We start from the raw sequence: 95,558 nt of genomic DNA, 5'->3' as shown, positions 1-95,558 counted from the left end.
CCCCGGCGAACCCACAACCGCCGCGCCCCACGACCCAAGACCCCCAAAGAACTGCTCCCATCGCGCGAGCGCACGCAACGGCAGCTACTTGCGCAGCAGTCCAGGGTCCTCCGGCGCCATGAGGTCGAGGATGCGGTTGAGGTCCTCGACGGACGCGAACTCCACCGTGAGGCGCCCCTTCTTGGCGCCAAGGTCCACCTTCACCCGTGTCTCGAATCGGTCGGACAACCGGTGCGCCAGCTCGTCGATCGCTGCAGACCGCTGGCCGGCTCGCGGTGTGCGGGCAGGGCGACGCTCGTCGAGCCCTCCCATCGCGACGATCTCCTCGGTCGCGCGAACCGAGAGCCCCTCAGCGACGATGCGCTGCGCCAGTCGTTCGATCTCTGCGCCGTCCGTGAGCCCGAGGAGAGCGCGCGCGTGGCCGGCGGAGAGAACCCCCGCGGCAACGCGCCGCTGAACGAGCGGAGGGAGGCGCAGAAGGCGCAGTGTGTTGGAGATCTGGGGCCTGCTCCGCGAGATTCGCTCGGCCAGATCCTCGTGCGTGCAGCCGAAGTCGTCCAGGAGCTGCCTGTAGGCGGCCGCCTCTTCGAGGGGATTGAGCGCGCTGCGGTGCAAGTTCTCGAGCAGCGCATCACGCAGGAGGTCGCCGTCCTCGGTCTCGCGGATGATCGCGGGGATCACCGTCAGCCCGGCGGTCTGGGTCGCGCGCAACCGCCGCTCACCCATGATGAGCTCATACGCGCCGGGCTCTCCGGGGGCCGGGCGCACGACGACCGGCTGCAAGACTCCGATCTCACGGATCGATCCCACGAGCTCGTCCAGCTCGCCCTCGTCAAAGACGGTCCGGGGTTGCCGCGGGTTCGGTCGAATCGTCTCCGTCGGGATCTCCGCGAACCTGGCGCCGGGCACCGGGACAAGGTCCTCCCCGATTCCACCGGCCCACTCGACCTCCGACTCACCAGGCGTGGGCCTTGACCCGGTGCTCTCCCCGTCGGCGCTCTCGGGAGCGTCCTGCGTCAGCGTTTCACGTGAAACAACACCATCGTCGTCGGCCGCAGTGCCTGCCTGTGACGCCTCGTCGACGTCGGTCGACGTGTCGCTGCTCGCCTCGTCGGAATCGACCGAGCGTTCGCCTTCCCCCATGACATCGCGGTCGGACAACGCCTCCAGCTCGGCGAGGTCGGACTCCGAGAGCGACGTCAGCCCTGCCACGTCGGAAGCCTGGGGCGACGCCGCGACGAGAGTGACGACCGGCACCGGGCTGGAATCCTCGGAAGCCGTCGAAGTCGCACCCTCGGCGTCGGCATGCGTCGAAGCGTCTGCGGCGGGTTCATCGTGCGCGGGGCTTGGGAAGAATACGTCGACCGGACGCTTGCCCTCCGAGCTCGTGGGGATGAGCGCTCCCAGCCCTCGTCCCAATCCGCGCCGCTTCTCGCTCATCGCTGCTCCTCCTGCCGCAAGGCGGGTCCGCCGATGGACCCGGCAAACTCATGGTCGTTCCTCGGCAGCGGCTCCAGAGCGGGCTCTTCTGCCGTGTTCTGGCCGCTGTCGTCCAGTACGCGCTCGTTCTTCCCGCGCTGTGTCACCTCACGCGCGGCCTCGAGATACGCCAGTGCCCCCGTGGAACCGGGATCGTAGGTCATGACGGTCTGACCGTGGCTCGGCGCCTCAGAGATCCGGACGGAACGCGGAACGGTGGTGCGGAGGGTCTGGACGGGGAAGTGCTCGCGAACCTCCGCGGCGACCTGCTGCGCCAGGTTGGTCCGACCGTCGTACATGGTGAGCAGGATCGTGGAGACGTGCAGCTCGGGATTGAGATGCGCCTTGATGAGCTCGATCGTCTTGAGCAGCTGGCTCAGGCCTTCCAGGGCGTAGTACTCGCACTGGATCGGGATGAGCACTTCACGTCCGACGACGAACGCGTTGACCGTCAGCAAGCCCAGGCTGGGTGGGCAGTCGACGAGCACATAGTCGATCCGCTCCTCCCCTGCGCGAACCCTGTCCTCAAGATAGGTGTCGAGCGCCCGACGCAGTCGTGTTTCACGTGAAACAAGCGAGACGAGCTCGATCTCGGCACCTGACAGGTCGATCGTCGCCGGGACGCACCACAGCGTCGGGATGTCCGGGCACTGCTGGACCGCGCCCGCCAGAGGGTCGCCGTCGACGAGGACCTCGTAGATCGAGGGCGTGCCGGCCCGATGCTCGACTCCGAGGGCAGTGGAGGCGTTTCCCTGCGGATCGTTGTCGATCACGAGGACATTGAGTCCCGCCTGCGCGAGTCCAGCGGCAAGATTGACGGTCGTTGTCGTCTTCCCTACGCCACCCTTCTGATTCGCCACCGTGATGATGCGCGTCGCCTCAGGCCGCGGGAACTGACGACCCTGCAGATCGATCCGCCGTCGAGCGTCCACCGCGAGCTGTGCTGCAAGCGGTGTGGAATCGTCGGCGTCGGGCAGGCTGGCCATGAGAGCGGCGCGACGGTCATCCTCGGCGCCGGCGGCGGTGCCCATCGAGTTCGCGTCCTGGCGCCCGGCCACGCGCTCCCACTCGTGTACGCCCTCCAGTGCGTGGGTGCTCTCCGTCACGCGTGCCTCCCTCTCCCTCTCCGTTGTCGACACCAGCATGCGACGCAAGTCGTCGGAGCCGACGGACCTCGGTGCCGTCATGGGCCCGTGTCGCTGACGAGCGACCGCTCTGGCCGCCCGCTCGCGTGGTCCGACTCAGCGGATCCCAGTCTGCCGCACGATCCTCACGACGGTCGTGCTCTCCACGCCTGGAATCGACGTGGCCTCGAGAATCTCCGGCGGCGATCCCTTGAGCTTGCGCAGCGCCTTGCGTGCAGGATCGAGCTCCTGTGTCACGTTGCGACCCTTGAGCACGATCATCTCCCCGCCCGGTCGGACGAGCGGAAGAGAGAGACGCACCAGCTTGTCGAGCGCCGCGACCGCGCGGGACGTGACTGCATCACATTCGAACGCCCCGTGGAACTCCTCGGCGCGCCCTCTCTTCACTTCGACGTTCTCCAGCTGCAGATCCTCGGCGATCTCGCTCAACCACGCACAACGGCGCTCCATGGGTTCCACGAGGTAGACGGTCGCCTCCGGCCGCATCGCGGCGATCACGACACCCGGCAGTCCCGCTCCGGAACCGACGTCGGCAATCAGACCGGACGTCGGAAGGAACGGGACGACAGCAGCCGAGTTGAGGATGTGCCGGTCCCAGATCCGAGACACCTCGCGCGGTCCGATGAGTCCGCGAAGCTCGCCCTCGCGACGCAGGCGCTCCGCGAACCGCTCAACCGCGGGGAACGCGTCGCCGAAGAACTCGCTGAGCATTTCTCTCTCGATCGCGCGTTCTCCGTCGCTCTCCGTCACGGTTCCCATCCTTCAGCTCGCTCCTCGTCTCGTCGGGCGTCCCCATCGTTTCACGTGGAACAGCCGTCAGGCGCGTCCTGCTCTGTCGGGCTCGTTCCACGAGTCGCCGGGTAGCCGTACCTTCGTGCGACGGCCAGCACGCGAGCCGGCGTCGCGACCGTCATCGCAAGCCCACGCTCAGTTCCCCCAATGACGTGCGCCCCACGTTTCACGTGAAACGTGGGGCGCACCGAGTCGAGAAAGGACGGCGTCAGTCGGCGGGGTAGATCACCACGTAGCGGGACGGCTCAGCACCTTCCGAGTCGCTCCGCAGGCCGGACGCAGCGACGGCGTCGTGCACCACCTTGCGTTCGAACGCGTTGAGCGGCTCGAGCGACACCTTCTGCCCGTCAGTACGGACCCGCTCGATGGCCTCCTCGGCGAGGACCGTCAGCTCACGACGTCGGTTCGCCCGGAACCCGGCGACGTCCAGCATCAGCCGGCTCCGCTCACCCGTGCGCGCCTGCACCGCGAGCCGGGTCAGCTCCTGCAGCGCGTCGAGCACCTCTCCCTCACGACCGACCAGCGGCTGGAGGAGGGAGGCCTCGTCGGCCACGATCTCGACGGCCGCGCGGTCGTGCTCCACATCGATGTCGATGTCGCCGTCGAGGTCGGCGATGTCGAGCAGCTCCTCGAGGTAGTCGGCGGCAATCTCGCCCTCCTCTTCGAGGCGCGCGGTCTCCGGGACGGTCTCGTCGACGGTGGCTTCGCTGGGCACAGGGGTCTCGGTCGGCGGCATCTGGGTGCTCCTCGGGGCAAGGGTGCGCGTCATGGCGCGGGATCTACTTCTGCTTCTTCTTCTTCGACGACGCCGGCGTCGAGGATCCGGCAGGGCGCTTCGGCTGACCCCCTGCGGCGTTCTTGCCGGGAGTGCCCTCGACCGGCGCCTCGGTCGGCGCGTCCTCGGTCGTCGGGGCCTCGCTCGTCGGGGCCTCGCTCGTGCCGTCGGTCGGGCCGGACGAGCCGTCGACGCGCGGAGTCGTCCCCTTCCGGCGGTCCTTACGCTTCGGCTGCTGGCGCTGGCCGCGCGGCTGCTCGATGACCGGGGCAGCGTCCTCGACGACGCCCTTGGCAGCTGCCTTGCGTGCCTTGCGCTCGTTCATCAGGCGCTCGGCCTCCGAGCCCGGAGCCGGCATCCTCCGGATCGTGTAGAACTGCTGGCCCATCGACCACAGGTTCGTCGTGGTCCAGTAGATGAGCACACCGACCGGGAAGTTGACGCCCGAGACCGCGAAGATGAACGGGAAGACGTAGAGCATCATCTTCTGCGTCGACGCCATCGGGCCCTCGAGGGCGGCCTTCGGCATGTTCTTCATCGTCAGCTGGCGCTGCGTGAAGAACGTCGTCGCGCACATCGCGACGATGAGCACGGCGATGACGATCTTGGTCTGCAGCGACTCCGACCGCAGGAAGATGTCGGAGAGCTGGGCGCCGAAGACGGTCGAGCTCTCGATGTCGCTCGCGACCGACGCGTCGATCGGTCCGATGGGGTCGGCGTCGCCGTTCGAGATCGGCACGAGCCCGTTCAGGACGCGGAAGAGTGCGAAGAAGATCGGGGACTGCAGCAGGATCGGCATGCACGAGGCGAACGGGTTCGTCCCGTGCTTGCGGTACAGGTCCATCGTCTCGCGGCTCATGGCCTCGCGGGAGGCCGGGTCCGTCTTGCCCTTGTACTTCTTCTGGATCGCCTGCATCTCGGGCTGCAGCATCTGCATTCCACGAGAGGCCTTGATCTGCTTGAAGAAGAGCGGGATGAGCAGGATGCGGATGATGACGACGAGTCCGACGATCGACAGGACCCATGCCGGGCCCGGACCATCCGCGAATCCCAGGTATGTCAGTCCCTGGTGACACAGGTACATGATCCAGGCGACGACCCACTCGATCGGTGCGAGGAACGCGAAGAAGTCCATCCGTGACTGCTCCCTTAACCTTCAGACAAAGCTCGTGAATCGCCCACGACGGGGCGGAGGACTAGTGCGAGTGTCGTGCCTCGGGCACGTCGTCGACCCCGCCGAGGCTCCAGGGGTTGCAGCGCAACAGCCGCCAGAGGGCGAGGCCCGTGCCACGGAGCGCACCATGACGCCGCACGGCGGTCAGGGCGTACTGGGAGCAGGACGGGTAGTACTTGCAGGTGGGGCCCGTCATCGGAGAGATGACCGACTGGTAGGCCCGGATCATGCCGATCAGTGTGAGGGCTGGGACTCGCCGCAACACGTCGACCACGCGACGGGTGAACCCTCTGACACCGGGCTCCTCGGCTTCGGGCCGCGTCGCACTGCCCTCGGGCGCCTCGACAGGGTGCATGGTCGTCATCGACGCACGCTCTCGCGCTCGCCCAGTCGCACGACGGCGCGGTCGAGACCGCGCGAGAGGTCGGCGCTCAGCTCGTCGAACGTGGCGGACGATGCCGACGGCAGAGCGCGCACGACGACACGCCCGTGCGCGGGCAGCGCTCCGAGATGGGCCGCAACGGCTGCGCGCAGACGGCGCTTGACGAGATTGCGTCGCACCGCGTTGCCTACGGCCTTGGAGACGACGAAGCCGACCTGCGGCTGCGTCTCTCCGTCACGGTCCTCGGCGAGGTGCACGACCACGGTCGACCTCCCCGCACGCACACCGCGGCGCACCGCCCGTTCGAAGTCGACGGAACGGCGCAGTCGGTGCGCCGCGGGGAGCACGTGGGATCAGGCAGAGAGCTCGGTGCGGCCCTTGCGACGGCGGGCAGCCAGGATGGCGCGGCCGGCACGGGTCCGCATGCGCAGCCGGAAGCCGTGGGTCTTCGCCCGGCGCCGGGTGTTCGGCTGGAAGGTCCGCTTGCTCACGAGGTGCTCCAAGAACGTCGGGGAGGTACACCGTCTATGTCCTCGACGATGCAATGACCGGCTCCGGTGGAGCCCGTCGGTGGTTCGGGTGCTGCTACGGGGCGGTCTCCCACCCTGCTGACCGTCCAGGTGTGTACGACGTACGAGCCACACGTGGGCACGGAGTCCTCGAAGGAAGCACGACGCGTCGCGTCGGGCCCTGCGTGGGCGCGCCAAGAGCACCTGGAAGCGGCTGTCCGACGTTACGCTCTGCGACCCGGTCAGGTCAAACCACGGTCGGCGTGACGTCCGTCGCTCGTCGACGCCGACCAGACCGCGCTCGTCGCCTCCCCTTGACCTGAGAGCAACCTCACGATAACAACCCACAGCCTGTGGACAACTATGTGGACGAGGGGTTCCCGTGGCACGATCAACCCCAGCATCACTCCATCCGTGACCTTCTCGTCGGCGCTCGTGGTCCGGGATCCGCGAGCGCACGCTCGCCGGACCGGACCGCCGTCCGACGCACGCCCTCGACCCGTGAGGAACCGCCCGTGGCCAACCCGGACGAGAACATCGCCGACGTCTGGGCACAGACCCTGAGCATCCTCGAGGCGAGCCCTGACATCACGCCTCGCCAGATCGCGTTCATCAGGCTCGCCAAGCCGCTCGCCATCCTCGATGACACGGTGTTCATCGCCGTCCCGCACGAGCAGACGCGCACCTACCTCGAGACGCGCGTGCGCGACGAGCTGGTCACCGCCATGTCCTCGTGTCTCGGCCGCGACGTGCGTTTCGGCATCACCGTGGACCCCGAGCTCAGCTCGGAGCCCGTCTCCACCCCTGCCGCGCGCCCGGCCGTCGAGCGGCCGTACATGGAGCCCGACGACGGTCTCCCGGACCTCCCGGCCCCGCCGCCCCCGCGCCCGCAGGCGGAACCGAGCCGGCTCAACCCGAAGTACGTCTTCGAGACGTTCGTCATCGGCTCGTCGAACCGCTTCGCCCACGCGGCCGCGGTCGCGGTCGCCGAGGCTCCCGCCAAGGCCTACAACCCCCTGTTCATCTACGGCGACTCCGGCCTGGGCAAGACCCACCTGCTCCACGCGATCGGTCACTACGCGCACAACCTCTACCCGAACGTGCGCGTGCGCTACGTGAACTCGGAGGAGTTCACGAACGACTTCATCAACTCGATCGGTGAGGGCAAGGCCGGCGCGTTCCAGCGTCGGTACCGCGACGTGGACGTGCTGCTCATCGACGACATCCAGTTCCTCCAGGGCAAGGAACAGACGATGGAGGAGTTCTTCCACACGTTCAACGCGCTGCACAACGCGAACAAGCAGGTCGTCATCACGTCCGACCTGCCGCCCAAGCAGCTGAACGGGTTCGAGGACCGGCTCCGGTCACGGTTCGAGTGGGGACTCATCACGGACGTCCAGCCCCCCGACCTCGAGACCCGCATCGCGATCCTCCGCAAGAAGGCGTCGAGCGAGCGCCTCGCGGCTCCCGACGACGTGCTCTCCTACATCGGCTCGCGGATCTCGACCAACATCCGCGAGCTCGAGGGCGCACTCATCCGCGTGACCGCGTTCGCGAACCTCAACCGGCAGCAGGTCGACCTCCCCCTCGCGGAGATCGTCCTCAAGGACCTCATCACGGACGAGGACAGCGCCGAGATCACGCCTGCCGCGATCATCGCGCAGACCGCCGCGTACTTCGGCCTCACCATCGAGGACCTCTGCGGCAGCTCGCGCTCCCGTGTCCTCGTCACGGCCCGCCAGATCGCCATGTACCTGTGCCGCGAGCTCACCGACCTCTCCCTGCCCAAGATCGGCCAGCAGTTCGGCGGGCGGGACCACACGACCGTCATGCATGCCAACCGCAAGATCACGGAGCAGATGGCCGAGCGCCGGTCGACCTACAACCAGGTCACCGAGCTCACGAGCCGGATCAAGCAGCAGCACCGCGGCTGACCAGCCGCACTCGAACCCGGGCGACGACCCGGGCCGCCGACGACGACGGCCCGGGCCCACAGCGATCCCCGCCGGCGTGCACAGATCTGTGGATATCGGACGCCCGCCGTCCCGAAGACCCGCCCCACGCCGCGAACACCCACTCGTACACAGCGTGTGGGCCAAGTTGTCCACAGTCATCCACAGACGGCCTGTGGGTTGTGACATCCGCGTGATCCGGGCTCGCACGGAGAACCACAGATGTGTCCGGTCGTGGGAGATGCCCGTGATCTCCGGAGTTTTCCCCGACGGTGCTGTGGACGAGAGTCATCAACAGGCCCCTGTGGACGCCACTCCGTGCACAGATCCGTCCACATCGCTGTGGATAACTGTGGATGAGCTGCCAGATCGTGTGGACGACGCCCCCTCCGTCGGTGGACGACATGTGGGGACGAATCGGCCGCCCACAGGGCGTGCGACTTTCCCACAGCGTCCTCACCGGCTCGTCCACACGCAGAAATATCCCCTGACCTGCGAGAACGGCCGATATCCACTGGTTCCACAACCCCTACTACGACGACTAACGTCATCAAAGGGGAAATTCCACACGCCTTCATCAGGCTCCGACCGACGAGCGCGCAGGAGCTGACCGACCCCCCTCCGAGGCTGCCGGGGGCGTCCCCGGCCACATCCTCTCCAGAGGCACGGGAGTCCGCCCGTTCCAGTTCCTCCCGCACCTCACCTCGCGTAGGGTTCATCCACGACAGGTCGCGTCAGGGCGTACCCGTGCGGTACATGTGAAGATCGAGTCCGATCCTGGGCGTAGGGACGAGAGGGTGTGGGATGAAGTTCCGGGTTGAGCGTGATGTCCTGGCCGACGCGGTGACCTGGACGGCACGGACCCTGCCGACCCGCCCGCCCGCTCCCGTCCTCGCGGGCGTCCGCCTCGAGGCCGACGCCTCGGGCACGATCGGGCTGTCGAGCTTCGACTACGAGGTCTCGGCCCGCTCGGAGATCCCTGCAGAGGTGAGCGAGCCCGGCACGGTGCTCGTCTCCGGCCGTCTGCTGGCCGAGATCTCGCGAGCCCTGCCCGCCAAGCCCGTCGACGTCGCGCTCGAGGGCAGCAAGGTGATCGTGACCTGCGGCGCGAGCCGTTTCACGCTTCTCACCATGCCTGTGGACGAGTACCCCGCGCTGCCCGCGATGCCCGAGCTCTCGGGCACCGTGTCGGGCGACGAGCTGACGAACGCCGTCGCCCAGGTGACGGTGGCGGCGAGCCGCGACGACACCCTCCCGCTCCTCACCGGTGTGCGCGTCGAGATCGAGGGCGAGCGCATCACCCTGCTCGCGACCGACCGGTACCGTCTCGCGCTGCGCGAGCTCACGTGGACACCGGTCACCCCGAGCTACTCCGCCATCGCCCTCGTCCGGGCACGCACCCTGAACGACGTCGCCAAGTCGCTCGGGAGCTCCGGCCTGGTCAACGTCGGCCTCAACGTCGGGGCCGGGGTCGACCTCATCGGCTTCGAGGCCGGCGGCCGCCACACCACCTCCCAGCTCGTCGACGGCGACTACCCCGCCGTGCGCCGGCTCTTCCCGGACGAGACGCCGATCCATGCCGTCGTCCCGACGGCGCCGCTCATCGACGCCGCCAAGCGCGTCGCCCTGGTCGCTGAGCGCAACACCCCGATCCGGCTGTCGTTCACGGACGGCCAGGTCGTGCTCGACGCCGGTCAGGGTGACGACGCGCAGGCGTCCGAGGCCCTCGAGGCGGTCCTCGTCGGCGAGGACATCTCGGTCGCGTTCAACCCGCAGTTCCTCCTCGACGGGCTCGGGGCGCTCGGCACCGACTTCGTGCGCCTGAGCTTCACCCACCCGAACAAGCCGGTCGAGTTCACGGGCCAGGACTCCCTGGACGGCGAGGACTCGTCCCACTACCGCTACCTGCTCGTGCCGATCCGCTTCGCGGGCTGACGCGCGGCGGACCGCTCACGCACGGAACCACCACACCGGAGGACCCCGCATGGTCACGCGCATCGGACTCGTCGGACTCGGCAAGATGGGCAACAACATGCGCGCGCGCGTCCGCGCAGCGGGCATCGAGGTCACCGGCTACGACCCGCGCCCCGAGGTGTCCGACGTCGCGTCGCTCGCCGAGCTCGTCGCGGCCCTTCCCGACGACGAGCGGCGCATCGTGTGGGTCATGGTCCCCGCGGGCGATCCGACGCGTGGTGTCGTCACCGAGCTCGGTGAGCTCCTCGGCGAGGGCGACGTCGTCATCGAGGGCGGCAACTCCCACTACGCCGAGGACCAGGCGCGCGCCGGCGAGCTGCGCGAGAAGGGTGTCGGCTACCTCGACGTCGGCGTCTCGGGCGGTGTGTGGGGCCTGGAGAACGGGTACGGCCTCATGGTCGGCGGCGACGCCGACCTGGTGACCGCGGCCATGCCGATCTTCGACGCGCTGCGGCCCGACGGGCCGCGCGACGAGGGCTTCGTGCACGCGGGCGAGGTCGGTGCGGGGCACTTCGCCAAGATGGTCCACAACGGCATCGAGTACGGCCTCATGCAGGCGTACGCCGAGGGCTACGAGCTGCTCGCGGCCAAGAGCGACGTCGTCAAGGACGTCCACGGCACGATGAAGGCGTGGACGCGCGGCACCGTCGTGCGGTCGTGGCTCCTCGACCTCTTCGTCAAGGCGCTCGAGGAGGACCCTCAGCTCGCCGCGATCGACGACTGGGTCGACGACTCGGGCGAGGGTCGGTGGACCGTCGACGAGGCGATCGACAACGCCGTCCCGCTGCCCGTGATCTCCGCCGCGCTCTTCGCGCGCTTCGCGTCGCGCCAGGAGCAGTCCCCCGCGCTCAAGGCGGTCGCCGCGCTGCGCCAGCAGTTCGGCGGGCACGCGGTCAAGGCCGCCGGGCCGGCGTCTCCGGGCGCGGGCCCGCTCGAGCCGCCCGCCTGACCGACGCTCGTCGCTACCCGACCGCTCCCGCATGTACGTCTCGCACCTGTCCCTCGTCGACTTCCGCTCCTACGAGTCCGTCGACCTCGAGCTCGGCCCGGGCGTCAACGCCCTCGTCGGCCCGAACGGTCAGGGCAAGACGAACCTCGTCGAGGCGATCGGCTATGTCGCGACGCTCGCGAGCCACCGCGTGGCAGGCGACGCGGCCCTCGTCCGGGCGGGCGCCCCGCGCGCCGTCGTGCGTACGCGCGTCGTGCGGGGCGACCGCGCGAGCACGATCGAGCTCGAGATCACACCGGGCAAGGCGAACCGCGCGCGCATCAACCGGTCTCCCGCGTCGAAGCCGCGGGACGTCCTGGGGATCGTGCGGACGGTCCTGTTCGCCCCCGAGGACCTCGCGCTCGTCAAGGGCGACCCCGACGGGCGGCGGCGGTTCCTCGACCAGCTCGCCGTCCTCCTCGTCCCGCGCGTCTCCGCGCTGCTCGCCGACTACGACCGGGTCCTGCGCCAGCGTGGTGCACTGCTCAAGTCCGCGGCCGCGCTCCGTGGCCGAGGTCGTGGCTCCCGGCGACCGCGGCCCGCGCCGGAGCCACCCGTGCCCGACGACGGCGAACCACCCGTCGTCGACGACGTCACCGCGGCCCTCGCGACGCTCGACGTGTGGGACGCGCGGCTCGCGAGCCTGGGCGCCGAGATCACGGCGCTGCGCCTGCAGCTCGTCGCCGCCCTCGCGCCCTACGTGGCCGAGGCGTACGACCAGGTCAGCGCAGGCCAGGGCGCGGCGCTCACGACCTACCGGTCGTCCGTCGACGAGGCCCTCGACGAGCACGCCGCGCCCGACGACGCGGCGGGCGTCGGCGAGGACGGCGCCCGGTCGGACGCGCCGCCGTCGGGCATCCCGGGTGTGACCGCGCTCGAGGAGCGCATGCTGGGTGCCATGCAAGCCGTACGGGGCAAGGAGATCGAGCGCGGCGTGAACCTCGTCGGGCCGCACCGAGACGACCTCGTGCTCACCCTCGGCGGCCTGCCCGCGAAGGGGTACGCGAGCCACGGCGAGTCGTGGTCGTTCGCCTTGGCACTACGGCTCGCGTCCTACCGGCTGCTCAAGGACGGCGCCCCCGCGGGCCTCGAGTCGCTCCTGTGGGCGGACCAGTGGGGCCCGGACGGCGAGCCCGTCCTCGTCCTCGACGACGTCTTCGCCGAGCTCGACGTCCGCCGTCGTGAGCGGCTCGCCGAGCTGGTTGCCGGTGCCGGCCAGGTCATCATCACCGCTGCCGTGCCCGACGACGTCCCGTCCCTCCTCGACGGAGCGCGATACACCGTCCACGACGGGACGGTGACTCGTGACGAGCAGTGACGACAAGGCTGCGTCGCGTGAGGCGAGGGATGCCGGGTCGCCCCGGGAGCGGGGGAGGGAGGCGGCGCCGGGTCGACCATCCGCCCGCTCGTCCCTCGCGGGCTCCCGCCAAGCCCCCCACGACCCGGCGCCGCCTCCCTCCCCCGCCGTGCCGTCTCACCTTCCCGGGATGCTCCCGGGCGGAGACGACGACGGCTCGGCCCTCGGCACGTCGTCGCACCTCTTCGAGTTGGACGATGCGGGATCGACCGGGCAATCCACAACGGGTGTGGACGACGACGCGAGCGGAACTTCGCGCGCCCGGCTCGGCCCGTCGTCGTCGGCCACGACCGCGCCCGCCGCCACCGCGACGGGCGGGACCTGGCGGGCGGGCGCGACGTCCCCGGGTGAGGCGCCTCGCGCGACGGGGCCCGGGACCTGGGGAGCGCGAGCGACCTCCCAGGGTGAGGTGCCTACGAGCGGGGAGGACCGGGGGGTGGCGGCCCGTCGTGGTGGGCCTGGCGGGAGCGGGCGAGGAACGAGCCCGCGGATGGTAGACGGGCCGCCACCCCCCGGTCCTGCCCGCGGTGGTGACGACGAACGCGGTGGTGACGACGAGGCGACGCGGGCGACGGGGATGCCCGTGGGGCACGTCGTGGAGCTGACCCCGCCGGCGGAGGTCGCGCGGCAGGCGCTGAACCGGGCGAAGGCGGCGGCGCGGGCGAAGGGGTTGCGGCCGGGGCAGGAACCGCGGCGGCGGATCCTGGCGGACGCGCCCTCGTCGGGCGCGCGGCCGAGCGGTCGCGACCCGCAGCTCCTGGCGGACGTCCTCGCGCACCTGCTGCGCGAGCGTGACTGGGTGGCGGACGTGTCGGTGGGCGGCGTGGTCGGGCGGTGGCGGGAGGTCGTCGGTGACCAGGTCGCGGACCACTGCGAGCCGGAGACGTTCGAGGACAAGGTGCTCGTCGTGCGCGCGGACTCCACGGCGTGGGCGACCCAGGTGCGCCTGCTTGCGCCGCGTCTCCTGGAGCGTCTGGCGCAGGAGGTGGGCGAGGGCGTGGTGGAGACCGTGACGGTGCTCGGCCCGGCCGGTCCCAGCTTCCGGCGCGGGAAGAGGTCCGTGCGCGGCCCGGGTCCGCGCGACACCTGGGGCTGAGCCGACGCGCGAACGGCACGTGTGCCGGGACGACGCAGGGCCCGCCGCGACCGTGGTCGCGGCGGGCCCTGCCGGGTCGTCACCCGGTCGTCAGGGACGACCGGCGGGTGTCATGCCTGCACGCGGCGGCGGAGCCAGAAGACGAGGGCTCCCCCACCGACGAGCAGCGCCGCGAAGCCGACCGCACCGGCGACGGTGGCGCCGGTCGACGCGAGCTGCGGCCCGTTGCTCGTCGGGGCGGCCCCCGCGACGTCCTCGGCCGCGACGGGCGCGACGGGCGGGTTCGCGCAGGCGGTCGTGGCCGGCGGGTAGGTCACGACGGTCGAGTACGACGGGTTGACCTCGAAGAGGACCTCCACGCCGTCCCGGGTCCACGCGTAGTTGCCCTCGGTCTCGGTGTAGGAGCCGTCCTCGTTGCGGACGAACCCGGGCCACTGCTTCGGCTCCTCGGCCGAGGCGCCGGGCCACAGGATCGAGCCGCTCAGCGGCTGGTTCGTGACGACGTAGTCCTCGCCGCCGTTCGGGTGGCGGAACGTGATCGTGAGCGAGTTCTCCTCGTCGACGGTCGCGCCGTCCGGCAGCTCGACGGCGTAGCCCAGGTAGGGGACGTCGCCCTGGCACACGGCCTCGATGGCGCCGGGCACGAGGGCGCACTCCTCGTCGGCCGGGAGCAGCTCCTCGCTCGGGAAGACGGCCGTACGTGCGCCGTCCTCCAGGACATAGCCACCGAGCTTCGCCTCGTCGAACGTCACGCCTTCCTTGGCCGTCGCGCGGATGCCCGCCGTGATGGCCTGGTACGTGAAGCCCTCCGACTCGGCCGGGAGCACGACGTCGTCGATGTCCGCACCGCAGACCGTGAGCGCCGCGGGGGCCTCGGGGGCCAGGGCGACGGTAGACGGGACGGACGGTGCCGGCGGCGTGTCGCACGAACCCTTCGGTAGCGACGCGCCGACGTCCTGATGGTGGGAGTCGATGAGCCGGTTACCGGGGAACCCGCCGTTGTGCGGGTACTCGATCTCAGTGGGGAGCGGGAACTCCTGCGCCGATCCGCGGGCGAGGTCCTGCTGGATGCCCCACGCGGTGCACAGCTCCTCGAGCGGGACCTCCTCGCCCGCGATCTGCTCGGCAACCTCGCGCACGTCGTCGAGGTCGAGGGGCGAGACGAGCCACGCCCACCGCTTGAGGTAGTCGGCCGAGGGATCGAAGGTCTCGGTGCTGGTCACGAAACGCTGGGGACCCGAGTTCTCCCACTTCGCAGGCATCGAGGCGTCGAGCTTGGGGTACACGTACACGCCCACCTGCACCGCGTCGCCTTCGGGTGCGTCGCACGCGGTCGTCGTGCCGGAGTTCGAGTAGTTGTGCTGGTCGCCGTCAGAGGCGTCCACCTCGACGCTCCAGGTGTGCGACGTCGTGGGGTCGAGCTCGTACGTCTTCACGAACTCGCGGTCGAACGTGCGAGGCTCGAGCACGTCGCCGTCCACGGTGACGGTCAGCTCGTTGTCGTCGGCGTACCACTTGAGCTCGACGTTCAGCGCTCGGCAGTCCGCCCAGGACTCGGGCGTGTGTGCTGTGGCGGGTGCCGCGGTGGCGACGAGCCCGCCGAGGGCGAGCGCTGTCGCTGCGGCGCTCGCGAGAAGTCTCTTCACGGAGGAGGGGTCCCTTCGAGGGTGTTGCGTCCGGGCAGTGATCACTCCTGCGCGGACGACGCGCGAATCATGATTGTGTGTGGTATTAGACCACTTACGCCATGAAAGGTAGATAGCCGACTTGAGAGGTGAGACCCCTTCGTGACCTACGACGGGGCGAGAGGTGCGTCCGGGGCTCTGCTGACGCAGTGCGCCGGGCCGGTGGACAACCCTGTGGAAAACTTTGTGGAGGACTTCCGCGCGCGCAGCGGGGATCGCGTCGCGAATCGACCCGAAGATGTCCCCAGGAGGGCCAGGATCCGCGGTTTTCGGGTCGCGACGGGTAGACTGGGCAGGTCATTCCGGGTCTTGTCACCACCCGCTCGCGCAGCCCTCTCGAGGGGGCACGACCAGCCCTCGTCGGCGTGGTCGTTCCTCGTCGCGTGGAGCTGGCGCCGACGGCGGTGCGGGCCCGGAACCTATGAGCAACGGCGACCGATTCCGCAGGATCCGGCCGCCGCGTGCACGACGACGAGGAGCAGTCCTGCCCGTGGCAGAGCACACCGAGACCGCCATCACCGACCCTACGGCGCCCGCTCCCGCGGCCCCGCCCGCGGGTGGCGGCTACGACGCGAGCAACATCACCGTCCTCGAGGGGCTGGAGGCGGTCCGCAAGCGTCCGGGCATGTACATCGGCTCGACGGGCGAGCGGGGTCTTCACCACCTTGTGTACGAGGTTGTGGATAACTCTGTGGACGAGGCCCTCGCCGGCCACGCGGACACCATCGACGTCAGGCTGCTGGCCGACGGCGGCGTGCGCGTCGTCGACAACGGGCGCGGCATCCCGGTCGCGATCCACCCGACCGAGGGTCGGCCGACCGTCGAGGTCGTCATGACGATCCTCCACGCGGGCGGCAAGTTCGGCGGGGGCGGCTACGCGGTGTCGGGCGGACTGCACGGCGTCGGCATCTCCGTCGTCAACGCGCTCTCGTCCCGCGTGGTGACCGAGGTCCAGCGCGACGGGTACGCGTGGCGCCAGGAGTTCGCCGACGGCGGCAAGCCGGTCGGCGAGCTGCACCGGGGCGAGGCCACGGACGCGACCGGCACGACCCAGACGTTCTGGGCCGACCCGACGATCTTCGAGACCACCGAGTTCGACTTCGAGACCCTGCGGGCGCGGTTCCAGCAGTACGCGTTCCTCAACAAGGGCCTGCGCATCACGCTCACCGACGAGCGCCCCGCGCACCTCGACACCGGCGACGAGGTCACCGGCGGCGACGGGTCGACCGTCTCCGCATCCGGCGACACGGCCCTGGGCAGCGCCGAGGACGGCACGCCCGCGAGCGGCGACGCGACGTCGTCGGGCACGTCGCCGGCGGCGCGCACCGTGAGCTACCGGTACGACGGCGGCCTGATCGACTACGTCAAGCACCTCAACGGCGCGAAGAAGGTCGAGCTCGTCCACCCCGACGTCATCGACATCGAGTCGGAGGACACCGAGCGGCGGATCTCCGTCGAGATCGCCATGCAGTGGACCAGCGCGTACTCGGAGTCCGTCCACACGTTCGCGAACACGATCTCGACGACCGAGGGCGGCACGCACGAGGAGGGCTTCCGGGCGGCGATGACGTCGCTGGTCAACCGGTACGCACGGGACAAGGGCATCCTCAAGGAGAAGGACGAGAACCTCACGGGCGACGACATCCGCGAGGGCCTCACCGCCGTCATCTCCGTCAAGCTCGGCGAGCCGCAGTTCGAGGGCCAGACGAAGACGAAGCTCGGCAACACCGAGGCCAAGACGTTCGTCCAGCGGGTCGTCAACGAGCGGCTCAACGACTGGTTCGACTCGCACCCGGGCGAGGCTCGCGACGTCATCCGCAAGGCGATCCAGGCGTCGCAGGCGCGTCTCGCCGCCCGCAAGGCGCGCGAGGCGACCCGCCGCAAGGGCCTGCTCGAGTCGGGCGGCATGCCCGGCAAGCTGCGCGACTGCCAGTCGAACCGCGCCGAGGAGTGCGAGATCTTCATCGTCGAGGGTGACTCCGCGGGCGGCTCCGCCGTGCGCGGGCGCAACCCGCGCACGCAGGCGATCCTCCCGATCCGCGGGAAGATCCTCAACGTCGAGCGCGCGCGCCTCGACCGGGCCCTGTCCAACCAGGAGGTCCAGTCGATCATCACCGCGTTCGGCACCGGCATCGGCGAGGACTTCGACCTCGCCAAGCTCCGGTACCACAAGATCGTCCTCATGGCCGACGCCGACGTCGACGGCCAGCACATCGCGACGCTCCTGCTCACGCTCCTGTTCCGCTACATGCGACCGCTCATCGAGAACGGCCACGTCTACCTCGCGCAGCCGCCGCTGTACCGCCTGAAGTGGTCCAACGCCCCGCACGACTACGTGTACTCCGACAAGGAGCGCGACGCGTTCCTCGCCTCAGGGCAGGCCGCCGGCAAGCGGATCCCCAAGGAGAACGGGATCCAGCGCTACAAGGGTCTCGGCGAGATGGACTACTCCGAGCTCTGGGACACCACCATGGACCCCGAGCACCGCACCCTCAACCAGGTCACGCTCGACGACGCCGCCGCGGCCGACGAGATCTTCTCCGTCCTCATGGGCGAGGACGTCGAGTCCCGCCGCAGCTTCATCCAGCGCAACGCGAAGGACGTGCGGTTCCTTGACATCTGAGCCGCTCGTCGCGGGCCGCGCGTCCCGTGGTGGGGCGCCGGGACGGGGCACTCCGGGGCGGCCGTGCCGGGTCTACCATCCGCGCCGCTCGTTCCTCGCGACGCTCCCGCCAGACCCGCCACGACCCGGCACGGCCGCCCCTCCGGCCCCGTCCCGGCTCGCTCGCGCAGGTCGCATCGCCTCGTGCGCGGGCCACCCGCGATGGGCCGATGGCGCAGCGCCCGCGGACCTGGCCACAGCGCACGAGGCAACCACGTACGAGACGCACGAAGAGACGAACGAACGAGGTAGATCGTGACCGACGAGCAGAACCCCGAGATCGAGCCCACGGCTCCTGGTGACGGCGACGCGGTCGACGCGGTCGTGCACGCCGACGGGACGGCCCTCGCGGTGCATCACGGGCGTATCGAGCAGGTCGACCTGCAGCTCGAGATGCAGCGGTCGTACCTCGACTACGCGATGAGCGTCATCGTCGGGCGTGCGCTGCCCGACGTGCGGGACGGGCTCAAGCCGGTCCACCGTCGCGTGCTGTACGCGATGTACGACGGCGGCTACCGGCCGGACCGGTCGTACTCGAAGTGCTCGCGCGTCGTCGGCGACGTCATGGGCAAGTTCCACCCGCACGGCGACACGGCGATCTACGACGCGCTCGTGCGCCTCGTGCAGGACTGGTCGCTGCGGTACCCGCTGGTCGCGGGCCAGGGGAACTTCGGCTCCCCCGGCAACGACCCGGCGGCCGCGCCGCGATACACCGAGTGCCGGATGGCGCCCCTGGCCATGGAGATGGTCCGGGACATCGACAAGGACACGGTCGACTTCCAGGACAACTACGACGGCCGTACCCAGGAGCCGGCCGTGCTGCCGGCCCGGTTCCCGAACCTGCTGGTCAACGGCTCGGCGGGCATCGCGGTCGGCATGGCGACGAACATCCCGCCGCACAACCTGCGCGAGGTCGCGGAGGGTGTGCAGTGGCACCTCGACCACCCCGAGGCGAGCCGCGAGGAGCTGCTCGCGGCGCTGCTGCTGCGCATCAAGGGCCCGGACTTCCCGACGGGCGCGACGATCCTCGGGCACAAGGGCATCGAGGAGGCGTACCGCACGGGCCGTGGATCGATCACGATGCGCGCGGTGGTCAACGTCGAGGAGATCCAGGGCCGCGTGTGCCTGGTCGTCACGGAGCTGCCGTACCAGGTCAACCCGGACAACCTGGCGGCGAAGATCGCCGACCTGGTCAAGGACGGCCGCATGCAGGGCATCGCGGACATCCGTGACGAGACGTCGGGCCGCACGGGCCAGCGCCTCGTCGTCGTGCTTAAGCGCGACGCCGTCGCGAAGGTCGTCCTCAACAACCTGTACAAGCACACGCAGCTGCAGGACACGTTCGGCGCGAACATGCTCGCGCTGGTCGACGGCGTCCCGCGCACGCTGAGCCTCGACGCTTTCATCCGGCACTGGACGGCGCACCAGCTCGACGTCGTCGTCCGCCGCACGCAGTACCTGCTGCGCGAGGCCGAGAAGGCGATCCACATCTACCGCGGCTACCTCAAGGCGCTCGACGCGCTCGACGAGGTCATCGCGCTCATCCGCCGCTCCCCGGACGCCGACCAGGCGCGCGAAGGGCTGATGGGACTCCTCGAGATCGACGAGATCCAGGCGACGGCGATCCTCAACATGCAGCTGCGGCGGCTCGCCGCGCTGCAGCGCCAGGAGATCATCGAGAAGCACGACGAGCTCGAGCGGGAGATCATCGGGTACGAGACGATCCTCGCCTCGGAGGAGCGTCAGCGCCAGATCGTCGGCACCGAGATGCGCGAGATCGTCGACAAGTACGGCGACGAGCGCCGGACGACGATCCTCCCGTTCGACGGCGAGGTCTCGATCGAGGACCTCATCGCCGAGGAGGAGATGGTCGTCACGATCACGCGCGGCGGGTACGTCAAGCGCACCCGCTCGGACAACTACCGGGCCCAGAAGCGGGGCGGCAAGGGCGTGCGCGGGGCGCAGCTGCGCGAGGACGACATCGTCGACCACTTCTTCGTGACGACGACGCACCACTGGCTGCTGTTCTTCACGAACCTCGGGCGCGTCTACCGTGCGAAGGCGTACGAGCTGCCCGAGGGCGGGCGCGACGCCAAGGGCCAGCACGTGGCCAACCTGCTCGCGTTCCAGCCCGGCGAGAAGATCGCGCAGGTCCTCGACCTGCGCAGCTACGACGACGCGGAGTACCTCGTCCTCGCGACGCGCCGCGGCCTGGTGAAGAAGACGCGACTCACGGAGTACGACTCGCCGCGGTCGGGCGGCCTCATCGCGATCAACCTGCGCGAGGACGAGAGCGGCACTCCCGACGAGCTGGTCGCCGCGCTGCTGGTCGACGCGACGGACGACCTCATCCTCGTCTCGCGCAAGGGACAGTCGATCCGGTTCACCGCCGACGACGACACGATGCGGCCGCTGGGCCGCGCGACGTCGGGGGTCACGGGCATGAAGTTCCGCGCGGACGACGAGCTGCTCTCGGCCGACGTCGTCCAGGAGGGCTCGAACCTGTTCGTCGTCACCGAGGGCGGCTTCGCCAAGCGCACCCGGATCGACGAGTACCGCGTCCAAGGACGCGGCGGACTCGGCATCAAGGTCGCGAACTTGGTGGAGGCTCGTGGAGATCTCGTGGGGGCTCTGGTCACAGAGGCCGATGACGAGGTGCTGGTGATCATGGAACGCGGGAAGATCGTCCGGTCCGCGGTCGGCGAGGTCAACCTCACCGGTCGCACCACTCAGGGGGTGACGTTCGCGAAGCCCGACAAGGGGGACCGCATCATCGCGGTCGCGCGGAACGTCGAACGTCGCCTCGGAGAGGATCGGGATACCGTGGTGACCGAGGACGGGACCGGCGCGGCCCCGTACGCGCCCGATCCGAGCAGCGCACGGAGCACCGACCCGATCACCACGGCCGAGGAGGCCGACGGGAACGAGACGGCCCCCGGAACCACCGAGGAAACCAGATGAGCAGCGACAAGAACGCACCGCCGACGATCACGCCGAAGGTGACCGTCCCGCGGCCCGACGCGACGACGAGCACGTCGCGTCCGGCGGTCGACCCGTCGTCGAACGGTCACGGCTCGTCGAACGGGTCGTCCCACAGCACGAGCAACGGCACGAGCAACGGGACCCCGCACGGCGTGTCACGCGATGCAGCGGCTCCGCCGCCGCCCCCGCCCCCGCCGCCGGCACCCGCGGCGGCGTCCGCACCGGCATCCGCACCGGGTCAGGGCCCGGCGGTCGACGCCGACGGGATGGAGCGCGCGTCGGGCGAGAGCCGGGTCGCGGTCGCCCGCGCCGGTGCGGTCAAGGCGGCTGCGGCCGCGATCGCCGCGGCGAAGACCGCCGCGAAGAAGGTGTCGGCCGCGGTGCCGGCAGCCCCGGCGGAGACCGAGGGTTCCCAGGACGAGATCGACGATCGGACGGTGAGGCGAGTGCCGACGACCACCTCCTCTCCCTCCACGGCGGCCCCCGCCGCGGCGCAGGCACCGTCGACGCTGTCCTCGAGCGGCGGCGCGATGCACTACTCCGCCGCCGGTGTCACGGGCACGGCGAGCCCGGTCACGGGCGCCACGCCCGCTGTCGGGACGGCGACGGGTGCGACGCCCGCGGTCCGGCCGGACGGCGGCCCGCGCCGGGTGCGTCTCGCCGTGTCGCGCGTCGACCCGTGGTCGGCCATGAAGCTGGGCTTCCTCCTCGCGGTCGCGATCGGGATCATGACCGTGGTCGCCGCAGCGGTCGTCTGGTACGTCCTCGACAGCATGCAGGTGTTCTTCAAGCTCGAGGAGCTCGTCGCGCAGGTCCTCGGCGAGGAGAACAACGTCGACATCCTCCAGTTCGTCGAGTTCGGCCGCGTGATCTCGCTCGCGACCCTGCTCGGGGTGGTCAACGTGGTGATCATCACGGCGCTGTCGACGATCATGGCGTTCCTGTACAACATCGTCGCCGCGCTCGTGGGCGGCGTGCACCTCACGCTCACGGACGACTGACGCTCACGAGAGTCGCTGCCGGTCCCGGCGGCCTCCCGGTTTGGGTCTGCGGGTCCCGGTGGGGTAATCTCAAGCGCTGCCTGCGTGCGGAGCAGCCCTCAGGGGCTGACCAGCGAGGCGCGAACGGGCCTATAGCTCAGACGGTTAGAGCGCTTCCCTGATAAGGAAGAGGTCAGAGGTTCAAGTCCTCTTAGGCCCACTGCCGAACCCACTCGAGGGGGAACGTCATGAAGAAGATCCTCGTCCTGCTTCTCGCTGCCGGAGCCGGATTCCTGCTGTGGCGCAAGTACTCGGAGGACAACGCCGAGCGCGACCTCTGGGCAGAGGTCACCGACACCTTCGAGTGAGCACTCTCCACACCTGACCGGCCCCAGGCCGCGTCGCCCGGGGCCATGGCGCAATTGGTAGCGCACCTGCTTTGCAAGCAGGGGGTTGGGGGTTCGAGTCCCCCTGGCTCCACCAGCACCGCCGACGAAGGGCCCCACCAGGCGGTGGGGCCCTTCGTCGTCGGCGGGTCCGCGGACCGCTCAGAGGTCGCCGGGCTTCTCCGACTTCTGGGCGGCGTCCTCGGCGGCGCCCTCGGTCGCCTCGCGGGACCTCTTCGCCTCGGCCGCGTCCTCGCCGGTCACCTGAGCGGAGCCCGGCAGGGGCGCCTGCGCGGACTCCTGGCCGGAGTCCTTCGCGGTCGTGCCAGGACGGGACGGGCGAGCGCGGCTCGAGGCCTTCTTCGCGGCCTCCTTCGCCTCGCCGACGGCGTCGGTCACGCGGTCGCTCACGTCACCCCGGACCTCCGCGGCGCGCTCGGCGATCTTGTCGGTCGCCTCACGACCCTTCGCGACGGCGACGCCCGCCGCCTCGCCGAGGGTCTCGGCGGCGTCGCCGACGGCGTGCTTGGCGCCACCGACGACGTCGTCGAAGTGGACCTGCTGCTCCTCCTGCTCCCAGGGCTCGGCCCAGGGGTCGGTCGTCGGCTGGGCGCGCCGGTAGAGGACGTAGCCGACGCCCGCGGCGGTGACGCCGCCGGCGATCCACCACAGCGTCTTGCCCTTGCCCGACGAGGAGTCCGCCTCGGCGGCAGCCTTGTCGGCGACGGCAGCGAGCTTGGCCGCGGCCTTGTCCGCGGCCTTGTCGGCACCCTTCGCCGCCTTCTTGCCCGCCTTGCCCGCCGCCTTCTGTGCCTGCTTCGACGCCTCGGCGGCGGCCTTCTGCGCCTGCTTCGCGAGCTTGCGGGCCTTCCTGCCCGTCGCGGCGGCGGTGGCGGCTGCCGCGGCGGCCGTCGCCTCGGCGGCGTCGTCCGAGGCGCGCTGGGCGGCCTCCGACGCGCCGGCCGCCGCGGCGTTGAAGCTCGCGACGATCTTGGGCAGCACGTCGTCGACGAGCTTGTCGTGCGCGGTGTCGATCGCCGGCGTGGCCTTCTCGGCAGCCTTCTCGACGCGCGGTGCGGCGGCCTGGATGCTGTCCTGCCAGGCCTTCTCGACGCGTGGCTGGAGCCACTCGAGGAACGCCTCGACCTTGGGCGTCCCCCACTCCTTGGCCTGCGCTGCGGCGTCCTTGGCCTGGTCCGCGAGCTGGCTCGCGGCGTTCTGGGCGGTCGCGGCCGCCTGGGCGGCCTGTTCCTTGAGCTTCTCGGTGTCGATCTGCTCGAGCGTGTCCTTGACGGAGTCGCTCGCTGAGCGAGAACGGGTCATGCGTGCTCCCCGGGGTCGTCGTCCGGCGCGGACGTTCTGGTGGATGCGGTGTATGACGTTTCCGCTTACTCTGCCACCACCGTCCCCACCCCGCGAGACGGCACGTGGGACGGGTCGCGCGCGGGTCTCGTGGGAGGATGGTGCGCATGTTCGCAACCCTCCACACCACCGCAGGTGACATCCGCATCGAGCTCCTGCCGAACCACGCCCCGAAGACGGTGGCGAACTTCGTCGGGCTCGCGCAGGGCACCACGACGTGGGCCGACCCGCGCACCGGGGCGGAGCGCTCCGAGCCGTTCTACGACGGCCTGATCTTCCACCGCGTGATCAAGGACTTCATGATCCAGGGCGGGTGCCCGCTCGGCACCGGCACGGGCGGTCCTGGCTACACGTTCAACGACGAGATCCACCCGGAGCTCCAGTTCGACCGCCCGTACCTCCTGGCGATGGCGAACGCGGGCCTGCGCCGCAACCCGGTGACGGGTGAGGCCGAGGGCACGAACGGCTCGCAGTTCTTCGTCTCCACCGTGCCGACGCCGTGGCTCAACGGCAAGCACACGATCTTCGGCGAGGTCGCGGACGACGCGTCGCGCGCCGTCGTGGACGCGATCAACGAGACGCGCACCCGCCCGGGCGACCGTCCGCAGGAGGACATCGTCATCAGCTCCGTGACGATCGAGGACTGACCATCTCCGCGCCTCCCGGGCCTCCCGGCCCACCCGCCTACGGGACGGCAGGACCGCACGACGGTCCCGCCGTCCCGCCGGTCTGCCCGCGCCACCCGGACCGCGTGTCGTACGTGCGCTGCCAGCGCTGCGGACGCCCGACGTGCCCCGAGTGCCAGCGCCCGGCGGCCGTCGGCGTGCAGTGCGTCGACTGCGTGCGCGAGAGCGCGCGCCAGGCGCCGACGGTGCGCACGGCCCTGGGGGGCAAGGTCGGCTCCGGCCGGCCGGTGGTGACGTTCACGATCATCGGGCTGTGCGTGGTGAGCTGGCTCCTCCAGCTCGTGACGGGCGGGGAGTGGACGAGCAGGCTGGCGTTCGCGCCCTGGATCGGCGAGCTCGAGCCGTACAGGTTTCTCACCGCGGCGTTCCTGCACTCGACGAGCCCGGTCCACATCCTGTTCAACATGTACGCCCTGTGGATCACGGGCCCGTTCCTCGAGCAGCAGCTCGGGCGGGCACGGTTCACCGCGCTCTACCTGCTGTCCGCCCTGGGCGGTTCGGTCGGGTACCTCGTCCTCGCGGGCGGCCCGACGGCGGAGGCGTGGTACCAGCCGGTCGTCGGCGCCTCGGGCGCGGTGTTCGGGCTGTTCGGCGCGATCCTCCTGGTCCTGCGGCGCACCGGCCGCAACGCGATGCAGATCGTCGTGCTCATCGGCATCAACTTCGCGATCGGGCTGTTCTTCCCCGGGATCGCGTGGCAGGCGCACCTCGGAGGCCTGGTCGTCGGCCTCGCGCTGGGCGCGGCCTACGCGTACGCCCCGCGCGAGCGGCGCACGCTCGTGTCCGTGGGCGCGACGGCGGCCGTGGCGGTCGCGCTCGGCGCCGCCGTGTGGCTCACGTACGCGTCGGCGGACCAGTTCGCCCACCTCGGAGGCTGAGCGAGCACGGTCCGGAGCGCTGCTCACGACGGCGGAGCGAAGGCACCGAAGAAGTTATCCCCAGGTTTGCTCACAGGTGTGGAACTACACGCCTGTCATTCTCGGCGACGCCAGGAACCGCCGTCGTGCCGCTACTTCCAGCGTGTGGTGAGCGCGAAGCCCGCGATGATGAACGCGAAGCCGACGGCGAGGTTCCAGGCGCCGAGCGGGGGGACGGGGAGCTGCGCGGGGCCGCTCAGGTAGAACAGGACGATCCACGCCAGCCCCACGAGCATGAGCCCGAGCATCGTCGGGACGAGCCAGCGCGGGTTGCCCGTGTCGGGCTTGGGCGCGCGCGGCTCGCGAGGTGCCTTGGGCTTCTTGCGTGACTTCGACTCGGGCACGAGGGTGGGCTCCTGTCCTGGTGGGGTCCCCTGCAGACGGCGGCGGTGACGCGTCGCGGGAGCGGACGCCTGCCGTCGTCGTGCAGGAACCGTGCATGGCTCGGGTGAAGGTCGTCGACGGGCGGGCGAGGTCCGTGGGAGCACGGGTTCGACGCGTTCGTGGACGGCGTTCGTCGACTAGCGTAGTGGGCGCACACAATAGGGAACGACACGGCCCCGCCCAGGAAGGAGACGGTCGCGTGAGCAGCAACGCCGATCCGTCCCCTGCGGACCCTGCCCCCGCCCCCTCGCGCGCGCGGCGGGTCCGCTCGGCGGTGAGCGTCGCGCTCGTCCTCGCCCTGGCGGGCCTGATGTTCACCGCGAACGCACGGCTGGCGCGCGGCGAGGAGTCACGCCACCCCGAGAACCTGGCGCAGCTCGTCGACAAGGAGTCGGGCCGCGTCGCCGACCTCGCTGCCGAGGTCGACGCCCTGACGCACGAGATCGCCAGCCTCTCCGACACGGGTGACGCCCCCGTCGGCATGAACCCCGACCTCGCGGCGCGCACGGCTCTCGCCGCCGGCACCGTGCCGGTGAGCGGGTCCGGGTTGTCCGTGTCGCTCGACGACGCCCCGCCCGAGGGCAGCTACCCCGCGGAGATCCGTCCCGACGACCTCGTCGTGCACCAGCAGGACATCCAGGCCGTCGTCAACGCCCTCTGGGCGGGCGGCGCCGAGGCGATGACCCTCCAGGGCCAGCGCGTGACGTCGACGTCGGCGTTCCGGTGCGCGGGCAACATCCTCCTGCTGCACGGCCGCGTGTACTCGCCGCCCTACGTCGTCGAGGCGGTGGGCGACCCCGACGCGCTGCGCGACGCGCTCGAGCGGTCGCCGGGCGTGCAGACCTACCAGCAGTACGTCGAGGCGGTGAACCTGGGCTGGGCCGTCGAGGAGCACGACGGGCTCGAGCTGCCGAGCTACGAGGGCGGGCTCGAGCTGCGATACGCCCGCCCGGCCTCCGCGGTGGTGTCGTGACCGCGACCGTCCCGGGACACGTGCGGCACGCGGGTGCGCGCGGCGGCGGACGGGGTGCGGTCTCCGCCGTCGTCGGGGTCGTCGGCGAGCTGCTCATCACCCTCGGTGTGCTGCTGGGGCTCTACGTGGTGTGGCAGCTGTGGTGGACCGACGTCCAGGCGGACCGGGTCCAGGCCGAGGTGCTCGCGGAGCTCGACGCGCCCGCGCCGGACCCGGCCGACGTCGCCACGACGGTCCGGCGCGACGCGCCCCCGGTCATGGCGGTACCCGCGCTCGGCGAGGTCTTCGGGACGCTGCGCGTCCCACGCTGGGGCGACGCGGTCATGCCGATCGCGGAGGGCACGGACAAGCAGAGCATCCTCGACAAGGCGATGGCGGGCCACTACCCCGAGACGGTCATGCCGGGCGACATCGGCAACTTCTCGGTCGCCGGGCACCGGCAGACCTACGGGAAGATCTTCCACGACGTGGAGGAGCTCGAGATCGGGGACCCGCTCGTCGTCGAGGCGGACGGCGTCTGGTACGTCTACCGGGTGGACCAGATGGAGGCCGTCGAGCCGGACCAGGTGGAGGCCGTCGCGCCCGTGCCCTGGCAGCCCGGCGTGGAGCCCACCGAGCGGTACCTGACCCTGACGACGTGCCACCCGATCGGGCTCAACTCGCTCGTCGCCCGGTTCATCGTCAACGCGAAGCTCGACTACTGGATGCCCGTCGAGGACGGCACGCCGCCGGACCTCGTCGGCCAGACCGCACCCCCGGCCGAGGCGTCGGCCGCGTCGCTGCCCGCCGGCGCAGCGACCAGCACGCACGACGGGAGCACATGATGTACGGGGCGCTGTGGCGCGTTCTGCCCGGGCCCGCGTGGGTCCGGGTGCTCCTCCTGCTCGTCCTCGCGGCCGCCGTCGTGCTCGCGTGCTTCGAGTGGCTGTTCCCGCTCGTGTCCGAGTACATGCCGTTCAACGACCCCAACATCCAGACGGACGCCGCCGGCGCCCTGCCCGTGGAGGCCTCGCGATGACCCGTCAGACCCGCATCCTCGTCGTCGACAACTACGACTCGTTCGTCTACACGATCGTCGGCTACCTCGACCAGCTGGGCGCGCAGACCGTCGTCGTGCGCAACGACGCCGTGCCCGAGCCGGACGCCGAGGGCCGCTTCCACGACGCCGACGGCACGGTCTTCGACGGCGTCCTCGTCTCCCCCGGCCCCGGCACCCCGAAGGAGGCTGGGCAGAGCGAGCAGGTCATCCGCGCGTGCGCCGCGTCGCGCACGCCGATGCTCGGGGTCTGCCTCGGCCACCAGGCTCTGGCGGAGGTGTACGGCGCGACGGTCACGCACGCGCCCGAGCTCATGCACGGCAAGACCAGCCTCGTCGAGCACGACGGCGAGGGCGTCCTCGCGGGCCTCCCCGCCCCGTTCACCGCGACGCGCTACCACTCGCTCGCCGTCGTCAACCGCACGGTGCCGCCGGAGCTCGAGGTCACCGCGACCACCGCCGGTGGCGTGATCATGGGCGTCCAGCACCGCGACCTGCCGCTGCACGGCGTGCAGTTCCACCCGGAGTCGGTGCTCACCGAGGGCGGGCACCGACTGCTCGCGAACTGGCTCGAGGCGTGCGGGCTCGAGGGCGCCGTCGAGCGGTCCGCGGGCATGGCGCCGCTCGTGCGCCAGTAGCCCACGACGTGTCAGCGTTCCACGGCCGCAGGGATCGCTGAGCTGCTGACAACTTCCTCCATGCACGACGACGGGCTCTCACCTCGCGAGGTGAGAGCCCGTCGTCATGACGTCGCCGGCGCGGCGACGCGCGGAGGATCAGTCGTTGCCGCCCCGGCCGCCGTTTCCGCCGCCCTCGCCGCCGCCCTCGCCTTCCTCGTCGCCGCCGGGCGCCGGGCCAGGGCCGGTCGAGACGATGAGCGAGACGGGGTCACCGACGTTGAGCTCGGTGCCGCCGCGCGGGTCGGAACCGATGACCGTCCCCGCGGGCCACTGCTCGGACTCCTGCGTCTGGCGGTTCCCGGGGATGAGCCCGGCGGCGCCGAGCGCCTCGGTCGCCTGCTGCTCCGTCATCCCGGCGAGACTCGTCGGGACGACCGTCGTCTCCACCGCGCGCGGGATGGCGACCTCGATGGTCACGTCCGAGCCCTGCGGGACGCTGCCCGCGTTCGGGCGCTGGCTGAGGACCTGGCCCTCGGGCTCGTCGGACTCGACCTCCTCGACGTTCGGGTTGAGGCCGAGGTCGGAGATCGCCTGCTCGGCGGCGTCGCGCTGCTGCCCGACGAGGTCGCCCAGCGTGACGAGGCCGGACGACGTGAAGATCTCGACCGGCGAGCCACCCGGGACGGACTGGTTCGCCGGCGGGTTGGTCCGCGTCACCAGGTCCTTCTCGACGTCGACCGAGTCCTCGGACCCGCCGGACGTGACCGTGAGGCCGAGTCCAGTGATCGTCTGCCGCGCCTCGTCCTGGGTCATGCCCGTGACGTCCGGGACGGCCACGGCGTCGGGGCCGCCGGAGAAGAACGCCGTGACGGTCTCGCCGAGCTCCAGCTCGGTGCCACCCTCAGGGGTCGTCTTCGTGAACGTGCCCTCGGGCTCCTGGGAGTCCGGGTCGATCGCCTGGGCGTACTCGAACCCTTCGGCGGTGATCTGCTGCTCGGCCTGCTCGGGCGTGACCCCCGTGGAGAGGGTCGGGACCGTGCCCGTCGTCGGCTCCTCCTCGCCCTGGCCGTTGAGCACCAGCATCGTGATGATCGCCGCGATCGCGATCGCGCCGATCGCGATGAGCGTCCACATGAGGCCCTTGCGGCTCTTCTTGCCGTCCTCGTCGCCCGGGACGTCGTCGCCCGGCGGGACGGCCGGCGTCGTGCTGGTCGCCCACGGGTTCGCGGTGGCTGGGGCCATGACCTGCGTGGCCGACTCCACCATCGTGGGCTGCATGTCGGCGGCCATCGCGGCCGCACCGAGACCGGCCGCGGCGGCCGCGACACCGAGCGACGGAGCAGTGATCGCCCCGCCGCGCACGGCGTTCTCGAGGTCGGCGCGGAACTCCGCGGCGTTCGAGTAGCGGTCCGTGCGGTCCTTCGCGAGGGCCTTGAGCGTGATGCGGTCGAGCACCTCCGGGACGTCCGGCGCGACGGCGCTCGGCGTCGCCGGGGCCTCGCGCACGTGCTGGTACGCGACGGCGACGGGCGAGTCACCGATGAACGGCGGGCGACCGGTGAGGAGCTCGTAGAGCAGGCAGCCCGTGGAGTAGAGGTCGGAGCGTGCGTCGACCGTCTCGCCGCGCGCCTGCTCGGGCGAGAGGTACTGCGCGGTGCCGATGACGGCGGACGTCTGGGTCATCGTCGCGGCGGAGTCCGCCATGGCGCGCGCGATGCCGAAGTCCATGACCTTGACCGCGCCGGTGGGCGTGATCATGACGTTCGCGGGCTTGATGTCACGGTGCACGATGCCCGCGTGGTGCGAGTACTCGAGCGCCGCGAGCACGCCCGCGGTGATCTCGACCGCCTCGTCGATGGGGACGGCCTGCCCGTCGCGCAGGATGTCGCGGACCGTGTGGCCCTCGACGTACTCCATGACGATGAACGGGACGTGCACCGCGTTGCCCGTGGTGTCGGAGTGCACGTCCTCGCCCGTGTCGTACACGGCCACGATGGCGGGATGGTTGAGCGACGCGGCCGCCTGGGCCTCACGCCGGAAGCGCGCGAGGAACGTGGGGTCGCGCGCGAGGTCGGACCGCAGGATCTTGATCGCGACGGTGCGACCGAGGCGGTTGTCGTGCCCGATGTGCACCTCGGCCATGCCGCCGCGACCGATGAGCTCACCGACCTCGTAGCGACCGGCAAGCACGCGGGGAGCGTTGTCCACCACTCATTCGTCCTTCGGAGTTGTCGGGGCCGCGGGCGCGTCCGCGCGCGGCACATCTGGCGCAATCATCCCACCCGCGCGGGTCCGCGAGGGCAGGGGACACAACGATGTCGTCACGATGTCACCCAGGGCACCGCTGCTACGTCGTCCGGCCCGGGGTGTCGGGCGTCGGCCGGCAGGGCGGTCCGCACGGTGAGGGGTGCGGAGGCGGTGGTGGCGTCGTCGTCGTCGGCTCCCCTGTCCCCGAGCGTGGCGAGGGTCGCGACGACGAGCACCAGCAGGAGCCCGAGCAGCGCGACGAGCGGCCAGGTCAGACCGTTCGGCAACCCGCCGATACGTCGCCCGGTCGTCGTCGACGTGCGACGTCCGCCGCTGGTGCGGGCGGGGCCCGCCTGCGCCTGCCGCCGCACCTCGGCGCGCGTGGCCGGGGCGCCCGACGACGCGCGCTCGTCCGTGCGTCCCGTCGCGCCCGGGCTCGTGCGTGCCGCGGTGCGCGCGGGCTGGGGGCGCCGGGAGCGCGTGGCGCCGTGCATCTCGCGCCGTGGCGGGTAGGCGCGCGCGCCGGATCCTGCGTCCGCGTCCTGAGCGTCGCCGGGCACCGGGCGCTCCCAGGGCAGCGCAGGCCCGGGCCCGGCGGCCCGCGGCGCGTCGTCCGCGGCAGCACGCTCGGGCGTGTCGGCAGCCCCGCTCGCACCGCCCGAGCCGGACGTGGTCGACCTGCCGACGCTGTCGCGCGCGACCCACGGCGCGGCGGGGTCGGCCGGGTGCGGGTCGCGCACGGCCGTCGGGATGACGAGCGGCGTGATGACCGGCGCGAGGTCCTCGCGGGGCTGCACGGGCACGTCGGGTGCTCCGTCGGGCGCGACGTCGGGCACGGCGCCGTCGTCGGTGCGGGCGCGCCGGGCACGTCGGGTCGGCGCGGGCGCCGTGACGCGCGACGACCACGGGTCGGCGGCGAGCCGGGCGCCGATCGCGTCGAAGACCCGGGCGAGGGCGTCCGCGGGGTGCGGGCGCGCCAGCGGGTCCTTGGCGAGCATCGCCATGACGAGCTCGGAGAGCTCCGGGTCGACCGACGGCGGCAGCGGCGGCACGGGCTCGTTGACGTGCGCGACGGCGATGTCGACCGGCGTGGACCCCGTGAACGGGCGGTTCCCGACGATCGACTCGTACGCCACGATGCCGAGCGCGTAGACGTCCGACGCCCCGGTGGCGGCCTGCCCGACCGCCTGCTCGGGCGAGAGGTACTGGGCCGTGCCCATGACCATGCCCGTGGCGGTCATCGGTACCTGGTTCGCGGCGAGCGACACCCCGAAGTCGGTGATCTTCACCGTCCCCGAGCGGTCGATGAGGATGTTGCCCGGCTTCACGTCGCGGTGCACGACCCCGGACAGGTGCGCGGCGTGCAGCGCGAGCGCGGTCTGGGACAGGATCGGCATGAGCCGCGCGGGCGGGAGCACGGGCTCGCGCTCGAGGAGGTCGGCCATCGGCTCCCCCACGACGAGCTCCATGACGAGGTACCCGGAGCCGTTCGTCTCGCCGTAGTCGTACATCTGCGCGATGTTCGGGTGCGACAGGGCCGCGCTGTTGCGCGCCTCGGTGCGCAGGCGGTTGAGGAAGTCCTCGTTGCCGGCGTACTCGGTGCGCAGGACCTTGACCGCGACCTCGCGCCCGAGCGCGTCGTCGGCCGCGACCCACACCTCGCCCATGCCGCCGACGGCGATGCGCCGCACGAGGCTGTAGCGGTTGCCGAGCGTCAGCCCCCGGACCGGCCTCATCCGTTCAACACCGCCTCCATGACGGCCTTCGCGATCGGGGCCGCGATCGCGCCCCCGGTCGCCTCGCTCCCCATCGAGCCACCGTTCTCGACGATGACCGCGACCGCGACCCGGGGGTCGTCGGCCGGGGCGAAGCTCGTGAACCACGCGTGCGGCGCCGCGTCCCCGCCGGTCTCCGCGGTGCCGGTCTTGCCCGCGACCTGCACGCCCGGGATCTGCGCAGCCTCCCCCGAGCCGTTCTGCACGACGCCGAGCATCATCTGCGTGAGCTGCTGCGCGGTCGACGGGGAGACCGAGGTCCGCAGGCGACGCGGCTCGGACTGCTGCACGACCTCGAGGTCCGGGTTGCGGATGGTCTCGACGGTGTAGGGGGCCATCTGGACGCCGCCGTTCGCGATCGCCGCGGACACCATCGCCATCTGGAGCGGGGTCACGCGCACGTCGCCCTGCCCGATCGCGGCCTGCGCCGTCTTGGGGGGCGTCGCCTCCTCGTCGGTCGGGAAGTGGCTCGCCGTGACGTCCATGGGGATCTCCATGGACTCGTCGAACCCGAAGTCCTGCGCCTGGTCGCGCAGCGCGTCGTCGCCGAGCGTCACCCCGAGATCGGCGAACGCGGTGTTGCACGAGATGCGCAGCGCGTCGGCGAGCGTCATCTCCCCCGACGGGGAGCAGCGGGACCCGCCGAAGTTCTGCATCGTCGAGGTCGACTGCGGGTACTGGTACTCGTCCGGCGCGGGGATGACCGACTCGGACGTGTACTGCCCGCTCTCGATCGCCGCGGCCGACGTGACGATCTTGAACGTCGAGCCCGGCGGGTAGGTGTTGCCGCGGATGGCCCGGTTGGACAGCGGGTTGCCGTCGGCCGCGAGCAGCTCCTGGAACGCGGCCCCGGCCACCTCCGTGTCGTGGTTCGCGAGCACGTTGGGGTCGTAGCTCGGCTTGGAGACGAGCGCGAGGACGCGGCCGGTCTTCGGCTCGAGCGCGACGACGGCACCCCGCTGGTCCCCGAGCGCGTCCCACGCGGCCTGCTGCGCCGCAGGGTTGATCGTCAGCTCGACGGACGAGCCCTGGGGCTGCTCGCCGGTGAACAGCGCGCTGAGCCGGTCGAGCCACAGCGAGCTGGCCTGGCCGTTGAGGTACTCGTTCTCGGCGCGCTCGATCTCGTCCGTGCCGTTGACCAGCGAGAAGTACCCGGACACCGGGGCGTACAGGGGGCCGTTCGCGTAGGCGCGCTGGAACTTGAAGGCGTCGTCGACCGGCGTGGACGACGCGATCGACTCGCCCGCGACGACGATCGGGCCGCGGAAGTTCCCGTACTCCCGGTACGTCGTGCGCGCGTTGCGCGTGTCGTTGTTGAGCGAGTCGGCCTGCACGAACTGGATGTACGTCGTCGACACCATGAGGGCGAGGAACATGACGAGCACGACGGTCGCGACGCGGCGCAGGGGGACGTTCACCGGGCACCTCCCCACGGTCCGGACCGGTCGGTGGACTGCTGGTCGGGACGACGCACGACCTCGGTGCGCATCTGGTCCACCTCGTCCGCGGGCCCGACGACCGGCTGCACGCCGGTCGTCGCGCGCGCGGGACCCCCGACCACGGCGGTCGCGCCGACCGTGGTGGGTGCGTCGTCGGGCACGGCGCCGACGGTCTCTCCCCGGCCGACCACCGCGGCGGCGTCCGAGTCCGGGCGTGTCCGCGCGCCGCCGGGCGCGACCTGCCCGCGCACGGGCAGCGACGAGGGACGCCGTGCGTCGTCGGAGATGCGCAGCAGGAGGCCCACCACGATCCAGTTCGCGAGCAGCGAGGACCCGCCCTGGGCGACGAACGGCATGGTCAGACCCGTGAGCGGGATGATGCGTGTGATGCCGCCGACGACGACGAAGAGCTGCCACGCCATGACGAACGCGAGCCCGCCCGCGAGCAGCTTGCCGAACCCGTCGCGGACGCCGATCGCCGTGCGCAGGCCGCGCTCCACGAGGATGAGGTACGCGAGCAGGATGCCGATGAGGCCGGTGAGGCCGAGCTCCTCGCCGAGCGACGCGTAGATGAAGTCGGAGAACGAGTAGGGCACCGTGCGCGGGTAGCCGGCGCCCCAGCCCGTGCCGAAGAGCCCGCCGTTGCCGAGGGAGAACAGACCGCCGACCAGCTGGCCGGAGCCGCCCGGGTCGCGTCCGAAGATCTCGGGGTCGAACGGGTGCAGCCACACGTCGACGCGGGCCTGGACGTGGCCGAACGCCGTCGCCGCGAGCACGGCCCCGGCGGCGAAGAGGAGGAGGCCGATGACGACCCAGCTCACGCGCTCGGTCGCGATGTAGAGCATCGCGACGAACAGGCCGAAGAACAGCAGCGACGTGCCGAGGTCGCGCTCGAACACGAGGATCGCGAGCGAGACGAGCCAGACGATGATGATCGGCCCGAGGTCGCGCAGGCGCGGGAGCTGCAGGCCGAGGACCTTGGGGCCGGCCAGGGCGAGCGTGTCACGGTTGGTGACGAGGTAGCCGGCGAAGAAGATCGCGAACGCGATCTTGGCGAACTCGGCGGGCTGGAGCGAGAAGCCCGCGACGTTGATCCAGATCTGCGCACCGTTGATGCGTGTGCCCAGGCCTGGGACGAGGGGCAGTGCGACGAGCACGATGCCCGCGATCATCGCGGTGTACGTGTACCGCCGGAGCGTGCGGTGGTCGCGCAGGAACCAGATCACCGCGAACGCGAGGAGGATCCCGAGCGCCGTCCACTGCAGCTGGCGCGGCGCGAGGTCCTGCAGCCCCCCCGTGATCTGGGAGCCGAGGTCCAGCCGGAAGATCATCGCGAGGCCGATGCCGTTGAGCGCGACCGCCACCGGCAGGATCACCGGGTCCGCGAACGGGGCACGCAGGCGCAGCAGGACGTGCGCGCCGCCGGCGAGCACGACCATGCCGATGCTGTACACCCAGAACCGACCCGGGAGCTCGCCCGTCAGCCGGAGGCCGACGAGCGCGTACGCCCCGATGCCCAGCGCGAGCGCGAGGACGAGCAGACCGAGCTCCGCGCCCCGGCCGGGACGCACGTCGGTGGTCTCCACCGTCGCCATCAGGCCCCCGCGCCCGCGCCGTCGGTCGTCGCCGGGGTCTCTGTCGTCGCCGGGGCGTCGGTGGCCGGAGGTTCGGTGGATCCCTCGGTCGGGGTGTCGGTGGCCGGGGGCTCGTCGGTCGTCGAACCCTCCGACTCCTGGGCCGACTCGGTCACGAGCCGCTCGGCGCGCGCCCGCGCGTCGTCGAGCGACTGCGCGGGGATGGTCGTCTCGAGGCGGTCGACGACGTAGCCCGGCAGGTCGTCGACGCGCGTGCCCGTGAGCTCGACCGCCGTCGACAACGTCACCGGGCCCGCGCTCTCCGGGATGCCGCGGAACACGGCGACCTGGCCGTCGGCCACGCCGACGTAGTACTGCGTCTGGGTCCAGCGGTAGCCCGCCCAGAGCGCGACGCCCAGGCCGGCGACCACGAGCAGGATCGCGACGACGGTCACCCAGCGGCGCGGGGCGCGGCCGGGGCGGACGTCGTCGTCGCCGTCGGAGCCGTCCCCGTCCGCGGTGCCCTCCGCACCGGGCTCGGTGCCGGTCCCGGGTGACGCGCCGTCGTCGGCCGGCGCTCCGGCGCTCGCGCTCGCCATGAGCGCGGCGGCCCTCGCCGCGGGCCCGTCGGCGGCGGACGTCGGTGCGTCGCGGTCGATCGCCGCGGACCCGACGACCTGCGCGCCCGTGCCGGGCGCGCCGCCGTCGGGCAGCGCGTCGACGTCCACGACGTCCGCCACGACGACCGTCACGTTGTCCGTGCTCCCCGCGCGCAGCGCGAGCTGGAGCAGGCGGTCGGCGCACGCGTCGACGTCGGTCTCGTCCGTGAGCGCCTGGGCGAGCGTCTCGGGGCTGACGAAGCCCGAGAGCCCGTCCGAGCACAGGAGCCAGCGGTCCCCGGGCTTCGCCTCCCGCACCGACATGTCGGGCGTGAGGTCGATGTCGAAGTCGCCCAGCACGCGCATGACGACGTTGCGCTGCGGGTGGGTCTCCGCCTCGTCCGCCGAGATGCGGCCCGTGTCCACGAGGTGCTGGACGAACGTGTGGTCCGTCGTGACCTGGGCGAGCTCGCCGTCGCGCAGGAGATAGGCCCGCGAGTCCCCGAGGTGCGCCATGGCGAGCTTGTTGCCCGAGCGCAGGATCGCGGTGACGGTCGTGCCCATGCCGGCGAGCTCGGGGTCGGTGACGCTGCGCTCGACGAGGTCCTGGCGCGCGTGGTCGATCGAGCGCTCGAGCTCGGCGAGGGCGTCGTCCGGGCCGTGCGACTCGCCGTCGAGCGGCGCGAGCGCCGCGATCGCGATCGACGACGCGACGTCGCCCCCCGCGTGCCCGCCCATGCCGTCGGCGACGACGAGGAGGTGCGGGCCCGCGTAGCCGGAGTCCTGGTTGTTGGAGCGCACGAGCCCGACGTCGGAGCGCGCGGCGTAGCGCAGGGCGATGTTCACTGCGGGCTACCTCTGCAGCTCGACGACGGACTGACCGATCCGCACCCGCGTCCCCGGACCCATGGGCGTCACCTGACCGATGCGCTGGTCCTCGACGTAGGTGCCGTTGGTGGAGCCGAGGTCCTCGACGAACCAGCCACCGTGCTGCGGGAAGATGCGCGCGTGGCGCGACGAGGAGTAGTCGTCGTCGAGGACGAGCGTGCAGCTCGGTGCGCGCCCGATGAGGATCGACGACGTCGTGAGCGGGATCGTCGTGCCCGTCAGCGGGCCCGCGGTCACGACGAGACGCGAGGGCCCCGCGGGTGCGGACTGGCGCGCGGGCTCGGCGGCCGCCGTCGGCGTGGGGCCCGACGTCGGGCGGTCCGCGGGTGCGCCCTTGCGGCCTCGCCGCGGCGTGATCTTCGTGCCGTACAGGTCGCGCCGCAGCACCCCGATCGCGGAGAGCACGAACACCCAGAGCAGCACCAGGTAGCCCAGCCGCAGCAGGGTGAACGTGAGGTCGGTCATGCGGGCCGGATCACCACTCCTCGTTGTCTGACGCGCCGGTCCAGAACATGATGCGGGTCCGTCCGATCGTCAGGGAGTTGCCGTCCAGGAGCGTAGCGGCCGGGACCTGGTGGCCCTCGACGAACAGACCGTTGGTCGAGCCGAGGTCCGTCGCGATGACGCCCTCCGGCGTCACGCGGATCTCGAGGTGGCGACGTGAGACCCCGGGGTCGTCGACGACGATGTCGGCCTCCGAGCCGCGGCCGATGACCGTGACCGGGCCGGTCAGCAGGTAGCGCTGGCCGTCGATGTCGACGAGCGGGTGGCGGGTGCTCGGGGAGGACGACGTCGCCGGGGCCACGTTGCCACGCACGCTCGCCGAGCGGAGCTGGAAACGGCCGACGTCGAGCGCGTCGTTCTGCTCGAAGCTCACGCTCACCGGCCCGACGAAGGCGTAGTGCTGCGACGCCGCGTACTGCGTGACGTTCGACGCCAGCTCGTCGGCGAGCGTCTCCGCGCCCCACCCCTCGACCTGGCCGAAGTCGTCCACCGACAGCTCGATGGTGAACTCGTTGGGCACGACGGTGCGCTCGCGGTCGACGACGGCGGCGCGGTCGTCCACCTCACGCCGGAGCGCGCTCGCGAGCTCCACGGGCTTGACCTCGCTGCGACCGACCTTCGCGAACGCGTTGTTCACGACGCGCTCGACACCCTTCTCGAAGCGATCCAGGACTCCCATGCCACCTCCTCCCGTTCCTCGCTCCTGCACGACGTACCTGCGCGACGCACCAGCACGACCTGCCCGCGCTACAGGGCCCGTCGGACCTGCGTCCAGGCAGAGTACCTAGATCGTATCGACCACGTCTGCGCGATCGGCCCGATTCGTCGCCCGATCTCCGGACGGATGTGGTGCGTTCGTGGCGGAGCCTGTGAACGTCGGGCACCCGCCCGGTGACGGCACCCCTGTGTCGCGCGCCTACGCGCCGGCGCCCCACGCCTACGCGTGCGTCCGGCGCGGGGGGACGTCCCTCCGCGCCGGGCACAAGGGTCCGCGCGATTCCGGGGCCAGCGTTGCCCCGTGCTAGTCTTCTGCGGCACGCGCGAGTGGCGGAATGGCAGACGCGCTGGCTTCAGGTGCCAGTGTCCGAAAGGGCGTGGGGGTTCAAGTCCCCCCTCGCGCACGTGACGAGGGTTTCGACTTCTGAGTCGGAAGACCTTCGGAAAGTCCCGGTCAGGTGATCCTGGCCGGGACTTTCTGCGTCCCGGGACCGGTGCGGAGCGGGGGACGACGACGTTCGGCGGCTTTGGGCGTGGCAGGTCAGGGTCCCGGGGGTGCTCAGGGCGGGTTGGGCGGTGTGCGGAGGTGTCGGAGGGCACGTCGGAGCGTCGCGCGGGCTGTGGTTCGTGCCTGGTGTCGCTGCCGCGTGTGCGCGAAGCTGTCATGGGTTCAGTGCGAAGCGGGGCGATCCCCTTCGCCTGGTGGTCCGCGGCGGTGTCGCCATAGTGACCGGGTGCTTCTGCCGAGGGGTCGGCTGTCCGCGGGTTCGTTCAGCTGTGTTGCCCAGGGGTCGGGTTCGTCGTGGCGGGTGTGCCAGCGGTGGAGCTCGATGGTGTTGTGGGCGGCGAGGTAGATCGCGAGGAGCAGCGCGGTGGCGTGGCGGTCGAGGATCTGGATGAAGCCGCGGTTGAGGTTGGCGTCGGTGAAGCGGATGTGGGCGTTGAAGGTCTCGGCGTAGGTGCGCCTGCTGTAGGAGATGGCCCAGGCTGTCGACTGCCAGGGCAAGGTCTGGCGGTCGCGTTCGTGGGTGGTGTCCGGGACGGTGACGGTGATTCCGCAGTCGGCAGGGGGGGTGGGGGCTCGGCACGTCGTGGTGGGCAGGTGTGTGCCCAGACGCCTGCGGGGTGGTTGTCCGGACAGCATGGCGGGCGTGTGGGATGAACCGGTAGGGCTCGCGCGCGTCGAAGATCGCGCGCGCTCGGGCTTGGCCGGCCGAGACTGGAGCGGGCATGGCCAGGATTCTTCGTACAAGATGTCCCGCTCCGCGGCCGATGGTGGCTCTGATGTGCGCCGGCTTCCAGATTCGCTCCGACTCATGCGCGACGTCGCGCACATCCGGCATTCGGTGGAGTTCAGTCCTTCTCGACCGCGACCAGGTCAACCAGGTCTGCGAGCTCACTGGGGTCGTGAGCCTGGTCGAATCGGCGCAGTGCCGGGATGTAGAGCGTCTTGTCCAGGTCCCAGTCGAGCACGACCGCTGGCTCGTCATCGGGCGTCGCCGCGAGCAGGACGAGGTCGGCCAGTAGGCGGGTGGACCTGCCGTTGCCGTCGACGAAAGGGTGGATCCGCACGGCCTCAGCGTGCGTTGCCATCGCCAGCTGCTTGGCGGTCCAGTCTGAGGTGTGCTCCCAGCGGTACAGCAGGTTCTCGAGCGTGGAACGAAGCTCGACGGCGATCATCACGGGGTCGATGCCGATGCTGAGTTCGCGCTGACGGTACAGGCCCGCCCAGGTCCAGACGTTCTCGTAGAGGCGAGCGTGCAGGTCCCGGAGCGTCCAGTCGGTCAGCAGGTCGGCTAGAGGAAGCTCGCCCGCCGCGGCGCGCACCACTAATGCTTCGCGCACCGCGTCCTCGTACGCCTGCTCCAGCTCGTAGACCGAGGCCTTCGTCAGCGGGTCGCCGATTGCCTCGGCGACGTCCGGCAGGAGGGCGTCCAGCTCCTCGAAGTCGAGCGGGGTGCTGCCGTAGTCCGGGTCGAGCCCGGTCACTTCGTCCGCGCGGGGCGCGCGGCGACGTAGCGGCCCGTGACCGCGGAGCGCGTCGTGGACTTGACGACGCGACCTTCGAGCTTCGCCGACGCTCTCGTCGAGCGCACGGCTGCCCGTGCGGCGTCGCTCGCACTGATCTTCTTGGCCACCTGACCCACCTCCATAACGGTCATCTCCCAGGATAGCGCCGCGCCCTCGACCAACCGGCCGACGCAGTAGGTAAGGACTCATGACGGCGGCTGAAGGTGTGCCTAGATGCCGATCTGGGTGTGCCTGGCACCGGTGCCAGGCCCCCGGACGTGCTGGTCAGGGAGTTTCCGGAACCCCCCACGTGACGTGACGAGGGTTTCGACAAGCCCTCCCCGAGAGTCCCGGTCAGGTGATCCTGGCCGGGACTCTTGCGTTTGCGGTCCTTATGCAGTGACGACGCCGTCCCTGGGGAGCGTGTACCAGCAGGCTGGTGACGTTCGACGGTCAGCGGATCTCGTTGTCCGGGTGCTCGCTGTCGTAGGCCCTACGGGCGTGGGCGATGCGGTCCCGGTGCTCGAGCGACCAGTCCGTGAGTGCCTTGACGAGGTGGGTCAGGCTCGCGCCCGTCCCGGTGAGCCGGTAGTCGACCTGGGCGGGCACGGTCGGGTACACGGTGCGAAGGACCAGACCGTCTCGTTCCAGGCGGCGCACCGTGAGAGTGAGCATGCGCTGGGAGATCCCGTCGATGGCGCGCTGGAGCTCGCGGAAGCGCCGCGGACCGTTGGCGAGCTCGACGATGACCAGGACCGACCACTTGTCACTGACCCGGTCGAGGACGTCGCGTATCCCGCAGTCGGTGTGCTCCGGCTGTCCGCAGGGCTCGAGTTCGGCGGGTACAGCGGTTACCTCGGTGTGCGTGACTGACACGAAACTGCCTCCTTGTGCGCCGTTCTGGGCCGGTTGAAGATCTCACCCTAGTTACTGAACGGAACCACGGTAGGGAGTCAGGACGATGATTATGGTGACCGGCGCGAACGGACAGCTCGGCGCACTCACGCTCCAGGAGCTGGCGGAGCGCCACGTGCCCGCCCTGGGCGGAACGCGATCGCCCGCGGACGGACAGCGGCGGCTTGACTTCGACGACGCGACGAGCCTCGATCTCACCGGCGTCTCGACGCTGGTCCTCGTCTCGGCCGGATACGCGGAGGACGACCACGTCATCGCCCGGCACCAGGCGGTACTGGACGCTGCGGTGCGCGACGGCGTACGCCACGTCGTCTACACCAGTCTCGTCGGTGACGGTGATCACCTCGGCTTCGCGCTCGCCCACCGGGCCACCGAGCGGCTGATCAAGGCCAGCGGGCTCGGGTGGACGGTGCTGCGCAACGGGATCTACGCCGAGCTCTTCGGAGCGCTCCTGACCTGGACGGACGAGGGGGTGGAGTCGGCGTTCGGGGACGGGGCGCTCGCCGCCGTGGCGCGGGAGGACCTGGCGGCAGCGGCAGCCGTCGTCGCCAGCGATCCGACGGCGCACGTCGGCAAGACCTACGACCTGGTCGGCGAACCGATCACCGCTGCCGACGTCGCCGATCACCTGGAGGTCGAGCACAGGACGATCGGGCTCGGCGAGTACCGCGCCCGGCTCCTCGCCGACGACTCGCTGCTCCCGTTCCAGCCGCCGATGCTCGCCTCGATGGCGACCAGCGTTCGCCACGGGTTTCTCGGCGCCACCAGCCCCGACCTCGCCCGGCTGCTCGGTCGGCCGCTCACCGACCCGCTCACCGTCGCCGGGGAGGCGGCGGCTGCGACGCGCCCCGACGTCGGCTGACGCGGCTGCGTCGCGGTCGCCCCGTCCGCCCGAAGTGAGCCGGTACCGGGCGCGCCGTCCTCACACGACGGTCTGCCCCGCGTCGGACACCTCCGGCGGACGCGCGTAGCGGGCCGCCATCGTGACGGCACGGTCCTGCAGGGCGGTGCGCAGGGACTCCGGGGCGAGGGCTTCGGCGTCGGGGCCGAGCTGCCACAGCGCCCACACCGCGTGCCGCAGGTCCTGGAACGTGACCTCCAGGCGGAGCCGGCCGTCGTCGTCGGCCGTCTCGGTGAGCACGGCGAGCGCGGTGCCGACGAGCTCCTCGCGCCGCGCCGGATCGAGGCGCACCTGCACGGTGACCTGGTCGCCCCCGGCCCGGAACCGGGCGCTGCGCTCCCGCCACACCTGCTCGAGGTCGACGCCGGCCGGGCGGTCCGCGGGCTCGGCGAGCGCCTCGGCGGCCAGGATCCGGGACAGCCGGTAGGTCCGGTCGGCGCCGGACACCGTGGCGAGCAGGTAGCCCGTGCCGCGCACGGTGACCAGGCCGACCGGGTCCACGGTTCTCCACGCCGGGTCCCGGTTCGCCGCCGCGTAGCGGATCCGCAGACGGCGGCCGTCGAGCACGGCACGTCGGACGTCGCGCAGGATCGTCTCCGGGATCTCCTCCCGGGCCTGGCGCCGCGCGAGCAGGTCGGCCTCCGGGTCGACGAGTATGCGCCGGGCCGCGTCGCCCGCTGTCGCGCGGTGGCCGTCCGGGAGGGCGTCGACGACCTTGCGCACGGCCGACGCGAGCGCCGGGCCGAGGCCGAGCACCTGCTCACCGCGCCCGGTCGAGGCGGTCAGCACGGCGAGCGCCTCGTCGTGGGTGAGCCCGGTGAGCTCGGTCCGGAAGCCGGGCAGCAGCGCGAAGCCGCCGTGCCGTCCGCGCTCCGCGTAGACCGGGACGCCGGCCGCCGAAAGGGCCTCGACGTCGCGGAGGACCGTGCGGGTGGAGACCTCCAGCTCGCGCGCGATCGTGGCGGCGGACAGCCGGCCGCGCTGGCGCAGCAGCAGCACCAGCGAGACGAGACGGTCGGCACGCACGGTACGAACCTATCCGGATACATGACACAAGGTGTCGTCATTGCCGACCAGGCTCGGCGGTGACGGGCGTCAGGACGTGGGCCACCGGGCCGACGGGCGCTCGTGCTCGAGCGGACGGAGCCGATGTGGCAGTGGAACGAACGGCGATCAACCCGGTGACCTGGTCCCAGGAGCTGGGCTTCAACCAGGGAGAGCTCGTCCGGGGGCACACCCGGACCCTGTACTGCTCCGGGCAGACGGCCATGAGCAAGGAGGGGCGGCCCGAGCACGAGGGGGACATCGGGGCGCAGCTCGCGCTGAGCCTCGACAACCTGGAGGCCGTCCTCGGCGAGGCCGGCATGTCCCTCGCGGACGTCGTCCGCCTGAACGTCTACACCACGGACGTCGACGCGCTCTTCGCGCACTACGGCGTCCTCGCCGCGCGCCTGGGTGCGGCGCAGGTCGCACCGACCACGACGATGCTCGGCGTGACCCGCCTGGCGATCCCGGGTCAGGCGGTCGAGCTCGAGGCGACGGCCGTCGCGTAGCGGGACCGCCCGCTACGTGGTGTGGACGGGCGGAAGGTCCTCCAGCTCGTCCACGAGCGTGCTGTGCTCGGCGTCGCGTCGGATCGCGGCGCCGAGCCGCGCGGCCGCGCGGTCGTACGACGGGTCGCCGAGGACCTGTCGGACGGCCGCCGCGATCCGGTCGGACGACGCCTTCCGCGAGAGGGTGACGCCCGCGCCGCGCAGCGTGACACGCACGGCGTTGTCGGCCTGGTCGCGCCCGTGCGGCAGGACGACGACGGGGCAGCCCGCGACGAACGCCTTGAGCAGGGTGCCGTGCCCGCCGTGCGTGACGACGAGCGCGGCCTCGCGCATGACGGCGTGGTGCGGCGCCGACGCGACGACGTCGACGTTCGCCGTCCCCGGCACCTCACCGGGAGTGAGACCCTGACCGGTCGTCACGATCCCCCGCACGGGCAGCGTCGAGAGCGCGTCGACGATGCGGCGCAGCAGCGCCGCGTGGTCCTGGAACGTCGACGAGAGCGCGACGAGGACGAGCGGGTCGTCGCCCGCGGGCGCGGACCACGGGACGTCGTCGGCCCAGGACGGGTCGTCGAGCACGGGCCCGACGTAGCGCGCGTTGGCCGGGAGCGGGCCGGGCAGGTCGAACGCGGGGCTGGTCATGACGAGCTGGCGGCGCGCGGCGCTCATCTGCTCCCAGGAGCGAGCGAGCGGGGCGAGCCCGAGGTCCGCCCGCAGCGCGTTCAGACGGTCGCGCGTGTACCGGTCGAACCCGCGCGTGGACGCGGCCGTCATCGCCCGGTCGCGGAGCCGTCCGAGGGGGCCGCGCGCGGGCTTCAGGCCCGCGCCGAAGGGGGTGCGGCCCGGCTCGGGGAGCGCGTACACGTTGGGGATCAGCACGTCGAACGGGATGCCGCGCGACTGTGCGGCGATCATGGCGCCGAACGCGAAGACCGACGTGACGACGAGGTCGGGCCGTTCGTCGTCCACGGCGGCGAGGACGTCGTGCGCGAACGCGGGAGCCGGTCCCGCGATCATGAGGTCACCCATGTCCCGCGCCTGCGCGAGGAGGCTGCGCGCCTCCCAGTCCCGGAGCGGGTCGTGCGCGGGGTCGCGGTCCGGGCGGTTGGGCGCGGTGCGCCACGGGACGAGCGTCGCGCCCGTCGCGCGCACCTCGGGCGCCATCGAGTCCTCCGCGAGCACCCGGACGCGGTGCCCGCGCTCCACGAGCCGGCGCACGGCCCCCACCTCGGGCGGCACCGTCCCGCCGCCGTCGGTCAGGGCGAAGAGATAGGTGCGCGGCATGTCGGCTCCCCGGGTGGGCGTGCGCGTGGCGAGAGCGTCGGTCGACGCTACGATGAACACATCGGTAGAGTTACGCTATACCCAATTGAATGGGAGTCAAGTGAAAATCTCGGACGAAACCACGGGCGCCCGCGAGTACCGCAGCCCGGTCCGGGACGAGCGCGCGCTCCTCACCCGGCGGCGAGTGCTCGCCGCGGCTCACGGTCTCTTCGTCGAGCGGGGGTATGCGGCGACGAGCATCGCGGCCGTCGCCCGGGCGGCGGGGGTCTCGACCCAGACGGTCTACAACGTCTTCGGCTCCAAGGCCGGGTTGCTGCGTGCGGTCTACACCGCGCGCCTCGTCGGCGAGGAGGACCAGGTCGCGCCCGAGGAGCGCCAGGAGATCCAGGCTCTCGACGCCGAGACCGACCCCGTGCGCATCATCACCGCGTACGCGCTGCTCAGCCGCGAGCTGGCCGAGCGGCTCGGGCCGCTGCTGCCCGTCGTCGCCGCGGCGGCAGCCGACCCGCACGTCGCCGACGCCCTCGAGGCCCTCGGCGGCGAGCGGCTGTGGGGTGCCGAGCGCGGAGCCCGGCGCCTCGCCCAGCTCGGCGCGCTCCGGACCGGGCTGAGCGTCGAGGACGCACGCGACCGGATGTGGGCGCTGACCGCCGTCGAGCTGTGGCACGGGCTCACGCACGTGCGCGGGTGGACGTCGGACCGGTACGACCGCTGGCTCGTGTCGACGCTCAGCGACGCCGTCCTCGGCTGATCGAACGTCCGACCCATACCTAGGAGTGCTAGGGTAACTATCCCTAGCACCACTAGGCATAGGAGTGCCATGCGTATCGACAAGGACCTCGTGGCCGCGTCGGCCACCCCGCTCGTCCTGGGCATCCTCGCGGAGGGCGAGTCGTACGGCTACGCGATCCTCAAGCGGGTCGACGAGCTCTCCGGCGGCAGGATGCAGTGGACCGACGGCATGCTCTACCCGCTGCTGCACCGCCTCGAGCGACTCGGGCACGTCGAGGCGACGTGGGGTGTCTCCGACGTCGGGCGGCGCCGCAAGCACTACGCGATCACGGCGACCGGACGCGAGGCGCTCGTCGAGCGCCAGGCGCAGTGGGACGTCGTCGCGCACGCGCTCCACCAGGTCTGGCGGACGGCGCAGGACGGGCTCCAGAGCCCGCCGCGCGTCGCGGAGGGGTGGGCCTGATGGCCCCCGGCACGACGGCGCCCGGGGCCGCGGGTGCGGCCCCCGGCCCGCACGCCGAGCTCGAGGCCCAGATCGACCAGTGGCGCGGGTACGTCAGGCGTCGCGAGGCCATCGCGGAGGCCGACGTCGACGAGATGGAGGACCACCTCCGCGAGCGGGTCGAGGACCTGCGCGCGACCGGGCTCGACGACGAGGAGGCGTTCCTCGTCGCGGTCAAGCGCATGGGCAGCCTCGACGACGTCTCGCGCGAGTTCGCGCGCGAGCACTCCGACCGGCTGTGGAAGCAGCTCGTGCTCGTCCGCGAGGAGGAGGCCGGCCGCAAGCGCTCGTGGCGCGAGCTCGCCGTCGTGCTGGCGCTCGCGGTCGGCGCGGGCGTCGCGGTGAAGATCGCGGCCGAGTCCGTGGACGAGGAGACGCTGTACCTCAACGTCGGGCTGCTCGTCCTGCCGTTCCTCACCGCCTACCTCGCGTGGAAGCGGCAGGTCACGGCGCGCGTCGTCGGGGCGCTCGTCGTCCCGTTCGTGGTCCTGGGCATCGTGCTGAACGTCTACCCGTTCGAACCCGCCGGTTCGACCCTCGTCCTCGCCGCGCTGAGTGCGCCGGGCACGCTGTGGGCCGTCGTCGGGCTCGCGTACGTCGGCGGACGCTGGCGCTCCGACGGCCGCCGCATGGACTTCGCCCGGTTCACCGGCGAGCTCGCGGTCTACTTCACGCTCCTCGCGATCGGCGGCGGGGTCCTGCTCGGGCTCACGGGCGGCGTCTTCACCCTCGCCGACGTGGACCTCGAGCCCTACCTCGAGGACTGGATCATCCCGTTCTGCGTCCCGGGCGCGCTCGTCGTCGCGGCGTGGTTGGTCGAGGCCAAGCAGAACGTCGTCGAGAACATCGCGCCCGTCCTCACGCGCGTGTTCACGCCGCTGACGCTCGTCATGCTCGTCGCCGTGTTCGTCGTGCTCGCGACCGCCGGGAACCTCGCCGCGGTGGACCGCGAACTGCTCATCCTCATGGACGCGATCCTCGTCCTCGTCCTGTGCCTGCTCCTCTACTCGGTCTCGGCCCGCGACCCGCTCGCCCCGCGGTCGTTCTTCGACGGCCTGCAGGTCGTGCTCGTCGTCGTGGCGCTCGCGGTCGACGCGTTCGCCCTCACGGCGATGCTCACGCGGATCGCCGAGTTCGGCGTCAGCCCCAACAAGGCCGCGGCGCTCGGGCTCAACCTGCTGCTGCTCGTGCACCTCGCGTGGTCCGCCTGGCTCGCCGCGGGGTTCCTGCGGAGCCGACGGCCGTACGCCGACCTCGTGCGCTGGCAGACCCGGTATCTCCCGGTCTACGCGGCGTGGGCCGCGCTCGTCGCCCTCGTGTTCCCGCCGGTCTTCGGTTTCGCCTGACCGCGCCTACGCGCGGCGGCCGCGCGCCTACGCGCGCGCCCCGCGCGCAGGGACGTGCCCCTGCGTCGGGCACAACGATGCGCGTGGTCCGCGGCGTCGGCGTAGCGTGCGCATGTGGTCGAGCAGACGATCGTCGACTGGCTCCTGGACTCCGACCCGGCGCTGCGCTGGCAGGTGGAGCGCGACGTCGTGCACGTGCCGCCCGCGGTGTGGGAGGCCACCCGGGCGCGCGTGGCGACCGAGGGGTTCGGCGCACGCATGCTCGCGCTCCAGGACCCCGACGGCCGGTGGGCCGGCGGAGCCTACTTCCCGGCCGACGCCGCCGACGCGCCGCTCGACGCCGGGGGCGCGCCCGAGGAGGGCCAGCCGTGGACGGCGACCACCTGGTCCCTGAACGCGCTGCGGGAGTGGGGGCTCGACCCCGCCGTGCTGCGCGCGCGCCGCACGCCCGAGCTGCTCGCGGAGAGCTGCCGCTGGGAGTACGACGACCTGCCCTACTGGGGTGGCGAGGTCGACTGGTGCATCAACGGGTACACGCTCGCCAACGGTGCCTGGTTGGGCGTCGACGTCACGGGGCTCCTCGGGAAGATCCTCGCGGGTCGGCTGCCCGACGGCGGCTGGAACTGCTGGTGGGTCGAGGGCGCCGCGGTCTCGTCGTACCACTCGACGCTCAACGCGCTCAAGGGCCTGCTCGCGTACCAGGCGATCGTGGGACCGAGCGACGCGCTGCGCGCGGCACGTCACGCCGGCGAGGAGTACCTGCTGCGACGTCGGCTGCACCGACGTCTCAGCACGGGTGAGCCGATCGGGGACTGGGCGTTCCGCCTCGCGTACCCGTTCCGCTGGTACTACAGCGTGCTCAACGTGTTGGTGTACCTCCGCCGGGCGTCCATGCTCGACGGGACTCCCCCGGACCCCCGTGCGGCCGACGCCGTCGAGCGCCTCCGCGCGGCGCGGCAACCGGACGGCAGGTGGCTCCAGGGCCGGCGGCACCCGGGCCGGGTGTGGTTCGAGGTCGACGCGCCAGCCGGCGAGCCGTCGCGCTGGCTGACGTACCACGCGACCGTCGTCCTCGACTGGTGGGACGGCTACCTCGGGTGACGGCCGCCGTCGCGCGGACCCTTGTGCCCTGCGCGGGGGTACGTCCCTCCGCGCAGGTCGCGCGCGTAGGCGCGCGTCCGCGGCGCGTAGGCGCGCGCCCCAGGGGCCCGGGAGGCGCGGGAGGCGGGGGCGGAGGGGCGGGTGGGCCGTCAGGCGCGGTGGGGGCGGCCCTCGGGGACGACGAGCGGGGTGCCCGTGACGGGGTCGGCGATGATGCGGCACGGCAGGCCGAACACGTCCTCGACGAGCTCGGCCGTCACGACGTCGGCCGGGGCGCCCTCGGCGACGATCGCGCCGTCCTTCATGGCGATGAGGTGCGTGGCGTAGCGGCACGCGTGGTTGAGGTCGTGCAGCACGGCGACGAGCGTGTGGCCGCGGTCGCGGTTGAGGTCGGCGCACAGCTCGAGCAGCTCGATCTGGTGGGCGATGTCGAGGAACGTCGTCGGCTCGTCGAGCAGGAGGATCGGCGTCTCCTGCGCGAGGACCATCGCGACCCACACGCGCTGCCGCTGCCCGCCCGAGAGCTCGTCCACCAGACGCCCGGAGAGCTCGGCGATGCCCGTGGCCTCGAGCGCCCCGACGACGGCGGCCTCGTCCTCGCGAGACCACTGCCGCAGGAGCTTCTGGTGGGGGTAGCGCCCGCGCGCGACGAGGTCGGCGACCGTGATGCCCTCGGGCGCGATCGACGTCTGCGGCAGAAGGCCGAGGCGGCGCGCGACCTCCTTCGCGGGGATCGTCGAGATCGACCGGCCGTCGAGCACGACCTGGCCGCGGGACGGCTTGAGCAGGCGCGAGAGCGCGCGCAGGAGCGTCGACTTGCCGCACGCGTTCGGCCCGACGATCACCGTGAACGAGCCGTCGGGGATCGTCACGTCGAGGTCGGAGGAGATGACGCGGTCGTCGTAGCCGATCGTGATCGCGTCGGCGTGCAGCCGGTCGGCCGGCGCGACCCCGCCTGCGGCGCCGGCGCCCGTCGAGGTCACGGTCGTGTGCCCGACGGCGGGCGCGTCGCTCGTCGCGTCGCTCGGCACCGCGTCGGTCGTGGTGAGAGTCACCGGCGTCCTTCCGGTTCGGGGGTTCGAGGTCACTTGCGCGCCTCCCGCACGAGGAGCCACACGAGGTAGGCGCCGCCGACGCTCACGGTGACGACGCCGACGGGGAGCTGTGTCGGGGCGAACGCGCGCTGCGCGACGAGGTCGCTCGCGGCGAGGAGCACGGCGCCCATGCACGCGGCGGGGAGGATGCGCACCCCGGCGCTGCCGGTGAGGCGGCGCACGAGCTGCGGGGCGGCGAGGGCGACGAACGCGATCGGCCCCGCGGCTGCGGTGACGAGGGCGGTCAGCGCGACGCCGACGATGACGAGCGCGAGGCGCACCGGCTCGCTGCGCAGGCCGAGGGCGGTCGCGGCGTCGTCCCCGAGCTCGAGCATCCCCATGCGGGGCGCGAGCCACACGAGCGGCAGGGCGATGAGCGCGGCGAGTGCGCACGCCGGCGCCGCCTGCGCCCACGTGATGCCGTTGAGCGACCCCGCGCCCCACACGGCCGCGGCCATCGCCGTCTCGAGGTCGGCCTTGATGATGAGCCACTGGTTGACGGACGCGAGCATCGCGGACACCGCGATGCCGACGATGATGAGCCGGAACCCCTGCACGCCCCGCCGGTACGACAGCACGTAGACGACGGCGGCCGTGACGATCCCGCCGACCAGCGCCCCCGCCGCGACGCCCATGTACCCGCCGCCGAGCACCATGATCACGACGAGCGCACCGGTGTAGGCGCCCGTGCTGAAGCCGATGATGTCGGGGCTGCCGAGCGGGTTGCGCGTGAGCGACTGGAAGATCGCGCCGCTCGCACCGAGCGCGGCGCCGAGCACGAGCGCCATGAGGGCGCGCGGCAGCCGCCACTCGACGACGACCATGTGCACCGGCCCGTCGGTGCCGCCGAGGAGCGCCTGCAGGACCTGGGAGACGGTGAGCGGGTAGTCGCCGGTCGTCAGCGCGACGACCCCGATCGCGAGCGCGACGAGCAGCAGGACGAGGCACACGCCGATCGTGCGCAGGTCGAGCCGGACGCTGACGCGGCCGCCGAACCCACGCAGGACGCGCGTGGGGCGGCCGAAGTCGACGCGGCGCGGACCGCCGTCGTGCGGGCGACCGCTCTCGGGGCGCACGGGCGCGTCGCGGACCGGCGCGCTCACAGGCCGCTCGCCTTCTTCCGGCGGACGAGCGCGATGAGCACCGGCGCCCCGACGAAGGCGGTGACGATCCCCACCGGCAGCTCCCCGGGCATGACGACGACGCGCCCGACGACGTCCGACACGAGCAGCAGGACGGGCGCGAGCACCGCCGAGCAGGGCAGGATCCAGCGCTGGTCCGGGCCGACCGTCCACCGCGCGACGTGCGGCACCATGAGCCCGACGAACCCGATCGGGCCCGCGGCGGCCGTCGCCGCGCCGCACAGGAGCGTCACCGCGATGCCGACGAGCACGCGCGTGCGCCCGACGTGCGCCCCGAGCGAGCTCGCGAGGTCGTCGCCGAGCGCGATCGTGTTGAGCGGGCGCGCCACGACGAGCGCGATGAGGAGGCCGACGAGGACGAACGGCGCGACCGTGGCGGCCATCTCCATCGTGCGGCCCGCGAGCGAGCCCGCCACCCAGAACCGCATGCGGTCGAACGCGGTGGGGTCGAGCAGCGTGATGCCCTGCGAGATGCCGCTGAGCACCGCGCCCAGCGCGACGCCTGCGAGCGTCAGGCGCACGGGCGTCGCGCCCCCGCGCCCCTGCGACCCGATGGCGTACACGGCGACGGTCGCGACGATCGCCCCGGCGAACGCGAACCAGATGAACGACTGGATGTCGGTCAGGCCGAGGAACGCGACCGCGAGCACGACGGCGAAGCCGGCACCCGCGTTGACGCCGAGGATGCCGGGGTCGGCGAGCGGGTTGCGCGTCATCGCCTGGATGAGGGCGCCCGAGACGCCCAGCGCCGTCCCGACGAGCAGCCCGACGACGGTGCGCGGCAGGCGCAGGTCGTGGACGATCACGTGGTCGCCCGAGCCGTCGTAGCCCGTCAGCGCGTCCCAGACCGTCCCGAGCGGCACGGGCTTCGACCCGACGACGAGGCTCAGCGCGACCGCGGCGACGAGGACGGCGACGGCGACGAGGAGGCCGAGCCCGCGGCCGGCGTTGGTCCGCGCGAGCCCCGTGGGACGGTCGTCGCGGTCCGGTGCCGACCCGGGCCCGCCCGGTGGGGCGTCGGCCGGCGCGGCGGCGCTCGCGGACGTGGTCATGCCTGCTCGGATCTGCTCGGGGACGGTCGCTCGTGTGGCGATGAGGTAATGCTCACCTTAATTCACCCCACGGGGCTCCCGGCAAGGTGGTGGCGGGTCCGGACGCCGTGACACCGCTCACGCGGGTGCCCGCACCGCGCGCGAGAGGGTTGCCTCGGGCGCGTGGCCGTGTGCGAGAGTGACGGCATGACCTCCCACGTCCCCGTCACCGCCGACCACGTCGTCACGGTCGACGACCAGGGTCGTCGGACCGGCACGTTCGAGCGCGCCGCGGTCCACACGACCGAGACGCCGCTCCACCTCGCGTTCTCCTGCTACGTGCTCGACGACGCCGGCCGCCTCCTCCTCACGCGCCGCGCGCTCGCCAAGCGGACGTGGCCCGGCGTCTGGACGAACTCGTTCTGCGGGCACCCGCGCTGGACCGAGACGACCGAGGAGTCGATCGTCCGCCACGCGAGCCACGAGCTCGGGCTCGAGATCGTCGACCTCGAGGTGGCCGTGCCCGGGTTCCGCTACCGCGCCGTCGACGCGTCGGGCGTCGTCGAGAACGAGATCTGTCCCGTGTACGCGGCGCGCGCGGTGAGCGGCGTCGAGCCGAACCCCGACGAGGTCATGGAGCTCGCGTGGGCCGAGCCCGCGGACGTCGCCCGCGCGGTCGCCGCCACGCCGTGGGCCTTCAGCCCGTGGATGGTGCTCCAGGTCGCCGCGCTCGGCGCCGCGCTCGGCACGGCACCCGCGGACGGCCCCGGCCCGACGGCGCCGCTCGCCGCCGCGTTCGCGCCGCCCGCCGCCTGACTCGTCAGGCCCGGCGCAGCGGTGCACGCCGGAACCGCTCCGGGATGCCCAGGTGGTCGGCGTCCTCGACGGTCGAGCGCAGCTTCCGCGGCGGCAGCGCGTGCGGCACGACGGCGTCCGCGCCCGGGACCCGCGCGTCGTGCATGGCCGCGGCGAGCGCGTGCACGAGGGGCGCCTGTCGCGACGGCCGGCGCGTCGAGAAGACCCACAGGTCGAAACCGGGCGCGGTCGCGAGGTCGACCGGCTGACCCTGGGCCCAGGCGTACCGCGCGACCTGCGGAGACACTCCCATGAACGTGATCGGGTGCCGGGACCACAGGACCGTCCGCGACGACCCGCCGACGCCGCGGTCCGCGAGGAGGAGCCCGATCGTGCGCTGGTTGCCCACGACGGCGGACACCGTCCGGGCGTCCAGGCCGGACCACGGGATCACCGTGGGCCGCAGGAACGGCGCGAACGAGCCGACGACGATCCCGTGGTCGAGGACGAGCAGCTTCTCCGAGCCCATGAACCACAGCCCGAGCCCTGCGAGGAGCACCCAGACGACGAGCAGCACGAGCGCGCCGCCCAGCTCGCCGCTGCCGGAGAGCCAGCCACCCAGCGAGAAGGCGAGGACCAGGCCCACGGCGACGATCCACGCCGGGACGTTCGGCGTCGTCGACTCGACGTGACGCAGACCGCCCAGCCGCGAGGTCTCGGCCCAGTACCGCACCTTGCGCGTCGCGCGGTCGCCGCTCACCGGTGCAGGACCTCGTCGACGAGGCCTTCGAGCGTCGCCCTGCTCGCCTCCCTGAGGGAGTACGTGGTGGGGGCGCCCACGTCGTCGTGCTCGCTCCCGCGCAGGACGTGCACCGCGTCGGGCGACGTGTACGCCGTCACGACCTCGACCCGGTCGGAGCCCGCGACGATGCCGACGACCGTCGACACCGCGACGGCCGAGGCGAGCGCAGGGTCGTCCTGCGCGGCGGCCGTCAGCTCGTCGGACGTGAGCGTCCTCGTCCTGCCGTCGAGCACCGCGCTGCGCGCGGGGTCCAGAAACTCCGCGACGCGCGCGCGGGCGACGTCCGCCGGGTAGACCGAGAAGGCGTGCGCACCCTCGACCGACACCTCCTCCTCGAGCATCACGTCGTTCTCGTGGAGGTAGAGGTAGACCCAGTGCTTGCCGAGCGACGTGGTCCGCTCGACGGAGCAGATCGCGTCGGCCGTGCGGCGCAGGACGAGCGGCCCGGTGATCTGGTCGACGGCCTGCAGGCCGACCGCCGGTTCGCCCTCGGGGTCCGCGGGGTCCGGTCTGCGCGTCGCCGAGACGACGTCGCGGACCACGAGCGAGCGGAGCGCGACGCGCGGCGCGAGGTCGCGTTCGGCGTCCGAGAGCCCGTCGAGGTAGGGCGTCGCGACGAGCTGGGCGTTCTGGACGCCGTCGAGCACCACGACCTCCTCGTCGGTGAGCGAGAAGACGTGGGTCACCTCCCCGGGAGTCGCACGGGCAAGCGTGGCCCTGGCGGCGGCGATGTCGCTCGTCGTCCAGGTCATGGTGGGTCCTGCGGTCACGAGAAGAGGCCTCCGACGAAGTCTCCGGCCTCGGAGAGGCCGTCACCGATCGCGCCCACGGCGTCGGACGCGGCATCCCCGATGTTATCCACTGCGTCGGCCGCGAAGTCCGTCGCCTCGTCCCAGCCCTCGGAGACGTAGCCCCCCATGTCGCCGAAGAACTCGCCGATCGCCTCGCGGTTGTCGTAGATGTAGTTGCCGAGCGACCAGGCGCCGGCGACGAGCCCGGCACCGACGACCACCGCGATCCCGACCGGGTTCGTGAGCAGCCCGGCCGCGAGGGCGATGGAGCCCGCCCCGCCGACGATCGACAGCCCGCCCATGAGCTGGTCGGTGGTGTGGCGCCAGCCGCCCTGGTCGGCGTAGTCGGAGTTGACGATCTGGTTGATCCCGCCGGCGATCGCGAAGACACCGCCGACGGCACCGGCCGAACGGGCGGCGGTCATCCCGAAGTGGGTGACGGTGAACCTGCCGAGGCCGGCGGTGACCGCCGCCGAGCGCATCGCGGCGAGGTCGTCGAGCGGGCCGGCCTGCAGGAACTGTCGCGCGATCGCGAGACCGGGGAAGAACTTGGCGGCGTCGAGTCCGACGCCGACGGCGGAGTAGGCGCCGAGCCCGACCGCACCGAGGACGCCGAGAGCGTTGCGGTCGACGGGGCCGAGGGGGCCGCCGCCGGGGCCGGTCGGTACGCCCGAGCCCCCCGGAGCGCCCGGACTCCCGGGGCCCGGGACGCCCGGCGACGGGAGGGACGCGCCGTCGGTGCTCGCGGAGAACTGCTCGTCGGCGTTGCGCCGGACGGCGCGCGACGCCTCGGAGAGCGTCTGGCTCACGCCGCGCAGGAGGGCGACCGAGGTGCCCGTCCACTCGCCACGGAACTGGTCGGCGTCGCCGCCCTGCCACCGTGTCGACGCCTCGACGAGCCCGCTGACCTGGGAGGTGGTGCTCACGAGCTGGTCGGACGCGGACTGCAACGACTGCGCCAGCGTCCGTAGCTGGTTGACGTCCGCGCCCCACATTCCGCTCACGCCGTCCCCGCTCCTCGTCGTCGGTTCGTCCCGGTCCGTCGCGTCGGCGCGTCCGGTGCTCCGCGCGTGCGGCACGGGCAGGGAGGAGGCTACCGGGCGCCGTCGGACGAGCGCGATGGGGAGGACTCCCCCGACGCATGGCCCGGGCGTTCGGCCAGGACCGGCCACCGGGTGACAATCGACGCATGCCTGCCGCGGTTCCCGAGACCCCCGCCCCGCCCGACCCGACGCCGGACGCGCCCGTCCCCGCCCCGCCGGCACCCGACGCGTCCTTCGAGGCGCACGTCGAGTGGGCGCGCGCGGTCCCCGTGGTGGGCTTCGACTTCGCCCCGGTGGCGGGCCGCGTCGTGGAGGACCCTCTGCCGTGGGACTACCCCGCGCTCGCGCGCGAGCTCGTCGGCAGCGGTCGCGGCCCGGTCCTCGACCTCGGTACGGGCGGCGGCGAGGTGCTCGCGTCGCTCGCCCCGCTGCCGGCGGGCTCGGCGGCCACCGAGGGCTGGGCGCCCAACCTCCCCGTGGCCCGACGGCGGCTCGAGCCCCTCGGCGTCGACGTGCGGCCCGCGGGCGGGGACGACGAGCAGCTCCTGCCGTTCTTCGACGACCAGTTCGCGGTGGTGCTCGACCGGCACGAGGAGTTCGACCCCGACGAGGTGCTGCGCGTGCTCGAGCCGGGCGGCGTGTTCCTCACGCAGCAGGTGGACACGCGCGACGGGTTGCGACTCAGCACCGCACTCGGCGTCGAGCTGCCGTGGGACCCGGACTCGGTGACACTCGACGCCGCCGTGGAGGTGCTGCGCGACGCCGGGTTCGTCGTCGACGTCGCGCGCGAGCACGAGGGCCTGCGCCGGTTCCGCGACCTGTCGGCGGTGCTCTGGTACCTCAAGATCATCGCGTGGCAGGTACCCGAGCTCGCCTCGCTCTCCCCCGAGTCGGTCGCCCGGTTCGAGGCGCCGCTGCGCGCGCTGCACCTGCACCTCGCGGCCGGCCGCGAGTTCGTCGACGAGGCCCCGCGCTTCCTCGTGGTGGCGCGCAAGCCCTTCTGAGGTGGGAGGTGGACGGATGGGCGGGGTACCGCGGACGCGGTTCGTCGGCGACACGAACCAGGCGCGGAGCTACGCGTGGTTCCTCACGGGTGCGGCGCTCGCTCCGGTCGCGTTCGTCGGCATCGTGCTGCTCTCGTGGTGGCGGGCGCAGGTCTACGGGTGGTCGGAGAATCCCCGCGTCCCGCACGAGGGCGACCCGTTCCCGTGGTGGTGGGTCGCCCTCGGCGCGCTGGCGTGCGTCCTCGTGGCTCGCCTCGCGGTACGGCAGTGGCGTCGCTTCCGCGAGCTCGTCGCCGACGACCGGCGCCGGGCCGCTCAGAGGTCCTGAAGCGCTGCCTCGCGCTCGTCGTAGGCACGGCGGGACTGGGCGATGTGCTCCTGGTGCGCCTCCGTCCACACGACGAGCGCCTTGGTCGTCGCGTGGAGCGACCGGCCCATCTCGGTGAGGGCGTAGTCGACGCGCGGCGGGACGGTCGGGTAGACCGTGCGCTCGACGATGCCGTCGCGCTCCAGCTGGCGCAGCGTGCGCGACAGCATGCGCTGGCTGATCCCGTCGATCTCGCGCTTGAGCTCGGTGAAGCGCATGACGCGCCGGTCGAGCAGCGCGATGGCGAGCAGCGACCACTTGTCCGCGATCCGGTCGAGGATCTGCCGCACCTCGCAGTCCTCGCGCGAGTCCCACTGCCAGACCTCGACGTCGGACTCCCACTTGGACGGCGTGCATCCGTTGTGGACCTCCGGCGTCGGGAGCGCGTCGCGCGTCGTCGTGGAACCGCGTCGCGCGGTCACGGTATCCGCGGTGATACCAGGTGCATCCGATGTGCCGTCTTCCATACCTCCTGATCCTGGCCCACTATGGGCTCGGTATCAAGAGGTAACCGAGTACCGGTAGGTGCTCACGAGAGGGGACGCCATGACCGACCCGACCACCGCCCGCTTCACGATGCGCGACTGGGGACTGCTGCTCGTGCTGTGCGGCGCGATCTTCCTGGAGGGCAGCGACATCGCGATGCTGTCCGTCGCGCTCCCCGGTATCCGCGCGGACCTCGGCCTCGCGACGGGCGAGCTCGGCGGGGTCGTGACGGCGTACGTCGTCGGGTACGGCGGGTTCATGCTGCTCGGCGGGCGAGCGGCCGACCTGTACGGCCGTCGCCGGATGTTCGTGATCTGGCTGCTCGTGTTCCTCGTCTTCTCCGGCCTCGGCGGGTTCGCGACCGACGGGTGGATGCTCCTGCTCTCCCGCTTCGTCACCGGCGTCGCCGCGGGTTTCCTCACCCCCGCCGGCATGTCCCTCATCACGACGTCGTTCGCCGAGGGGCCGCGCCGCAACCGGGCGCTCGTCATCTACGGCGCGGCCGGGGCGGCGGGCTTCTCGCTCGGGCTCGTCGTCGGCGGCCTGCTGGCCGCGATCCACTGGCGGTGGGTCTTCTTCGCCCCGGTGATCCTCGCCGTCGTGCTCCTCGCGCTCGCCCTCGCGACGATCCGGCGGGACGTGGCGACACCCGGCCGCGGCACGCTCGACGTGCTCGGGGCGTTCCTCGCGACGGGCGCGATGGTCCTGCTCGCGGCGGGCATCGTGCGGCTCGAGCACCCCGGTGAGGGGCTCGCGTGGACGGTCGCGGCGCTCGCGGGCGGCGCAGCGCTTCTCGCGGCGTTCGTCGCGCGGCAGCGCCGGGTCGAGCACCCCCTGCTGCCGCTGCGGCTCTTCCGCTCGGCGGAGCTCGTGCGGGCGAACCTCACCGCGGTGCTCTTCGCGGGCGGGTTCTACGGCTTCCAGGTGCTGCTCACGCTCTACCTGCAGGAGCTGCGCGGCTGGACGCCGCTGCAGACAGGCCTCGCGATGCTGCTCATGGCGGTCGACGTCGTCCTCGCGCCCGTGCTCACGCCGCGGCTCGTCGAGCGGTTCGGGGTGCCGCGCGTGATCGTCGGCGGGCTCGTCGCCGCAGCGCTCGCGGCCGCGTGGTTCCTCGCGTCCGGCCTCGACTGGACGTACGCCGTCATGGTCCCGTCGATGGCCCTGGTCGGCGTGGCGTTCGCGCTCGTCTACGGGCCGATCGCCATCGCGGCGACCACCGGGGTCACGGACGCGGAGCAGGGCGTCGCGGGCGGCGTGCTCAACACGTCGTTCCAGCTCGGCGCGGCGATCGGTATCTCCGCCGCGACGGCGGTCAGCGTCCTCGCGCTCGGCGACGGCACCGGGGCCGAGGCGGGACTCGCCGCGTTCCACGCGGCCCTGTGGGTCCCGGTGGGGGCATTCGTCCTTGCCGCGCTGGTGATGGCGGCCCCGCGGCGCCGTCGGGCCGCCGTCGAGCCCACGGCCCTGCCCGACGAGGATGCTCGCCTCCCGGAGCCCGCACCCGCCACCCCCTGAGTGCATGAAATAGTCGCGTCCGGCACGTCCGGACGCGACTATTTCATGCACTCAGCGGGTCCCGGTGGGCAGCAAGAAGCCCGCGGGCTGGAGGGTTCCTCCTGTCGTGCTGGACGAGGGCACGACACCCGCGGGCTCCGGTGGTTGCGTGGTACTCGCTCTCGTCGGGTGCCTCCCGTCGGGAGACCCCGCCCGATGAACGGGCTCACCGCATCCGGTCCGTTGCTGGATCGGTTGCGCGACGACTAGCGCGCAACCACCTCACGAGTCCGAAGAATATTCACTTCCAGGACCACCTCCTTTCGCGTGTACGACGACCGTACGTCCGACCTGCGGACCGCGCCAGAGGTTTTCGCTCAGGGCTCGACACAGCGGCGTCAGGCAGGCATCGGCTCGCATCAAGCAACCGAGGTTGACTGCACAGAGTTTTGGCAACTACGGTTGCTTCATGCCAGACGAGGTGGTCGACCCGGTCGGTGAGGCCGCAGACGCGCTCGCCGCCGTGACCGCGTTGCGCAGGCTCGCGGACCAGCTGGAGGACGCCGCGGTCGAGCAGGCCATGCGCGAGGGCTGGGGGTGGGCGCGGGTCGCTCAGGCGCTGGGGGTCACGCGACAGGCGGTCCACAAGAAGCACGCGCGCCGGCTCGTGACGGCCGGGGTCACGTTGAGGAGGCGGGTTCGGTGAGCGGCTTCGACCGATACCTGCAGGGCGTCGTCGACCGTGCCGGCACCGAGGCCGCCCGTGACGGTTCGGCTGCCATCGAGGCCCACCACCTGCTGCTGGCGATCGCGAGAGAACCCGACGGGCCCGCACACGAGGTCCTCACCGCGGCAGGGCTCGGGCACGCGGCGATCGTGGAGGCCCTGGACGGCGAGTACGCGGCGAGCCTGCGCGCCGTCGGTCTCGACCTCGACCAGCTCCGGATGCCCCCGGTGACGCCGGCACCGAAGGCGCCGCAGCGTCTCGGCACGTCGAGCATGGCGGCGGTCCAGCGTCTCGCCGCACAGTTCCGCAAGAGCGAGCTCGGGCCCGCCCACCTCCTGCTGGGAATCCTCCAGGCGGAGGTCGGCACCCTGCCGCGCGCGCTGGAGCTGGCCGGCGTCGACCGGGCAGCTCTGCTCGACCGTCTCGGCGAGTCCGTCGGCACCGGCGCCGAGCACCGACCCAGCACACCCCACCATCGACCGGGAGTGACATGACGAACCAGCAGAGCAGCTCCGGCCCGCCGTCCGCATCGTCGAGCCCGGTGCCGTCCGCGATCCAGCGGCTGCTCGACGAGGCCGTCGCCGATGACGGTCTGCCGGGCGTTCTCGCGGAAGCCCGGGACGCCACCGGCCGCTGGTTCGCGCGGGCCGGGGTCGCCGACGTGACGACGGGCGCGCCGCGGCTGCCCGAGGAGCGGTTCCGGATCGGGAGCCTCACCAAGGCGCTCACGGCCACCGTCGTGCTGCAGCTCGTCGCCGAGGGGCGTCTCTCGCTCGAGAGCACCGCCGGAGATCTGGTCCCCGGAGTCCTCGAGGAGGGCCTCGGCATGGACGGCCGTGCCGTCACCGTCCGAGAGCTGCTCAACCACACGAGCGGGATCCCCGACGTCTCCCCGACCAGCAGCCGACGCCCGGCGAGCGCGGCCGCTTCGCGTACTCGAAGGTCAACTACACGCTCGCCGGCATGATCGTCGAGTCCCTCACGGGCACGTCCCTGGAGCAGCAGATCAGCTCTCGGATCGCCCGGCCGCTGGGGCTGACGGCGACGACCCTGCCGGTGTCGGCGACCGGCATCGACGGCCCGCACGCCCGGCACTACTCGCGGGGTCCGGACGGAGAGCTGCACGACGTCACCGAGACGGACGTGAGCTGGGCTGGAGCAGCCGGTGGCGCGATCTCGAACCTCGGTGACCTCCACGTGTTCCTCCGGGCCCTGCTCGCCGGGCGCTTGCTCCCCGCCGACCTCCAGCGGCAGATGCTCACCACCGTCCCGACCGAGAGCTGGATCCCCGGCACGCGCTACGGTCTGGGCGTCTTCACCCAACGCCTGCCCGACGGCACCGACGTGTGGGGTGGCGGGGGCGCCATCGACGGCTCGTGGACCTACGCGATGGGCCGTGAGGACGGCAGCCACCTGGTCGTCGCCAACGTGAACGGAGACTGGGGAGACCCGATCGGCCTCTTCAGCGCGCTGCTCGAGGCGGAGCTCGGACTCGCCGGTCGCTGATCGACCGGATCAACCCACCGGGGCCGACGGCGGACGTTCAGGACGTGCGCAGGTGCGCCCACTCCTCGGGGTAGTCGTCGAGCCACTCGGCGAACGACTGGGCGGGACGTTCGACGAGACGCGGGACCGTGTCGCTCACGGTCGAGAGATCGCCGGCCGCGATCGCCGCGTACGACGACACCCACCCGTCGACCTCGAAGCGCTGCGCGCCGTACCGCTCGCGCGACGCGTACGCCTCGGCCAGGGTCTCCTGGTGGTAGGTGATCTCGCGGCCGGTCGCGCTCGACAGCGCCCGCGCGACCTCGTCGAGCGTGAGGGACTTTGGGCCCGTGACGTCGTAGGTCACGCCGTCGTGCTGTCGTGCGTCGTCGTCGAGGAGGACGTGCGTCGCGACGTCCGCGATGTCGTCGTGCGACACGGACGCGACCCGGCCCGCGCCCGCGGGGCCGCGGATCACCCCGTCGTCGCCGACCATGAGCGCGAGCCCCCGGTGGTACAGGTTGTCGCGCAGGAACGTGTGCCGTACACCGGTCGCCCGGACGTACTGCTCGGTGTGCCAGTGGTCGCGCGCGAAGGTGAAGACGGCGTCGAGCGCGGCCCCGACGAACGAGACGTACACGATCCGGGAGACCCCGGCGGCGACGGCCGCGTCGACGGCCGCGCGGTGCTGCGCCACCCGGTCGGCGTCCTCGCGCGCTGACACGAGCACCACGGTGTCGGTCCCCGTGAACGCCTCGACCATCGCGCGCGTGTCGGTGTACCCCGCCACGACGGCGACGTCCGAGTCGGGCAGCGGGTCGTCGCCGAGGCTCGGCGCGCGGGCGGCGTCGCGCACGACCAGCCGTTGCGGCGCGCCCTCGGCGGCGAGGCGGAACGCGAGCTTCGACCCCAGCAGCCCGCTCGCGCCCGTGACGGCGACCCGCCCCGACCCCGCCCTGATCGTCATGACCTCACGGTAGACGCGCGCTGCCCGGGCCGCCCGGCCGGGCGGACGCCGTCGTGCAGGATGGGCGCATGACCTCCGCCGCGGACCGCCGCGCCCCGTACCGCGTCCTGACGGTCTGCACCGGCAACATCTGCCGGTCGCCGATGGCCGAGATCGTCCTGCGCGACCGCTTCGAGGCCGCGGGTCTCGGGGACCGGGTCGTCGTCGACTCGACCGGCGTGAGCGACGAGGAGGAGGGCAACCCGATCGACCGTCGGGCGCGCGCGGTGCTCGCGGAGCACGGGTACGTCGTCGACGGGTCGCACCGTGCACGCCAGGTGCAGCCGCGCGACCTTGCGGACAGCGACCTCGTGCTCGCCATGACGGCGCAGCACGCGCGGGCGCTGCGCCGTCTGGCGGGCGACGGCGTCGGCGGGCCGGGGAGCCGGCCCGACGGTGGCCCCGACGTCCGCCTGTACCGGTCGTTCGACCCGGCCGCGCCGCACGTCCCCGCGGGCTCCCCGGAGCACGTGCTCGACGTCGCCGACCCCTGGTACGGCGGCCGCCGCGACTTCGAGGACTGCCTCGAGCAGGTCGAGGCCGCGGCGGACGGGATCGTGGCCTTCGTCCGCGAGAGGCTCGAGAGCTGACCCTGACGGCGAACCGTCAGTTTCCTGCGCTCTCGTAGCGTCGGAGGCCCCGTCGGACGGCGAGCACCCCGAGTGTGATCGTCCATGCGGCGACGAGGGGCGTCAGCAGTCCGACGAGGGGCGTCGACCCCGTGCCGAGGAAGGCGGTCACGGGGAAGTAGGACATGAAGGCGAACGGCAGCCCGACGGTGAGCACGATCCGGATGGCGGGGGCGTAGATGCTCAGAGGGAACCGTGAAAGCTCGCCGACCTGGTGGAGAGACAACGCGACCACGGAGAACGGGCCGCCGATCCAGAACGCCGTGGCGTTGGTGACCAGGTTCAGGCCGAGCTTCACGCCGATGGAGCCGACGAGCAGGACGACGCCGAGGAGCGCCTTCCCGACCGACCAGTCGACGTCGAGCCGGGTCAGCGCGACGCCGATCATCGCGCCGCCCAGCAGGATGTTGCCGAGCCCGTTGACGCCGATCGACGAGCTCATGATCTGCCCGACGACGGAGAACGGGCGCACGAGAAGCCGGTCGAGCTCGCCGCGATTGACGATCCCGGAGATGCCCCACGTGCCGTTGAAGAGCACCGAGCACACGCCCTCGGCCACGTAGACGGTGGCGTAGACGAGCACGATCTGCCAGAAGGTCCACCCGTGGAGCGACGGGATCTTGAGGAACACGGCCCACAGGAAGACGAGCCCGACCACCTGCGTCGACGCCGACGCGACGATCATGATCCAGAAGTCCGACCGGTAGGCCGCGATCGAGCGCACCCGCGCCCCGAGGTGGCGTCGATACAGCCAGACGCCGCGCCGCAGCTCCCTCATCGCGTCACCCACCGTGCACCGTGAGGCGTCGCGACGCCGTGCTCCACATCCACCGTGCACCGAACCAGAGCAGCACGACCCAGCCGGCCTGCACACCGATGCGCTGCCAGGCGTCGGCGCTCTGTGCCTCGCCGAGAAGGATCAGCGCCGGGGTGTAGACCGTGGCTTGGAAGGGCAGCGCCTCCGCCACGGTCTGGAGCGCGCCAGGAAAGACCGTCAACGGCACCAGCGCCCCCGAGAAGAGCTGGGTGATCGCGAGACGGGCCGTGTTGACGCCGAAGAACCCCTGCGTCCAGAAGCACAGCAGGCTCGTGGCGTAGACGATGCAGAACTTCAGGGGGAGCACGAACGCCATGCTGAGGAGGAAGAGCCCGAGCTGCGGCACCGGGACTGCGGGCAGACCGCCGAAGGGGAGGACGACAGCCAGGCCGATGACGATGCCCGCGCCGGTCTCGACGAGCGCGAACCCCGTCGTCTCCGCGAAGCGGGCCCGCTGGAAGTCGACCGGCTTGACCAGGTCGGACGCGACCGAGCCGTCGTTGATCCTGACGGCAGTCCGCCAGTCCGTCCACGGGGAGACGATCGTGCCGACCACGAACGACACGAACAGGTAGGTCCGCATCTGGGGCCATGTCAGCGGCATCGACGACGTCGCCTCGCCGAGGATGGCGCGCCACAGGAACAGCAGCGACGCGAAGGTGAGCGCGCCGCCGACGAGGCTGAAGAGAAACTGCCGTCGGTAGACGAGGAGGCTCCGCGCGGCGACGCGCGCGACGGCTCGATACCCGACCCAAGATCCGCGGCGCGTCGCGGAGGCGGGAGGTGCTGCGGCTCGCACGTCCGTGACGGTCATGACTCCTTCCCGCCCGACGACGTGCGCGCGTAGATCGTGCGGATCACGCTCTCGATCCCCGGCTCCTCGACCCGCACGTCGACGACGTCGAACAGGTCGAAGGCTGCCCGCAGGACCTCGGACGGCGTCACGACGCGGTGGTCGAACCGCGCGACGACCTCCGGTCCCTCCAGCGAGCAGGTGACTCCCGGCACCCGCGCCGCGAGCAGGTCGGGAGATGCGTCGCCCGCTCGGGTGAACCGGACGATCGCCTCGGTGGCGAACGTCCTGGTGACGGTGTCCAGCGGTCCGTCGAGCAGCAGGCGGCCCTCGTCGATGACGACGATGCGCTGACAGATCTGCGCCACGTCGTTCATGTCATGGGTCGTCAGGATGACGGTGGTTCCCTCGTCGACCAACCCGCGCACGAACTCGCGGACCTTGTCCTTGACGTCGATGTCGAGCCCGATCGTCGGCTCGTCGAGGAACACCACGGGCGGGCGGTGCAGCAGGGCGGCGGCGAGGTCCGCGCGCATGCGCTGTCCGAGAGACAGCTTGCGGGCCATGAGCGGCATCAGCTCGCCGATCCCGAGGACCGCGTCGAAGCGGGCGAGCGTCCGCCGGTACTCGGCGTCGTCCAGCCCGTACATGTCCCGCAGGAGACCGAGCGAGTCCGCGACCGGCAGGTCCCACCACAGCTGGGTGCGCTGCCCGAACACGACGCCGATCTGCCGAGCGTTCGCGACGCGCTGGCGATGCGGGTCGAGCCCGCCGACGCGGATCGTGCCCGACGTCGGTACCAGGATTCCGGTGAGCATCTTCACGGTCGTCGACTTGCCGGCACCGTTCGGGCCGACGTAGGCCACCGCTTCGCCCTGCTCGATCGACAGGCTGAGATCGCGCACCGCGTGGTGCTCGACGTATCGCGGACGCACGAGGCGCCGGAGCGCTCCCCTCCCGTCCTCGGCGCCCTCGGCCCTGCGGAACGTCTTCGAGACGCCGTCCGCGACGATGATCGCCATCGACCCTCCTCGGGGTTCTGGGGTGCGGACTCGACCCGGCGTTCCCCGGACGTGCGTCGGCCCGTCGGCGGGGCGCTGAGAGCGTCGTGCACCGGCGCCTTCCGGGCAGCCGCAGACTCCGGGAGAGCCGCAAGGTAGCAAGGCCCGGACGCGGTCGGACGGCCGAGTCCGCATCGTGAGAGCGCTCCCCGGCGTGCCGGGCGGTCGCCAGGTGGACGTGGTGAGAAGGACGACCTCCCTCGCTCCCGCCCCGTCAGCGGCGTCGGGATCGACGGCCCCGCAGGCTCCCGACGGCGGCGCCGACCGTGCGCGCGGCGGTCCGCCCGGCGCGGTGTGCAGCGCCTGCGAGGCGGGTGAGCAGCCGGCCGATGCCGCCCGGGGCCGGTGGTGCGCCACCGTGGGAGGGTGCCGCGTCGTCGGGCGCGGCGGATGCCGGGCGCGGGAGGTACGCGTCGAGCCACTGCGCGATGCGCCCGTACGCGAGCGCGCGCACCGGTCGGGCCGAGAGCACGACGTCGTGCAGCGCGCCGTCGATCCGCGCGACCGTGACGAGGTCGCCGAGCTGCACGCACCGCTGCGCGACGCCGTCGACGTCGATCGCGGTGTCCGTGTGCGTCATCTCCGGGGTCCACCGCGGCAGGAGCGTGCTGCGCGTGGACAGCAGCGCGAGGACCGGCGCCCCGATCCCCAGGCCCCTCGCGACGGACTGCTGACCGTGGAACACCGCCGAGAGCCAGGCCGGCGTCGTGCGGAAGCCGTGCTGCGGGCGCCACGCGAGGTCGTAGGTCCACTCGCCCCCGAAGTCCTTGCTCACCGACCGCGTGTAGAACCCGAGGTCGACGTTCGGGAGCGGGCGCGTCGGCGTGAGGCGGGCGCGTGCGCCTATGACGGGCTCGAGCAGGATGCGCCCGACCTCGCGCGTCTGGAACTCGAGCCAGGGGCTGTTGAGCACGAGCGCGGCTGCACGCCCCGGATGGCGCGCGAGCCACAGGCTGAGCGTGAGCCCGCCCGTCGAGTGCCCCATGAGCACGAGCTCACGCGGCGAGCGGCCGTCGCCGTGGTGCCCGATCGCGTGGAGCGCAGCCTCGATGTCCTCGTCGTAGGTCGCGAGGTCGGTGACGTAGCCGGGCGTCTGCCCGGGTCGGAGGCTGCGCCCGTACTTGCGCAGGTCGAGCGCGTGGAACCGCGCGCCGCGCGCCTCCCAGAACTCGGCGAGCTCGGTCTGGAAGAAGTAGTCGGACCACCCGTGCACGTAGAGGACGTCGAGGTACGGCTCGGGGGCGCGTGTTCCGCCTGGCGAGGTCCGCCGGGGCGTCCGGTCCCCGGTCGTGCCGTCCCGAGGTTCCCGACGGCGGCGCACGAGCGTCGCGACGACGTCACCCTCGTCGTCCGGGGCGAGGGGCAGGGTGAGCTGCTCGTACTCGTCCCCGAGGACGTCGGGCTGCCAGTCGGCCATGCCGCCGACCCTAGGCGCGACGGGCGCGCGCCGCTCGGCGTCACCTCCCCTGCCGAACCCGGGTCTATGCGCCGATGCGGTGCCCGATCGCCACGCAACCCCGGGTTCGGCAGCGCGCTCAGCGGCCCGCGCGGCGGGCGCGCCAGCGCGCGACCTCAGACTCGACGTCGCGCGTCGGCGTGACGACGGGCGGCCCGCCGAGCAGCTGGCGTCGCGCGTCGATCACCCGGGCGTTGAAGTCCTCGAGGAGCTCGCGGACGGCCCGCTCGTCGAGCTCGCGGTCGAGGCGGTCGTCGAGCGTGCGATCCTCCTGCTTGAGCAGCATCGCCGGCGGGCCGAGACCGGTGAGCTGTTCGCGCTCGATGACGGACTTGAGCCACCAGTCCGGGTCGTGCGTGCCGGTGAGCCCGGGGATCGGTTTGCCGGCGAGCGGGAGGTCGTCGAACTCGCCCCGCCGGATCGCCTGGTCGATCACGACGTCGACGTACAAGGCGCGGTCCTCCGGACGTACTCGGCGCGGGGAGCGGGCAGCTTCCCCTCCGTCGCTCGTCCCGTCGCGCTCGCGCCCGTCCTCGGGGTGACATGCGTCGGGCGCCTCGGCGTCCTCACGCTCGGCCTCCCGGTCGACCCTGTACTGCGCCGCCCGCCGGACGGGGTCGTCGTCGGACGTCGGTCGACGGCGGAACATGACACACCTCCTGGACTCGCGTCGCGACCCAGCCTAGGCGCGCCCGATGGGAGGGCGCCACGGAGGACCGGGCCGGTGGGCTCGACGATCTGACCGATGGTGGACGTCCGGCTTCGGACGCACGGTCCGATCGGTGGCGGAAGGATCCCACAACGGGGTTCGGCAGGATCCGATAAAAGGCGGCGGCACGTTCCGAGCTGAGAGGACGGCAGGTTCCGAACTCCAGTAGTCTCGAAGTGTGACCAGCCTGATTGCGCGCCGTCTGACTCAGATCGTCCGCGACCGCTCGTCAACCACGCCGGTGCTTCTCCTGGAGGGGCCACGCGGTGTGGGAAAGTCGACACTGCTGGATGGGCTGGCGGCCGATTCGGATGCCGTGGTGATCGACCTGGACCGGGACGACTACCTTCAGCTCGCGCAGAACAGCCCGGCTGCGGTAGTCGGCGAAGACACGCCGGTGCTCATCGACGAGTACCAGAAGGTTCCATCCCTGTTGGACGCGATCAAGGCTCGACTGAACCATGAGACGCGGCCCGGCATGTTCGTCCTCGCCGGCTCGGCGAGCTATGACTCCCTTCCACGAGGTACGCAAGCCCTCACAGGTCGACTCCAGCGGCTTCCGGTCATGCCCCTCACGCAGACCGAGATCGACGCGACCGGCAACGATCTGATCGCCCGAGCGTTCGAGGGTGAGGTCAAGCACCGGGTCCGCCCCGCCACCACCTCGAGGAACGAGTACGTCGATCGCGTGATGCGCGGCGGAATGCCCCTCGCGCTCGCGCAGCCTCGCGAAGCTGACCGCTCTCGCTGGTTCGAGGCACACGTAGACCAGTCGATCCAACGAGATGCTGGCGAGCTACGGCGCATCGGCAGAAGATCCGACCTTCGGGACGTGCTGATGCGCACCGCTGGACAGACCGCGAGTGTCCTCAACGTGTCCAAGGTAGCCAGCGACGTTGCTCCGTCGTGGGACACGACCTCCGCGTACATCGAGCTTCTCGAGTCGCTGTTCCTCGTCCGTCGGCTCCCCGCTTGGGGCGTGACCGTCCTGCCCAGGAGCATCGAGTCTCCCAAGATCCATGTCGTCGACTCCGGGATCGGCGCCCACCTGCTGCGCCTGAGCACCGCGAAGATGAGGCGGCTCGACCCGTCATCGCTCACGGAGTTCGGACAGCTGCTCGAGTCCTTCGTCGTCCAGGACGCGATCCGGCAGACGACATGGATGAACGTCCCTGTCTCAGCCGGCTACTGGCGCACCAGGGACAACGTCGAAGTCGACCTCGTTCTGGAGCGCCATGACGGTGCGGTCGTCGCCATCGAGGTCAAGTCCGGGGAGCACGTCAACCGGACCCAGCTCTCGCCTCTCGTCGCCCTGCGCGATCGCCTGGGTTCGTCTTTCGCAGCCGGTATCACGTTCTACATGGGTGGTGTCGGATACGAGGTGGAAGACCGGATCCATGTGCTCCCGATCGAGCGACTGTGGGCGTGATGGCTCCGGGAGCATCCCGGACGTCCCCGGCACGAGGTCAGTCGTCGAGCCACGGGTGGTAGCGGCGACGCAGCCCGCGGTCGACGGCGGCGACCACCCCGCCGACGGCCAGCACGGTGTTCACCGAGCCCGGGAGGTCGGGGACGAAGGGCGGCGTCCACCCCGTGAAGCCGGAGACCAGGTCGAGGAGCTGGGGCACCTGCGTCACCAGCGCGACCACGAGCACGACCCACGCTGTCACGCCGACGGCGCGGCTCGCCGTCGGGCGCTCGCGGTCCATCCGGTCCCGCCAGGCCTCGGCCGTCCCCGGCATCGGCGGGACGTCGGCCACCGCGCCGACCTGGTCGACGACGCGCACGTACCGCATGCCGTACAGGCCCATGCGGGCCTCGAGCGTCGCGCCGCCCAGGTCGAACCGGGCGGGCGAGCGCTGCTCGTCGACCAGGCGGCGGTCGCGGTACAGCCGGACGCGCTCGTCCCAGTCGAGGAAGTCCACGTCCACGACGTGCTCGTGCCCGCCGTGCCACAGCACGAACGCGCTGCGCCACAGCACGCTCCACCCTGTGACGGGCCGGAAGAACGCGGCATGGTCGTCGTCGGCCCGGTCCTCGGGCTCGTCGTCCCACACGTCGTCTGTCATGCGTCCATCCGACCCGGGCACATAGCCCTGGCGCGTCCGCCGGACGACCCATCCTGCGCCGTCGGGCACGGCGAGGTCCGCCGAACGAATGACCCGCCGAACCCGGGGTTGTGCGCGACGAGCGCCTCGGCCTGACGTATATCCCCGGGTTCGGCACGTCCCCGGTGCCCGGCAAGCCCGGGCTCGGCGCCGCGGCCGGCCCCCGAACCCCGGCATGATGGCCTCATGTCAGGGTCGATGAAGGTCTCGCGCCGTTCGCACGTGCCGCCGTTCGCGGTGATGGAGGTCCTCGCGGAGGCGAACCGCCTGCGCGACGCCGGGGCGTCGGTGCTCAACCTGTGCGCGGGCGAGCCGTCGACCGGGGCGTCGGACGTCGTGCGGCGCCGCGCGATCGAGCTGCTCGAGCACGGCGACCTCGGCTACACGGAGTCGCTCGGCGTCCCGGCCCTGCGGCGTGCGATCGCCGAGCACTACGACCGCTGGTACGGCGTCGAGGTCGACCCGGCGCGCGTCGCGGTGACCACGGGCTCGTCCGGCGGGTTCCTGCTCGCGTTCCTCGCGGCGTTCGACGTCGGCGACCGCGTCGCGCTCGCCCGACCCGGCTACCCCGCGTACAAGAACATCCTGCGCGCGCTGGGCTGCGAGGTCGTGGAGCTCGACTGCGGGCCCGAGACGCGCTACCAGCCGACGGTCTCCCAGCTCATGGAGGCGTACTACGACGGCGGCCTCGACGGCATCGTCGTCGCGAGCCCCGCCAACCCCACGGGGACGATGATCCTGCCCGCCGAGCTCGACGCCGTCGCCGCCTGGTGCACCGACCACGACGTGCGTCTCGTGAGCGACGAGATCTACCACGGCATCACGTACGGGGACCCGGACGCCACGCCCGCCGCGCTCCCGACCGCCGCGCGGCACGTCGGCGAGGGGGCCGTCGTCGTGAACTCGTTCTCCAAGTACTGGGCGATGACGGGCTGGCGCCTCGGATGGCTCGTGCTGCCGGACGAGCTCGTCGGGCCGGTCGACGCGCTCGCGGGCAACGTCGCCCTCTCGCCACCCGCGCTCGCGCAGCACGCGGGCGTCGCGGCGTTCTCCCCCGAGGGGTACGCGGCCGCGGCGGAGAACGTCGCCCGGTACGCGACGTCGCGCGAGCTCGTGCTGTCGCGCCTCGACGACCTCGGCTGGTCGCGCGTCGCCCCCGCCGACGGCGCGTTCTACGTCTATGCCGACGTCTCCGGCGACGGACTGGACGCCGTGACGTGGTGCGAGCGCCTGCTCGCCGAGGCGGGCGTCGCGCTCACTCCGGGCACGGACTTCGACGGCGTGCACGGCGGCGACTGGGTACGGCTCTCCTTCGCGGCCGCACCCGCGACCGTCGCCGAGGCCGTCGACCGGATCGTCGCCTGGCGCCGCACGCTCTGACCTCCCGCCCCGAACACCCCGAGATAGCGATTCCCGGGCGAGATAGCGACGCACGACCCAGGTGCGGGGGTGCACATGGCCGGGGGTCGCCATCTCGCGGGTCTGGTCGCGGCCGTCGCCGGGGCGCGCGAGGATCGTGCGGTGCCGACCGACCCGACCCCGTCGCCGCTCCCGCCCCGACCCGACGGCGTGCTGCGCCTCGCGACGTTCAACGTGCTGCACGGCGCCGCGCTCGACGGGACGGTCGACGTGGAGCGGTTCGCGCGCGCCGTCGCGCACCTCGACGCCGACGTGCTCGCCCTTCAGGAGGTGGAGCGCGACTCCCCGCGCTCGCACCGCGCGGACCTCGTCGCCGTCGCCGGGAAGGCGCTGCGCGCCGACCACCGGCACCTCTCGCCGACCCTGCGCGGTGTGGCGGGCGCCTGGGTACCCGCGGGACGGCCGGGGGCCGGCGTGCCTCGCGTGCCCGGCGTCGCGTCGTTCGGGATCGGGCTGGTGAGCCGGTTCCCGGTCGAGCGGTGGCTGCGGCTCGAGCTCGACCGGATGCCGTGGCGGTCTCGCGTCCGACGACGCACGGCCGGGTCGGGGGCCGCGCGCTGGGTCCCGTTCCGCGTCGTCCCGGACGAGCCGCGCGCGGCGCTCGCGGCGACGGTGCGGACCCCGGCGGGGTCGCTCACCGTCGTCACGACGCACACCACGTCACGGCCCGAGTTCACCGCCGACCAGTTCCGCGCGTTCGTGCGCGCGTGCGACGTGCTGCCGCGCCCGCTGGTCGTGCTCGGCGACCTCAACCTCCGCGCGCCCGAGCCCGCCGACCTCAGCGGCTGGACGTCGCTCGCCGACGCGCTCACCCACCCGGCCGACCGGCCCGCGCGACAGATCGACCACGTCCTCGTCGACGACGCGCGATCGCCCGGGCGCGTCCGGCCGGTCGGTCCCGCGGTCGCCCTGGACACGGGGATCTCCGACCATCGCGCGCTCGTCGTCGACGTCCGGTACGTCTCGGCACCGGAGACGTCGGCGTGAGCTGACGACCGTCCCTCCTCTCCCGGGTCCGTCCCGTCGCCCCGGGAGCCGCCCGGGTAATTTCTCGCCCTCCGCGTGCCGTGTCGACGAGCGGCCCCTACCGTGGTGCGCGTGAGCCGAGCATCTCTGCGCGCCGCCGTCGTCACGCTCCTCCTCGTCGTCGCGGTGCTCCCGGCGCCTGCGGCGACCGCGGTCACCACCGCGGGGTGGGCGGCCTGGGATCCGCTCACGGGTTCGGCGGGCTCGTTCACGACGACGATGCGGCTCCCGGCAGGCGGGTTCCCGGCGGCGACCGTCACGTCGGACTCGCGGGGCGGGCAGGTCGGCGTCCAGTCCGGGCAGTCGTCCTGGCTGAGCGCCGCGACGCCGCCCGGCGAGGTCTACGGCTCGAGCCAGGGGCAGGCCTACCTCAACCTGCGGCCACGCGCGGACAACGCGACGTCCCCGTCCACCACGACCTACACGTTCGAGCGCCCGACGCCGGCCGGCGGCTGGGCGTTCGTCCTCGGCGACATCGACGCAGACCGGGCCGTCGTCGTCGCGCGCGGGGCGGACGGGCAGCTCCTCACGGGCGCGGAGCTCGGCTGGCAGGGCGGGTTCAACTACTGCGCCGTCACGCCGAGCCCGTCGTGCACGGGGTCCGCGACCGACGTGGCGAGGTGGAACCCCGTCACGGGCGAGGTCACCGGCAACGATGCCGGGACCGACACGGCGGGTACCGCGGGGTGGTTCCAGCCGACGGTCCCGGTCACGAGCCTCACCGTGTCCTTCTACCAGCGCTCCGGGTTCCCGGTATACCAGACGTGGTTCGCCTCGCTCGCGCGCGACGTCACGGGCACCGTCGAGGCCCAGGACCCCGACGACCCCACCGCCTCTGCCCCGGTCGGCGGCGCGACGCTCACGCTCTTCGGCCCCGATGGCACGCAGCTCGCCACGACGACGTCGGCCCCCGACGGCACGTACGCCTTCCCCGGCTACGCCGCGGCCGACGGCTACACGGTCGAGGTCATCGCCCCGCCGGCGCCGTCCCCCGACCACCCGGGCTACGTCGTCGAGGGCCCGGCACGCCTCCCTGCGGACCTCTCCACGACCGACGCGACCGCCGTCGACTTCCTCGTGCGGGAGATCGTCCCCGTCCCGGTCAGCGGGTTCGTGCGCACCCCGGACGGCACGCCCGTGCCCGGTGCGGTCGTGACGCTCACCGGCGAGGACGGCCCGCGCACCGCCACCACGGACTCCACGGGTGCGTACCTGATCGACGACGTCCCCGTCGGCGGTCACGCCTTCTCCGTCGTCCTGCCGGCCGGGTACACGGTCGTCTCCACGCCGGACCCGATCGACGTCCTGGCGGGCAGCGAGACGCCGATCACCGACCAGGACTTCGTCGTCCAGGCGCCCGCCACCGTGTCCGGCGCCGTGACCGCGGGCGGGGCCGGGGTCCCCGGCGCCGTCGTGACGATCACCGGCCCGGGCGGGACGTTCACGACGCCGACGGCCGCTGACGGCACCTACTCGTTCGACGGGATCACCCCGGGTGGCTGGACCGTGACGGTCGAGGTCCCGTCCGGCTACACGGCGGACGGCCCGACGACGCGGCCCGTCACCGTCGCGGCGGACGACGTGACCGACGTCGACTTCCAGGTCCAGCGTCCCGGATCGGTCGGCGGGACCGTGCTCGACCAGGTCGGGAACCCCGTCGCGGGGGCGACGGTCGTGGTCTCCGGCCCCGGCGGGGACACGACGCTGACGACCGACGCGAGCGGCGTGTACGCCACGGACGGCCTGCCCGCCGGGGAGTACGCGATCACCCTCACGGTCCCGGACGGCTACACCGCGGAGCTCACGGAGCGGACGACGACGATCACGGCGGCGGGCGAGAACCGGCTCGACCAGGACTTCGCCGTCGTGCAGGAGGTGGCGCCGCAGCCCGTCGGCGGGACCGTCGTCGACACCGCGGGCACCCCGGTGCCGGGCGCCACGGTGACGGTCCAGGACGACACCGGGACCGTCGTCGGCTCGACAACGACCGCGGCAGACGGCACGTGGACGCTCGACCTGCCCGCGGGCACCGGTTACACGGCCGAGGTCACCGCCCCCCAGGGCTACGCCGTCGACGGTGCGACGACCGTGACGTTCGACGTCGCCGCGTCCCCGGTGACGGGCCTCGACTTCACGCTCGTGGCGACGGCGGTGCCCCCGACACCGACGCCCTCACCGTCACCGACACCGACGCCCGACCCCGGACCCGCCTCGGGTGCGAACGGGGGCGGCGCCCCGGGTGGGACGAGCACGGGTCGCGCGCTCGCCGCGACCGGGGCAGACGCGGGTGCGGCGCTCATGGCGGCCCTGCTCCTCGTGGCGGCGGGCGCCGGGGCGCTCGGTGCCCGAGGGCGGGTGGCCCGCCGGGCCTGACGGTGCGTCGCCGGACCTCCGTCCCGGGTGTTGGCGCCCGACGGCGGGGGTCACGCGGCGAGCTCGACCTCCTGGGGCGCGGGGTCGACCTGCTCGGCGAGGACGCGTCGACGGGCGTGGCGCGCGCGGACGATGAGGACGACCGCCTGGACCCCGATGAGGACCCAGACCACGTTCGCCGCCACGGACGGCCACACGCCGTTCACGGCCGCGACCATGGCCATGAGCCCGGCTGCCACGAGATTGGTGAGCTGGAAGGGGGCGGACGACGCGGCCCAGCGGCCGCGGCTGACCTGCGCGTACGCAAGGACGCCGGCGGCGGCGCCGATCCAGCCGAGGAACATGACGAGGGCGTCGAGGGTGACGGGCACAGCGAGACTCCGGGCGACGAAGAGGGTGGGGTGGAGGGGTTCCGCGACGCTGCGGGGGCTGTGCGCTCCGGGCCGTGGGCTGGTGGCGCTGGGTGGTGCGGAAGCTCTGGCGCCGACCCGCAGGAGGAGGAGGTAACCGGTCGGCGCCTCCACAAGTGTGGGGCCGAACGGCGTTCAGCGCAATCGAATGATTCTGCAACGGTCCTTTAGCATCACTACATGGCCACAGACCCACGCAGGCTTGGTTTCCTCCTTGCCGTGCACCGGGGCGGGGGTGTGCTCGCGGCAGCGGATCTGCTACGAGTCACCCCGTCCGCGGTGTCCCAGCAGATCCAGCGTCTCGAGGCCGAGGAGGGCGTCGCGGTCCTCGATCGCGGGCCGCGCGGCGTGACCCTCACCCCGGCCGGTCGGGTGCTCGCGGAGGCCGCGGAACGCATCGAGACCGAGCTGGTCGAGGCCCGCAAGGCGCTCGCCGCGCTCGGTGACGAGGTGGCGGGTCGCGTGGCGGTCGGCTCCTTCCAGACGGCGATCCGTGCCGTCGTCGCACCCGTCGCCGCCCGCCTCGTGGAGACCTCGCCGGGCATCGACCTCGACGTCCAGGAGCGTGAGCCCGCCGAGGCGCTCCGGCTCCTGCGCGCAGGCGAGCTCGACGTCGTCCTCCTCGAGCGCGACTACGAGGCCGAGTCGCCCGCGCCGCGGGGGACGCGCGAGGTCGTGCTCCTCGACGAGCCGTGGCGCCTCGTCGTCCCCGCGGCCATGCCCACCCCGACGCGTCTCGACGACGTGCGCGACGTCGTCTGGCTGGGCCCGGAGCCCGACACCGCGGCAGCCCGTGCCCTGCGGCGCCTCGAGCGCGGGCTCGGCGGGACGCTGCGGACACGGCACAACTACTACGACTTCGACGTCGCCCTGTCGCTCGTCGCCGCGGGCCTGGGCGTCGCGATGCTGCCGGCGCTCGCCGTCGAGGGTGGCGCGTCGGACGAGGTGCCCGACGGCGTCACGGTCGTCGGGCTGCCCGGCCTCGGCTCCCGGCGCCTGGTCGCCCGCCACCGCGCGACGCGTCACGAGCCCCGGCCCGTCGTGTCGGCGGTCCTCGACGAGATGGTCGCCGCCGCCGCGCAGATCACCTTCGCCTGAGGGCAGGGAGAACTCGACGCCTGATATCGGGATCGATATCAGGCGTGCACGACTGCGGCGACGACGGTATCCGGACGTTCCGTGGCGCGAGATCAGGGCGACGCGGAACCGGATCGCGCACCAGTACGACGGTGTCGGCGACCAGATCGTCTGGGAGACGCTGCGGACCCACCTGCCCGACCTGCTCCGGACGCTCGGTGTCGACCGGCCGGGGGCGAAGGACGGCGCGGACTCCCGGGGTGCTCCGGCGACGTAGCCTGCCGGGATGGACGTAGCGGTGGTGGGGGCGACGGGCGACGTCGGCCGTCAGGTGTGCACGCAGCTCGTCGAGCGCCGGGTCCTCCCGCCGACGTCGCGGCTCCAGCTCGTGGGCCGGGCCGGCGGGGGGTCGGGGCAGGCGGTCCACGGACTGCGCGCGGACCTCGTCGACGCCTACGACGAGCACGCGCCGCTGCTCGACGTCGCGCACTCCCCCGACGACGTCACGGCCGACGTGGTCGTCGTCGCCGCGGGCCTCACTCCCCCGGCGCGCACGGGCGCCGATCCGGACCGCCGTCTGCTCGCCGCGACGAACCGAGCGGTCTTCGCGGAGTACGCGGACGCGATCGCGCGGCGCGGCTCGGGGCACGAGGTCGTCGTCGTCGTGACCAACCCGGTCGAGCTGGGGGTCGCGGTGATGGCGGAGCGGCTCGGGCGGCACCGCGTGATCGGGATGGGCGCGTGGCTCGACACCCTCCGATTCCGGCGCGAGATCGCGGTCGAGCTGGGCGTGCGGCGGCACCGCGTGGGCGGGTTCGTCGGTGGCCAGCACGGCGAGGACGCCGTCCCGCTGTGGTCGACGGTCCAGATCAGCGGTCTCGACGCGGACGAGCGGGCCAGAGCCGTCGCAGCCCTGCGCCGGGGTCGCACGCTCGACGTCCTGCCGGCCGAGATCGACGCCGCGAAGGACGAGCTCGCACTCCTCGCGGGCGACGACATGGGCGCCGCGTTCGACCTCATCGACACGTGGCCCGCCGACCTGCGCCTCGTCACGCGTCCCTGGATGACCCACCAGTCCGGCGCCAAGACGCCCGCGGGCACGGCGAGCGCGACGGTCGACCTCCTCGAGGTGATCCTCGACGGCCGCGAGACGGTCGTCGCCGGTCAGGTCGCGCTCGACGGCGAGCTCGACGGTCGGCTCGGCGCGTCACGGTCGGGCTCGTCGCGGCCCGGCTCGTCGACCCCCGGTGTGCCCGACGACGGCCCGTTCCGCGGCGTGCTCGGAGTCCCCGTGGTGCTCGGCCCGAGTGGGTGGACGCGCGTCCTCCTCGACACGCTGCCCGACGACGAGGCGCGCCACCTCGCGCGGGCGGCGGACGGCGTCGGGCAGATGCTGGCGGCCACGGCCACGGCCACGGCCACGGCCACGGGCACTGCCGCTGCCGCTGCCGCGGTCGCCGCCACGGAGCCGGGCGGGCGGGACGAGCTGAGCGAGCGGACATCGTCGGGCGCGGAGGCGACCTGGGTGGCGACCGTCCAGGGGCTCGACCAGCCGGGCACGCTCACCGCGCTGACCGGCGTCTTCTCGACGCGCGGGGTGAGCTTCGACTCGTTGGCCACGGACGGCGTCGGCCCGGACGGGACGGCGGGACGGATCGTCGTGACGTTCCGCGCGACGCCGCGGCGCACGCACGCGCTCGAGCGCGCGGTGAGCCGCCTCGCGACGGTGCGTTCCGTCGTCGTGCGCCGGGCACCCGCCGGTACCTCACAGCGTGACGCGCCGCGCTGAGCGGAAGCGGTAACGAGAATGCTCCGCCGCGGGAACCCGGGCGAAACCCGGTCTTCCTAGCGTGGGGCGAGCCGTCGGCCTCTCCCCTGCCGTGGCCGGCGACGACGCCCGAAGGAACCGGAGACCGCCCATGTCGTACCTCAAGCCTGCCGAGCTCGTCCCGACGATCGTCGACGCCGGCGCGAACAAGGTCCTGCTCTCCACGCGCGACACGATCGTCCGCGCGATCATGGGCGGCGCGATCCTCACCATCGGCGCGGCGTTCGCGGTGACCGTGACCGTCATGACGGGCAGCGCGATCCTCGGCGCGATCCTCTTCCCCGTCGGGTTCATCATGCTGTACCTGCTGGGCTACGACCTGCTCACCGGCATGTTCGTCCTCGGCCCGCTCGCGTGGCTCGACAAGCGGCCCGGCATCACCTGGCGGGGCATCCTGCGCAACTGGGGCCTCGTGTTCGTCGGCAACTTCATCGGGGCCTTCACCGTCGCCGTCCTGATGGCGATCGTCGTGACGTACGGGTTCGCGACCCCGCCCAACGAGGTCGGCGAGGCGATCGGTCACATCGGCGAGGGCCGGACCGTCGGGTACGCGGAGCACGGGGCGTCCGGCATGCTCACGCTGTTCGTCCGCGGGATGCTCTGCAACTGGATGGTGTCGATGGGCGTCATCGGCGCGATGATCGCCAAGGACGTCCCGGGCAAGGCGCTCGCGATGTGGATGCCGATCATGCTCTTCTTCTTCATGGGTTTCGAGCACTCGATCGTCAACATGTTCCTCTTCCCGTCCGGCCTGCTGCTCGGCGGCGAGTTCACGATCATGGACTACCTGGTCTGGAACGAGATCCCCACGCTCGCCGGGAACCTCGTGGGCGGCCTGCTGCTCACCGGCCTGCCCCTCTACTACACCTACGGCCGCCCGGCGGCGCGGAAGGGTGCGGCGGTCGAGCCCGTCCCGGCGGCGTCCGAGCCGACGGCGGAGCGCGAGCTGGTCTCCGAGCCCGCCTGATCAGCGGCGGCACCCGAGCCCGCGGCGGCCGGTAGGATCGAGGTCACAACTTCATGCTTCACCGGTGGTCCCGCGTGCCGTCCTCGGCGCCGGGACCATCGTGCCGCCCGAACCACGACGGGAGAGCTCGGCGCCACGGTCCCCGCGACCCGGCGTCGGCGCCGAAGGAGCAAGTCCTCCCCGGGAATCTCTCAGGCCCACGTACCGTCGAGGTGAGGCAACTCTGGAAAGCGGCCGTGCGCCGTCGGATCTCCGGCGGCCCGGCCCACCGACGGTGCAAGTCGGCGCGCCCCGGCCCTCACGGGTATGGCGGACCGGCAAAACTCTCAGGTCGACGCGTGCGTCCGATGACAGAGCGGGGAGGGACCCGCCGTCGTCCCCTCCACCGGAGGTCTCCGTGACCCAGCCGTCGTTCGACCCCAGCTCGCGGCACAACGCCGCCACCGGCGCGTTCGCGCCCCGGCACCTCGGCCCCCGCGGCCGCGAGGTGCAGGCCATGCTCGACCAGCTCGGCTACGACTCGCTCGACGCGCTCGTCGACGCAGCCGTCCCGGCGTCGATCCGCACCGACCGCCCGCTCGACCTGCCCGCCGCGCGCACGGAGACCGAGGTGTTCGACCACCTGCGCGACCTCGCGGGCAAGAACGTCGTCAAGACGCAGATGATCGGCCTCGGCTACTACGGGACCGTCACTCCCCCGGTGATCCGCCGCAACGTGCTCGAGTCCCCCGCCTGGTACACGGCGTACACGCCGTACCAGCCGGAGATCTCGCAGGGCCGCCTCGAGGCGTTGCTCAACTTCCAGCAGGTCGTCGAGGACCTCACGGGGCTCGACGTCGCGAACGCGTCGCTGCTCGACGAGGCCACCGCCGTCGCGGAGGCCGTCGCGCTCATGTGGCGCGCGTCGCACGCGAAGAGCGGCTACGTCGTCCTCGACGCGGACCTCTTCCCGCAGACGCTTGCCGTGACGCTCGGGCGTGCGCACGCGGTCGGCCTGCCCGCGGTGGTCGCGGACCTCTCGGGCGGGCTCGAGGCGGGCCTCGCCGCGGCCCGCGCGGCGGGCACGTTCCCCGCGGAGGCCGACGACGACGCGCACCTCGTGGGCGTCGTCGTCCAGCAGTCCGGGGCGTCGGGCCGCGTCGTGGACTGGCGACCCGTCGTCGCGGAGGCCAAGGCCGCGGGCGCGCTCGTGACGGTCGCGAGCGACCTGCTCGCGCTGACCCTGCTGGTCTCCCCCGGTGAGCTCGGCGCCGACGTCTCGGTCGGTTCGGCCCAGCGCTTCGGCGTCCCCCTGTTCTACGGCGGCCCGCACGCCGCGTTCATGGCCGTCCGCAAGGGCCTCGAGCGCTCGCTCCCGGGCCGCCTCGTCGGCGTCTCGATCGACGCCGACGGCGACACGGCGTACCGCCTCGCCCTCCAGACTCGCGAGCAGCACATCCGTCGCGAGAAGGCGACGAGCAACATCTGCACCGCGCAGGCGCTCCTCGCGATCGTCGCCTCGATGTACGCGGTCTACCACGGCCCCGACGGCCTCCGCGCGATCGCCGAGCGCACCCACGCCCACGCGGCCACCCTCGCGGCCGCCCTCCGCACCGCAGGCATCACCGTCGACCACGACACCTTCTTCGACACCGTCCGCACGACGGTCCCGGGCCGCGCAGCGGCGATCGTCGATGCAGCCGCAGCGGCAGGAATCAACCTGTACAACCCGGACGCTGATCACGTACAGATCGCCTGCGACGAGACGACCACCTCGACCACCATCGCCACGGTGCTGCAGGCCTTCGGCGCCCCGGCGCCCACGGCGGATGAGCCGACCGTTGAGGCGGGGGAGGCGGCGTCGGATGCGAAGGGCGTAGAGGCCGCGCTCGCGAACGGACAGCTGACCGACCAGGGTGACGGCGCGGCCAGCCCGAGCACCGACGGCGCCTCGCCCGCCGGAGCCAGCCCGAACGCGCTCCCGAGCGAGCTCCGACGCACGACGACCTACCTGCAGCACCCGATCTTCCACCTGCACCGCTCCGAGACCTCGATGCTCCGCTACCTGCGCCGCCTCTCGGACAAGGACCTCGCGCTGGACCGCACGATGATCCCGCTGGGCTCGTGCACGATGAAGCTCAACGCGACGGCGGAGATGGAGGCGATCTCCTGGCCGGAGTTCGCGAACATCCACCCGTTCGTGCCCGCTGAGCAGGCACGGGGCTACGAGGAGCTCATCGGCGGCCTGGAGTCGGCGCTCGCGGAGATCACGGGCTACGCGGGCGTGTCGGTGCAGCCGAACGCGGGTTCGCAGGGCGAGTTCGCGGGTCTGCTGGCGATCCGCGACTACCACCTCTCGCGCGGCGACGACGAGCGCGACGTGTGCCTCATCCCGGCGTCGGCGCACGGCACGAACGCGGCGTCGGCGGCGCTGGCGGGGCTGAAGGTCGAGGTCGTCGCGACGGCGGAGAACGGCGAGATCCGTCTCGACGACCTGCGGGCGAAGCTTGCCGACCACGGCCCACGCGTCGCGGCGATCATGATCACGTACCCGTCGACGCACGGCGTCTACGAGGAGCACGTCCGCGAGGTCTGCGACCTCGTACATGATGCGGGCGGCCAGGTGTACATCGACGGAGCGAACCTCAACGCGCTCGTCGGCCTCGCGCGCCCGGGCGAGTTCGGTGGCGACGTCTCGCACCTCAACCTGCACAAGACGTTCTGCATCCCGCACGGCGGCGGAGGCCCCGGCGTCGGCCCGGTCGCCGTCGCCGAGCACCTCGTCCCGTTCCTCCCGGGCGACCCGATCGCCGTCGGCGCCGGGGGAGGGACGCCGGTCTCGGCGACGCGCTACGGCTCGGCCGGAATCCTGCCGATCTCGTACGCGTACGTCGCGCTCATGGGTCCGGACGGGTTGACCGAGGCGACGAAGACCGCCGTCCTCACGGCGAACTACGTCGCGAGCCGCCTCACGGACCACTTCCCGGTCCTGTACACGGGCCCCGGTGGTCTCGTGGCGCACGAGTGCATCCTCGACCTGCGCGGTATCACGGCGGAGACGGGCGTGACGGCCGAGGACGTGGCCAAGCGGCTCATGGACTACGGGTTCCACGCGCCGACGCTGTCGTTCCCGGTCGCCGGGACGCTCATGGTCGAGCCGACGGAGAGCGAGGACCTCGCGGAGCTCGACCGGTTCGTCGACGCGCTGATCGCGATCCGCGGGGAGATCGACGCCGTCGTGTCGGGTCGCTGGGCCGTCGAGGAGTCACCGCTGCGCGGTGCTCCGCACACCGCTGCCGCGCTCGTCGCGGAGGAGTGGGACAAGCCCTACTCGCGCGAGCTCGCGGCGTACCCGGTGGCGAGCCTGCGCGCCGGGAAGTACTGGCCGCCGGTGCGGCGCATCGACGGCGCGCGGGGAGACCGGAACCTCGTGTGCTCGTGCCCGCCCCTGGAGTCCTACGTGACCACGATCGACACGACGGGAGACCGCGCATGACGGACCAGCCGAGCGACACGCCGATCGACGAGCCGGCGGACAAGCACAGCCCGTTGCACGACGAGCACGTCGCGCTCGGCGCGAACCTCACGAGCTTCGGCGGGTGGCTCATGCCGCTGCGGTACACGTCGGACCTCGCGGAGCACCGTGCGGTGCGCGAGGCGGCGGGGCTGTTCGACCTGTCCCACATGGGGGAGATCGAGGTCGCCGGGCCGCAGGCGGCCGCCGCGCTGGACCACGCGCTCGTCGGGAACCTCTCCGCCGTCGCGCCGGGCCGCGCGCGCTACACGATGATCTGCGCGGAGGACGGCTCGGTGCTCGACGACCTCGTCGTGTACCGCCTGGAGGACGAGCGGTTCCTCGTCGTCGCGAACGCGGGCAACGCGGAGCTCGTGGCGCGCGAGCTGGTGGAGCGGGCGGCGGGCTTTGACGCGACCGTGACGGACCAGGGTGTCGAGACGGCGCTCATCGCGGTCCAGGGGCCGCGTGCGGAGGAGATCGTCACCGCCCTCACTGACCCGACGGAACCCGCCGCGGCGCAGGCCGTCCGGGACCTGAGGTACTACGCGGCCGTGCGGCTCACGCTGCGGGCCGATGCGGGCACCGGCGCGGGACCGGTCGACGCGCTCGTCGCGCGCACGGGGTACACGGGGGAGGACGGCTTCGAGCTGTTCGTGCCGGCCGACCGGGCCGCCGACCTGTGGCGCACGGTCCTCGCCGCCGGGGAGCCGCTGGGCCTGGTGCCCGCGGGCCTCTCGGCGCGAGACTCCCTGCGCCTCGAGGCCGGGATGCCGCTCTACGGCCACGAGCTCGACACGACGACGACGCCCTACGAGGCCAGTCTCGGCCGCGTGGTCAAGCTCGACAAGGTGTCCGACGACGGCACGCCGCTCGAGTTCGTCGGACGTGCGGCGCTCGCCGCGCGTCGCGCGTCGGCGCCCGCGCGCGTGCTCGTCGGCCTGAAGGGGCTGGGGCGCCGCCCCGCCCGGGCGGGCTACGCCGTCGTGCTGCCGGGCGACGGTGCAGAGGCCGGGGGAGCGGTGGGGGACTCCGCGCGCCGCATCGGGAGCGTGACGTCGGGTGCGCCGTCGCCCACGCTCGGGCACCCGATCGCCATGGCGTACGTGACCCCGGAGGTGTCGGCGGAGGGCACGGAGCTCGTCGTCGACGTGCGCGGGCGCGCCGAGCCCGTGGTGGTCGTGCCGCTCCCGTTCTACTGTCGTCCACAGCAGTCCTGATCGTCCGCGCGACGTCGCGCACAGTACCCGTGCCCAGCCCGAAGGAGAGTCCCATGACCGACCAGTTCCCCGACCACCTGCAGTACACCGCCGAGCACGAGTGGATCGACGCGTCGGACCCGGCCGTCGTCGGCATCACCGCGACCGCGGCCGAGGCGCTCGGCGACATCGTCTATCTCGAGCTGCCCGAGGTGGGCGCGGAGGTGACGGCGGGGAGCGTCATCGGCGAGGTGGAGTCCACCAAGTCGGTCTCGGAGCTCTTCTCGCCCGTGACGGGCACCGTCGTCGAGGTCAACCAGGCGGCGATCGACGACCCCGCGGTGGTGAACTCCGACCCCTACACCGACGGCTGGCTCTTCAAGGTCGACGTCACCTCGACGGGCGACCTGCTGACGGCCGAGCAGTACGCGGCACTCGCGGGCTGACGCAAGTGTGACGTAGATCACATATCATGCAGGACGCCGGAGCGCGTTCCGAGCCATGGCTCGGACGCCTCCGGCGTTCGTCGTTGTGGACGCCGGACGTCCCGTGACCTGCGGAGACGTCGTCGCGACGCGTTCGTCTGCGGTCGCTGGGACCTCCGCCGAAACTCCGGGGTGAAAAGTCGCGTCATGAACAGGACGTTCGTCCATCTCTTCTTGTAGCAACACACCGGGTCCGCAACGTGGGGACGTCGTGACCGGGAGAGCAACTGGAGGAGAACATGAGCACTATCGAGCTGGTCCGCCCCATGGCGGCCCCGTCGGGCCTGATCGCTGCGCCGATCGCCCCGCTGACGCGCCGCGAGCGCGTCGTCCTGTCCAACCTGTCGGAAGACGTCACGCTCGAGCAGATCGCCACCAAGCTCTTCGTCACGCGCAACACCGTGAAGTCGCAGGTTCGCAGCCTCTACCGCAAGCTCGGCGTCTCGACGCGCGCGGAGGCGGTGGCCTGGGCTCGCGCCGCCGGCCTGCGCTGACCGGCCTCGCCGCGGGCCGACGACGTCCCGCGGCGACGAGCGCGTCGTCCGCACGGGCCGTGTCACCAGCCCGACACGGCGTCGTGCGACACTCCGCGTATGACTCTGCGCAGACTGGTGGTGGCGGCGGCGATCGTTGACGATCTCGCCGCGCCCCGGCTGCTGCTCACGGCGCGCCGGTCGCGCCCGCTGCACCTCGCGGGTCGCTGGGAGTTTCCCGGCGGCAAGGTCGACCCGGGGGAGACCCCGGTCGAGGCCCTGCACCGCGAGCTGCGCGAGGAGCTGGGCGTCGCCGTCGAGCTCGGCGACGAGATCGTCGGCCCGGACCACGGCGCGTGGATCATCACCGACCGGCACGTCATGCGGCTGTGGTTCGCCCGGATCACCGCGGGGGAGCCGCAGCCGCTCGTCGAGCACGACGACCTCACGTGGCTGGACGCCGGGAGCTGGCTGTCGGTCCCGTGGCTCGACGCGGACGTCCGCATCGTCGAGGAGCTCGCGCGCCAGGTCGCGTCCGAGTCCGTCTGACGTCCGTCCGAACGTCAGTTCCGGCCACTGTCGCGCGCCGGGAGCCGGCCGGCCCAGCGCTCCACCTCCTGACGTGAGCGCAGCCGGACCACGACGACGTCCGGCGCCTGGTGCGCGACGCGTCCGGAGAGGTCTCGGAACTTGTGCCGGGTCGCCCACGCCCAGCGGACGATGCTCTCCTCCGGCGGCTTGTGCCACGTCCGCCAGATCGGCGGCTCGACGTTCCCGTTCCACAGCTCCTCGCGCGTGAGGGAACGGCGCACCGTGCGCCTCGTGACCTGGGCCATCGTGACGGGGGTCGGCAGATCGAGCCAGACGAGCAGCTCGACCCGGGCGAGGATCAGCGGGCGCGCGGCGGAGTACTGCCACTCCGTGACGAAGGCGTCCTGCGCGAGCAGCGCACGGACGTCGTCGAGGAACTCGGGTCGTGGCGTCCAGCCGGGCCCGTGGAAGAGCCCGTCGATGTCGGTGTGCGGGATGCGCAGCCGTTCGCCGATCCGGCGCGCGAGCGTCGTCTTCCCGGAGCCCGACACCCCCGCCACGGTGATCCGTCGTGGCACCCGCCCGAGCTGCGCGACGACGTCGTCGTCCGGTCCGAGCAAGGGCACCCGAGGACACTACCCCCACCCGTGAGTGCATGAAATAGTCGCGGTCGAACGCCTCGATCGCGACTATTTCATGCACTCAGCGGGTCAGGGGAGGGTTCGGCGCTGGTTCGGCCCCGGCGGTGCCATCCTCATCCTCCCGCCGAAGCCGGGGAGGAGCTGGTGGAGCTCCGGCGAAGAGGGTGCCTGTCGTCGTCGTCGACCGCGCACGTGCCCGCCGCCCGACACACCGGTGGTCGCGGCGGTGACGCCGAGAGGTAGCGTCTGGATTTCGCGGTGGACGGTCCCAAGGCCGTCGGGAAGACGGCGACGGCGGAGCGAGCTGCTGCTTCTCTTCTCGCTCTCGACGACCCGTCGGAGGTCGACCTGCTGCGCGTCGATCCGCGACGCGTCGAACGGCTCGGTCCGCCCGTGCTGATCGACGAGTGGCAGAAGTACCCGCCCGTGTGGGACGTCGTCCGACGCGCCGTCGACCGCGGTGCCCCAGTGGGAAGCTTCGTGCTCACCGGCTCGGCGTCCCCCACTGCTCCGACGCACACCGGTGCCGGTCGGATCGTCCGCATGCGGATGCGGCCGATGTCCCTCGCGGAGCGTGCGCTCGTGCCGCCTACCGCCTCGCTCTCTGGCCTCCTCGCCGGCGCGCGGCCACCCGTCGAGGGAACCTCCACCGTGACGCTCGGCGACTACGCCGACGAGATCCTCCGGTCCGGGTTCCCCGGCGTCCGCGAGCGCGATGCTCGCGATCGGCACGACCTGCTCGGGGTTACGTCGACTCGATCGTCGAGCACGACTTCGCCGAGCTCGGCCACGTGGTGCGCCGGCCCGCGGCGCTGCGCGCATGGCTCACCGCCTTCGGGGCGGCCTCCTCGAGCGCCACGGCCTATGCTGCGCTCCTCGATGCTGCGACGCCGGGGCTGCCGAACAAGCCTGCCAAGACGACCACCATCGGCTACCGGGACACGCTCGAGCGGTTGTGGATCCTCGACGAGCTTCCTGCCTGGACCGGGCCGCGCAACCATCTCGCGTCGCTCACGCAGGCTCCCAAGCACCACCTGGCGGACCCAGCGCTCGCGGCGCGGTTGCTCGGAGTGAGTGCAGGAGCCCTGGTCGACTCGCCCTGGCCCGGCGGTGCGGTGCCGCGCGACGGGACACTTCTCGGCGCGTTGTTCGAGTCGCTCGTCACGCTCGGCGTCCGCGTGTACGCGGACGCGGCGGGCGCCACCGTCGCCCATCTCCGGACGAAGCGCGGGGAGCACGAGGTGGACCTCGTCGTCGTGCGAGGAGACGGCCGCGTCCTGGCGCTCGAGGTCAAGCTCGCCCGCACCGCGACCGACGCAGACGTGAAGCATCTGCGGTGGCTGCGCGAGCGCCTCGGGGACGACCTGCTCGACGCCGTCGTCATTACGACCGGCGACGTCGCCTACCGGCGACCCGACGGGATCGCCGTCGTCCCGGCCGCCCTGCTCGGACCCTGACCGAGGCCGCGGCTCACCACCCCGCCCCGTGAGTGCATGAAATAGTCGCGGTCGAATCGATCCGACCGCGACTATTTCATGCACTCAGCGGGGTGGGGTCAGCCGACCGGCTGGACCCACGGGGACGGTGCCGGGGGAGCGACGACCGGCGGGCGGTCGTTGCAGCTCGGCGCGTTGGGGACGAACCGCCCGAGCCAGTTCACCGTGCCGGGCTCCCAGGGGCTGATGGACGTGCCGTCGTTCCCGCCGAGGTCGGTGAGCGTGAACTCGGTACCGCCGGCCGGGAAGTTGAACGCGCCGCAGTTGTTCACGCCCGCCCAGCCGACGTTGCGCGCGTCGACGTTCTCGAACGACGCCCCGCCGCGGACCCGGGCACTGACGACGGACGTCCCCGTCCCGTCAATCCGCACGTCCTTGAACGCCACGCCCTCGATCGCGACCTGGTCCTTCACACCCCAGTCGGACACGAGCATGATCGCGTTGTACGTGCTGTCGAGGTAGTGGTCGCCGGTGATGCGGATGTCGGCGTCGATGTCGCGGTCGAGCGCGTAGAACCAGATCGCGCCGAGCCCGATGTTCCAGTTGAGTTCGAGCGTGCCCGCGCGCACGGCGGTGTTGTCCGTGAGCTCCAGGTACCCGGCGAAGGGCTCCGCGCCGAACCGCGCCCCGACGTGCAGGCCGCTGCCCTCACGGACCGGGTCGGCGACGAGGTTCGCCTGGACGACGTTGTCGGTGCCGCCGTAGATCGCGATGCCGTTCGCGAGGGTGTTGGACTGGATCGTGTTGTTCTGGAACACATTGCCCGTGTTCGGCAGCTTCTCGGACCACATGGCGAGGCCGTCGTCACCGGTGTTGCGCACGAAGGTGTTCCGCACGACCGAATTCGTCACGCCGCCGTGGAAGTTCAGCGCGTCGGCGATCTGGTCGACGACGACGTTGTCCTCGATGGTCAGGTTGTCCATCGGGCCGTCGAACCACAGGCCGACCTTCGTGTGCTGGATGTACAGGCCGGAGATCGACGAGTCGCTCAGCGCGCCGCCGATGCCGTTGACCTGGTCGGTGTCGATGCGCTCGCGCACGTCGCCGACGATCGCGAAGTCGCGCAAGTGCACGTTCGAGCTGCCGCCGTCCTGGGCGTACTTCCCGTAGAACCCGACGCCGGTGTGCACGGAGCCGTCGGGCAGCGGCGCGTCGAGCGAGACCTCTGTGCCCTTGAAGATCGTGTACCAGGATCCGGCGCCCTGGATCGTCACGTCGTCGACGACGATGTGGCGGTTCACCTGGTAGACGCCCGGCGGGACGTACACCTCGAGGCCCTTCTTCTGGGCGAACGCGATGGCCCGGTCGAGGGCGTCGGCCGAGTCCCGCTTGCCGGTGGGGTCGGCGCCGAACAGCAGGGCGTTCGCGGCGAGCCACCGCACCTTCGGCGGCGCGACCTTCTCGGAGTCGAGCAGGTCGACGACCGTCCACTCCGCGGTGGCGCCCGCGGGCATCGTGAGGCGGACCGTGTCGCCCGCCCGGTAGGTCTTGCCGAGCAGCAGCCGCTGCTCGTCGTAGAACTTCATCGGGCGGAACGGCGTGGCGAACTCGGGCGTCGGCGTCGTCTCGGACGGGACGCACGCGCACTCGGTGACCCACCAGCCGGGCTGGAGCAGGCCCGCCGTCGGGTCGTTGGTGAACGGGTACTGGTTGTACAGGTAGGAGTACTCGGACGTGAGCGTCATGCGCCGGTCCGGGCCCGCCTTCTTCCCGGCGCGCTGCACGGAGATGTCCAGCGGCGACGTGATGCCGCCGCCGGTTGTCGCGTCCGGGATCGAGTAGCGCACCGTGATCGCGTTCGCGTCGGCGGGGAGCGTGAACTCGACGTGCTGTCCGGCGGTGAGCCGCACGGCCGAGCGGCCCGAGGCCTCCGCCTCGATCGTGTAGGCGTCCCGGCCGGGGCCGATCACGGTCCCGGTGGTGACGGCGTTCTCGGCCTCCTGCTCGAGGAACGGCACGTCGGCGCCGCGGCCCTCGACGAGCGCGGGGTCGACGGCGGCGTGCGTCACCGCGGCACCGGGTGCGGGCGGCTGGGCCGTGCCCTGGGCGAGGGCCGACGACGCCGTCCCCACCACGAGCGTGAGGGCGACCGCGGCCGCCGCTGCGACCCGGGCGCGGCGCCCGCGGGGGGACGCCGCGTCGATGTGTGTCCTGCGAATCATCGTTGACCCGTCTTCTCTCGGGAGGCTCGTGCCTCCGTGCTGACCCGGAGGCGTGCTGGCCTCCGGCCCGACGCGCGGTCGCACCTCCGCGCGTGGTCGTTCCCGCCGAACACTAGATCGGCCGCAGAGTCCCGCACAAGCGATCCTGCGAAGAGTTTTCAAACTGTTGTCTTCTTCTTGCGCAGAGTCGCGGATGTTCGGCGCAGTCAGGGAGCGATCAGACCGCCGTCGGGCGCGCGCACGCCCGCGGCCCAGGCGTCGTGACCGGCGAGGTCCGCGGGGTAGCGGGCGGCTGCGGCCTCGTCGAGGTCGATGCCGAACCCCGGCACGTCGTGCGGGCGCAGCCAGCCGTCGACGATCCGCAGCGTCCCGGGGAAGACCTCGTGCACCGCCTCGGAGTAGACGTGGCCCTCCTGGATGCCGAACGCCGTCGACGTCACGTCGAGCGCGACGTTCGCCGCGGCGCCCACGGGCGACGTGTCGCCCGGCGCGTGCCAGGCCGTGCGGACACCGACCATCTCCGCCGCCGTCGCGAGCGCACGCCCCGCGCTGAGGCCGCCGATGGCGCTGATGTGGCAGCGGATGAGGTCGACGCCGCCGCCCAGGACGAGCCGCGCGGCGTCGGCGAACGACGTCGCGAGCTCGCCGACCGCGATCGGCACCGGGGACGCGGCACGCACCTCGGGCAGGCGGTCCCAGTGCTCGGGCGCCAGCACGTCCTCGAGGAAGAACGGCCGGTACGGCTCGAGCGAGCGCGCCAGCATCACGGCCTGCTTGGGTGTCAGGCGCGAGTGGGCGTCGTGCAGGAGCTCGACCTGGTCGCCCAGCGCCTCGCGCGCCGCGGCGAAGAGCCGCGGCGTGCGGCGCAGGTACTCCTCGACGCTCCAGCCGTGCGGGTTCGGCGCGCCGGGGTACCCGGGCTCCGGGTCCGCGGCCGTGCCGTAGTGCCCGATGCCGGGCTGGCCGGTCTGGAGGCGCACGTGCCGCCACCCGGCGTCGACGATCCGCGCCGCGTCGTCGATCGTCTCCTCGACCGTCCGGCCGCTCGCGTGGAGGTAGGTGTCCGCGGCGTCGCGCACCTTGCCGCCCAGCAGCTCGTGCACCGGCATCCCCGCGCGCTTGCCGGCGATGTCCCACAGCGCCATGTCGAGGCCGGAGATTGCGTTGTTCCCCACCGGCCCCTCGCGCCAGTACGGCGCGAGCCGCGCGAGGCGCACGAGGTCGCCGATGTCACCGGGGTAGCGGCCGACGACGAGGCGCTCGAGGTGCTGCTCGACGTACGCGACGACGGCGTGCCAGCGCTGCGTGTACGTCGCGCATCCCAGCCCGTACAGACCCGGCACGTTCGTGTCGACGCGCACGACGACCAGCGGGATGCCGTCCGGCGCGGTGACGATCGCGCGCACGCCCGTGATGCGCGTCGCGTCGCGCGCGGGCCACGGGTTCGCGAAGGCCGGGTGCGGGTCGAGCGGGGCGTCGGTCACGGGACCTCCGGGGTCGTCGGGACGGGGCGCGGCGCCGGGGCGGCGTCGGGCTCGGGGCGGTGGAGCGAGTGGAGCGGCCGGAACCCGAGCAGGTCGCGGGCGCGGCGCGTGTCCACGAGGCCGTCGTGCGGCCCGACGGCGCGGGTGAGCGGCACGTCGGGTGCAAACCGGGCGAGGAGGTCGGGCGTCGGGACGTCGAGGAGCGGGTCGTCCGCGGCCAGCCCGACGACGTGCGCGCCCACCAGGTCGGCGGTGAGCGCCGCCTCGATCGCCCGGACCGCGTCCCGCAGGTCGAGGTAGGCCCAGCCCTCTCGCGCCATCACGCGCGGGTTCTCCGCGACGGCCCTCGCGGTCTCGGCGAGACCCGCGCGGTCGCGCACGTGCGGGAAGCGCAGCGCGACGACATCGACGCCCCACTGCCGCCACGCGGCGTGCGCCGCCGCCTCGTCCGCCTGCTTGGACAGCGAGTACGCGTCGGCCACGTCGGCGGGGACGTCCTCGTCCAGCGGGTAGTAGGCGGGGTGGACGTCGTGCGGGTTCATCGGCACGCCGAACGCGTTGATGCTGCTCGCGAGCACCACCCGACGGATGCCCCGCTCGCCCGCGAGCGAGAGGACGGCGTAGGTCGCGGTCGTGTTGGTCGCGTAGACCTCGAGCGGCGTGCCGAGCTTCGGGTGGGGGATCGCGGCGAGGTGCACGACGGCGTCCGCGTCCTCGAGCCCGCGGCTCACGTCGGCCGCGGACCGGGCGTCCCCCACGACCGTCCGGTCCGCGGGGCACTCGTGCTCGAACGCCGTGGACAGGGCCGTGACCTCGAACCCGCGGGCGAGGAGGTGGCTCACGGTGCTGCGGCCGATTCCGCCGTCGGCGCCGGTGACGAGGACACGGGTCATGGATCCGAGCCTACGTCGTCGTCAGGGCTGATTGTCACGTTCTTCCACGATGTCATCGACATCTTGCGGGCGGCCGCTCGAACCGTTGGCGTCCCCAGCACCTAGGGAACCGGCGCCGGGGTCTGACGCCGCCGCGTCGGCCCGCGCGCGGAGCAGGCTCGCGACGCCGTCGAGCACCCCGCCGACGCGCTGCGGTGCCCGGTCCGGCCGGAGGAACCGCTCGTCGTCGGCGCGGGTCGCCGGGGCGAGATCGGCGTGCTCGTCGGGACGGTCGACCGCGTCGGGGACGACGGCAGCACGGTGTGGCGGCGTCGGGATCCCGGCACCGGCACGCCACGCGAGCGTCGCGGCGACGAGGCGCCGGTACACCCCGGTGTCGAGCGGGTCGCGCAGCCACGCGTCCGCCGCCTCCGCGACGTGCCGGGCGAGCCGGCCCTCCCGGTGGTCCTCCACGTGCGCACCTCCCGCGGGTCGTCCGGTGAGCCTAACGCGATGCGATCTCCCCGGCTTGCGGCGTGGCACGGAGCACGCGACGGTGTCGGCGGAGGTGGTTCCCGTGGCCGAGAGGTTCCCCCGGATCGCGCAGGTGGTGCTCGACACGACGCACGCGCGGGCGCTCGCGGACTTCTACCGCGAGCTCTTCGGGCTCAAGTACCGCGCGGGCGACGAGCCGCCGGAGCCCGGCGAGTCCGACCCGGCCGGCGAGGACTGGCTCGTGCTGCGCGCGGCCCCCGGCGGCGTCCAGCTCGCGTTCCAACAGGTCGAGGAGCTGGAGCCGTCCACCTGGCCGGAGGGCGACGTCCCGCAGCAGCTCCACCTCGACTGCACCGTCCCTGACGTCGCGGAGCTCGACCGTCAGCACGAGCGCGCCCTCGCGCTCGGGGCACGGCTGCTGCACGACCGCTCGGACGACCCCGACGAGCCTCTCCGCGTGTACGCCGACCCGTCGGGACACCCGTTCTGCCTGTTCGTGGGCTGACGGACCGGCTGGTCTTGCGTCGTCGGGCAGGCGATCATGCAGGCATGACCGCTACCCCGCTCACCACGGCCGAGCTCACCGACGTCTACACCGACCTGCACCGCCACCCCGAGCTCGCGTTCGCCGAGCACCGCACGGCGGGCATCGTGGCCGAGAGGCTGCGGGGGTGGGGCTACGAGGTCCACGAGGGCATCGGCGAGACCGGCGTGGCGGGAGTGCTCGCCAACGGCGCCGGCCCGCGCGTCCTGCTCCGCGCCGACATGGACGGACTGCCCGTCACCGAGCAGACCGGCCTGCCGTACGCGTCGACGGACACCGCGACCACGTCCGACGGACACGAGGCCGGGACCATGCACGCGTGCGGCCACGACGTCCACGTGACCTGCCTGCTCGGAGCCGCGGCGGAGCTCGCCGCACACCGCGACACATGGTCGGGGACGCTCGTCGTCGTGTTCCAGCCCGCCGAGGAGGTCGGCGGGGGAGCGCGCGCGATGATCGCGGACGGGCTCTTCGACCGCACGGGCGGACGGCCCGACGTCGTCCTCGGTCAGCACGTCGTGCCGCTCCCGGTCGGGGTCGTCAACCTCACCGCCGGGCCCGCGATGGCCGCGAGCGACTCGCTCCGCATCACCCTCCACGGCAAGGGCGGGCACGGGTCGAGCCCCGAGGCGACGGTCGACCCGGTGGTCATGGCCGCCGCCACCGTGATGCGGCTCCAGGGCGTGGTGTCACGCGAGATCGGGGCGCAGCAGTCGGCCGTCGTCACGGTCGGTGCCCTGCGCGCCGGGACGCAGTCGAACATCATCCCGGCGTCCGCCGAGCTCCTCGTCAACGTGCGGTCGTTCGACCCGGACGTGCGTGGTCGCGTGCTCGCCGCGATCCACCGGATCGCCGACGCGGAGGCCGCGGCGTCGGGCGCGCCAGCCGCGCCGGAGTACGAGGAGATCGCGACGTTCCACCCCACGGTGAACGAGCCGGCCGCCGCCGAACGGACCCGCGCGGTGCTCGCACGCACCCTCGACGAGCAGCGCGAACGGATCGACGCCGCCGGCGGGCGCGGCGCCGTCGTCGCCCTGCCGCCCCTGCCCGGCTCTGAGGACGTCGGCGACCTCGCCACCGCGGCCGGAGCCCCGCTCGTCTACTGGAACCTCGGCGGGTTCGACCCGGCGCTCTTCGCGGGGTTCGACCTCTCCGCGGCGGCCGGCATGGGGAACCTGCCCGACGGCGTCGCGCCCAACCACTCGCCGTTCTTCGCCCCGGTCCCCGAGCCGACCCTCGACCTGGGCGCCGCACTCCTCGTCGCCGCGGCACGGGAGTGGCTCGTCTGACGAGGCCGCCAGGGCCGTCCGCCGAGGTAGAACCGTGGTCACGCGACGTAGAACCGTGGTTCGGCTACTGCGTCGCGACGAACACCTCGTCGGCGATGAAACCCGGACGGACCCGGACGAGGCCGGCGTCGCCGGCCGGCACGGCGATCACGGTGTTGCCGGTCGTCGACCCGCCGGTGTAGAGCTCGTCGGAGCCGAGCACGGGCTCCGGCGCGACGGCGAAGCTGTCGAACTGCTCCAGCACCTCACCGGTGCTGGCGACGTAGTCGATGCCGACCTCCGCCGCGAAGCCCGACTCCTCACCGGTGTACGTGATCGTCGCGTTGACGAGCGCGTAGGTGAACCCCTCGGCGGGTGCCTCGTTGAACTCGTTCGCAGCCATGACGGCCTCGGTCGCGTCGAGCTGCACGGTGTTGATCGTGACGTCGAAGTCGTCGCCGCTGATCACGGTCCCGAGCGGAACGGGGTTCTCACGACTGCCCGGCTCGGCGGCCGCGTCGGTCCCCTCAGATGTTGTTCCCTCATCCTCGGTATCGGTCTCACCGGGCGACGAGCTGTCGTCCGGTGCGGTGACCGTGACGTCGGAGTCCCCGAGCGCGTCGTCCACGGAGTCGCTCACCACCGTCAAGAAGACGACGAACCCGACGATCGTCCCGATGACCGCCAGGACGAGCGCCGTGACGACGGGCCACTTCTTGCCCTTGAGGAAGAACCCCACGATGGCCAGGACGAACGCGATCGGGAGGAGGATCCAACCGATGATGAGCGCGCCCGGGATGCAGGCGAAGACGAACCCGAGAACCGCTGCCCCGAGGGCGATCCACCCGACGACGTGCGGCTTCGTCGCCGCCGTCGGCGAGCCAGGGTCAGCGGAGGGTGGGACGGAGGACGTCGCCGTGGGCACCGGTGGTCTCCCAGCCGGATGCTCTGCCACCGCTCTCGTCTGCTCGGTCCAGCTCGTGCCGTCCCAGTACCGGTCCTTCCCGGAGCCCGAGCCGTCGTCGTACCACCCCGGTGCCGGGGGTCCCCCTGGTGTGCTCATTCTTCGATGATGAGCACGCTCGAAGGTCCCCGCGCGTTGGAGTCCACAGATTCACCCGCGCCTCGGAGACGACACGACGCGCCGGCCAGAGGCCCCGGCGCGAGCGCCCGGCGCTCTCGTTCACCCTTCCGCGATCTGGGCGAGCGCGGCGAGGTGGGCATCGACGGCGCGCTTCCCGTCAGACGTGAGGGCGATCCAGGTGAGCCGGCGGGCATCGGACCGAGCGGGCGAGCTCTCCTTGCGCACGATGACGAAGCCGGCGTCGGTGAGTACCCGAAGGTTCTTCGAGAGGTTCGCATCGGTCAGTCCGAGGGTGTCCCGGAGCACGGCGAACTCGAGTTCCGCGCCCCGCCGGAGCGCCCCGCTGATGCGCAGGCGCACGGGCGAGTGGATCAGGTCGTTGAACGCGGGGACCGTCTCGGCGCTCATGCGTCCTCGCGTCCCGACCCCGCCAGCTCGTCGCGGAAGGCGTCGTCGTACCGACGACCCAGCACGACGCACGCGACGAACCCGACCACAGCCGGCACCACGACCCACCCGTACCCGACGTCGGTGAACCGGATCGTCAGCGCGGCCGCGAAGACGACGACCATCGTCGACAGCATGATCCAGTAGATGCGCGTCGACCGTGGGCCTGCCGGCTGACTGAACCAGAGGCCGTAGCGACGGCGGTAGACGAGGACGAGCATCGGAAGCGCGAGGATCGCGGCCGGCATCGCGACGAGCGAGGCCGGAAAAGGCGCCGCCTGGGTGCAGACGATCACTGCCACGATCGCGCCGAGCGCCACGTGATACCACCACGGTGTCACCATGCGCTCGGCGAGCCTCGCGCCGTCCGCGCCGAGGCCGGACAACGCCTCGCGCGCCTCGGCTGGCGTGGGCCGCGCCGCGACGGGTAGAGGTTCGTCGCCGCGAAAGTCATTTGCCATGTCGGCAACTCTAGATGTCACTTGCCTTTTCGGCAAGCAACTGTCCGAGCGGAGGTAGAGCCGTGGTGCGCCGAGGTAGAGCCGTGGTTGCTTGTCC

91 protein-coding genes, 3 tRNA genes, 3 pseudogenes and 1 riboswitch are annotated in these 95,558 nt (G+C 72.3%); of the genes and pseudogenes, 49 read left to right on the top strand and 48 right to left on the bottom strand.

Translation table 11 applies throughout. The annotated features are described in order from the left end of the window. Positions 1-84: 84 nt before the first annotated feature. From AC4H2H_RS11940 to rpmH, 8 genes are all read right to left on the bottom strand, one after another. Positions 85-1,440, bottom strand: a complete 1,356-nt coding sequence (locus AC4H2H_RS11940) for a ParB/RepB/Spo0J family partition protein (protein WP_494371018.1) — start codon at positions 1,438-1,440, stop codon at positions 85-87. Then, positions 1,437-2,585: a ParA family protein gene (locus AC4H2H_RS11935; RefSeq protein ID WP_494371017.1), complete on the bottom strand. Its 1,149-nt coding sequence runs from the start codon at positions 2,583-2,585 to the stop codon at positions 1,437-1,439. Before AC4H2H_RS11935 ends, AC4H2H_RS11940 begins: the two co-directional genes overlap by 4 nt. Positions 2,586-2,720: 135 nt before the next feature. After that, complete coding sequence (gene rsmG, locus AC4H2H_RS11930) at positions 2,721-3,383, bottom strand: 16S rRNA (guanine(527)-N(7))-methyltransferase RsmG (protein ID WP_494371016.1); 663 nt, start codon at positions 3,381-3,383, stop codon at positions 2,721-2,723. A 241-nt stretch (positions 3,384-3,624) separates the two neighbouring features. After that, positions 3,625-4,152 carry a Jag family protein gene (locus tag AC4H2H_RS11925; RefSeq protein ID WP_494371029.1) on the bottom strand — a complete coding sequence of 176 codons (528 nt, stop codon included), beginning with the start codon at positions 4,150-4,152 and terminating at the stop codon, positions 3,625-3,627. 43 nt (positions 4,153-4,195) lie between these two features. Further along, complete coding sequence (gene yidC / locus AC4H2H_RS11920) at positions 4,196-5,326, bottom strand: membrane protein insertase YidC (protein WP_494371015.1); 1,131 nt, start codon at positions 5,324-5,326, stop codon at positions 4,196-4,198. Positions 5,327-5,387: 61 nt separating this feature from the next. Beyond that, on the bottom strand, positions 5,388-5,720 hold the full coding sequence (gene yidD, locus AC4H2H_RS11915) for a membrane protein insertion efficiency factor YidD (RefSeq protein ID WP_494371028.1): 333 nt from the start codon (positions 5,718-5,720) through the stop codon (positions 5,388-5,390). Between the two features lie 5 nt (positions 5,721-5,725). Beyond that, on the bottom strand, positions 5,726-6,094 hold the full coding sequence (gene rnpA, locus AC4H2H_RS11910; protein WP_494371014.1) for a ribonuclease P protein component: 369 nt from the start codon (positions 6,092-6,094) through the stop codon (positions 5,726-5,728). 6 nt (positions 6,095-6,100) lie between these two features. After that, entirely contained in the window at positions 6,101-6,238 is a 138-nt protein-coding gene (gene rpmH / locus AC4H2H_RS11905) for a 50S ribosomal protein L34 (protein ID WP_012880118.1), read from the bottom strand. A gap of 533 nt (positions 6,239-6,771) precedes the next feature. Between rpmH and dnaA the strand changes: the two genes are divergently transcribed. The 5 genes from dnaA (at position 6,772) to AC4H2H_RS11880 (ending at position 13,623) form a co-directional block, all read left to right on the top strand. Beyond that, the gene (gene dnaA / locus AC4H2H_RS11900; RefSeq protein WP_494371013.1) at positions 6,772-8,190 is read left to right on the top strand and encodes a chromosomal replication initiator protein DnaA; all 1,419 of its coding nucleotides are present in this window, start codon (positions 6,772-6,774) and stop codon (positions 8,188-8,190) included. Between the two features lie 822 nt (positions 8,191-9,012). Then, entirely contained in the window at positions 9,013-10,143 is a 1,131-nt protein-coding gene (dnaN, locus tag AC4H2H_RS11895; protein WP_494371012.1) for a DNA polymerase III subunit beta, read from the top strand. Between the two features lie 49 nt (positions 10,144-10,192). Next, on the top strand, positions 10,193-11,131 hold the full coding sequence (gene gnd / locus AC4H2H_RS11890) for a phosphogluconate dehydrogenase (NAD(+)-dependent, decarboxylating) (protein WP_494371011.1): 939 nt from the start codon (positions 10,193-10,195) through the stop codon (positions 11,129-11,131). Between the two features lie 31 nt (positions 11,132-11,162). Further along, positions 11,163-12,488 carry a DNA replication/repair protein RecF gene (locus AC4H2H_RS11885; RefSeq protein ID WP_494371010.1) on the top strand — a complete coding sequence of 442 codons (1,326 nt, stop codon included), beginning with the start codon at positions 11,163-11,165 and terminating at the stop codon, positions 12,486-12,488. A 616-nt stretch (positions 12,489-13,104) separates the two neighbouring features. Further along, positions 13,105-13,623: a DciA family protein gene (locus tag AC4H2H_RS11880; protein ID WP_494371009.1), complete on the top strand. Its 519-nt coding sequence runs from the start codon at positions 13,105-13,107 to the stop codon at positions 13,621-13,623. A gap of 110 nt (positions 13,624-13,733) precedes the next feature. Here the strand turns inward: AC4H2H_RS11880 and AC4H2H_RS11875 are convergent, their stop codons facing one another. Beyond that, the gene (locus AC4H2H_RS11875; protein WP_494371008.1) at positions 13,734-15,269 is read right to left on the bottom strand and encodes a hypothetical protein; all 1,536 of its coding nucleotides are present in this window, start codon (positions 15,267-15,269) and stop codon (positions 13,734-13,736) included. A 529-nt stretch (positions 15,270-15,798) separates the two neighbouring features. On the opposite strand from AC4H2H_RS11875, the gene gyrB reads away from it, so the two are divergent. The 6 genes from gyrB to AC4H2H_RS11845 all read left to right on the top strand — a co-directional run bounded on the left by gyrB (position 15,799) and on the right by AC4H2H_RS11845 (position 22,415). Next, positions 15,799-17,931: a DNA topoisomerase (ATP-hydrolyzing) subunit B gene (gene gyrB, locus AC4H2H_RS11870; protein WP_494371007.1), complete on the top strand. Its 2,133-nt coding sequence runs from the start codon at positions 15,799-15,801 to the stop codon at positions 17,929-17,931. A gap of 363 nt (positions 17,932-18,294) precedes the next feature. Next, positions 18,295-20,931: a DNA gyrase subunit A gene (gyrA, locus tag AC4H2H_RS11865; RefSeq protein WP_494371027.1), complete on the top strand. Its 2,637-nt coding sequence runs from the start codon at positions 18,295-18,297 to the stop codon at positions 20,929-20,931. Continuing rightward, entirely contained in the window at positions 20,928-21,953 is a 1,026-nt protein-coding gene (locus AC4H2H_RS11860) for a DUF3566 domain-containing protein (protein WP_494371006.1), read from the top strand. Before gyrA ends, AC4H2H_RS11860 begins: the two co-directional genes overlap by 4 nt. A 125-nt stretch (positions 21,954-22,078) precedes the next feature. After that, a tRNA-Ile gene (locus tag AC4H2H_RS11855) sits at positions 22,079-22,152 on the top strand. Positions 22,153-22,180: 28 nt separating this feature from the next. Beyond that, positions 22,181-22,300 (top strand): DLW-39 family protein, encoded by a 120-nt coding sequence (locus AC4H2H_RS11850; protein WP_494371005.1) that lies wholly within the window; start codon positions 22,181-22,183, stop codon positions 22,298-22,300. A gap of 39 nt (positions 22,301-22,339) precedes the next feature. Further along, positions 22,340-22,415: transfer RNA gene (locus AC4H2H_RS11845), tRNA-Ala, on the top strand. A gap of 65 nt (positions 22,416-22,480) precedes the next feature. Here the strand turns inward: AC4H2H_RS11845 and AC4H2H_RS11840 are convergent. After that, on the bottom strand, positions 22,481-23,641 hold the full coding sequence (locus AC4H2H_RS11840; RefSeq protein ID WP_494371004.1) for a hypothetical protein: 1,161 nt from the start codon (positions 23,639-23,641) through the stop codon (positions 22,481-22,483). A gap of 146 nt (positions 23,642-23,787) precedes the next feature. On the opposite strand from AC4H2H_RS11840, the gene AC4H2H_RS11835 reads away from it, so the two are divergent. Beyond that, entirely contained in the window at positions 23,788-24,327 is a 540-nt protein-coding gene (locus AC4H2H_RS11835) for a peptidylprolyl isomerase (RefSeq protein ID WP_494371003.1), read from the top strand. Between the two features lie 104 nt (positions 24,328-24,431). Next, complete coding sequence (locus AC4H2H_RS11830; protein ID WP_494371002.1) at positions 24,432-25,244, top strand: rhomboid family intramembrane serine protease; 813 nt, start codon at positions 24,432-24,434, stop codon at positions 25,242-25,244. A gap of 131 nt (positions 25,245-25,375) precedes the next feature. Here AC4H2H_RS11830 and AC4H2H_RS11825 read toward each other — a convergent pair whose 3' ends face one another. Then, complete coding sequence (locus AC4H2H_RS11825) at positions 25,376-25,627, bottom strand: cell division protein CrgA (RefSeq protein ID WP_494371001.1); 252 nt, start codon at positions 25,625-25,627, stop codon at positions 25,376-25,378. Between the two features lie 239 nt (positions 25,628-25,866). Between AC4H2H_RS11825 and AC4H2H_RS11820 the strand changes: the two genes are divergently transcribed. Genes AC4H2H_RS11820 through AC4H2H_RS11805 form a run of 4 tightly spaced genes read left to right on the top strand, consistent with a single transcriptional unit; the run spans position 25,867 to position 28,314 of the window. Next, complete coding sequence (locus tag AC4H2H_RS11820; protein WP_494371000.1) at positions 25,867-26,640, top strand: DUF881 domain-containing protein; 774 nt, start codon at positions 25,867-25,869, stop codon at positions 26,638-26,640. Beyond that, entirely contained in the window at positions 26,637-27,464 is an 828-nt protein-coding gene (locus AC4H2H_RS11815) for a class E sortase (RefSeq protein WP_494370999.1), read from the top strand. Before AC4H2H_RS11820 ends, AC4H2H_RS11815 begins: the two co-directional genes overlap by 4 nt. Next, positions 27,461-27,658, top strand: coding sequence for a hypothetical protein (locus AC4H2H_RS11810; RefSeq protein WP_494370998.1), 198 nt, complete (start codon positions 27,461-27,463; stop codon positions 27,656-27,658). The genes AC4H2H_RS11815 and AC4H2H_RS11810 overlap by 4 nt, the downstream gene beginning before the upstream one ends. Next, complete coding sequence (locus tag AC4H2H_RS11805; RefSeq protein ID WP_494370997.1) at positions 27,655-28,314, top strand: aminodeoxychorismate/anthranilate synthase component II; 660 nt, start codon at positions 27,655-27,657, stop codon at positions 28,312-28,314. The genes AC4H2H_RS11810 and AC4H2H_RS11805 overlap by 4 nt, the downstream gene beginning before the upstream one ends. Before the next feature lie 138 nt (positions 28,315-28,452). Here the strand turns inward: AC4H2H_RS11805 and pknB are convergent, their stop codons facing one another. The 7 genes from pknB to AC4H2H_RS11770 form a co-directional block, all read right to left on the bottom strand. Next, positions 28,453-30,507, bottom strand: coding sequence for a Stk1 family PASTA domain-containing Ser/Thr kinase (gene pknB, locus AC4H2H_RS11800; RefSeq protein ID WP_494370996.1), 2,055 nt, complete (start codon positions 30,505-30,507; stop codon positions 28,453-28,455). A gap of 110 nt (positions 30,508-30,617) precedes the next feature. After that, on the bottom strand, positions 30,618-32,279 hold the full coding sequence (locus AC4H2H_RS11795; protein WP_494370995.1) for a serine/threonine-protein kinase: 1,662 nt from the start codon (positions 32,277-32,279) through the stop codon (positions 30,618-30,620). Beyond that, positions 32,276-33,736: a peptidoglycan D,D-transpeptidase FtsI family protein gene (locus AC4H2H_RS11790; RefSeq protein WP_494370994.1), complete on the bottom strand. Its 1,461-nt coding sequence runs from the start codon at positions 33,734-33,736 to the stop codon at positions 32,276-32,278. The genes AC4H2H_RS11795 and AC4H2H_RS11790 overlap by 4 nt, the downstream gene beginning before the upstream one ends. Beyond that, positions 33,733-35,352 (bottom strand): FtsW/RodA/SpoVE family cell cycle protein, encoded by a 1,620-nt coding sequence (locus AC4H2H_RS11785; protein ID WP_494370993.1) that lies wholly within the window; start codon positions 35,350-35,352, stop codon positions 33,733-33,735. Before AC4H2H_RS11785 ends, AC4H2H_RS11790 begins: the two co-directional genes overlap by 4 nt. Next, entirely contained in the window at positions 35,352-36,776 is a 1,425-nt protein-coding gene (locus tag AC4H2H_RS11780) for a Stp1/IreP family PP2C-type Ser/Thr phosphatase (protein WP_494370992.1), read from the bottom strand. Before AC4H2H_RS11780 ends, AC4H2H_RS11785 begins: the two co-directional genes overlap by 1 nt. Before the next feature lie 6 nt (positions 36,777-36,782). After that, positions 36,783-37,283, bottom strand: coding sequence for an FHA domain-containing protein FhaB/FipA (locus AC4H2H_RS11775; protein ID WP_494370991.1), 501 nt, complete (start codon positions 37,281-37,283; stop codon positions 36,783-36,785). A 10-nt stretch (positions 37,284-37,293) separates the two neighbouring features. Then, complete coding sequence (locus tag AC4H2H_RS11770) at positions 37,294-38,001, bottom strand: FHA domain-containing protein (RefSeq protein WP_494370990.1); 708 nt, start codon at positions 37,999-38,001, stop codon at positions 37,294-37,296. Positions 38,002-38,360: 359 nt separating this feature from the next. Here AC4H2H_RS11770 and AC4H2H_RS11765 point away from each other — a divergent pair. Continuing rightward, positions 38,361-38,443, top strand: a tRNA-Leu gene (locus AC4H2H_RS11765). 266 nt (positions 38,444-38,709) lie between these two features. On the opposite strand, the gene AC4H2H_RS11760 is transcribed toward AC4H2H_RS11765, so the two are convergent. From AC4H2H_RS11760 to AC4H2H_RS11745, 4 genes are all read right to left on the bottom strand, one after another. Further along, complete coding sequence (locus AC4H2H_RS11760) at positions 38,710-39,183, bottom strand: hypothetical protein (RefSeq protein WP_494370989.1); 474 nt, start codon at positions 39,181-39,183, stop codon at positions 38,710-38,712. Positions 39,184-39,392: 209 nt separating this feature from the next. Beyond that, entirely contained in the window at positions 39,393-40,028 is a 636-nt protein-coding gene (locus tag AC4H2H_RS11755) for a Fic family protein (protein WP_494370988.1), read from the bottom strand. Next, positions 40,025-40,201 carry a hypothetical protein gene (locus AC4H2H_RS11750; protein ID WP_494367638.1) on the bottom strand — a complete coding sequence of 59 codons (177 nt, stop codon included), beginning with the start codon at positions 40,199-40,201 and terminating at the stop codon, positions 40,025-40,027. The genes AC4H2H_RS11755 and AC4H2H_RS11750 overlap by 4 nt, the downstream gene beginning before the upstream one ends. 301 nt (positions 40,202-40,502) lie before the next feature. Continuing rightward, a complete protein-coding gene (locus AC4H2H_RS11745; protein ID WP_494370987.1) occupies positions 40,503-40,925 on the bottom strand; it encodes a winged helix-turn-helix transcriptional regulator in 423 nt (140 codons plus the stop codon). A gap of 85 nt (positions 40,926-41,010) precedes the next feature. Here AC4H2H_RS11745 and AC4H2H_RS11740 point away from each other — a divergent pair, with 85 nt between their 5' ends. Beyond that, on the top strand, positions 41,011-41,826 hold the full coding sequence (locus tag AC4H2H_RS11740) for an NAD(P)H-binding protein (protein ID WP_494370986.1): 816 nt from the start codon (positions 41,011-41,013) through the stop codon (positions 41,824-41,826). Between the two features lie 60 nt (positions 41,827-41,886). On the opposite strand, the gene AC4H2H_RS11735 is transcribed toward AC4H2H_RS11740, so the two are convergent. Continuing rightward, positions 41,887-42,891, bottom strand: coding sequence for a helix-turn-helix transcriptional regulator (locus AC4H2H_RS11735; protein ID WP_494370985.1), 1,005 nt, complete (start codon positions 42,889-42,891; stop codon positions 41,887-41,889). Between the two features lie 131 nt (positions 42,892-43,022). Here AC4H2H_RS11735 and AC4H2H_RS11730 point away from each other — a divergent pair, with 131 nt between their 5' ends. Further along, the gene (locus tag AC4H2H_RS11730; protein WP_494371026.1) at positions 43,023-43,418 is read left to right on the top strand and encodes a RidA family protein; all 396 of its coding nucleotides are present in this window, start codon (positions 43,023-43,025) and stop codon (positions 43,416-43,418) included. A gap of 12 nt (positions 43,419-43,430) precedes the next feature. On the opposite strand, the gene AC4H2H_RS11725 is transcribed toward AC4H2H_RS11730, so the two are convergent. Beyond that, on the bottom strand, positions 43,431-44,702 hold the full coding sequence (locus AC4H2H_RS11725; protein ID WP_494370984.1) for a glycosyltransferase: 1,272 nt from the start codon (positions 44,700-44,702) through the stop codon (positions 43,431-43,433). A 100-nt stretch (positions 44,703-44,802) separates the two neighbouring features. On the opposite strand from AC4H2H_RS11725, the gene AC4H2H_RS11720 reads away from it, so the two are divergent. The 4 genes from AC4H2H_RS11720 (at position 44,803) to AC4H2H_RS11705 (ending at position 48,383) form a co-directional block, all read left to right on the top strand. After that, positions 44,803-45,453 (top strand): TetR/AcrR family transcriptional regulator, encoded by a 651-nt coding sequence (locus tag AC4H2H_RS11720; protein WP_494370983.1) that lies wholly within the window; start codon positions 44,803-44,805, stop codon positions 45,451-45,453. A gap of 69 nt (positions 45,454-45,522) precedes the next feature. Beyond that, positions 45,523-45,897, top strand: a complete 375-nt coding sequence (locus AC4H2H_RS11715) for a PadR family transcriptional regulator (protein WP_494370982.1) — start codon at positions 45,523-45,525, stop codon at positions 45,895-45,897. Continuing rightward, the gene (locus AC4H2H_RS11710) at positions 45,897-47,282 is read left to right on the top strand and encodes a permease prefix domain 1-containing protein (RefSeq protein ID WP_494370981.1); all 1,386 of its coding nucleotides are present in this window, start codon (positions 45,897-45,899) and stop codon (positions 47,280-47,282) included. Before AC4H2H_RS11715 ends, AC4H2H_RS11710 begins: the two co-directional genes overlap by 1 nt. Positions 47,283-47,396: 114 nt before the next feature. Continuing rightward, positions 47,397-48,383, top strand: coding sequence for a squalene cyclase (locus AC4H2H_RS11705; protein ID WP_494370980.1), 987 nt, complete (start codon positions 47,397-47,399; stop codon positions 48,381-48,383). Between the two features lie 149 nt (positions 48,384-48,532). On the opposite strand, the gene AC4H2H_RS11700 is transcribed toward AC4H2H_RS11705, so the two are convergent. The 3 genes from AC4H2H_RS11700 to AC4H2H_RS11690 form a co-directional block, all read right to left on the bottom strand. Next, a complete protein-coding gene (locus AC4H2H_RS11700; RefSeq protein ID WP_494371025.1) occupies positions 48,533-49,366 on the bottom strand; it encodes an ABC transporter ATP-binding protein in 834 nt (277 codons plus the stop codon). Between the two features lie 101 nt (positions 49,367-49,467). Next, on the bottom strand, positions 49,468-50,553 hold the full coding sequence (locus AC4H2H_RS11695) for a FecCD family ABC transporter permease (protein WP_494371024.1): 1,086 nt from the start codon (positions 50,551-50,553) through the stop codon (positions 49,468-49,470). Between the two features lie 23 nt (positions 50,554-50,576). Further along, complete coding sequence (locus AC4H2H_RS11690; protein ID WP_494370979.1) at positions 50,577-51,671, bottom strand: Fe(3+)-siderophore ABC transporter permease; 1,095 nt, start codon at positions 51,669-51,671, stop codon at positions 50,577-50,579. Positions 51,672-51,857: 186 nt separating this feature from the next. Between AC4H2H_RS11690 and idi the strand changes: the two genes are divergently transcribed. After that, positions 51,858-52,466, top strand: coding sequence for an isopentenyl-diphosphate Delta-isomerase (gene idi, locus AC4H2H_RS11685; RefSeq protein WP_494370978.1), 609 nt, complete (start codon positions 51,858-51,860; stop codon positions 52,464-52,466). Between the two features lie 4 nt (positions 52,467-52,470). Here idi and AC4H2H_RS11680 read toward each other — a convergent pair whose 3' ends face one another. The 3 genes from AC4H2H_RS11680 to AC4H2H_RS11670 are packed head-to-tail and all read right to left on the bottom strand — an operon-like array spanning position 52,471 to position 55,042. Beyond that, positions 52,471-53,205 carry a hypothetical protein gene (locus AC4H2H_RS11680; protein WP_494370977.1) on the bottom strand — a complete coding sequence of 245 codons (735 nt, stop codon included), beginning with the start codon at positions 53,203-53,205 and terminating at the stop codon, positions 52,471-52,473. After that, positions 53,202-53,999: a hypothetical protein gene (locus tag AC4H2H_RS11675; RefSeq protein ID WP_494370976.1), complete on the bottom strand. Its 798-nt coding sequence runs from the start codon at positions 53,997-53,999 to the stop codon at positions 53,202-53,204. The genes AC4H2H_RS11680 and AC4H2H_RS11675 overlap by 4 nt, the downstream gene beginning before the upstream one ends. 14 nt (positions 54,000-54,013) lie before the next feature. Beyond that, a complete protein-coding gene (locus AC4H2H_RS11670) occupies positions 54,014-55,042 on the bottom strand; it encodes a hypothetical protein (protein ID WP_494370975.1) in 1,029 nt (342 codons plus the stop codon). A gap of 185 nt (positions 55,043-55,227) precedes the next feature. Here AC4H2H_RS11670 and AC4H2H_RS11665 point away from each other — a divergent pair, with 185 nt between their 5' ends. Continuing rightward, entirely contained in the window at positions 55,228-56,085 is an 858-nt protein-coding gene (locus AC4H2H_RS11665) for a class I SAM-dependent methyltransferase (RefSeq protein ID WP_494370974.1), read from the top strand. A 16-nt stretch (positions 56,086-56,101) separates the two neighbouring features. Further along, complete coding sequence (locus tag AC4H2H_RS11660) at positions 56,102-56,413, top strand: hypothetical protein (RefSeq protein WP_494370973.1); 312 nt, start codon at positions 56,102-56,104, stop codon at positions 56,411-56,413. Here the strand turns inward: AC4H2H_RS11660 and AC4H2H_RS11655 are convergent. Beyond that, a complete protein-coding gene (locus tag AC4H2H_RS11655; RefSeq protein WP_494370972.1) occupies positions 56,401-56,874 on the bottom strand; it encodes a winged helix-turn-helix transcriptional regulator in 474 nt (157 codons plus the stop codon). The genes AC4H2H_RS11660 and AC4H2H_RS11655 overlap by 13 nt on opposite strands. 124 nt (positions 56,875-56,998) lie before the next feature. On the opposite strand from AC4H2H_RS11655, the gene AC4H2H_RS11650 reads away from it, so the two are divergent. The 4 genes and pseudogenes from AC4H2H_RS11650 to AC4H2H_RS11635 all read left to right on the top strand — a co-directional run bounded on the left by AC4H2H_RS11650 (position 56,999) and on the right by AC4H2H_RS11635 (position 60,668). Continuing rightward, on the top strand, positions 56,999-58,456 hold the full coding sequence (locus AC4H2H_RS11650) for an MFS transporter (RefSeq protein ID WP_494370971.1): 1,458 nt from the start codon (positions 56,999-57,001) through the stop codon (positions 58,454-58,456). A gap of 448 nt (positions 58,457-58,904) precedes the next feature. After that, positions 58,905-59,141, top strand: a complete 237-nt coding sequence (locus AC4H2H_RS11645; RefSeq protein ID WP_494370970.1) for a hypothetical protein — start codon at positions 58,905-58,907, stop codon at positions 59,139-59,141. Continuing rightward, on the top strand, positions 59,138-59,656 hold the full coding sequence (locus tag AC4H2H_RS11640; RefSeq protein ID WP_494370969.1) for a Clp protease N-terminal domain-containing protein: 519 nt from the start codon (positions 59,138-59,140) through the stop codon (positions 59,654-59,656). Before AC4H2H_RS11645 ends, AC4H2H_RS11640 begins: the two co-directional genes overlap by 4 nt. Further along, positions 59,653-60,668, top strand: a pseudogene (locus tag AC4H2H_RS11635) (serine hydrolase domain-containing protein). Before AC4H2H_RS11640 ends, AC4H2H_RS11635 begins: the two are co-directional and overlap by 4 nt. A 37-nt stretch (positions 60,669-60,705) precedes the next feature. Here the strand turns inward: AC4H2H_RS11635 and AC4H2H_RS11630 are convergent. Further along, positions 60,706-61,614 carry an NmrA family NAD(P)-binding protein gene (locus tag AC4H2H_RS11630; protein WP_494370968.1) on the bottom strand — a complete coding sequence of 303 codons (909 nt, stop codon included), beginning with the start codon at positions 61,612-61,614 and terminating at the stop codon, positions 60,706-60,708. Between the two features lie 68 nt (positions 61,615-61,682). On the opposite strand from AC4H2H_RS11630, the gene AC4H2H_RS11625 reads away from it, so the two are divergent. After that, positions 61,683-62,243: a low molecular weight protein-tyrosine-phosphatase gene (locus tag AC4H2H_RS11625; protein ID WP_494370967.1), complete on the top strand. Its 561-nt coding sequence runs from the start codon at positions 61,683-61,685 to the stop codon at positions 62,241-62,243. A gap of 16 nt (positions 62,244-62,259) precedes the next feature. Here AC4H2H_RS11625 and AC4H2H_RS11620 read toward each other — a convergent pair whose 3' ends face one another. The 5 genes from AC4H2H_RS11620 to AC4H2H_RS11600 all read right to left on the bottom strand — a co-directional run bounded on the left by AC4H2H_RS11620 (position 62,260) and on the right by AC4H2H_RS11600 (position 67,058). Next, positions 62,260-63,060 (bottom strand): ABC transporter permease, encoded by an 801-nt coding sequence (locus AC4H2H_RS11620; protein WP_494370966.1) that lies wholly within the window; start codon positions 63,058-63,060, stop codon positions 62,260-62,262. A gap of 4 nt (positions 63,061-63,064) precedes the next feature. After that, on the bottom strand, positions 63,065-63,913 hold the full coding sequence (locus AC4H2H_RS11615) for an ABC transporter permease (RefSeq protein ID WP_494370965.1): 849 nt from the start codon (positions 63,911-63,913) through the stop codon (positions 63,065-63,067). Further along, complete coding sequence (locus AC4H2H_RS11610) at positions 63,910-64,914, bottom strand: ABC transporter ATP-binding protein (RefSeq protein WP_494370964.1); 1,005 nt, start codon at positions 64,912-64,914, stop codon at positions 63,910-63,912. Before AC4H2H_RS11610 ends, AC4H2H_RS11615 begins: the two co-directional genes overlap by 4 nt. A 253-nt stretch (positions 64,915-65,167) precedes the next feature. Further along, complete coding sequence (locus tag AC4H2H_RS11605; RefSeq protein ID WP_494370963.1) at positions 65,168-66,370, bottom strand: alpha/beta hydrolase; 1,203 nt, start codon at positions 66,368-66,370, stop codon at positions 65,168-65,170. A gap of 118 nt (positions 66,371-66,488) precedes the next feature. After that, the gene (locus AC4H2H_RS11600; RefSeq protein ID WP_494370962.1) at positions 66,489-67,058 is read right to left on the bottom strand and encodes a DnaJ family domain-containing protein; all 570 of its coding nucleotides are present in this window, start codon (positions 67,056-67,058) and stop codon (positions 66,489-66,491) included. A gap of 238 nt (positions 67,059-67,296) precedes the next feature. Between AC4H2H_RS11600 and AC4H2H_RS11595 the strand changes: the two genes are divergently transcribed. Then, positions 67,297-68,547 carry an ATP-binding protein gene (locus AC4H2H_RS11595; protein WP_494370961.1) on the top strand — a complete coding sequence of 417 codons (1,251 nt, stop codon included), beginning with the start codon at positions 67,297-67,299 and terminating at the stop codon, positions 68,545-68,547. A gap of 37 nt (positions 68,548-68,584) precedes the next feature. Here AC4H2H_RS11595 and AC4H2H_RS11590 read toward each other — a convergent pair whose 3' ends face one another. Further along, the gene (locus tag AC4H2H_RS11590; RefSeq protein ID WP_494370960.1) at positions 68,585-69,187 is read right to left on the bottom strand and encodes a hypothetical protein; all 603 of its coding nucleotides are present in this window, start codon (positions 69,185-69,187) and stop codon (positions 68,585-68,587) included. Positions 69,188-69,424: 237 nt separating this feature from the next. On the opposite strand from AC4H2H_RS11590, the gene AC4H2H_RS11585 reads away from it, so the two are divergent. From AC4H2H_RS11585 to AC4H2H_RS11575, 3 genes are all read left to right on the top strand, one after another. Continuing rightward, on the top strand, positions 69,425-70,606 hold the full coding sequence (locus AC4H2H_RS11585) for a pyridoxal phosphate-dependent aminotransferase (RefSeq protein WP_494371023.1): 1,182 nt from the start codon (positions 69,425-69,427) through the stop codon (positions 70,604-70,606). Positions 70,607-70,747: 141 nt separating this feature from the next. Then, entirely contained in the window at positions 70,748-71,632 is an 885-nt protein-coding gene (locus AC4H2H_RS11580) for an endonuclease/exonuclease/phosphatase family protein (protein ID WP_494370959.1), read from the top strand. Between the two features lie 111 nt (positions 71,633-71,743). Beyond that, entirely contained in the window at positions 71,744-74,044 is a 2,301-nt protein-coding gene (locus AC4H2H_RS11575) for an MSCRAMM family protein (protein ID WP_494370958.1), read from the top strand. A gap of 50 nt (positions 74,045-74,094) precedes the next feature. Here the strand turns inward: AC4H2H_RS11575 and AC4H2H_RS11570 are convergent, their stop codons facing one another. Then, entirely contained in the window at positions 74,095-74,415 is a 321-nt protein-coding gene (locus AC4H2H_RS11570; protein WP_494370957.1) for a CBU_0592 family membrane protein, read from the bottom strand. 219 nt (positions 74,416-74,634) lie between these two features. Here AC4H2H_RS11570 and AC4H2H_RS11565 point away from each other — a divergent pair, with 219 nt between their 5' ends. The 9 genes from AC4H2H_RS11565 to AC4H2H_RS11525 all read left to right on the top strand — a co-directional run bounded on the left by AC4H2H_RS11565 (position 74,635) and on the right by AC4H2H_RS11525 (position 84,525). Then, entirely contained in the window at positions 74,635-75,552 is a 918-nt protein-coding gene (locus AC4H2H_RS11565) for a LysR family transcriptional regulator (RefSeq protein WP_494370956.1), read from the top strand. Positions 75,553-75,577: 25 nt separating this feature from the next. Beyond that, entirely contained in the window at positions 75,578-75,808 is a 231-nt protein-coding gene (locus AC4H2H_RS11560) for a HepT-like ribonuclease domain-containing protein (RefSeq protein ID WP_494371022.1), read from the top strand. A gap of 9 nt (positions 75,809-75,817) precedes the next feature. Continuing rightward, positions 75,818-77,320, top strand: a complete 1,503-nt coding sequence (locus tag AC4H2H_RS11555) for a lactate/malate family dehydrogenase (RefSeq protein ID WP_494370955.1) — start codon at positions 75,818-75,820, stop codon at positions 77,318-77,320. A 130-nt stretch (positions 77,321-77,450) separates the two neighbouring features. After that, positions 77,451-78,326, top strand: a complete 876-nt coding sequence (locus AC4H2H_RS11550) for a formate/nitrite transporter family protein (RefSeq protein WP_494370954.1) — start codon at positions 77,451-77,453, stop codon at positions 78,324-78,326. A 108-nt stretch (positions 78,327-78,434) separates the two neighbouring features. After that, positions 78,435-78,543, top strand: a riboswitch (glycine riboswitch). A 279-nt stretch (positions 78,544-78,822) separates the two neighbouring features. Then, positions 78,823-81,801 (top strand): aminomethyl-transferring glycine dehydrogenase subunit GcvPB, encoded by a 2,979-nt coding sequence (gene gcvPB / locus AC4H2H_RS11545; RefSeq protein ID WP_494371021.1) that lies wholly within the window; start codon positions 78,823-78,825, stop codon positions 81,799-81,801. Then, positions 81,798-83,039, top strand: a complete 1,242-nt coding sequence (gcvT, locus tag AC4H2H_RS11540; RefSeq protein WP_494370953.1) for a glycine cleavage system aminomethyltransferase GcvT — start codon at positions 81,798-81,800, stop codon at positions 83,037-83,039. The genes gcvPB and gcvT overlap by 4 nt, the downstream gene beginning before the upstream one ends. A gap of 53 nt (positions 83,040-83,092) precedes the next feature. Further along, entirely contained in the window at positions 83,093-83,464 is a 372-nt protein-coding gene (gene gcvH, locus AC4H2H_RS11535) for a glycine cleavage system protein GcvH (protein WP_494370952.1), read from the top strand. 305 nt (positions 83,465-83,769) lie between these two features. Then, the gene (locus tag AC4H2H_RS11530) at positions 83,770-83,997 is read left to right on the top strand and encodes a LuxR C-terminal-related transcriptional regulator (RefSeq protein WP_494371020.1); all 228 of its coding nucleotides are present in this window, start codon (positions 83,770-83,772) and stop codon (positions 83,995-83,997) included. Between the two features lie 99 nt (positions 83,998-84,096). After that, positions 84,097-84,525, top strand: a complete 429-nt coding sequence (locus AC4H2H_RS11525; protein WP_494370951.1) for a (deoxy)nucleoside triphosphate pyrophosphohydrolase — start codon at positions 84,097-84,099, stop codon at positions 84,523-84,525. Positions 84,526-84,539: 14 nt separating this feature from the next. Here AC4H2H_RS11525 and AC4H2H_RS11520 read toward each other — a convergent pair whose 3' ends face one another. Beyond that, positions 84,540-85,133 carry a P-loop NTPase family protein gene (locus tag AC4H2H_RS11520; protein WP_494370950.1) on the bottom strand — a complete coding sequence of 198 codons (594 nt, stop codon included), beginning with the start codon at positions 85,131-85,133 and terminating at the stop codon, positions 84,540-84,542. A gap of 273 nt (positions 85,134-85,406) precedes the next feature. On the opposite strand from AC4H2H_RS11520, the pseudogene AC4H2H_RS11515 reads away from it, so the two are divergent. Next, positions 85,407-85,661 (top strand): annotated as a pseudogene (locus AC4H2H_RS11515) (AAA family ATPase); the annotation flags it as partial. Between the two features lie 278 nt (positions 85,662-85,939). Next, the gene (locus tag AC4H2H_RS11510; protein ID WP_494370949.1) at positions 85,940-86,605 is read left to right on the top strand and encodes an ATP-binding protein; all 666 of its coding nucleotides are present in this window, start codon (positions 85,940-85,942) and stop codon (positions 86,603-86,605) included. A gap of 98 nt (positions 86,606-86,703) precedes the next feature. Here the strand turns inward: AC4H2H_RS11510 and AC4H2H_RS11505 are convergent, their stop codons facing one another. The 4 genes from AC4H2H_RS11505 to AC4H2H_RS11490 all read right to left on the bottom strand — a co-directional run bounded on the left by AC4H2H_RS11505 (position 86,704) and on the right by AC4H2H_RS11490 (position 91,636). Beyond that, complete coding sequence (locus tag AC4H2H_RS11505; RefSeq protein ID WP_494370948.1) at positions 86,704-88,806, bottom strand: glycosyl hydrolase family 28-related protein; 2,103 nt, start codon at positions 88,804-88,806, stop codon at positions 86,704-86,706. A gap of 206 nt (positions 88,807-89,012) precedes the next feature. Next, the gene (locus AC4H2H_RS11500; RefSeq protein WP_494370947.1) at positions 89,013-90,290 is read right to left on the bottom strand and encodes an enolase C-terminal domain-like protein; all 1,278 of its coding nucleotides are present in this window, start codon (positions 90,288-90,290) and stop codon (positions 89,013-89,015) included. Next, on the bottom strand, positions 90,287-91,183 hold the full coding sequence (locus AC4H2H_RS11495; protein WP_494370946.1) for an NAD-dependent epimerase/dehydratase family protein: 897 nt from the start codon (positions 91,181-91,183) through the stop codon (positions 90,287-90,289). The genes AC4H2H_RS11500 and AC4H2H_RS11495 overlap by 4 nt, the downstream gene beginning before the upstream one ends. A 21-nt stretch (positions 91,184-91,204) precedes the next feature. Beyond that, complete coding sequence (locus AC4H2H_RS11490) at positions 91,205-91,636, bottom strand: hypothetical protein (protein ID WP_494370945.1); 432 nt, start codon at positions 91,634-91,636, stop codon at positions 91,205-91,207. Positions 91,637-91,739: 103 nt separating this feature from the next. Between AC4H2H_RS11490 and AC4H2H_RS11485 the strand changes: the two genes are divergently transcribed. Continuing rightward, a complete protein-coding gene (locus AC4H2H_RS11485; protein WP_494370944.1) occupies positions 91,740-92,162 on the top strand; it encodes a VOC family protein in 423 nt (140 codons plus the stop codon). Between the two features lie 44 nt (positions 92,163-92,206). Then, on the top strand, positions 92,207-93,490 hold the full coding sequence (locus tag AC4H2H_RS11480; RefSeq protein WP_494370943.1) for an amidohydrolase: 1,284 nt from the start codon (positions 92,207-92,209) through the stop codon (positions 93,488-93,490). 64 nt (positions 93,491-93,554) lie between these two features. Here AC4H2H_RS11480 and AC4H2H_RS11475 read toward each other — a convergent pair whose 3' ends face one another. The 4 genes and pseudogenes from AC4H2H_RS11475 to AC4H2H_RS11460 all read right to left on the bottom strand — a co-directional run bounded on the left by AC4H2H_RS11475 (position 93,555) and on the right by AC4H2H_RS11460 (position 95,461). Then, positions 93,555-94,394: a hypothetical protein gene (locus AC4H2H_RS11475; protein ID WP_494371019.1), complete on the bottom strand. Its 840-nt coding sequence runs from the start codon at positions 94,392-94,394 to the stop codon at positions 93,555-93,557. A 24-nt stretch (positions 94,395-94,418) separates the two neighbouring features. Further along, positions 94,419-94,532, bottom strand: a pseudogene (locus AC4H2H_RS11470) (DUF2510 domain-containing protein); the annotation flags it as partial. A gap of 120 nt (positions 94,533-94,652) precedes the next feature. Next, the gene (locus tag AC4H2H_RS11465; protein WP_494370942.1) at positions 94,653-94,961 is read right to left on the bottom strand and encodes a transcriptional regulator; all 309 of its coding nucleotides are present in this window, start codon (positions 94,959-94,961) and stop codon (positions 94,653-94,655) included. After that, positions 94,958-95,461, bottom strand: coding sequence for a hypothetical protein (locus AC4H2H_RS11460; protein ID WP_494370941.1), 504 nt, complete (start codon positions 95,459-95,461; stop codon positions 94,958-94,960). The genes AC4H2H_RS11465 and AC4H2H_RS11460 overlap by 4 nt, the downstream gene beginning before the upstream one ends. Between the last annotated feature and the right edge of the window lie 97 nt (positions 95,462-95,558).

It is taken from the genome of Cellulosimicrobium sp. BMG9.22, from assembly GCF_059159975.1.
Note: the sequence above shows the minus strand (reverse complement) of the source record. Positions and strands in the feature narration are given on the sequence as shown.

Excerpts from the sequence above, each read along its gene's own strand:
- AC4H2H_RS11860 (WP_494371006.1), top strand. The coding sequence starts at position 20,928 with ATGAGCAGCGACAAGAACGCACCGCCGACGATCACGCCGAAGGTGACC.
- AC4H2H_RS11645 (WP_494370970.1), top strand. The coding sequence starts at position 58,905 with ATGCCAGACGAGGTGGTCGACCCGGTCGGTGAGGCCGCAGACGCGCTC.
- AC4H2H_RS11940 (WP_494371018.1), bottom strand. The coding sequence starts at position 1,440 with ATGAGCGAGAAGCGGCGCGGATTGGGACGAGGGCTGGGAGCGCTCATC.
- AC4H2H_RS11690 (WP_494370979.1), bottom strand. The coding sequence starts at position 51,671 with ATGACCACGTCCGCGAGCGCCGCCGCGCCGGCCGACGCCCCACCGGGC.
- AC4H2H_RS11525 (WP_494370951.1), top strand. The coding sequence starts at position 84,097 with ATGACTCTGCGCAGACTGGTGGTGGCGGCGGCGATCGTTGACGATCTC.
- AC4H2H_RS11760 (WP_494370989.1), bottom strand. The coding sequence starts at position 39,183 with ATGCTGTCCGGACAACCACCCCGCAGGCGTCTGGGCACACACCTGCCC.
- AC4H2H_RS11925 (WP_494371029.1), bottom strand. The coding sequence starts at position 4,152 with ATGCCGCCGACCGAGACCCCTGTGCCCAGCGAAGCCACCGTCGACGAG.
- AC4H2H_RS11840 (WP_494371004.1), bottom strand. The coding sequence starts at position 23,641 with ATGACCCGTTCTCGCTCAGCGAGCGACTCCGTCAAGGACACGCTCGAG.
- AC4H2H_RS11630 (WP_494370968.1), bottom strand. The coding sequence starts at position 61,614 with ATGACGATCAGGGCGGGGTCGGGGCGGGTCGCCGTCACGGGCGCGAGC.
- rsmG (WP_494371016.1), bottom strand. The coding sequence starts at position 3,383 with ATGGGAACCGTGACGGAGAGCGACGGAGAACGCGCGATCGAGAGAGAA.
- AC4H2H_RS11775 (WP_494370991.1), bottom strand. The coding sequence starts at position 37,283 with ATGACCGACCTCACGTTCACCCTGCTGCGGCTGGGCTACCTGGTGCTG.
- AC4H2H_RS11460 (WP_494370941.1), bottom strand. The coding sequence starts at position 95,461 with ATGGCAAATGACTTTCGCGGCGACGAACCTCTACCCGTCGCGGCGCGG.
- AC4H2H_RS11770 (WP_494370990.1), bottom strand. The coding sequence starts at position 38,001 with ATGGGAGTCCTGGATCGCTTCGAGAAGGGTGTCGAGCGCGTCGTGAAC.
- AC4H2H_RS11495 (WP_494370946.1), bottom strand. The coding sequence starts at position 91,183 with ATGACCCGTGTCCTCGTCACCGGCGCCGACGGCGGAATCGGCCGCAGC.
- AC4H2H_RS11880 (WP_494371009.1), top strand. The coding sequence starts at position 13,105 with ATGCCCGTGGGGCACGTCGTGGAGCTGACCCCGCCGGCGGAGGTCGCG.
- AC4H2H_RS11805 (WP_494370997.1), top strand. The coding sequence starts at position 27,655 with ATGACCCGTCAGACCCGCATCCTCGTCGTCGACAACTACGACTCGTTC.
- idi (WP_494370978.1), top strand. The coding sequence starts at position 51,858 with ATGACCTCCCACGTCCCCGTCACCGCCGACCACGTCGTCACGGTCGAC.
- AC4H2H_RS11710 (WP_494370981.1), top strand. The coding sequence starts at position 45,897 with ATGGCCCCCGGCACGACGGCGCCCGGGGCCGCGGGTGCGGCCCCCGGC.
- AC4H2H_RS11810 (WP_494370998.1), top strand. The coding sequence starts at position 27,461 with ATGATGTACGGGGCGCTGTGGCGCGTTCTGCCCGGGCCCGCGTGGGTC.
- AC4H2H_RS11675 (WP_494370976.1), bottom strand. The coding sequence starts at position 53,999 with ATGACCTGGACGACGAGCGACATCGCCGCCGCCAGGGCCACGCTTGCC.
- AC4H2H_RS11750 (WP_494367638.1), bottom strand. The coding sequence starts at position 40,201 with ATGACCGTTATGGAGGTGGGTCAGGTGGCCAAGAAGATCAGTGCGAGC.
- AC4H2H_RS11480 (WP_494370943.1), top strand. The coding sequence starts at position 92,207 with ATGACCGCTACCCCGCTCACCACGGCCGAGCTCACCGACGTCTACACC.
- yidC (WP_494371015.1), bottom strand. The coding sequence starts at position 5,326 with ATGGACTTCTTCGCGTTCCTCGCACCGATCGAGTGGGTCGTCGCCTGG.
- AC4H2H_RS11785 (WP_494370993.1), bottom strand. The coding sequence starts at position 35,352 with ATGGCGACGGTGGAGACCACCGACGTGCGTCCCGGCCGGGGCGCGGAG.
- AC4H2H_RS11530 (WP_494371020.1), top strand. The coding sequence starts at position 83,770 with ATGGCGGCCCCGTCGGGCCTGATCGCTGCGCCGATCGCCCCGCTGACG.
- AC4H2H_RS11795 (WP_494370995.1), bottom strand. The coding sequence starts at position 32,279 with ATGAGGCCGGTCCGGGGGCTGACGCTCGGCAACCGCTACAGCCTCGTG.
- AC4H2H_RS11850 (WP_494371005.1), top strand. The coding sequence starts at position 22,181 with ATGAAGAAGATCCTCGTCCTGCTTCTCGCTGCCGGAGCCGGATTCCTG.
- AC4H2H_RS11620 (WP_494370966.1), bottom strand. The coding sequence starts at position 63,060 with ATGAGGGAGCTGCGGCGCGGCGTCTGGCTGTATCGACGCCACCTCGGG.
- AC4H2H_RS11650 (WP_494370971.1), top strand. The coding sequence starts at position 56,999 with ATGACCGACCCGACCACCGCCCGCTTCACGATGCGCGACTGGGGACTG.
- AC4H2H_RS11610 (WP_494370964.1), bottom strand. The coding sequence starts at position 64,914 with ATGGCGATCATCGTCGCGGACGGCGTCTCGAAGACGTTCCGCAGGGCC.
- gcvT (WP_494370953.1), top strand. The coding sequence starts at position 81,798 with ATGACGGACCAGCCGAGCGACACGCCGATCGACGAGCCGGCGGACAAG.
- AC4H2H_RS11835 (WP_494371003.1), top strand. The coding sequence starts at position 23,788 with ATGTTCGCAACCCTCCACACCACCGCAGGTGACATCCGCATCGAGCTC.
- AC4H2H_RS11505 (WP_494370948.1), bottom strand. The coding sequence starts at position 88,806 with ATGATTCGCAGGACACACATCGACGCGGCGTCCCCCCGCGGGCGCCGC.
- AC4H2H_RS11590 (WP_494370960.1), bottom strand. The coding sequence starts at position 69,187 with ATGACAGACGACGTGTGGGACGACGAGCCCGAGGACCGGGCCGACGAC.
- gcvPB (WP_494371021.1), top strand. The coding sequence starts at position 78,823 with ATGCTCGACCAGCTCGGCTACGACTCGCTCGACGCGCTCGTCGACGCA.
- gcvH (WP_494370952.1), top strand. The coding sequence starts at position 83,093 with ATGACCGACCAGTTCCCCGACCACCTGCAGTACACCGCCGAGCACGAG.
- AC4H2H_RS11555 (WP_494370955.1), top strand. The coding sequence starts at position 75,818 with ATGGACGTAGCGGTGGTGGGGGCGACGGGCGACGTCGGCCGTCAGGTG.
- AC4H2H_RS11605 (WP_494370963.1), bottom strand. The coding sequence starts at position 66,370 with ATGGCCGACTGGCAGCCCGACGTCCTCGGGGACGAGTACGAGCAGCTC.
- AC4H2H_RS11585 (WP_494371023.1), top strand. The coding sequence starts at position 69,425 with ATGAAGGTCTCGCGCCGTTCGCACGTGCCGCCGTTCGCGGTGATGGAG.
- AC4H2H_RS11625 (WP_494370967.1), top strand. The coding sequence starts at position 61,683 with ATGACCTCCGCCGCGGACCGCCGCGCCCCGTACCGCGTCCTGACGGTC.
- AC4H2H_RS11665 (WP_494370974.1), top strand. The coding sequence starts at position 55,228 with ATGCCTGCCGCGGTTCCCGAGACCCCCGCCCCGCCCGACCCGACGCCG.
- AC4H2H_RS11615 (WP_494370965.1), bottom strand. The coding sequence starts at position 63,913 with ATGACCGTCACGGACGTGCGAGCCGCAGCACCTCCCGCCTCCGCGACG.
- AC4H2H_RS11885 (WP_494371010.1), top strand. The coding sequence starts at position 11,163 with ATGTACGTCTCGCACCTGTCCCTCGTCGACTTCCGCTCCTACGAGTCC.
- gnd (WP_494371011.1), top strand. The coding sequence starts at position 10,193 with ATGGTCACGCGCATCGGACTCGTCGGACTCGGCAAGATGGGCAACAAC.
- AC4H2H_RS11725 (WP_494370984.1), bottom strand. The coding sequence starts at position 44,702 with ATGCCGCGCACCTATCTCTTCGCCCTGACCGACGGCGGCGGGACGGTG.
- yidD (WP_494371028.1), bottom strand. The coding sequence starts at position 5,720 with ATGCACCCTGTCGAGGCGCCCGAGGGCAGTGCGACGCGGCCCGAAGCC.
- AC4H2H_RS11660 (WP_494370973.1), top strand. The coding sequence starts at position 56,102 with ATGGGCGGGGTACCGCGGACGCGGTTCGTCGGCGACACGAACCAGGCG.
- AC4H2H_RS11715 (WP_494370982.1), top strand. The coding sequence starts at position 45,523 with ATGCGTATCGACAAGGACCTCGTGGCCGCGTCGGCCACCCCGCTCGTC.
- dnaN (WP_494371012.1), top strand. The coding sequence starts at position 9,013 with ATGAAGTTCCGGGTTGAGCGTGATGTCCTGGCCGACGCGGTGACCTGG.
- AC4H2H_RS11465 (WP_494370942.1), bottom strand. The coding sequence starts at position 94,961 with ATGAGCGCCGAGACGGTCCCCGCGTTCAACGACCTGATCCACTCGCCC.
- AC4H2H_RS11740 (WP_494370986.1), top strand. The coding sequence starts at position 41,011 with ATGATTATGGTGACCGGCGCGAACGGACAGCTCGGCGCACTCACGCTC.
- AC4H2H_RS11565 (WP_494370956.1), top strand. The coding sequence starts at position 74,635 with ATGGCCACAGACCCACGCAGGCTTGGTTTCCTCCTTGCCGTGCACCGG.
- AC4H2H_RS11600 (WP_494370962.1), bottom strand. The coding sequence starts at position 67,058 with ATGTTCCGCCGTCGACCGACGTCCGACGACGACCCCGTCCGGCGGGCG.
- AC4H2H_RS11550 (WP_494370954.1), top strand. The coding sequence starts at position 77,451 with ATGTCGTACCTCAAGCCTGCCGAGCTCGTCCCGACGATCGTCGACGCC.